97 protein-coding genes, 1 tRNA gene and 2 pseudogenes (1 of these 100 running past the window's edge) are annotated in these 115,343 nt (G+C 68.1%); 45 read left to right on the top strand and 55 right to left on the bottom strand.

Features of this window, described 5'->3' with window-relative positions:
* Positions 1 to 1,923: the 3' portion of a hypothetical protein gene (locus OXG79_13385; protein MCY3784758.1), read on the top strand. The gene continues 303 nt to the left of window position 1, outside the view; 1,923 of the gene's 2,226 nt are visible here — the last part of the coding sequence; its start codon lies beyond the left edge, outside the window; it ends in the stop codon at positions 1,921 to 1,923.
* 75 nt (positions 1,924 to 1,998) lie between these two features.
* On the opposite strand, the gene OXG79_13380 is transcribed toward OXG79_13385, so the two are convergent.
* The gene (locus tag OXG79_13380; protein ID MCY3784757.1) at positions 1,999 to 3,654 is read right to left on the bottom strand and encodes a thiamine pyrophosphate-binding protein; all 1,656 of its coding nucleotides are present in this window, start codon (positions 3,652 to 3,654) and stop codon (positions 1,999 to 2,001) included.
* A gap of 88 nt (positions 3,655 to 3,742) precedes the next feature.
* Between OXG79_13380 and OXG79_13375 the strand changes: the two genes are divergently transcribed.
* The 3 genes from OXG79_13375 to OXG79_13365 all read left to right on the top strand — a co-directional run bounded on the left by OXG79_13375 (position 3,743) and on the right by OXG79_13365 (position 4,841).
* Positions 3,743 to 4,024, top strand: coding sequence for a hypothetical protein (locus OXG79_13375; GenBank protein MCY3784756.1), 282 nt, complete (start codon positions 3,743 to 3,745; stop codon positions 4,022 to 4,024).
* Between the two features lie 143 nt (positions 4,025 to 4,167).
* Positions 4,168 to 4,443, top strand: coding sequence for an antitoxin (locus OXG79_13370; GenBank protein ID MCY3784755.1), 276 nt, complete (start codon positions 4,168 to 4,170; stop codon positions 4,441 to 4,443).
* Positions 4,440 to 4,841 carry a type II toxin-antitoxin system VapC family toxin gene (locus tag OXG79_13365; GenBank protein MCY3784754.1) on the top strand — a complete coding sequence of 134 codons (402 nt, stop codon included), beginning with the start codon at positions 4,440 to 4,442 and terminating at the stop codon, positions 4,839 to 4,841. Before OXG79_13370 ends, OXG79_13365 begins: the two co-directional genes overlap by 4 nt.
* Positions 4,842 to 4,963: 122 nt before the next feature.
* Here the strand turns inward: OXG79_13365 and OXG79_13360 are convergent, their stop codons facing one another.
* Positions 4,964 to 6,577 (bottom strand): MDR family MFS transporter, encoded by a 1,614-nt coding sequence (locus tag OXG79_13360; protein MCY3784753.1) that lies wholly within the window; start codon positions 6,575 to 6,577, stop codon positions 4,964 to 4,966.
* Positions 6,578 to 6,748: 171 nt separating this feature from the next.
* On the opposite strand from OXG79_13360, the gene OXG79_13355 reads away from it, so the two are divergent.
* The 7 genes and pseudogenes from OXG79_13355 (at position 6,749) to OXG79_13325 (ending at position 11,773) form a co-directional block, all read left to right on the top strand.
* Positions 6,749 to 7,036, top strand: a complete 288-nt coding sequence (locus OXG79_13355; GenBank protein ID MCY3784752.1) for a BrnT family toxin — start codon at positions 6,749 to 6,751, stop codon at positions 7,034 to 7,036.
* Positions 7,033 to 7,308, top strand: coding sequence for an antitoxin (locus OXG79_13350; GenBank protein ID MCY3784751.1), 276 nt, complete (start codon positions 7,033 to 7,035; stop codon positions 7,306 to 7,308). Before OXG79_13355 ends, OXG79_13350 begins: the two co-directional genes overlap by 4 nt.
* Positions 7,309 to 8,194: 886 nt before the next feature.
* A pseudogene (locus tag OXG79_13345) lies at positions 8,195 to 8,290 on the top strand (type II toxin-antitoxin system prevent-host-death family antitoxin).
* Positions 8,287 to 8,673, top strand: a complete 387-nt coding sequence (locus OXG79_13340; GenBank protein ID MCY3784750.1) for a type II toxin-antitoxin system VapC family toxin — start codon at positions 8,287 to 8,289, stop codon at positions 8,671 to 8,673. Before OXG79_13345 ends, OXG79_13340 begins: the two are co-directional and overlap by 4 nt.
* 54 nt (positions 8,674 to 8,727) lie before the next feature.
* The gene (locus tag OXG79_13335) at positions 8,728 to 9,879 is read left to right on the top strand and encodes a hypothetical protein (protein MCY3784749.1); all 1,152 of its coding nucleotides are present in this window, start codon (positions 8,728 to 8,730) and stop codon (positions 9,877 to 9,879) included.
* A gap of 1 nt (position 9,880) precedes the next feature.
* Positions 9,881 to 10,633 carry a RibD family protein gene (locus OXG79_13330; protein ID MCY3784748.1) on the top strand — a complete coding sequence of 251 codons (753 nt, stop codon included), beginning with the start codon at positions 9,881 to 9,883 and terminating at the stop codon, positions 10,631 to 10,633.
* A gap of 9 nt (positions 10,634 to 10,642) precedes the next feature.
* Positions 10,643 to 11,773, top strand: coding sequence for a DUF362 domain-containing protein (locus OXG79_13325; GenBank protein ID MCY3784747.1), 1,131 nt, complete (start codon positions 10,643 to 10,645; stop codon positions 11,771 to 11,773).
* 38 nt (positions 11,774 to 11,811) lie between these two features.
* Here OXG79_13325 and OXG79_13320 read toward each other — a convergent pair whose 3' ends face one another.
* Complete coding sequence (locus OXG79_13320; protein MCY3784746.1) at positions 11,812 to 13,491, bottom strand: thiamine pyrophosphate-binding protein; 1,680 nt, start codon at positions 13,489 to 13,491, stop codon at positions 11,812 to 11,814.
* Positions 13,492 to 13,746: 255 nt separating this feature from the next.
* On the opposite strand from OXG79_13320, the gene OXG79_13315 reads away from it, so the two are divergent.
* Positions 13,747 to 14,241: a DUF1801 domain-containing protein gene (locus tag OXG79_13315; protein MCY3784745.1), complete on the top strand. Its 495-nt coding sequence runs from the start codon at positions 13,747 to 13,749 to the stop codon at positions 14,239 to 14,241.
* 272 nt (positions 14,242 to 14,513) lie between these two features.
* On the opposite strand, the gene OXG79_13310 is transcribed toward OXG79_13315, so the two are convergent.
* Positions 14,514 to 15,674 carry a pyridoxal-phosphate dependent enzyme gene (locus tag OXG79_13310; protein ID MCY3784744.1) on the bottom strand — a complete coding sequence of 387 codons (1,161 nt, stop codon included), beginning with the start codon at positions 15,672 to 15,674 and terminating at the stop codon, positions 14,514 to 14,516.
* Complete coding sequence (locus tag OXG79_13305; GenBank protein ID MCY3784743.1) at positions 15,675 to 16,043, bottom strand: metallopeptidase family protein; 369 nt, start codon at positions 16,041 to 16,043, stop codon at positions 15,675 to 15,677.
* Between the two features lie 74 nt (positions 16,044 to 16,117).
* On the opposite strand from OXG79_13305, the gene OXG79_13300 reads away from it, so the two are divergent.
* The 3 genes from OXG79_13300 (at position 16,118) to OXG79_13290 (ending at position 19,076) form a co-directional block, all read left to right on the top strand.
* Positions 16,118 to 17,398, top strand: coding sequence for a pitrilysin family protein (locus OXG79_13300; protein ID MCY3784742.1), 1,281 nt, complete (start codon positions 16,118 to 16,120; stop codon positions 17,396 to 17,398).
* Complete coding sequence (locus OXG79_13295) at positions 17,395 to 18,696, top strand: pitrilysin family protein (protein MCY3784741.1); 1,302 nt, start codon at positions 17,395 to 17,397, stop codon at positions 18,694 to 18,696. Before OXG79_13300 ends, OXG79_13295 begins: the two co-directional genes overlap by 4 nt.
* A 62-nt stretch (positions 18,697 to 18,758) precedes the next feature.
* Positions 18,759 to 19,076: a cupin domain-containing protein gene (locus tag OXG79_13290; protein MCY3784740.1), complete on the top strand. Its 318-nt coding sequence runs from the start codon at positions 18,759 to 18,761 to the stop codon at positions 19,074 to 19,076.
* On the opposite strand, the gene OXG79_13285 is transcribed toward OXG79_13290, so the two are convergent.
* From OXG79_13285 to OXG79_13275, 3 genes are all read right to left on the bottom strand, one after another.
* On the bottom strand, positions 19,077 to 20,522 hold the full coding sequence (locus tag OXG79_13285) for a sulfatase-like hydrolase/transferase (GenBank protein ID MCY3784739.1): 1,446 nt from the start codon (positions 20,520 to 20,522) through the stop codon (positions 19,077 to 19,079).
* 84 nt (positions 20,523 to 20,606) lie between these two features.
* Positions 20,607 to 21,488 (bottom strand): restriction endonuclease, encoded by an 882-nt coding sequence (locus tag OXG79_13280; GenBank protein ID MCY3784738.1) that lies wholly within the window; start codon positions 21,486 to 21,488, stop codon positions 20,607 to 20,609.
* Positions 21,488 to 21,838, bottom strand: coding sequence for a helix-turn-helix transcriptional regulator (locus OXG79_13275; protein ID MCY3784737.1), 351 nt, complete (start codon positions 21,836 to 21,838; stop codon positions 21,488 to 21,490). The genes OXG79_13280 and OXG79_13275 overlap by 1 nt, the downstream gene beginning before the upstream one ends.
* An 81-nt stretch (positions 21,839 to 21,919) precedes the next feature.
* Between OXG79_13275 and OXG79_13270 the strand changes: the two genes are divergently transcribed.
* Positions 21,920 to 22,017 (top strand) — tRNA-Sec (locus OXG79_13270).
* A 142-nt stretch (positions 22,018 to 22,159) separates the two neighbouring features.
* Here the strand turns inward: OXG79_13270 and OXG79_13265 are convergent.
* The gene (locus OXG79_13265; GenBank protein ID MCY3784736.1) at positions 22,160 to 23,251 is read right to left on the bottom strand and encodes an FAD-dependent oxidoreductase; all 1,092 of its coding nucleotides are present in this window, start codon (positions 23,249 to 23,251) and stop codon (positions 22,160 to 22,162) included.
* Positions 23,252 to 23,304: 53 nt separating this feature from the next.
* Here OXG79_13265 and OXG79_13260 point away from each other — a divergent pair, with 53 nt between their 5' ends.
* Positions 23,305 to 23,910 (top strand): DUF4202 domain-containing protein, encoded by a 606-nt coding sequence (locus tag OXG79_13260; GenBank protein ID MCY3784735.1) that lies wholly within the window; start codon positions 23,305 to 23,307, stop codon positions 23,908 to 23,910.
* A 97-nt stretch (positions 23,911 to 24,007) separates the two neighbouring features.
* Here the strand turns inward: OXG79_13260 and OXG79_13255 are convergent, their stop codons facing one another.
* Complete coding sequence (locus OXG79_13255; protein MCY3784734.1) at positions 24,008 to 25,000, bottom strand: Gfo/Idh/MocA family oxidoreductase; 993 nt, start codon at positions 24,998 to 25,000, stop codon at positions 24,008 to 24,010.
* 403 nt (positions 25,001 to 25,403) lie between these two features.
* On the opposite strand from OXG79_13255, the gene OXG79_13250 reads away from it, so the two are divergent.
* Positions 25,404 to 28,211, top strand: a complete 2,808-nt coding sequence (locus tag OXG79_13250) for a transglycosylase domain-containing protein (GenBank protein ID MCY3784733.1) — start codon at positions 25,404 to 25,406, stop codon at positions 28,209 to 28,211.
* Between the two features lie 50 nt (positions 28,212 to 28,261).
* Here the strand turns inward: OXG79_13250 and OXG79_13245 are convergent, their stop codons facing one another.
* On the bottom strand, positions 28,262 to 29,020 hold the full coding sequence (locus OXG79_13245; GenBank protein MCY3784732.1) for a class I SAM-dependent methyltransferase: 759 nt from the start codon (positions 29,018 to 29,020) through the stop codon (positions 28,262 to 28,264).
* A gap of 465 nt (positions 29,021 to 29,485) precedes the next feature.
* Between OXG79_13245 and OXG79_13240 the strand changes: the two genes are divergently transcribed.
* Positions 29,486 to 30,157, top strand: a complete 672-nt coding sequence (locus OXG79_13240) for a 50S ribosomal protein L25 (protein MCY3784731.1) — start codon at positions 29,486 to 29,488, stop codon at positions 30,155 to 30,157.
* A 37-nt stretch (positions 30,158 to 30,194) separates the two neighbouring features.
* On the opposite strand, the gene OXG79_13235 is transcribed toward OXG79_13240, so the two are convergent.
* Both OXG79_13235 and OXG79_13230 read right to left on the bottom strand, forming a co-directional pair.
* Positions 30,195 to 30,866 (bottom strand): NAD-binding protein, encoded by a 672-nt coding sequence (locus OXG79_13235; protein ID MCY3784730.1) that lies wholly within the window; start codon positions 30,864 to 30,866, stop codon positions 30,195 to 30,197.
* A 2-nt stretch (positions 30,867 to 30,868) separates the two neighbouring features.
* A complete protein-coding gene (locus tag OXG79_13230) occupies positions 30,869 to 31,279 on the bottom strand; it encodes an NAD-binding protein (protein MCY3784729.1) in 411 nt (136 codons plus the stop codon).
* 87 nt (positions 31,280 to 31,366) lie between these two features.
* Here OXG79_13230 and OXG79_13225 point away from each other — a divergent pair, with 87 nt between their 5' ends.
* Positions 31,367 to 31,690 (top strand): NIPSNAP family protein, encoded by a 324-nt coding sequence (locus tag OXG79_13225; protein MCY3784728.1) that lies wholly within the window; start codon positions 31,367 to 31,369, stop codon positions 31,688 to 31,690.
* Between the two features lie 116 nt (positions 31,691 to 31,806).
* On the opposite strand, the gene OXG79_13220 is transcribed toward OXG79_13225, so the two are convergent.
* The 3 genes from OXG79_13220 to OXG79_13210 all read right to left on the bottom strand — a co-directional run bounded on the left by OXG79_13220 (position 31,807) and on the right by OXG79_13210 (position 36,478).
* Entirely contained in the window at positions 31,807 to 33,696 is a 1,890-nt protein-coding gene (locus tag OXG79_13220) for a von Willebrand factor type A domain-containing protein (protein MCY3784727.1), read from the bottom strand.
* Positions 33,697 to 33,954: 258 nt separating this feature from the next.
* A complete protein-coding gene (locus OXG79_13215) occupies positions 33,955 to 35,949 on the bottom strand; it encodes a von Willebrand factor type A domain-containing protein (GenBank protein MCY3784726.1) in 1,995 nt (664 codons plus the stop codon).
* On the bottom strand, positions 35,939 to 36,478 hold the full coding sequence (locus OXG79_13210) for a sigma-70 family RNA polymerase sigma factor (protein ID MCY3784725.1): 540 nt from the start codon (positions 36,476 to 36,478) through the stop codon (positions 35,939 to 35,941). Before OXG79_13210 ends, OXG79_13215 begins: the two co-directional genes overlap by 11 nt.
* A 352-nt stretch (positions 36,479 to 36,830) precedes the next feature.
* On the opposite strand from OXG79_13210, the gene OXG79_13205 reads away from it, so the two are divergent.
* The 4 genes from OXG79_13205 (at position 36,831) to OXG79_13190 (ending at position 42,435) form a co-directional block, all read left to right on the top strand.
* On the top strand, positions 36,831 to 37,607 hold the full coding sequence (locus OXG79_13205; GenBank protein ID MCY3784724.1) for a ParA family protein: 777 nt from the start codon (positions 36,831 to 36,833) through the stop codon (positions 37,605 to 37,607).
* Positions 37,597 to 38,772 (top strand): cell division protein FtsZ, encoded by a 1,176-nt coding sequence (gene ftsZ, locus OXG79_13200; protein MCY3784723.1) that lies wholly within the window; start codon positions 37,597 to 37,599, stop codon positions 38,770 to 38,772. The genes OXG79_13205 and ftsZ overlap by 11 nt, the downstream gene beginning before the upstream one ends.
* Positions 38,773 to 38,839: 67 nt before the next feature.
* Complete coding sequence (locus OXG79_13195; GenBank protein ID MCY3784722.1) at positions 38,840 to 40,843, top strand: GAF domain-containing protein; 2,004 nt, start codon at positions 38,840 to 38,842, stop codon at positions 40,841 to 40,843.
* A gap of 173 nt (positions 40,844 to 41,016) precedes the next feature.
* Positions 41,017 to 42,435: a hypothetical protein gene (locus OXG79_13190; protein ID MCY3784721.1), complete on the top strand. Its 1,419-nt coding sequence runs from the start codon at positions 41,017 to 41,019 to the stop codon at positions 42,433 to 42,435.
* Between the two features lie 69 nt (positions 42,436 to 42,504).
* Here OXG79_13190 and OXG79_13185 read toward each other — a convergent pair whose 3' ends face one another.
* The 8 genes from OXG79_13185 to OXG79_13150 are packed head-to-tail and all read right to left on the bottom strand — an operon-like array spanning position 42,505 to position 49,299.
* Positions 42,505 to 43,422 (bottom strand): DMT family transporter, encoded by a 918-nt coding sequence (locus tag OXG79_13185; protein MCY3784720.1) that lies wholly within the window; start codon positions 43,420 to 43,422, stop codon positions 42,505 to 42,507.
* Positions 43,392 to 44,411 (bottom strand): porphobilinogen synthase, encoded by a 1,020-nt coding sequence (gene hemB / locus OXG79_13180; protein ID MCY3784719.1) that lies wholly within the window; start codon positions 44,409 to 44,411, stop codon positions 43,392 to 43,394. Before hemB ends, OXG79_13185 begins: the two co-directional genes overlap by 31 nt.
* Positions 44,411 to 45,184, bottom strand: coding sequence for a uroporphyrinogen-III synthase (locus tag OXG79_13175; GenBank protein ID MCY3784718.1), 774 nt, complete (start codon positions 45,182 to 45,184; stop codon positions 44,411 to 44,413). Before OXG79_13175 ends, hemB begins: the two co-directional genes overlap by 1 nt.
* Entirely contained in the window at positions 45,181 to 45,927 is a 747-nt protein-coding gene (cobA, locus tag OXG79_13170; GenBank protein MCY3784717.1) for a uroporphyrinogen-III C-methyltransferase, read from the bottom strand. Before cobA ends, OXG79_13175 begins: the two co-directional genes overlap by 4 nt.
* Positions 45,924 to 46,832: a hydroxymethylbilane synthase gene (hemC, locus tag OXG79_13165; GenBank protein MCY3784716.1), complete on the bottom strand. Its 909-nt coding sequence runs from the start codon at positions 46,830 to 46,832 to the stop codon at positions 45,924 to 45,926. Before hemC ends, cobA begins: the two co-directional genes overlap by 4 nt.
* Before the next feature lie 9 nt (positions 46,833 to 46,841).
* Positions 46,842 to 47,927: a sulfate adenylyltransferase gene (gene sat / locus OXG79_13160; protein ID MCY3784715.1), complete on the bottom strand. Its 1,086-nt coding sequence runs from the start codon at positions 47,925 to 47,927 to the stop codon at positions 46,842 to 46,844.
* Positions 47,924 to 48,499: an adenylyl-sulfate kinase gene (gene cysC, locus OXG79_13155; protein ID MCY3784714.1), complete on the bottom strand. Its 576-nt coding sequence runs from the start codon at positions 48,497 to 48,499 to the stop codon at positions 47,924 to 47,926. The genes sat and cysC overlap by 4 nt, the downstream gene beginning before the upstream one ends.
* A gap of 44 nt (positions 48,500 to 48,543) precedes the next feature.
* The gene (locus OXG79_13150; GenBank protein MCY3784713.1) at positions 48,544 to 49,299 is read right to left on the bottom strand and encodes a phosphoadenylyl-sulfate reductase; all 756 of its coding nucleotides are present in this window, start codon (positions 49,297 to 49,299) and stop codon (positions 48,544 to 48,546) included.
* Between the two features lie 797 nt (positions 49,300 to 50,096).
* On the opposite strand from OXG79_13150, the gene OXG79_13145 reads away from it, so the two are divergent.
* Complete coding sequence (locus tag OXG79_13145) at positions 50,097 to 51,716, top strand: HNH endonuclease signature motif containing protein (GenBank protein MCY3784712.1); 1,620 nt, start codon at positions 50,097 to 50,099, stop codon at positions 51,714 to 51,716.
* An 856-nt stretch (positions 51,717 to 52,572) separates the two neighbouring features.
* Here the strand turns inward: OXG79_13145 and OXG79_13140 are convergent.
* Positions 52,573 to 53,379: a hypothetical protein gene (locus tag OXG79_13140; GenBank protein ID MCY3784711.1), complete on the bottom strand. Its 807-nt coding sequence runs from the start codon at positions 53,377 to 53,379 to the stop codon at positions 52,573 to 52,575.
* 371 nt (positions 53,380 to 53,750) lie between these two features.
* Positions 53,751 to 55,535 carry a nitrite/sulfite reductase gene (locus OXG79_13135; protein ID MCY3784710.1) on the bottom strand — a complete coding sequence of 595 codons (1,785 nt, stop codon included), beginning with the start codon at positions 55,533 to 55,535 and terminating at the stop codon, positions 53,751 to 53,753.
* A 205-nt stretch (positions 55,536 to 55,740) separates the two neighbouring features.
* On the opposite strand from OXG79_13135, the gene OXG79_13130 reads away from it, so the two are divergent.
* The gene (locus OXG79_13130) at positions 55,741 to 56,037 is read left to right on the top strand and encodes a hypothetical protein (protein MCY3784709.1); all 297 of its coding nucleotides are present in this window, start codon (positions 55,741 to 55,743) and stop codon (positions 56,035 to 56,037) included.
* Between the two features lie 50 nt (positions 56,038 to 56,087).
* Here OXG79_13130 and OXG79_13125 read toward each other — a convergent pair whose 3' ends face one another.
* From OXG79_13125 to OXG79_13105, 5 genes and pseudogenes are all read right to left on the bottom strand, one after another.
* Complete coding sequence (locus tag OXG79_13125; protein ID MCY3784708.1) at positions 56,088 to 57,266, bottom strand: zinc-dependent metalloprotease; 1,179 nt, start codon at positions 57,264 to 57,266, stop codon at positions 56,088 to 56,090.
* Positions 57,267 to 57,360: 94 nt separating this feature from the next.
* Entirely contained in the window at positions 57,361 to 58,656 is a 1,296-nt protein-coding gene (locus tag OXG79_13120; protein MCY3784707.1) for a DNA-processing protein DprA, read from the bottom strand.
* Positions 58,653 to 60,725: a RecQ family ATP-dependent DNA helicase gene (locus OXG79_13115; protein MCY3784706.1), complete on the bottom strand. Its 2,073-nt coding sequence runs from the start codon at positions 60,723 to 60,725 to the stop codon at positions 58,653 to 58,655. Before OXG79_13115 ends, OXG79_13120 begins: the two co-directional genes overlap by 4 nt.
* A 351-nt stretch (positions 60,726 to 61,076) precedes the next feature.
* A pseudogene (locus OXG79_13110) lies at positions 61,077 to 62,273 on the bottom strand (MFS transporter).
* Positions 62,274 to 62,365: 92 nt separating this feature from the next.
* Positions 62,366 to 63,208: an LppX_LprAFG lipoprotein gene (locus OXG79_13105; GenBank protein MCY3784705.1), complete on the bottom strand. Its 843-nt coding sequence runs from the start codon at positions 63,206 to 63,208 to the stop codon at positions 62,366 to 62,368.
* A 319-nt stretch (positions 63,209 to 63,527) separates the two neighbouring features.
* On the opposite strand from OXG79_13105, the gene OXG79_13100 reads away from it, so the two are divergent.
* The gene (locus OXG79_13100) at positions 63,528 to 64,280 is read left to right on the top strand and encodes a 2-phosphosulfolactate phosphatase (GenBank protein ID MCY3784704.1); all 753 of its coding nucleotides are present in this window, start codon (positions 63,528 to 63,530) and stop codon (positions 64,278 to 64,280) included.
* Positions 64,281 to 64,386: 106 nt separating this feature from the next.
* Here OXG79_13100 and OXG79_13095 read toward each other — a convergent pair whose 3' ends face one another.
* From OXG79_13095 to OXG79_13085, 3 genes are read right to left on the bottom strand one after another with little or no spacing between them, the layout of a single operon-like run.
* Positions 64,387 to 65,712: an NAD(P)/FAD-dependent oxidoreductase gene (locus tag OXG79_13095; GenBank protein ID MCY3784703.1), complete on the bottom strand. Its 1,326-nt coding sequence runs from the start codon at positions 65,710 to 65,712 to the stop codon at positions 64,387 to 64,389.
* Positions 65,709 to 67,442, bottom strand: a complete 1,734-nt coding sequence (locus OXG79_13090; protein ID MCY3784702.1) for a TIGR03663 family protein — start codon at positions 67,440 to 67,442, stop codon at positions 65,709 to 65,711. Before OXG79_13090 ends, OXG79_13095 begins: the two co-directional genes overlap by 4 nt.
* Positions 67,439 to 69,676, bottom strand: a complete 2,238-nt coding sequence (locus OXG79_13085; GenBank protein MCY3784701.1) for a DUF2298 domain-containing protein — start codon at positions 69,674 to 69,676, stop codon at positions 67,439 to 67,441. Before OXG79_13085 ends, OXG79_13090 begins: the two co-directional genes overlap by 4 nt.
* A 400-nt stretch (positions 69,677 to 70,076) precedes the next feature.
* On the opposite strand from OXG79_13085, the gene OXG79_13080 reads away from it, so the two are divergent.
* Together OXG79_13080 and OXG79_13075 are read left to right on the top strand one after the other, a co-directional pair.
* Positions 70,077 to 70,454, top strand: a complete 378-nt coding sequence (locus OXG79_13080) for a metal-sensitive transcriptional regulator (GenBank protein ID MCY3784700.1) — start codon at positions 70,077 to 70,079, stop codon at positions 70,452 to 70,454.
* Positions 70,451 to 72,922 carry a heavy metal translocating P-type ATPase gene (locus OXG79_13075; GenBank protein ID MCY3784699.1) on the top strand — a complete coding sequence of 824 codons (2,472 nt, stop codon included), beginning with the start codon at positions 70,451 to 70,453 and terminating at the stop codon, positions 72,920 to 72,922. Before OXG79_13080 ends, OXG79_13075 begins: the two co-directional genes overlap by 4 nt.
* A gap of 5 nt (positions 72,923 to 72,927) precedes the next feature.
* Here OXG79_13075 and OXG79_13070 read toward each other — a convergent pair whose 3' ends face one another.
* Positions 72,928 to 74,937 carry an MFS transporter gene (locus OXG79_13070; GenBank protein ID MCY3784698.1) on the bottom strand — a complete coding sequence of 670 codons (2,010 nt, stop codon included), beginning with the start codon at positions 74,935 to 74,937 and terminating at the stop codon, positions 72,928 to 72,930.
* Positions 74,938 to 75,096: 159 nt separating this feature from the next.
* Complete coding sequence (locus tag OXG79_13065) at positions 75,097 to 76,524, bottom strand: polysaccharide deacetylase family protein (protein MCY3784697.1); 1,428 nt, start codon at positions 76,522 to 76,524, stop codon at positions 75,097 to 75,099.
* Positions 76,525 to 76,748: 224 nt separating this feature from the next.
* Here OXG79_13065 and OXG79_13060 point away from each other — a divergent pair, with 224 nt between their 5' ends.
* Complete coding sequence (locus tag OXG79_13060; protein ID MCY3784696.1) at positions 76,749 to 76,964, top strand: YdeI/OmpD-associated family protein; 216 nt, start codon at positions 76,749 to 76,751, stop codon at positions 76,962 to 76,964.
* 13 nt (positions 76,965 to 76,977) lie between these two features.
* Here the strand turns inward: OXG79_13060 and OXG79_13055 are convergent, their stop codons facing one another.
* Positions 76,978 to 77,676 carry an N-acetyltransferase gene (locus OXG79_13055; GenBank protein ID MCY3784695.1) on the bottom strand — a complete coding sequence of 233 codons (699 nt, stop codon included), beginning with the start codon at positions 77,674 to 77,676 and terminating at the stop codon, positions 76,978 to 76,980.
* Between the two features lie 149 nt (positions 77,677 to 77,825).
* On the opposite strand from OXG79_13055, the gene OXG79_13050 reads away from it, so the two are divergent.
* Together OXG79_13050 and OXG79_13045 are read left to right on the top strand one after the other, a co-directional pair.
* Positions 77,826 to 78,839, top strand: coding sequence for an NADP-dependent oxidoreductase (locus tag OXG79_13050; GenBank protein MCY3784694.1), 1,014 nt, complete (start codon positions 77,826 to 77,828; stop codon positions 78,837 to 78,839).
* A 14-nt stretch (positions 78,840 to 78,853) separates the two neighbouring features.
* Positions 78,854 to 79,324 carry a phage holin family protein gene (locus OXG79_13045; GenBank protein MCY3784693.1) on the top strand — a complete coding sequence of 157 codons (471 nt, stop codon included), beginning with the start codon at positions 78,854 to 78,856 and terminating at the stop codon, positions 79,322 to 79,324.
* A gap of 85 nt (positions 79,325 to 79,409) precedes the next feature.
* On the opposite strand, the gene OXG79_13040 is transcribed toward OXG79_13045, so the two are convergent.
* The 7 genes from OXG79_13040 to hpnC all read right to left on the bottom strand — a co-directional run bounded on the left by OXG79_13040 (position 79,410) and on the right by hpnC (position 86,818).
* Positions 79,410 to 80,051 (bottom strand): hypothetical protein, encoded by a 642-nt coding sequence (locus OXG79_13040; protein ID MCY3784692.1) that lies wholly within the window; start codon positions 80,049 to 80,051, stop codon positions 79,410 to 79,412.
* Positions 80,044 to 80,463, bottom strand: a complete 420-nt coding sequence (locus OXG79_13035) for a PadR family transcriptional regulator (protein MCY3784691.1) — start codon at positions 80,461 to 80,463, stop codon at positions 80,044 to 80,046. The genes OXG79_13040 and OXG79_13035 overlap by 8 nt, the downstream gene beginning before the upstream one ends.
* Before the next feature lie 189 nt (positions 80,464 to 80,652).
* Positions 80,653 to 81,663 carry an adenosyl-hopene transferase HpnH gene (gene hpnH / locus OXG79_13030; GenBank protein MCY3784690.1) on the bottom strand — a complete coding sequence of 337 codons (1,011 nt, stop codon included), beginning with the start codon at positions 81,661 to 81,663 and terminating at the stop codon, positions 80,653 to 80,655.
* A 34-nt stretch (positions 81,664 to 81,697) separates the two neighbouring features.
* Entirely contained in the window at positions 81,698 to 83,620 is a 1,923-nt protein-coding gene (gene shc / locus OXG79_13025) for a squalene--hopene cyclase (protein MCY3784689.1), read from the bottom strand.
* A gap of 133 nt (positions 83,621 to 83,753) precedes the next feature.
* Positions 83,754 to 85,097 (bottom strand): hydroxysqualene dehydroxylase HpnE, encoded by a 1,344-nt coding sequence (hpnE, locus tag OXG79_13020; GenBank protein ID MCY3784688.1) that lies wholly within the window; start codon positions 85,095 to 85,097, stop codon positions 83,754 to 83,756.
* Positions 85,094 to 85,930 (bottom strand): presqualene diphosphate synthase HpnD, encoded by an 837-nt coding sequence (gene hpnD, locus OXG79_13015; protein MCY3784687.1) that lies wholly within the window; start codon positions 85,928 to 85,930, stop codon positions 85,094 to 85,096. Before hpnD ends, hpnE begins: the two co-directional genes overlap by 4 nt.
* Positions 85,931 to 85,933: 3 nt before the next feature.
* Positions 85,934 to 86,818 (bottom strand): squalene synthase HpnC, encoded by an 885-nt coding sequence (hpnC, locus tag OXG79_13010; protein ID MCY3784686.1) that lies wholly within the window; start codon positions 86,816 to 86,818, stop codon positions 85,934 to 85,936.
* A gap of 178 nt (positions 86,819 to 86,996) precedes the next feature.
* On the opposite strand from hpnC, the gene gap reads away from it, so the two are divergent.
* The gene (gene gap, locus OXG79_13005; protein MCY3784685.1) at positions 86,997 to 88,016 is read left to right on the top strand and encodes a type I glyceraldehyde-3-phosphate dehydrogenase; all 1,020 of its coding nucleotides are present in this window, start codon (positions 86,997 to 86,999) and stop codon (positions 88,014 to 88,016) included.
* 42 nt (positions 88,017 to 88,058) lie between these two features.
* Entirely contained in the window at positions 88,059 to 89,234 is a 1,176-nt protein-coding gene (locus tag OXG79_13000; protein MCY3784684.1) for a phosphoglycerate kinase, read from the top strand.
* Between the two features lie 120 nt (positions 89,235 to 89,354).
* On the opposite strand, the gene selB is transcribed toward OXG79_13000, so the two are convergent.
* Complete coding sequence (gene selB, locus OXG79_12995) at positions 89,355 to 91,244, bottom strand: selenocysteine-specific translation elongation factor (GenBank protein MCY3784683.1); 1,890 nt, start codon at positions 91,242 to 91,244, stop codon at positions 89,355 to 89,357.
* Positions 91,241 to 92,152 (bottom strand): pantoate--beta-alanine ligase, encoded by a 912-nt coding sequence (gene panC, locus OXG79_12990; protein MCY3784682.1) that lies wholly within the window; start codon positions 92,150 to 92,152, stop codon positions 91,241 to 91,243. Before panC ends, selB begins: the two co-directional genes overlap by 4 nt.
* A gap of 51 nt (positions 92,153 to 92,203) precedes the next feature.
* Here panC and OXG79_12985 point away from each other — a divergent pair, with 51 nt between their 5' ends.
* Genes OXG79_12985 through OXG79_12975 form a run of 3 tightly spaced genes read left to right on the top strand, consistent with a single transcriptional unit; the run spans position 92,204 to position 96,687 of the window.
* The gene (locus tag OXG79_12985) at positions 92,204 to 93,562 is read left to right on the top strand and encodes an FAD-binding oxidoreductase (protein ID MCY3784681.1); all 1,359 of its coding nucleotides are present in this window, start codon (positions 92,204 to 92,206) and stop codon (positions 93,560 to 93,562) included.
* Positions 93,559 to 94,866 (top strand): heterodisulfide reductase-related iron-sulfur binding cluster, encoded by a 1,308-nt coding sequence (locus OXG79_12980; GenBank protein MCY3784680.1) that lies wholly within the window; start codon positions 93,559 to 93,561, stop codon positions 94,864 to 94,866. The genes OXG79_12985 and OXG79_12980 overlap by 4 nt, the downstream gene beginning before the upstream one ends.
* A 27-nt stretch (positions 94,867 to 94,893) precedes the next feature.
* On the top strand, positions 94,894 to 96,687 hold the full coding sequence (locus tag OXG79_12975) for a DUF2723 domain-containing protein (GenBank protein MCY3784679.1): 1,794 nt from the start codon (positions 94,894 to 94,896) through the stop codon (positions 96,685 to 96,687).
* Between the two features lie 55 nt (positions 96,688 to 96,742).
* Here the strand turns inward: OXG79_12975 and OXG79_12970 are convergent, their stop codons facing one another.
* Positions 96,743 to 96,994: a SelT/SelW/SelH family (seleno)protein gene (locus OXG79_12970; protein ID MCY3784678.1), complete on the bottom strand. Its 252-nt coding sequence runs from the start codon at positions 96,992 to 96,994 to the stop codon at positions 96,743 to 96,745.
* 89 nt (positions 96,995 to 97,083) lie between these two features.
* On the opposite strand from OXG79_12970, the gene ftsY reads away from it, so the two are divergent.
* Genes ftsY through tpiA form a run of 3 tightly spaced genes read left to right on the top strand, consistent with a single transcriptional unit; the run spans position 97,084 to position 99,580 of the window.
* Complete coding sequence (gene ftsY / locus OXG79_12965; protein MCY3784677.1) at positions 97,084 to 98,037, top strand: signal recognition particle-docking protein FtsY; 954 nt, start codon at positions 97,084 to 97,086, stop codon at positions 98,035 to 98,037.
* Positions 98,034 to 98,816 (top strand): sugar phosphate nucleotidyltransferase, encoded by a 783-nt coding sequence (locus tag OXG79_12960; protein MCY3784676.1) that lies wholly within the window; start codon positions 98,034 to 98,036, stop codon positions 98,814 to 98,816. Before ftsY ends, OXG79_12960 begins: the two co-directional genes overlap by 4 nt.
* Positions 98,813 to 99,580, top strand: a complete 768-nt coding sequence (gene tpiA / locus OXG79_12955; protein ID MCY3784675.1) for a triose-phosphate isomerase — start codon at positions 98,813 to 98,815, stop codon at positions 99,578 to 99,580. The genes OXG79_12960 and tpiA overlap by 4 nt, the downstream gene beginning before the upstream one ends.
* 219 nt (positions 99,581 to 99,799) lie before the next feature.
* Here the strand turns inward: tpiA and OXG79_12950 are convergent, their stop codons facing one another.
* The 3 genes from OXG79_12950 to OXG79_12940 form a co-directional block, all read right to left on the bottom strand.
* Positions 99,800 to 100,273 (bottom strand): isoprenylcysteine carboxylmethyltransferase family protein, encoded by a 474-nt coding sequence (locus tag OXG79_12950; GenBank protein MCY3784674.1) that lies wholly within the window; start codon positions 100,271 to 100,273, stop codon positions 99,800 to 99,802.
* Between the two features lie 202 nt (positions 100,274 to 100,475).
* A complete protein-coding gene (locus tag OXG79_12945; GenBank protein ID MCY3784673.1) occupies positions 100,476 to 101,381 on the bottom strand; it encodes a CehA/McbA family metallohydrolase in 906 nt (301 codons plus the stop codon).
* A gap of 149 nt (positions 101,382 to 101,530) precedes the next feature.
* Positions 101,531 to 102,580, bottom strand: a complete 1,050-nt coding sequence (locus OXG79_12940; GenBank protein MCY3784672.1) for a hypothetical protein — start codon at positions 102,578 to 102,580, stop codon at positions 101,531 to 101,533.
* A 243-nt stretch (positions 102,581 to 102,823) separates the two neighbouring features.
* Here OXG79_12940 and OXG79_12935 point away from each other — a divergent pair, with 243 nt between their 5' ends.
* Positions 102,824 to 104,560: an ABC transporter ATP-binding protein gene (locus tag OXG79_12935; protein MCY3784671.1), complete on the top strand. Its 1,737-nt coding sequence runs from the start codon at positions 102,824 to 102,826 to the stop codon at positions 104,558 to 104,560.
* Between the two features lie 18 nt (positions 104,561 to 104,578).
* A complete protein-coding gene (locus tag OXG79_12930; protein ID MCY3784670.1) occupies positions 104,579 to 106,393 on the top strand; it encodes an ABC transporter ATP-binding protein in 1,815 nt (604 codons plus the stop codon).
* A 188-nt stretch (positions 106,394 to 106,581) separates the two neighbouring features.
* Here OXG79_12930 and OXG79_12925 read toward each other — a convergent pair whose 3' ends face one another.
* Complete coding sequence (locus OXG79_12925) at positions 106,582 to 107,217, bottom strand: hypothetical protein (protein ID MCY3784669.1); 636 nt, start codon at positions 107,215 to 107,217, stop codon at positions 106,582 to 106,584.
* Positions 107,218 to 107,563: 346 nt separating this feature from the next.
* Between OXG79_12925 and OXG79_12920 the strand changes: the two genes are divergently transcribed.
* The 3 genes from OXG79_12920 to OXG79_12910 all read left to right on the top strand — a co-directional run bounded on the left by OXG79_12920 (position 107,564) and on the right by OXG79_12910 (position 110,105).
* Positions 107,564 to 109,249: a hypothetical protein gene (locus OXG79_12920; protein MCY3784668.1), complete on the top strand. Its 1,686-nt coding sequence runs from the start codon at positions 107,564 to 107,566 to the stop codon at positions 109,247 to 109,249.
* A 13-nt stretch (positions 109,250 to 109,262) separates the two neighbouring features.
* Positions 109,263 to 109,724, top strand: a complete 462-nt coding sequence (locus OXG79_12915; protein MCY3784667.1) for a VOC family protein — start codon at positions 109,263 to 109,265, stop codon at positions 109,722 to 109,724.
* A 99-nt stretch (positions 109,725 to 109,823) separates the two neighbouring features.
* The gene (locus OXG79_12910) at positions 109,824 to 110,105 is read left to right on the top strand and encodes a hypothetical protein (GenBank protein MCY3784666.1); all 282 of its coding nucleotides are present in this window, start codon (positions 109,824 to 109,826) and stop codon (positions 110,103 to 110,105) included.
* A 54-nt stretch (positions 110,106 to 110,159) separates the two neighbouring features.
* Here the strand turns inward: OXG79_12910 and OXG79_12905 are convergent, their stop codons facing one another.
* The 4 genes from OXG79_12905 to OXG79_12890 form a co-directional block, all read right to left on the bottom strand.
* Positions 110,160 to 110,705, bottom strand: a complete 546-nt coding sequence (locus OXG79_12905; GenBank protein MCY3784665.1) for a GNAT family N-acetyltransferase — start codon at positions 110,703 to 110,705, stop codon at positions 110,160 to 110,162.
* Positions 110,706 to 110,713: 8 nt separating this feature from the next.
* A complete protein-coding gene (locus tag OXG79_12900) occupies positions 110,714 to 112,591 on the bottom strand; it encodes an ABC transporter ATP-binding protein (protein ID MCY3784664.1) in 1,878 nt (625 codons plus the stop codon).
* Positions 112,591 to 114,387, bottom strand: coding sequence for an ABC transporter ATP-binding protein (locus tag OXG79_12895; GenBank protein MCY3784663.1), 1,797 nt, complete (start codon positions 114,385 to 114,387; stop codon positions 112,591 to 112,593). Before OXG79_12895 ends, OXG79_12900 begins: the two co-directional genes overlap by 1 nt.
* Before the next feature lie 266 nt (positions 114,388 to 114,653).
* Positions 114,654 to 115,211 (bottom strand): MarR family winged helix-turn-helix transcriptional regulator, encoded by a 558-nt coding sequence (locus OXG79_12890; GenBank protein MCY3784662.1) that lies wholly within the window; start codon positions 115,209 to 115,211, stop codon positions 114,654 to 114,656.
* Positions 115,212 to 115,343: the final 132 nt, after the last annotated feature.

The raw sequence follows: 115,343 nt of genomic DNA, 5'->3' as shown, positions 1-115,343 counted from the left end.
AAGCAACGCATGAACTACTTCAACACCCTCGACGCGCTGGCGAACCGCTACCCGGAGGTGGAGCTTCCATTCGTGCCGCCACACCAGGTGCTGGAGGCGGACCGCGGCGCCGATTTCGGCACCATCACGCGCAACCATCTCGCCATCCTGGATCAGAATCCGGCAATCAAGCGACGGTTCCTCAGCGAGCCCGATTGGCTGAACCTTTACGGGCTGCCGATCCGCTATGCGGAGTTGGAGGTCTCAGGAAACCCGCAAGGCGTGCAAATGCTCCGGGCCCAGCGGACGGTCTTCGTGGTCTGGAACGTGCCGGCGGCCGGCATCACGGTGGGCCGGGTGAACCTCCAAAACGTGCCGGACAAGCTGAAGCAGCTCAGCAACGTCGTCATTCCGGACGCCGCCAAGATCCCGGCCTATCCCCCAGACCCCGCGCTAGACCCTGCCATCCAGTCCATCTCCTGGATCGCGGACGGCATTGCCGCCGGCGATCGGGAATCCGTTGCGCTGCTTCGCAGGCTCTATGCGACCTCCCCCGAGCTTTTCTCGCGTCTCGTGTTCGAACGGCAGACGGCCTGGGTGCACCAGCCACCCAATCCTCAGACCGAAGCCGCCCTGGGCATTCTCCTCGCCATCGCCGACATCCCCTGGACACGCAAGCACGTCAGCGCAACCGAACCTCTGATCATGCGAGTGTTACTCCATACACCCCAAGCCGATTGGCCACACGCCTTCCAGAAGCTCCTCCAAAAGTCTTGGATGCGGGACGGAGTCACCTGGGATGAGCTGCAGCTGGTCGACCATTTCCTCTATTTCACGCTCAACTATCCGCGCTATCCCGGCACCACCTACTTCGGCGAGACGGAGGAGGTCAACCAGCTCCTCAGCCTCATGCTCGACATGCCATTCCTGGATACCTTCGAGGGCTACGAAACCCATATCATTCAAGATCTGCCCAAAGAAATTGCATTTGCCGCACGTCCCGGCAGACCTGCCGGCACCTACGGAGGACTTTCGCACACGCAGAGGGCCCTCCAAGAGTTTCTCTCGACTGGCGGGATTACCGACGCACAAGCGCTCGCCTACGGATATCTCGGTACCACCCTGCGCGACTTCCGCGCCACCCCCTGGGACGTCCCTCACTTGCTCAACGGCTGGAGGCAGGACTTCGCCGTCAAGAAGCGCACTGTCTATATTCCATCCTCCGGCTTTGTTAAGTTGTTCTTCATCCATCATCTCAGCGAAACCGTAGACCCTAGCGCCATGGACATCCTGGAAAGCGTCTTGCAAGAAGTAGCCGAGTTCGTCGACGTCCCCTTTCCACATGGCTATGTGGTTTTGAAGACTGACGCCGCATCGGGAAGAGGCGATAACCTAGGACATATTATCGAGATTGACTTGCAGTACATTAGGAATTGGAGTATAACAACTGACACACGAAGAATACTGTCCCATATCATCGCGCACTATTACTGGCAGACCGGCGATCGCTTGGTGGATGAAGGAGCGGCCACGGTTGTTGAATTCGGGCTTGGTTATCGCGACTTGTATACACTACCCGAGTCGGGTTCACCACATCTACAGACTGGAGAGATCCCGCCGTGCGCATTCGATAGTATTAGTGACGCCATAGGTGACGTGATTGGGAGCTGCGACTACTATTTCGGTCCGCGTTTATTTGTCGAGTTATATCAGGAGTTAGATTCGGAGTCGTTTCATAAAGGCTTCGCCCAACTGGCCAACATGAGATACGGCAACCTGCACGGCAGCTGTTTTCCGGAACGGGAAACCATCGATGCCCCGTGCCCTCCCGTGCAGCGGACACCGTATCTGGAGGCAATTACGGAGGCGTTCACGACCGGCGCGACGCCAGAATCGGCGGCCACCGCCAAGGCCATCATCGAGCGCTGGCAGCACGGTACCTGAGCACCGCGGCGCCCCCGGCGTCGATCTGACCACGGTCCCCGGGCTTAGTCGGTCCCGGCTTCCAACGCCGGCGCGCTAAGTCGTCTTGCGCTCGGGCGGCGGGATTGAGAGCCGCCGGGTTTCGGCAGTGGATACGTCCACCACCGCGGGCTGGCCCTCCTGCGTGGCGCGGATGGCGCGCTGGAGCGCCGGCCGCAGCTCGGCCACCGTATTCACCTTCTCGCCGTGGCATCCCAGCGCCGTCGCCACGCCCGCGTAGTCGCCGAAGAGCGAGGACACGCCGAACTTCTCGATGGCGGTGGGGATGTTGCGGTCGTAGCCGCTGAATATGGCGTCGTTCTTGATGACGCTGAGGATAGGGATGTTCTCGCGCGAGGCGGTTTCCCAGTCCATGCCGGTCATGCCGGCGCCGCCGTCGCCCATCACGTTCACGACGAGCTTGTCGGGATTGGCCAGCTTGGCGCCCATGGCCAGACCCAGCGAAAAGCCGAGCTGCGAGGATTGCCCCCAGCCGAGATAGCTGCGCGGCACGGTCGACTCGTAGAACACGCATTGGATGTCGCGAGTGGCGCCGGACTCGTGCGTGACCATCGACGCGTCGGGGTCCAGCAAGCTCCATAGCTCGCCGAATAGGCGGTAGCCGTTGACAGGGTCGCTGTCGTCGCCGAACTCGGCGGCGAAGTCCGCCCGCCAGGCGCTGCGTAGCTCGGCGAGATTGGCGGCCGTGCTCCGCCGCAACTCCTGCTGCGGGGCGCCGACGCGGGACCGCAAGGCCTCGGCCAGTTGCGCCAGAAACAGCCTGGCATCGGCACAAACGGCCACGTCCGCCGGGTAGACCTTGTGCAGGTCCGCGGGGTCGTTGGTGGCGTGAATGATCGTCTTGCCCTCGGGAATCTTGGGCGTGAACGGGCTGAGGCTCAGGCTCGTGCCCACGCCCAGCAGGGTGTCGCTGTGCTCCAGGTAGTGGGTGACCATGCCGGTCTCGACGTAGGCGCCCACGCCGGCCGAGAGCTCGTGGCGCTCGTTGAAGGCGCTCTTGCCCTGCAAGGTGGTCATGACCGGTGCCCCGAGGAGTTCGGCGACGGCTTGCAGCTCGGCGGAAGCCTCGGCGTAGAGCACGCCCTGACCGGCCCAGATCAGCGGCGACTCGGATCGCAGCAGGCGCTCCGCGGCCTCGTCGACGGCGCCCGGATCGGCGGCGCTTCGGACCGGTTGCACCGGCGTGTGCGTGATGGGGCCGCTGAATTCCTGCGCGGCGACGTCGGTGGGCATCTCGAACATCACCGGGCCCGGCCGGCCCGAGCGCAACGCCGCGATGGCCATACGGGCGCGCTGCGGGATCTGCTCGGCCGACGTCGGCTGCAGCGCCAGCTTGGTGACCGCGCTGTAATGCGGCAGGCCGTCGAACGCCGGCGGGATGCCGGCCTTTTGCAAGCCCGGATGGCCCGGAATGAACAGCAACGGCGATGCGTCGGTAAACGATTGGGCAATCGGCGCGAAGGCGTTTTCGGAGCCGGCGGATTGCTGCACGGTGAAGACGCCCAGCTGGCGTCCGTTGGTGGAGCGCGCCACGCCGTCGGCCATGTTGCCGGCGACGCGCTCCTGGCGTGCCAGCAGCGTGCGGACGCCTCCGCGGGCCAGCGCTTCGAGAATGGGCGTCGTGGGGTAGCAGAACGCCTGCTGGATACCTTCGGCTTTGAGGATGGCGACGAGCGCGTCAGCTCCGGTCACGGCAGCGTCCCCCGGCAGGTCAACTGGTGGAACGTTGGCACGTACGCGGCCATCCGGCAACCGGCCGGCGGTCGCTTATGCTGCGCCGATGCGGTTCCAAGCGCGCCGGGTGCGCGTTGCGGTGGTCTGCGCGGCGGCATTCGCGGCCGTGGTGGCGGCGGTCTACTTCCTCATCGACAACCAGCGCGCCGCCGGCGCGGCCACGATTGCGGTCGTGGTAGCGCTGGCCGGATACCTGGGGCTGCGCGTCGGGTCGGAGTCTCGCGGCTCGCTGCGGCCCCTCATCGTCGGCACGGCGGCGGCCACGGCGATCGGGCTCGCGGCCTTCGCCCTGGCGATCCTGCTGGTGGCGGTGACAGGGCGGGGCTAGGACTGACCCGGGCCTGCGAGGGCTACGTCGCGTCCGAGCAAGCCCGGGTGTGGGCGCCCGACGAGTTCACGACGGACGTTGACGCCGTTCGCCTCGATGTGTAGGGTCAATACACATGTTGCGCGGAGACAAGGGCTGTCGCCGTGGCGAGGGTTCAGCTCATCATTCCGGACGAGGACCGCGAACGCTTCGTCCGCCAGGCCCGCCGGGAGGGCTTGACCTTCAGCGCGTGGCTCAGGGCCGCCGCGCGTGAGCGGCTCGAGGCGCGGCAACGCACGGACCGGTTCGCGTCGTCGGAGGACCTGCGGCGGTTCTTCGACACCTGCGCGGCGCGTGAAGGGCCCGGCGTGGAACCGGATTGGCACGAGCACCTCCAGACACTCCACGAATCGAAGACCGACGGCTTGCCCAGCGTGTGATCTTCGTCGACACCAGCGTCTTCATATATGCGGTCGGGAAGCCGCATCCGCTGCAATCTCCCGCCCAGCAGTTCTTTGACGAGTCGCTGCGCAACCGCAAGCGGCTATCTACTTCGGCCGAGGTCGTCCAAGAGCTGATGCATGTCTATCTGCGGATGAAACGACCGCACACCTTGGACTCAGCGTTGGAACTCATGGAAAAGGCCGGCATTGAGGTGTGGCCCTTGGAAGAGGCGGACATCATCCTCGCCCGCCAGCTCCATGACCGGCTGCCCGCCCTGAGCGCCAGAGACCTTTGCCATCTTGCGAGCTGCAGGCGGCGTGGCGTGCGAGAGATCATGACCTTCGACCAGGCCCTCGCCGCCGCCGGGGCGAAGCTTGCCGGGAAGACCGTCTGAGCCGGCCGTGGGAATCGCAGCGTTAGTAGAACGGGCGACCACGAGGGTCGCCCCTACAACGGCGGGAGACTCGCGCGAGAGAACCGGCGGTCCGATCTTGGCGGCTATCGGTCGCGAGCCGCTCAAGCGGCGTCGGCGGTGTCCGCGGGGAGATCGGCGTCGCGCGTCGTGCGCAACGGGATCTCCGGCAAGAAGATCGCGATGGCAAAGCCGACGAGCATGAGGCTGGCCGTGACCACGAACAGTCCGCGCAATGCATCGGCCAGACCCAGGCGCAGAGCCTCCATCAGCAGGTCGGTCACGGCGGGCGCCGCCGCTCCGAGCGACTCCCGCAGCGATGCCGTGGCTTCGGGCACGAACAGCGCCTCCGGATTGCTGACCTCGGCCAGGCGCTCCGGGCCCAGCGCCTCGCGCACCTGGTCCGGCAGCCGCTCTCGCAGGTTGGCGGCGAACCACAGGCTCAGCAGCGACCCCATGAGCTGCGCGCCGATCGTGGAACCCATCGACCGGAAAAAGCGCGATCCGGCCGTCACCTCGCCCAGGTTGCGGTCGGGAAAGGCGTTCTGCGCCACCACGACCAGCACGGAGAATGGACCGCCGATGCCCAGACCCATGACCACCATGTTGCGCACGAGCTCGAGCTCGGTGGTGGACGCCTCCATGCGCGCGAGCAGCACCCCGCCCACGATGCCGACGGCGAAGAGCACCAGGATCAGCGCCTTGTAGCGACCCGTGCGAGACACGATCTGCCCCGACGCGATCGCGCTGACGATGAAGCCGAGCAGCATGGGCACCAGCACCGCCCCGGAGCCGGTCGCGCTGGTCCCGATAACGGCCTGGGCGAAGAGCGGGATGTAGAGCACCGCGCCGATCATCCCGGCGCTGCCCAAGAAGGTGGTGAGGATGGCGACCACGTAGACGCGATTGGTCAGAAACCCCAGGTTGATCATGGGGTCGCGGGCCCGGCGCTCCAGGACCACCAGCAGGCCCAGCATGGCGGCGGCGCCCAGCAGCAAGCCGACGATGGGCGTCGACAGCCACGGGTAGCGACCACCGGCCCAGGAAAACGCGAGCAGCAGCGGAACCACGGCCCCGACGAGCGCCAGCGCGCCGGCGACGTCGATCGACCGTCGCCCGCTTCGCCGCACGGACGGCAGCCCGAACCACGCGGCCAGCACCGCGAGGCCGCCGAACGGCAGGTTCACATAGAAGACCCAGCGCCAGGTCAGCGTGTCGGTGATCCAGCCGCCGATCGTGGGTCCGGCGATCACCACCACCCCGAACAGCGCCATCAGGGCGCCCTGCCACTTGGGCCGCTCGGAGGGCGGAAAGAGATCCCCGATCAGCGCCGGACCCAGCGCCATCAGGGCGCCGGCCCCGAGGCCTTGCAGGCCGCGCGAAACGATCAGTTGGATCATTTCCTGGCTCGCGCCGGCGATGGCCGAGCCGGCCATGAACAGCCCCAGGCCAGTCAGCCAGAGCCGCCGCCGACCGTGGGTGTCCGACAGCTTGCCCCACACCGGGAGGCTGACCGTCGAGACCAGGGTGTAGGCCGTGAAGACCCAGGCAAAATCCGCCAGGCCGCCCAGGTCGGCCACCACGCGCGGGATGGCCGTGATGACGATGAGCTGATCGAGCGCGGAGAACATCGTGCCGACCACGACCGCCACCAGCACCAGCACGCGCTGGCGACGTTCCGACGGGGCCTTGGGAGGGGCTGGTTGCGGGTCGCTCACGGGCTATTCAGCATAGGGGAACGGGCAGTATTGAGTAACCTAATATTTTTTCTAATAGAATGAAAATATCCGTCAGCGCGACCTGCGGCGCTCTGGTTTCGCAGCGGGGGAGTCAATGGCTGAGCCAGCCCTGGTGTTGCCAAAGTGCACACATCGTGCAATGATTGGAGCATGAGCGCCGGCTTCGACTGGAGCACGGAGAAGAATCGACAGCTCATTGAGCAGCGGGGAGTCTCATTCGAGAGTGTCGTCGCCGCCATTGAGCAAGGGGACTTGATGGACGTGCTGGAGCACCCGAACCAGGATCGCTACCCGGGGCAGATGATCTACGTCGTGGACATCGACGCCTACGTCTACCTCGTGCCGCATGTGCTGCAGGACGACGGCACTCGCTTTCTGAAGACGATCATTCCCAGCCGAAAGGCTACGCGAGACTATCGGAGGAGGCGGCCATCGTGACCGACGCGCTGAGCCCCGAAGAGCGGGACATCCTCGATCAGTTCGAGCGGGGCGAGTTGCGCTCCGTTCCTCACCTTCAGGACGAAATCCACGCGGCGCGTCAGGCGGCGCGCCAAACGTTCAACAAGACCAAGCGCGTGAACCTGCGAGTCACCGAGCGCGACTTCAACCTCGCGCACGCGCGGGCCAGGGAAGAAGGGATTCCCTACCAGACGCTGCTGTCCAGCGTGATCCACAAGTACCTGTCCGGACGGCTGACCGAGAAGCGGTAGGCCGACGTTCTCGCGGCCGGCGACACCGGCCTTGCCCGATAAACCGCTGGGAGATCGCGTTAAAGGCTAGCTGTCAAGTATAATCCCACGGGATTTCCGCAAACACCTAGGGGTTGTCATGACCAAGAGCCAGCGACTCTGGTTGCGGGCGGCCAGGCTGCTTTCGGACCCAAGGTTCTTCGATTCGGAACGCGAGCGCGTGCTCGACGAGCACCCCTTGCTCAACGCGAACGGCTTGGGACTCTCGAAGTACACCCCCATTGAATTGGACGCCGCGCGGGATGAGTTGCGGACAGGCGGGGATTGCGAGGGGGGAATTCGCCACACGCTCGAGTACTTTGCCGAGGCGCGGGTGTCGCTGAGCTATCGACTGCGGGGGTGCGGCTGGGCGCGTCATTTCGATGGACCGGCCCCGCAGAAACGTTCGAGCTACGGGCTCAAGCACCAAGTCGAGTCGTATTTTCGGGCGCGTGGGAGGCGTCGTGAGGGAGATGAAGGGATGCCGCCGACTAACCGCTATACGTCCAACGGGGCGTTCATTTGCGCGGCCCTCATGGCGGGGCTGCAAATGTGGCCCTACAAGGATTCGATCAATCCCTTCTTCCGCTTGGGCAGGCCGTGGGCGGTTGCGGGCATGCAACCAGAAGACTATCCCCACCCTGCCGATGAGCGCATGGCGAAGTTTTGGCGGTGGGCCGTGCAGCAGGACATCGGCGATCCTCTTGTGGAGGATTTCATTGCCGATACGGTGGACCTCCTCTACGGCGGGGCGGACTTGAAGCAGTTGGAGGAGGCTGTGGCGCGGGGCTGTGCCGAGGCGCAAGAGGTGTATGACCGTCTGCGCCGTGAGTTTGGCCTTGAAGTTCCGAACGAAACAGCGCCAGCCCGGCTGGGTTTCATGGCCGGACAAATCGACGTCCCCGACGACTTCGACAGCATGGGCGGCCCCGAGATCGAGCAGATGTTCGGGACGGTGGCGTGACGTACTTGCTAGATACCCATGTGTTGCTGTGGGCGGCGGGCGATCCGACGCGGTTGACGCCGGAATCTCGGAAGCTCCTCGACGATCCCGCCGCCGAGTTGATGTTCAGCACGGCAAGCATCTGGGAGGTCGTCATCAAGCGCGCGCTCGGTAGGAGCGGCCTTCGTGTGGACCCGCGGCTCTTGCGCGACGGTCTGCGGCGACACGGCTACAGCGAGCTTGCAATTCGCTCGGAACACGCGCTGGCGGTCGGCCTCCTGCCACTCATTCACAACGACCCCTTCGACCGGATCCTCATGGCGCAAGCCCAAGTGGAGAACATCACGCTGCTGACCATGGACAAGAGACTGGGCCAATATCCCATCTCCATCCAAGCTGTGTGATGGAGGGACTCGGTTGAGCGATTGCCTGCTACTCGACCGCGCCGCCTCGTGACCATGCGCATTACGGCTGTCGATAGCGTCATCGTTCCGCAGGCGGGGCGCAGCTATGTGTATGTGCTGGTGCGGACGGATGCGGGGCTGACCGGTCTGGGCGAGGCGACGCTGATGGGGCGTGAGCGGTCGGTGCGCGAGGCGCTGCGGGACTTTGCGGAGCTGGTGGTCGGCGAGGACCCGCTGCGGCGCGAATACCTCTGGCATCGAGTGTTTCTAAGCGACCGACGCCGCAGCGGCGCGGTGCAGATGGGCGCGCTGGCCGGCATCGACGTGGCTCTGTGGGACATTGCCGGGCAGGCGCTGGGGCTGCCGATCCACCGGCTGCTCGGAGGGCCGGTGCGGGATCGCGTGGCGCTCTATACGCACTGCCACGCCAACACGCCCGAGGAGGTCCCCGACGCCTTCGGTCCACTGGTCGACGCGGGATGGACCGCCGCCAAGTTCCTGCCGCTGATGGCTGCCGACGAGCAGGAGCGGGGCATGGACGTACCCGCCGCCCTGCGCCGGGCGGAGCGAATCGTCGAAGCCGCGCGCGAGTTCGTGGGCGAGGCGTTTCACTTACTCATCGAGACGCATGGGCGGCTGCGGCCCGACGAGTTCGTCGACCTGGCGCGGCGGCTCGAGCCGTTCGATCCCTACTTCCTGGAGGAGCCGACCCGGCCCGAAGCCGTGGCGCCGCTGCGACGCATCCGGCGGACGGTGAGGGTCCCGCTGGCCACCGGCGAGCGGCTGCTGCACCGCTGGGACGCCCAGCCCGTGATCGACGAGGAGCTGGTGGACTACCTGCAGCCGGACATCGCTCACGCGGGCGGGCTGACCGAGGTCTGGAAGATGGGCGTGGCCGCCGACGCGCACCTGATCAAGCTGGCGCCGCACAATCCCCAGAGCCCGGTCAACACCATGGCGAGCCTGCACCTGGATTTCGCGCTGCACAACGCGGCGATCCAGGAGGTGATCTGGCCCTTCGCGCCGGAGGTCGAGGCGCTGTTCGAGAGCGACCTGAAAATCAAGGACGGCTACGCCTTGCCGCCCACGTCGCCGGGTCTGGGCATCGCGCTCGACGAGGCCGCGGCCCGGGCGCTGGAGTCCGCGGGTCCGGCCGCGCCGCCCGACCTGTTGCGCTACTCGGACGGCGCGCCGGCCGAAATCTGAGGTGGCGGCGGAGGAATTGGGCGGGATCTACGACGATCTCGACCTGCCCGCCGGCACCCGCCGTCCGTACACGGCGATCCAGATGGTGATGACGCTGGACGGCGCCATCAAGGGCCCAACCGACGCCTACTGGCCGATCGGCGGCGAGGCCGACCAGCGCACGTTTCGCCGGTTTCGAATCCACTTCGACGCCGTGCTGCACGGCGCGCGGACGCTGGGCATGGGGCTGGACCGGTACCTGTGGAGCGATGAGCTCCAGCGCATGCGGCGGCAGCGCGGCCTCAAAGAGCCGCCGCTGTTCGTGATCGTGACCAACTCCGCCCAGATCAATCCCGCGGACCGAGTGTTCCGGCGCCGGCGTTACCCGCTGCGGCCAATCGTGGTGACGCACGAAGCCGCCGTCGTGGACCCGGCGCTCGCCGAAGTTGCGGAGATTGTGTGGCTGGGCGACACGGCGGTCGATCTGCCGGCGCTCGCCGCCTACCTGGCCAGCGAGCGAGGCGTCCGGCGGATGGTGTGCGAGGGCGGCGCGATTCTCAACGCGCACATGCTGCGGGCCGGCCTGGTGGACGACTTTTTCATCACCGTGACGCCGTCGATCATCGGCGAGCCGCGGCCGCGCACGGCAGTCGAAGGCGAGCGCGCGCTGGACCCGGAGGACGTCCTATCGCTCGACCTGGTCAGCGTGACCCAATGCCAGGGCGAGGTTTTCCTGCGCTACCGTGTACCCAACCCCATCCCTTACAGCGAGTAGCAGCCCATCGTGAGCACCGTCGCGCTGGTTCGTACCCAGCCCGAAACCGTCCTCGACGACGTCGCCGACGCGATGCGCCGCGCCGGATACCGCGACCACCTGGACCCCGCGGCCGAAACCGCGCTCAAGATCAACATTTCCTGGCACCACTGGTATCCGGCCTGCTCCACCGCGCCTTGGCAGCTCGACGGCGTGACGCGCACGCTGCTGGCCGACGGTTTCCCCGTGGAGACGCTCTTCGGCGCGCACAACCGCACCGTGGTGGTGAGCGCCCGCGTGGGCGAGCGCGTGAACAAGCACCGCCCGGTGCTGGCGGCGCATGGCGTGCGCAACGTGCACCTTTACGAGGACGAGCGCTGGGTGCGCTATGAGCCGCAGGGCCGGATGCTCACGTTGCACGACGTGTATCCCGAAGGCGTGCGCATTCCCGAGCGACTGATCGGCACGAACATCATCCACCTACCGACCATGAAGACGCACGTGTTCACCACCATCACCGGGGCCATGAAGAATGCGTTTGGCGGCCTGCTCTTCGAAAAGCGCCACTTCTGCCACGCCACGATCCACGAGACGCTGGTGGACCTGCTGACGATTCAGAAGGAGATTCACCACAGCGTCTTCGCCGTGGTGGACGGCACGTTCATCGGCGAAGGCCCCGGGCCGCGCTGCATGGACGTGTACGAGCGCGGCCTGATGCTGGCCGGCGCCGATCAGGTCGCCGTGGACGCCACCATCGCCCGGTTGATGGGCCTGGACCCGTTCGAGATTCCGTTCCTGCGGCTGGCGCACGAAGCCGGGCTGGGCACGGCCGACGCGCGCGAGATCGACGTGGTGGGCGTGGACCCCGATGCCGTGAGCTGGAAGGCCCGCACGGCCCGCGAGACGTTTGCCAGCCGGGGCCAGAAGCTCATCTATTGGGGACCGCTGAAGCCCCTGGAGCGGCTGCTGCTGCGCACGGTCATCGCGCCCTGGTCCTACGCGGCGTCCCGTGCCTATCACGATGTCTACTGGTGGAACGTGCACGGTCGCCGGCGAGTGACCGAAGCGCTGCGCGGGCCGTGGGGCCAACTCTTCCAGCAGTATCCCGAGGAGGACCACCACCCGCTGCCGCTTCCCGAGGCTGCCACCGCTCGGCGCTAGCCCCGGTCCCCGGTTGACGGCAGACCCGCGCCGGTCGCTTAGTCTGAAATCAGGCCTTCCTGGGGGCGATTCCAGGGGAGCGCCACAGCCACGGACATGAACTTGCCACGGGGAAGCGGCATGTTTCCAATGGGGATGTCGATGACCACCGGGGCCTGACATCCGAGGGCGTGCGGGAGCAGGGTTTCCAGCTCCGTGGGATCGCCGGCGCGCAGTCCAACGGCACCGAAGGATTCGGTGAACGCGACGAGGTCGGGATTGTGCAAGTCCGTCTCGTAGGTCCCGCCAAATAGCTCATCGAGATCACGCCCGACGTTGCCATACGCGTCGTCGCGGAAGACGACGGTGATGACGTTGATCCCGTATTGCACGGCGGTGGCGAGCTCTACCGCGTTGAACAGGAATCCGCCGTCGCCGCTGACGCAAAGGACGTGGCGCTCGGGGTGCGCCACCTTGGCCCCCAGGGCGGTGGGGACACCGAATCCGAGGTTAAAGGAGTAGCCACTGTCGATGAACGTCTTGGGGCAATTGACCTGATAGTGGGTGCGGGCGTAGTAGCCGAACTGGGTGACGTCCCAGACGATGTGGGCGTCCTCGGGAATGCTGCGTTGGATGGATTCGAGGATTGGGTACTGCGGCTCCTGGCGCCGGATGTCGGCGTAGGCGATCAGGCGGCGGGCAGCGGCGACGGCCTCGATGGGCGAGGGCCGATCGGCGGCGCCGGCTTTGAGCAGGAGGGGAAGCAGGGATTCGATCGTGGCCTTGGCGTCGCCGTGAAGGGGAAGCGTGTTGGCGTGGACGCTCGCGATTTCGGCGTCATCGATGTTGATGTTGATGAGGGTGGAGTCCTCGCGGGCGGGATTCCCCAGCGAGAAGCGAGCGCCGATGCCGATGACGACGTCGGCGGCCTGCATCACCTCGAAGAGCTCGTTCATCTCGTCGTGCTCGCCCCAAGGGGCGAAGCATGAGCCGTAGGAGAGCGGGTGGCGGTCGGGAATGGCGCCCTTGCCGCCCGCGGAGGTGATGACGGGGATGTTCGTGGACTCGACGAAATCCACGAGGTCGGATTCGGCGTCCGATAGGGCCACGCCGCCGCCGGCGTAGATGAGGGGCAGGCGAGACTCCGCGATGACGCGGGCGGCCTCGCGCAACTGGTCGGAGCTCGGTACGAGGCGCGGAATCGACACCGGATCGCGCAGCACGACATCGTCGCGCTCAACGCCTGCCTCGGGCGGAATCTCAATCAACGTGGGGCGGGGGCGGCCGGTGCGCATCTGGCGGAACGCTTCGGAAACGGCGTCCGGGATTTCCCGCGGCGTGAGCGCCTGCCGCCGCCACTTGGTGACGGGCTCGACGATGGACCCCTGGTCGAGAACTTCGTGATAGCTGCCTGAGCCCCCGCCGATCTGACCGCGCGGGATCTGGCCGGCAATGGCGAGGACGGGCGAGGACCGAGCGTAGGCGGTGGCCAGGCCGCTGGCGGCGTTGTACACCCCAGCGCCCGGCACAACGAGGACGACACCCGGCTTGCCGGAGACGCGGGCATAGCCATCGGCCATGTGGGCGCAGGCCTGCTCGTGTCGAGTGGTGATCAGGCGGATGCGGGGCTCGTCCCGCAGGGCGGCCATGATGCCGGACATGTGAATGCCGGGAATGCCAAAGACGACATCGACGCCTTCGCGGACGAGGGACTCCACCAGCGCCTCGCCGCCGCTCATCAGGGCCACGGCATCCTCGATCCGGGGCGGGGTCTGGGCGGTCCAGGGGGCGGGATCAATCGATACATGGTGCTGCCGCGGATGACAGCGGAACCCAGGTAGTATCGCACTCGGTCCGCCGGACACCGGTGAGACTGGCGCCGGCCAAACCGGGCGATGACGCTGGACCTGGCCCGTGTGTCGAAGCCGCCGGCGCTACGCTATCCAGCCCATATGGTCGTGGCATTGCTCGCCTGACCCGGAGGAAACGAGCCCATGGTCTCAAGCAGTGCGACGACGGTTGAGCAATACCTGGCCGAGCTGCCGGACGATCGGCGGGCGGACGTGGCGCGGGTGCGGGAGACGATCCTGGCCAACCTGCCCGACGGGTTCGAGGAGACCATGCAGTACGGCATGATCGGCTACGCGATCCCGCTGGAGCGCTTTCCCAACACTTACAACGGCCAGGCGCTGGGCTCGGTGGCCCTGGCGTCGCAGAAGCGGCACATCTCGGTCTATCTGCACGGGCTCTACGCCAGCCAGGAGCTGACGGACTGGTTCGTGGCGGCGTACGCGGAAGCGGGCAAGAAGCTGAACATGGGCAAGTCGTGCGTGCGGTTTCGGCGCGCCGACGACGCGGCGCTGGACGTGATCGGCGAGGCCGTGGCGCGGGTGACGCCCGAGGACCTGATCGCGGCCCACGAGGCCGCACACAGCCCGGAGGCCAAGGAGGCGCGGCGCGCGGCGCGGGCGAAGCGCCGGGCCTACTGACTCTTCGGCGCTTCCCGGAACCGGCCCGTTCGTCCCCTCGGTGAACTCAGGGCAGGCGGCGAATCAAGCCGCTCGTGACACGGCCGCCCTTGGTATTCCCGAGCGTCGGCCTTCAGTGGGGATCCGGATCCGGGGCTTTAGTGCTTCATCCCGGAACCCGAGATCGTGAGTCTTAGATTCCTCGCTCCGCTCGGAATGACACACCGGGTTCCGCAAGCAAGACGCCAACAACTGCTAATGCTCGAGACTTGGCCGCACCGGCACACGGCGGCTTAGGCCTGCTGTGGCGGCGGGTCCTTGAGGCCGCTGCCGGTGGCGGCAATGAGCACGGCGTCTTCGGCGGCAATGGCGTCCTTGGCGCGCAGTTGCGCGGCGGCGGCGAACGCGGCGGCTGACGTCGCCTCGACGAACAGGCCCTCGTCGCGAGCCAGGGCGGAACGGGTCGCCGCGATCTCGTCCTCGCCCACCGCCACGGCGCTGCCTCCGGTGTCGCGGGCGGCCTGGAGTACGGCTGCGCCGCGGGCGGGGACGGCCACGTCGATGCCGCCGGCGATGGTCGGCCGGCGTTCGACGGCAACCGGTTCGGCGGCGCCCGTGTTGTACGCCTGCACCAGCGGCTGGCAGGCCGCCGCCTGGGCGATGTGCAGGCGCGGCATCCGAAAATGCAATCCGGCTTGCCGCAGTTCGGTCAGCGCCTTGTGCGCGCCGAGGATCAGCCCGCCGTTGCCCACCGGAACCACGAGGTGTTGCGGCAGGGCGCGCACGCCGTCCTCGAGCAACTCAAGCACAAATGTCTTCGTGCCTTCGAGGAATGCCGGATGGCGGCTGTGCGAGGCGTATGCCGCACCGGGCGCCTGCGCGGCGAGGGCCGCCGCGTCGCCTACGTCCTCGCGCGTGCCTTCCACGGGGTGCACCGTGGCACCGTACTGGGCGATCTGCGCCAGCTTGCCCGCGGGCGCCGCGGCGGGCACGTAGATGTCGGCGGACAGCCCGGCGCGCGCGGCGTAGGCCGCCATGGCGGCGCCCGCGTTGCCCGACGAGTCTTCGACGATCTTGGCGACGCCCTGGGCCTTGAGCGAAGCGATCACCGGCGCCGCGCCGCGGTCCTTGAACGACCCGGTCGGGGCCATGAATTCGAGCTTCGCGCGGCACTGGCTCAACCCGTGACCGCCGCCCCAGGTCGCAAGTTCCACCACCGGCGTGCGTCCCTCGCCCATCGTCAGGAGGGGCGCGTCGCCGGGCAACGCCAGCGCGGGCCGGTAGCGCCAGACGCCCGGCGCGCCCTGGTCGATAAGCGGCTGAATGTCACGGGTCAGCTTCGGCAAGTCTTTGGCCGCGTCAAGCAGCCCGTCGCAGCGCGGGCATGCCAACAGCGCGGCGTCCCACGGAATATCAATTGCGCAGGCCGGACAGCGCAGCGTCACGGCGGCCATTCAGGCAACCCCCCACCGTCGAAGATCGTCATCGCTGAGGCCGAAGTGGTGGGCAAACTCGTGGATCACGGTGGAGCGGATCTCCTCGCGGAGGTCGTCGGGATTCCGGCAGGCCTCTTCGAGCGGGCCTTGAAAGATGGTGATGCGGTCCGGCAGCACCATGTGATAGCCGGAGGTGCGCTCGGTGAGCGGCACGCCACTGTAGAGGCCGAAGAGCGTATAGCCCGGCGGCACCTCCGCGCTCTCCAGCTCCTCCTCCGTGGGCCAGTCGGCGATGAGGACCTCGACGTTTTTCAGGTGATCGCGCAAGCCCTCGGGAATTCCGGCGATGGCCTCGCGCACGTGCTCTTCGAACTGGTCCGGAGTCATGGGCCGGCGCGGACTGGGGCGCCGACCGCTGTGCTAGCATCCCGTCGGCCCGCCGTCGGCGGTAATTGCACCCCATGGACGACGTCGCCGAGCACACCCTCTCCAACGGACTCCAGGTCCTGCTGCGCGAGAGTCACGCCGTTCCCCTGGTCAGTTTCGTCATGTGGTATCGCGTGGGCGCGCGCAACGAGCCGCCGGGCATGAGCGGGGCCTCCCACTGGGTCGAGCACATGCTGTTCAAGCGTACCGAGACGCTCAACCCCGGCGACATCGGCCGTCTGGTCAACGGCGTAGGCGGCACGTGGAACGGGTTCACCACGGAGGATACGACGGCCTATTTCGAGACGGTGCCGTCGCAGCACCTGGACCTGCCGCTGCGGATCGAGTCCGACCGCATGGCCAATGCGGTCTTCGATCCCGACGACGTGGCGAGTGAGCGCACCGTCATCATCTCGGAGCGCGAGGGGCACGAGGCGGAGCCCATGTTCCTGCTCGCCGAGGCGCTGGAGGCCGCCGCCTTCACCACCCATCCCTACGGCCACGGCGTGATCGGCAGCAAGGCCGATCTGAACCGGATGACCCGCGACGAGCTGTACGAGTACTACCAGACCTACTACGCGCCCAACAACGCCCTGGCGGTCATCGCCGGCGACATGGTCGAGGCCGACGTGCTGGAGCGGATGGAAGCGGCGTTTGGGCACATTCCCGCCCGGCCCCTACCGCCGCCGCTCGACGTGCGAGAGCCCGAGCAAACGAGCCCGCGCGAGGTGGACGTGCGTCATCCCGGCCCCTTCCCGGTTCTCACCGTAGGCCACCGGATTCCGGAGTTCGCGCATCCCGACTTTCCAGCGCTGCTGGCGCTTGACGCGCTGCTCTCCGGGCCGAAAAGCGGACCGTTCGGCGGCGGCGGGATCGTGCGCACCTCACGGCTCTATCGGCGCTTCGTGGCCTCGGGCCTGGCGGCCGCGGTCGGCACTGACATCGGCTTCAACATCGACCCGACCCTGCACCGGATCACCGTGGTGCTGAAGCCAAACGGCGACCGCGAGCCGATCGCCGAGGCGGTGGAGGAAGCGATCCAGGATCTGCACGATGCCCCGCCCAAAGAGGCCGAGCTCGCCCGAGCGGTGCGCCAGGCGCGCGCCAAGCAGGCCATTGGCCTGGAGGGCGTGACGGCGCAGGCGATGTGGCTGGGATTCCTGGATATCGCGCACACGTGGCGCGCGGCGCAGACCTTCACCGACCGCCTCACGGAAGTTTCGCCGCAGGACGTTCAGCGGGCGGCGCAGACCTATTTGCGACCGGAGCGGCGGACCACCGGCTGGTTCATTCCCGAGGGTCCGGCGCGGGCGTGACGCGCGGTCCGGCGCTCGGTCCCGAGACGGTGGCGAGGTCCACCCTGGCCAACGGCATGGTGCTGCTGGTTTACCCCAACCCATCGTCGCCGTCGGTGGCGGTGGCCGCCCAGCATGCGGCGGGGGCCATCCTGGAAACCGAGGACGATTGCGGCCTTGCGGGATTGACCGCCGACGGACTCAACCGCGGCACGGCCACGCGGTCCTTCATGGAGTTCAGCGCCGAGCTCGACGACGTGGGCGCCTCGCTCAACTTCGGCGCGGGCATCGAGCACGGCAGCTTCAGCGGCCGCGCCCTGGCCGAGGACCTGGACGTGCTGCTGCGGCTGGCCGCGGACGGCCTGCAAAACTCCACATTTCCGGACGAAGAGGTCGAGCGCCTGCGCGACCAGGCGCTCACCGGAATCGCGCACGTCGAGAACAACCCCGGCGCGCTGGCCGACCGGCGCTTCCGCGAGCTGCTGTTCGGCCGCGACAACCCCTACGGCCGTCCCGACGAGGGCTACGCGGACACCATGCGCGCCCTCACCCCGACCGCGGTTCGAGACTTCCACGCCGAGGCGTTTGATCCGGCCTCGATCGTGCTGGCGGTGGTCGGCGCGGTGACCCCCGACGCCGTGCGCGACCTTACGGCGCGCTATTTCGAGGACTGGCGCGGACCCGGCACGGGCGCCGCCGAGCGCCAGCGCGATGCCATTCGCACCTTCGACACAGCCGCAACCACGGCCGGCGGTGTGCGCGAGGACCTGAGCCTGGCAGGCAAGACGCAAACCGAGTTCACGCTCGGCTGGCCGGGCGTGCGACGGCTCGACTCCGCGTACTTCCCGGTCATGATGGGCAACTACATCCTGGGGCAACTGGGGCTCGGCGGACGCATTGGCGCCAACGTGCGCGATGCGCAGGGGCTGGCCTATCACGCCACCAGCCACGCCGAGGCGGCCCACGCCCGCATGCCGTGGACCATTCGCGCGGGCGTCAACCCGGTGAACGTGCCCAAGGCCGTCTCCAGCGGGCTGGCGGAAGCGCGGTGCCTGATGGACGAGCCGCCGACCGAGGAGGAGCTGCGGCTCACCAAGCAAGCCATGATCGGCTCGCTGCCGCTGCGGCTGGAGCGCAACGGCGGCATTGCGGGCATGCTCCTGACGATCGAAAACTTCGGCCTGGGACTCGACTACCTCATGCGCTATCCGGACATCGTGGAGGCGGTGACGGCGGACGACGTGCAACAGGCGGCGGCGCGGCTGCTCGATCCCGAGGCCTACACGCTGGTGACCGCCGGACCGGAGCTGCCGGCCTAACCGACGGCCAAGCGCCGCCGGCGCTACGCTGCGGCTCGAATCCCCGCCGATCGGGAGACGCCATGCACGTGCACCACGTTGACCGCCACAGCGACTTTGCCGCCGCCAAGATGGCCAAGAACAACCTGTTCGAGTCGGAGCGGATGTTCTGCGACGTCTATTGCCTGGAGCCGGGACAGGACCAGCGGGTCCACGCCCACGCCGCGTCCGACAAGGTCTATTACGTGATCGAGGGCGCGCCGACGTTCGAGGTGGACGGCGAGCGGAAGGCCTTCGGCCCTGGAAACGCCGTGTGGGCGCCGGCAGGATCCGACCACGGGGTGGCGAACGAGACCGGCGATCGGGCGCGGCTGCTGGTCGTGATGGCGCCGCGGCCCTAGCTAGAAGCCCGAGGTCCTTCGCGGGCCCGGATCCAGCGCCATGACGGTGGCGTTGAAGCTGGCCTGCAGCAACTCGTCGCGCACGTTGCGGTGGTCCGCGCTGTCCCACAGGTTGTCGAACTCGTGTGGATCGGCCTGCATGTCGTAGAGCTCGCCCAGCCCGTGGTTGTGGTAGACGTTCAGCTTCCAGCGGCGGTCGCGGTACATGGTGGCGCGGGTGTGGCCGGGAAAGTCCACGGCGTCGAGGTACTCGCAGCGCACGTAGTCCCGATGGTCGTTCGCAGGAGCGTCGCCGCACAGGATCGGCAGCAGCGAGCGACCCTGCGTCTCCTCGGGCACGGGCAGCCCGGCGATCTCCAGCAGGGTGGGCGCGATGTCGGTGAGCTCCACCAGCGCGTCGCTGCGCAGCCCGGCGACGAAGCGCTCCGGCCAGCGCCAGATCAGCGGCACGCGCGTGAGGCCGTCGAAAAAGCGGCAGCCCTTTTGGAGCAGGCCGTGATCGCCCGCCGACTCGCCGTGGTCGCTGGTGAAGACGACGACCGTGCGCTCGGCCTGGCCGGCTGACTCCAGCGCGTCGAGCAGCCGCCCGAACTGCTCATCGACCAGCTCGATCATGGCGTAGTAGGCCGCCTGGACTTCGCGTCCGCGGAAGTCGTCGGGATTCTGCGACTCGCTCTGGAAGCCGACGCCGGCGCGGGTGAGGCGGCCCTGGGTCTCGAGATCGCTCGGGCGGAAATGCGGGCCGGGCAGGGCCGACGGGTCGTAGCGGCGGTAGTACTCCCAGGGCGGGTTGTAGGGCGGGTGCGGGTCGTAGGGATTGACCGAGAGGAACCAGGGCGTATCGCTGGGTCGCTCGCCGGTGATGAAGGCGATGGCGCGCTCCGTGCACCAGGTGGTTTGGTGGAGCTCTGGCGGAACGTTGTCCCGCTCCGGCGTAGGCGCCATGAGCCCGCCGTAGCCGGCCCTGGTGCGCAGCACTTCCGCAGGGTCGTGGCCCTTCTCGTGCAGCCAGCGGGCGTAGTCGTGCTGCGCCAGCGGCCAGTCGTTGCGCGGGGCGTGGCTGTACTCGAACACGCGGTAGCCGTCGTCCACGCGGGGCTCCTGGGCCGAGGCCGCGCCGGCCAGGTGCAGCTTGCCGACCAGACCGCCGTCGTAGCCGGCGTCGGCCAGCGCGCGGGTGACCAGACGCTCGGCAGTCTCCGAGGGCACCACCGCGTTGCCGTTGCGCGCGTTGCGGATTCGGCTGGGATACATGCCGGTGAGGAAGCTGGCGCGGCTGGGCGTGCAGATAGGGCTTTGGCAGTAGGCGTGCGTGAACGCCGCCGACTGCGCCACGAAGCGGTCGAGGTTCGGCGTGCGAACGTGGGGATTGCCCAGCGCGCCGATTGTGTCGAACCGCTGCTGGTCGGTGCAGTACCAGAGGATGTTGGGGCGGTCGGGGGTCATGGGCTGGGTCACGAAAGCGGAATTCGCCAAGCTATGGCACAAGGCGATGCGCCGGTCGTTGCACGAAACCCCTTCGCGAACGCTTTACACCTCGGGTGCGAGGAAGTAGACAGGCTGGAGCGGCAGCAGTCGCCGCGCCTCTTCGTCCAGCCTCGAATAGTGCTCGACCCACAGGCCGGCGAGCCGGTTCAAGTCGATCAGCGTGATTCGCCGGCGTTCTTGTGTCCGAGCTTCCAGTTCAGCGCTCTTTGTGAATCCGCCGGAGGACACGAAAATGCCGATATCGGCATCGCCGAGCACAGCCAGAAACGCGCGCAAACCGTCAACATCGACCGGATTGGCGCGCCGCTTGACCTGAATCTTCAGTCGTGAAGATGCCGCGCCTAACGGATCAGCCGATGCCACGACATCTACACCCCGGTCCGGCCCGGCGGAGGCGATCCATTGCACGTGATACTTCATCGCTTTGAGAAGCCCTGCAACAAGGTCCTGGAAATCGTAAGGGTCCATCACAGCGATGAAGTCCTCGATTTCCTTCCACGCCGTCTCTTCGGCTTCATCAAGGATCGACACCGAACTGGGCTCTGACTCGTCTGGCTGGTCCGGGGTGTCAGGCTGCTCGGCACGCCATTTGCCATATAACCGATTCGCCTCACGAAAAAGGGCCTCCGGATCTGGAAACTGCTCGAGCGCAATAGTCCCTTCCTCGGTTATTGACCAGATTCCCCGCCGCTTGACCATCCATCTGGCCTTTACCGGTCCAATAGTCGTAAACCGCATGATCTTCGGGAAACGACGTACGCCCGGACGGTTGGGGTACTCGCTGTCTTCGAACGGTGTGGGTTCGAGGATTTTCTCCACACGTTCAATGGCCTCCCGCGCCGCCAGGCCGCCAGGCGCCTCTGCCAGGATTCTAAAGAGCGCCTGGGTCATCTCGCCCTGACGGCGGCGCGTAATCTCGGCCACTACAAAGCCTCCCCAATGTCGGTCTTCAACACGTCGATCCTAGTATCCAGTGCGACGGCGATACGGGTCAGCACCGCCGCCGAGCCCGGCTTACGCCCCCGTTCGATTTCGGACAGATAGCTCGCAGCAATCCCCGTCTCTTCGGCAAGCGCCCGTAGTGTGAGGCCACGATGTTTCCGAAACACAGCCACCGGGCGGTCGCCGCGCATGATGGCAAGGGCCACCGCATGGGGAATTCGACTCCCGTCGTCCGCTTCCATCGCGGCCAGCCGATCCTCAAGCTCCTCATTCCGCGCAATCAGGGCGTCGTACGCCGTCTGCGACAGCGTGACGGTTGCGTCACGGACCATAAGCCTCCCTCCGGTGCCGATCTTAGCCGCCAGGGCGCTTTGCGTAAGGGCCGCGGGCGGCAAACCTGCTAGCGTGGCGGTGGAGGTGGAAGGGGCCGGGTGGCTCTCGCGGTCTTCAAAACCGTTGTGGGGCGCTGGTCAGCGTCCTAGGTGGGTTCAACTCCCATGCACCTCCGCCAGCCGAGCGAGTGCGCATGGCATCGAGCCGCTGCGAGCCGGGCGCTCTGAACCTGTCGAAGGCCCGTTCATGGTTCGACAGGCTCACCACGAACGGGATGCGCGCCCGGTGGCCCGCGCTGCGTGCCGCGTGGGAAGGCGTTATCAGGCGAAACGGGCGGGGTCGAAGGGCGTCAGTTCGATGGCGGGCGACTCGCCGGTGATCTGGGCGGCCAGGGCAGCCGCGCTGCCGGGGGCGAGCAGCAGTCCCGCGCGTCCGTGGCCGGTGGCGATGTATCCGCCGGAAAGTCCGGGGACGGCGCCCAGGATCGGCAATCCGTCGGGTGAGAGCGGGCGCAGGCACGCCGTCTGCTTGACGACTTCGGCCCGCGACACCGCGGAGACGAAGCGGCCGGCCTGGCGCAGAATCTGGCGCCGAGCCGTGTCGGTTGGCGTCTCGTCGAATCCGACCGACTCTTCAGTAGTCCCGACGTAGACTAGGCCGTCGGCCTTGCGCGCCATGTAGTTGCCGTCGGTGTCGGAGAACCGGGTTTCAGGCGCGGCGATCGGCAGGCGCAGCCGCAGGATTTGGCCCTTGAGCGGGGTGACGGGCACGGGCAGCCCGAGCCAGGCCCCGGCCTCGCTGGTCCAGGGCCCCATGGCCAGCACAACGGCGTCGGTGCGAATCAGCTCGCCGCTCACCTGCACCCCGGCAACGCGTCGGCCGTTCAAGCTCAGTCCGGTCACGCGTCCATGCCCAACTCCCGCGCCACGGGCTCGAGCGGCGTGGATCAGCGCCTGGGTGAACGCGTCAGGTTCGATCTCAGCGCTCGCTTCGCGCAGCAGGCCGCCCTCGATAGGACCGTCGATCCAGGCGCAGCGGGCACGCACCTCGTCGGGCTCCAGCCACTGGGACGGGGCGGCCTGCCGCAACGTCTCGGCTTCGGCGGCGTTGGCGGTGATGAGCAGCGACGGGCTTTCCTCGAACCCGTAGCCCGGCGCTCCGTGGGACTCCAGCTCGCGGACCAGGGCGTGATGCCGCGCCAAGCTGGCCCGCCAGAGCGGTCCCAGCGGTCCGGCGGCGCGCGCGTCCGACGCCGGCGAGAGCAGCCCGGCGGCCTTGCCGCTGGCGCCCGACGCAACGGCGCGTGATTCGATCAGCAGCGGCCGCGCGCCGCGTCCGGCGAGCTCGTAGGCCAGGGCGGCGCCAAGCACGCCGCCCCCGCAGATCACGACATCCGCCGACCGATCGCTCATCGTGCGGCACGATACCCGAGCCGCGGCGCGACGGCCCGTGCGAGAATTCGCCCGTGGACACCCAGCGCTTTCACGACGCCATCCGGCGCATCGACGCGGCCAACGCCGACGATCCGCACACGCTGATCGTCAACGGCGAGGCCCGGCCCAAGGAGCTCACCCACGCCGCGATGCTCACGGACTGGGTCCGCCGCCTGCGCCCCGACGCCGGCGAGGCGCTGCTGCTGGCGGCGCGCGCGCACCATATCCGCCGCTGGAGCATCCCTCGCGACGACTATCCGAGCGGCCGGCGCGGCTATCTGCGCTGGCGCACGGCGCTGCATGCCATGCACGCGGCCGAGGTCGGCCGCGTCTTGCAGGAAGCCGGCTACGACGCCGACGAGATTGCGCGCGTCCAGCAGCTGGTGCGCAAGCACAACCTCACGCGCGACCCAGAGGCGCAGACGCTGGAGGACGGGCTCTGCCTGGTCTTCCTCGAGACGCAGTTCGCCGACCTGCGGGCGCAGCATCCGGCCGAGAAGATCGCGGACATCGTGCAAAAGACCTGGCGCAAGATGTCACCCGCGGCCCGTGAGCTGGCGTTGGAGCTGGACTTGCCATCCGACGACCGGGCGGCGCTGGAGCAGGCGCTGGTGGGAGATACAGCGCCTTCGGCGTAGGGGCGCCCCTGGTGGGCGCCCGAGGCACCGAGCGGCGGCGTGACCGTGGCCGACCCCTTAGATTCCTCGCTGCGCTCGGAATGATTGAAGGCTGAGGCTAGGCGGGCCGCACGTCTTCCCACCTGCCCGTTTCGCAGGACCGATCGGCGGCCAGGCCGACCTCGTGCTGGCGAATGATTGCGTCGCGCATGCCGGTGTTCGTCGCTCCCTGTTCGACGGCGTCGAGGAAGGCGCGCAGGCACTCGTGGACGCCGGGCCAGCCGGCCGGCGGTTCCAGGGCCGACTGCCGCGACAGGCGCCAGTGGGGGAACTCCCGGGTGCGCAGGCGCCAGGCGCCCGCCAGCGGATCGCAGACGACGTCGCCGTCGGTTCCATTCACTTCCAGGTCGATGCGCAGCGGCCCGACCGCTCCGATGTTGATTTGGAACGTGCCCAGCACGTCGCCGTAGTCCAGATGAGCGACGGCGCGCGTTTGCATCAGCCCCGGCTCGTCGTCGCCGTTGAGCACCAGCACGCGGCGCGCCGTGCGGCCGAGCGCGCGGTCCAGCATGTCCAGATACCAGCCGGCCAGCATGTGCACCACGCTCAACTCGTGCCGCGGTGGATGGCCCCACCCGGCTTGCAGCCGCACGTTCGCGGTTCGCGGCTGACCAATGACGCCGGCGTCCAGCGCCTGGCGCAGGCGCGCGACGACGGGCAGGTAGGAAAGCTCCAGGTCGGGGTGCACGAGTTGGGGCGCGGCGCGGAGCGCGTCCAGCATGCGTTCCACGCCGGGCCGGTCGGAGGCCACGGGCGGTTCGAACAGGAGCGGCAGGCCTGAGGCCAGCGCGTCCGCCAGCACCGGCTCGTGCGCCTGGTCGGGAACGGCGACGGTGACGGCATCCAGGTCGGCGGCGGCGAGAAGTTCAGGCGCCGAGGAAAACACGGCGATTTCCGGCCCGAGCTCCGCAAGGGCGCGGTTACGCGTTGCGGCGCTGGGCGCCGCTACCGCCGCCACCCTGGCGCGACCGTCTAAGCGCAGCGCCGGGAGGTAGGCGCTGCGCGTCCAACCGCCAAATCCGATGAGTCCGACGCTGATGTCGCCCACCATGGCCTCACTTCCCCCGCAGGGCGCGAACGGACGCTAGCGGCACCGTGCGTGACGAGGGTACTCGAGGATGCAACGGTTGCAGGACAGGGTCGACGCGCATCGCAGCACCGCCGCCAGCATTTCCGGCGCGACCGCCCGATCAACGGTCATTCAGGCGGTCCCAATTGACGCTGGTGCTGCCTTCGACTGCCGCCGGCAGCGAGTGCCCGCTTAAGGGCGGCGTAACGGGAATGGGAAGCGCGCACGCTTAGAATGGAGTTCTTCGAGAGTGAGGCTGGTGCGGGTGCGAAGCTCGCGGATGCGGCCCTCCGGCGGCCGCCAGGTCAATCGAGACGCGCGGGCAAGGCTTGCGCGGAGTTCGCTGATTCGGTCCCGGCGCTCGCGCGCCCCGGTCGCGGCTTGGGTGTGGTTGCTGACGGGAGCGGCTGCCGCGGCAATCCTGGCTGGCACGCTGGTGTTCGCGGTGATTGCGGCCAGCGGAGTGGGCGCCGCCGCGGCGGCCGCCAGCACGCTGCTGACGGACGTGCCCGAGGTCGAGGAGATCCTGGACGTCGGCTCCGGCCTGTTTCAAACCACCACGATCGTCGACCGGCGCGGCCGTCAACTGGGCGAGCTGTTGGGCCAGGGCCGGCGCACGCTGGTGCCGCCGGATGCGATCCCCGCCGATGTGAAGGCGGCGGTGATTGCGGCGGAAGACGCCACGTTCTACGAGAACCCGGGGGTCGAGCTGCGCGCCATCGTGCGCGCCTTGTGGCAGAACTTCGCGGGCGGCGAAATCGTCTCCGGGGCCAGCACCATCACGCAGCAACTGGTCAAGAACGTGCTGCTCACGCCCGAGGAAACGGTGGAGCGCAAGGTCAAGGAAGCCGTGCTGGCGTGGCAGCTCAGCGAGCAGTTCTCGAAGGACGAAATCCTGGGGCTCTACCTCAATCAGAACTACTTCGGCAGCTTGAGCTACGGGGTGGCCGCGGCCGCCCGCACCTATTTTGGGAAGCCGCTGCGTGACGTGACGCTGGCGGAGGCCGCACTGCTGGCGGGGCTATTGCGGTCGCCGTCCACGGACAATCCCCACGTGGACCCGGCAGCGGCGCGCCGGGAGCAGCTGCGGGTGCTGGACCGGCTCGAAGAGTCCGGTCTCGCGTCGCCGGCGCGCGTGGAAGCGGCGCGCCGCGAGGTCATCACGATCATGCCGCCGCAGGCAGCCGAGGTGCGCGCGCCCCACTTCTTCCAGTACGTGTTGGACGAAGTGCAGGCGCGCTACGGGCCGGATGTGAGCTGGCAGGGCTGGCGCATCGTCACCACGCTGGACCTGGACCTGCAGCAGCAGGCCGAGGCGGCGGCGCGCGAACACGTCGCCACGCTGGCCGACCAGACGGTGACGAACGCGGCGCTGGTGGCGCTGCGGCCGGGCACGGGCGAGGTTCTGGCCATGGTGGGCAGCCTGGACTTCAACGACGCGACGATCGACGGCCAGGTGAACGTGACGCTGGCGCCGCGCCAGCCGGGATCGGCGTTCAAGCCCGTCATGTACGCCAGCGCCCTGCAGCGGGGATATACCCCGGCGACCATGTTGCTGGACATTCCAACGATCGTGCCGATCGCGGGGCAAGAGCCGTACGCGCCGAGGAACTACAGCGAGCGGTTCAGCGGACCGGTGAGCCTGCGCACGGCGCTGGGAAGCTCGCTCAACATCCCGGCGGTGCGGACGCAGATCGATGCAAACGTCGGTCTCAGTCCCACGGTGGCCATGGCCGAGCGGCTGGGCATCACGACGCTGACGGATCCGTCGCGCATCGGCCCGGCGCTGGCGCTGGGCTCCAACGAGGTGCGGTTGATCGAGCTGACGAGCGCCTACGGCGTCTTCGCCAACGAGGGGCGGTCGGTCGCGCCCACGGGCATCCTCTGCATCCTGGACGCCCAGGGCCGGGTGGTCGAGCAGCTGGGGGACGACGGCTGCAGCGCGCGAGTGCTCGCGGACGTGGCGGAGGCGCCGACCCGCATCGCGGCGACGCAAGTGATCAGTCCCGGGCTGGCGTTCTTGATGACGTCGATTCTCAGCGACGAGAACGCCCGGGTGCTCGGATTCGGCAACACGCGGCGCAATCTCCAACTGCCCGGACGCGCGGCGGCAGCGAAGACCGGCACGACGGAGGACACGCGCGACGCGCTGACGGTTGGCTACACGCCCCAGCTGGTGACGGGGGTGTGGGTGGGCAATGCCGACGGGACGCCGATGGACGAGGTGACAGGCGTGCGCGGGGCCGCGCCGATTTGGCAGCGGTTCATGACGGCGGCGCTTCAGGGCCAGCCGGCGCTGGCATGGCCGCAGCCGGCGACGGTGGTGGTGCAGGAGATCGACGCGCTGTCCGGCCTGTTGCCATCGCCGTTCACACCCGAGACCCGCGAGGAGTTTTTCCTCACCGGCACGGTGCCGGCACAGCGGGACATGGTGCATCAGGCGTTTGAGATTCACGTGCCGACGGGGCTGCTCGCCACGCCGGATACGCCACGGGACGACGTGGAGGAGCAGGTGTTCGTGGTGCTGCCCACCGAAGCCGAGGAGTGGCAGCGAACGCTGTCGGAGGAATCGCCGCTGCGACTGCCGCCCGAAGCCTTCGTGGAAGCGGCGGCGCCGTCCTCCGGCGCGTCAGGGCAGGCGGCCATCATCAGTCCCGCGCCTTCCGAGCGTGTGCGCAGCGTGCTGGATGTCCAGGGGACGGCGGCCGGACCCCTATTCAGGGACTTCGAGCTGCGCTATGGCGCGGGACCGGCCCCGGGGAGCTGGATTCGCATTGGCACGGTTGGCGGGAGCCCCGTGACGGAAGGGCCGCTGCGGGCGATCGACACCAGTCAACTCCCCGACGGTCCCTACACGCTGCGACTGGCGGTGCGCGCGTCGAATGGACGCGAGGACCTGGTGTTCCGGCGGTTCGTGGTGGACAACTCTCCACCGGCAGTGGCGGTGGCGGGCCTGGCCAACGGCGACGAGCGTCCGGCCGGCGTGCTCGAGCTGCGGGCGGTGTGGCAGGACGCGGGTGGATTGGCGGCGGTGGCCTACGAGATGAACGGCGAGACCATAGACGAGGTGCAGCGCGCCCCATATCGCCTCCGCTGGACGGCGGAGCCGGGCACGTACACGCTGCGGGCGATCGCGACGGATCGGGCCGGCAACCAGACGGCGTCGGACCCGGTGACGTTTACGGTGCGCTAGCCAACGGATGCATGCTGGCGCCGCGAAACGGCGTCACCGCGGACCTTGGCTCAGCCAGCTGGCCGGCGACACTTGAAGCACAGGCGCGATCCCAGCCAACGTGGCGCCGGTTCGTATTCGCGGGTGGTAAGCGCGCGCAACCAGGCCGGTCGGTGGAGCCGGCGTCGAAAAATGTGCTTGGCGACATAGAAGGCGATGACTTCCAGGCAGTGCCACACGCCGCCGTTGATGCGCATGTCCTCAATGTCCAGGCCCGCGCGCTGGAACACCGGCACGAGGTCGCCGGGCGAATAGTGACGGTGTCCGAACGGCCACGCCGGATCAAGCGGGTTGAGGATGCTGTTGAGCTCGGTGATCACAAACAGCCACCCGCCGGGCTTCAAGACATCGGCCACCGCACGGATCAACGCAGGCTCGGTCAAGCGAGGCAGATGCTCGTAGGTCAGGATCAGTGCCACGCCGTCAAACGTCGCCGAGGGGAACGGCAGAATGGGATTCGCCAAGTCCGCCCGAAGCACCTGCAGGCTTGGGTCGATCCCGCGGGCGTAGCCAAGCGCCGGCTGGCTCAGATCGACTCCCACATATCGAACATCGGCCCCGCGGGCCCGCAGATACACGCCGAAGGACGCATTCCAGCATCCAGCATCTAGAAGCCACGCCTCGTCCAAGTCTTCGTTGAGCCAATCAGCGATCCAGCCATAGAGGAGATGGCTGGCGGGATCATAGGTTTGATCGATGACGCCGGGCGTTACGAGCCCCGGGCGCCTGAGCAGCCGATGGGTTAGAGAAGTCCGGTTCTCGTTGCTCACAAATCTCCTGGTGAGGCCGGGCAACGCGTCGCCATTGACTCGGCGTCGAAGGGTGGCGACCGGCGGCGATGGTATGGAGAAACATGTGAACCTGCAATGCTGAGAACGCAGCGTTTGTCACACGAGTTGCCGCATCAGGGACCTCGGGTGCAACCTGGTGCGCGCTTAGCCTCATCCAGCAGATGCCCTTTGCGGCGTTTGGACGCCGCCCGGTCGCGCGTGGCCACCGCCACCAGATACTCCTTGGCCGCCGCTGCAGTCATACCCTCGCAATCCGATTTCGATACCCGGTCTTCCGAGGCGCCACGCTCTCACTTGGTAACACTCCTTGCGAGGCTGATCCCGGCGTTGACGCGAGGGGTCGACGTTTCTAGACTCGTGGTGCGCGCGGCTCGTGCGTGAGGCACCGGCGCCGCGTCTCCCAATTGCGGCGTCGTCGCCGAACCCACCCCAGAGGAACTCCGAGTGCCCGAACGTCCACGCCTCCAGGCGTCCTCCCGCACCGTGCGGGGCCGGGCCGTCAAGCGCCTCCGGCGCTCGGGCGTGATTCCGGCAAATCTCGTTACGCCGAACCAGCCGTCGACCGCCGTCCAAGTGGATGAGCGCGAGCTGGCCACCCTGGTGCGGCATGGGGCCGACGGCCGGCTGCTCGACCTCGAATGCGACGGCTCCACCGAGGCGGTGCTGTTCGACGACTACGAGTTGGACATCATCACCGACCGCCTGCTGCACGCGACGTTCCGCCGCGTCGACCTCACCAGGCCGGTGACGGTGGAGGTGGGAATCGAGCTGCAAGGGACGGCGCCGGCCGCCGCGGTCATGGGCGTGACGGTGATTCAATCGCTAACCACGCTGGAGGTCGAAGCGCTGCCCACCGAGATCCCATCGACGCTGGTGGCCGATGTCTCCGGCTTGGAAGCTCCGGGAGACGAGGTGGTGGTGGCCGACCTACGGGCGCCGGACGGCGCGTACGCGCCGGTGGGCGATGCCGCCGAAACGGTGATTTCGGTGCACGTGCTGCGGGCGCAGGCCGAAGATCTCGAGGAAGAAGAGGTCGACCTCGACGAGGTGGAGATCGAGCCCGGCGAGGAAGGCGAGGCCGCGGAAGCGCCGCCGGAGGAAGAAGCTCCGGCGTAGTCGGCTGTTACGCCCTGGAGGTTGGGGGCGGGACGGTCTAGAAGTGGGCGGCGTCGAAGCGGGAGCGTACGGCGCTCTCGTTCGCGATATCCACAACCGCCACCACCGTATCGCCGGACCTGAGCACGAGGTCGGTGAACGTGAACAGCGCGTCGTCGCCGCGCAGCACGACGGCCACGCGGGCGCCCAATTGCTCGAGCTGCAGGTCGGTGACCGACGCCCCGGCCGCGGCTGATTCACTGGCCACGGTCAGCTCGACGAGCTCGAGGCCGGCGGAGCGCAGGCGCATGAGGTGCACCACGGACGCCGCGCCCAGGTCGCGCTCGATCATGCTCATGACCAGGTCGGTGGCGTTGACGATGGCCTCGATCTCCAGAAGGCGAAAAGCGTCCTGATTCTTGGGGTTGTTGAGACGCGCGATGGTGCGCGCCCGACCCTTGGAGAGCGCGCGAGCGAGCTGACAAATGACAAGGTTGTCCTCGTCGTCGCCAGTGACGGCAATCACGAGGTCGGCCCGCGCCACGCCCGCCGTCGAGAGCCACCGGCCCTCCGAGGCGTCCTGGGGAACGACCGAGGCGCCAAGGTCGTCTTCCAGATCCTGCGCCTTGCGGCGGTCTTTCTCGAGGAGCACGATCTCGTGCCCGCCGGGCGGCAGGTCGTGCGCCAGCGCGGCGCCCACCTTGCCGCCGCCGGCGATGATGATGAACACGCCTAAACCGCCGGGGAGCCGGCCAGCCGGTCCATGATCGCGCTGGCAATGATGTCCGTGGAGCAGATGGTCTCGATGCCGCGGTCGGCGAAGACGCGGGCGCGCACGGGGTCCTTGACGCGGGCGATGACGCGCGGCACGTCGTATTTGAGGCGCGCCAGTTGCACCGCGGTGAGATTGGAATTGTCGCCGTAGGTGGCCGCCACCAGCACGTCGGCGCGGGCCACGCCGGCGGCCTCCAGGACGTCGAGATCGATGGCGGTTCCCACCAGCGTCGTGCCGGCAAAGTCGTCGGGCAGCCGCTGGAACGCGTGGCTGTCGCGGTCGATGACGACGACCGAGTCACCGGCGGCCGCCATGCGCGCGGCAATCTCGGCGCCGGCGCGTCCGCAGCCGATCACGATGGCGTACATGTCCCCGCGCCTCTCCGACGAAACCGCCCGCTCCCCGCGGCCCCCATGCTACGCTCCCGCGCGCTCGCCGTCCGAGGTCAATCCACCATGCTGTATGAATTGCGCATCTACGAGATTCTTCCCGGCAAGATGCCGGTCATCGAGGCGCGGTTTCGCGAACACACGCTGGGCTTCTTCGAGCGGCACGGCGTGGAGGTGGTGGGGTTCTGGCACGAGGTCGTGGGCCGCAGCGACCGGCTGGTGTATCTGACGCGCTTTGCCGACATGGCCGACCGCGAGCGGAAATGGGGCGCCTTCATCAGCGACCCCGAGTGGCTGCAACTCCGGGCCGACACGGAAGCCGATGGGCAGATTGTGGCCCGGATCCACAACCGGTTCCTCGAGCCGACGGACTATTCGCCGCTGCCGTAGGTTTCCCAGCCGGATTCAAACCGTAGGGGCGCCCCTTGTGGGCGCCCGTCCGAGTCCCGCGTGACCCCGCCAGCCCCGGCGCCTGCCGGTCGGGGTGACCGGCAGGCGCCGATAGGTCAGCGGCTGTAGCCAGAGCGGGCCGGGGCCGGAGCCTGGGCGTAGGCCTGCTCCGCCATCCGCTCCAGCAGGAAGCTGAAGTCCTGGTAGGCGCCCAGGTCGCCGAGCGTGCGTTGCAGCGCGCGCAGCTGTCCCTGGAGAATGTCCAGCTCATCCGCCACATCCGCGGCGCCGTAGTCCGTGCCGGGCGGCAGGCTGCTGTAGCGGTCCGCCGCCAACGCCACGATGCCACCGAACCGCAGCAGCGGATCGACCCGGCTGCCGTCGAAGCTGAGGTCGTTCCGACCCGTGACCTCGACCTGCTGGCTGCGCGATTGACCCGTGTCCGGGACGATCCAGCGCAGCTCCACCCGGCCCAGCTTCAGGTCTTCAGCCACGCGCCCGCGATAGCGGTCGTGCAGCTCCAGCTCGTAGAAGACCGTGGTGGCCGCGCCCGACGGCAACTCCGCGAATTCCTTGCGGTCCTCCGCGAAGCTCGCGTCGGACGTGACCCGGTTCTCGTAGCCCACGATCCGCCACGACCGGACTACGTCCGGATCCCAGGTCACCTGGGCCCGCGTCTGGTCGGCGAAGGGCGTCGACAGCGCCAGCCAGTTCGCCCGGCTGAAGGTCCTGCGCGCCTGATCGGGGTCGTCCAAGTAGCGGTACCAGCCATTGCCATGCTGGGCCAGCAACTCCAGCAACTCGTCGTTGTAGTTGGTGATTCCCACGCCGATGGTGATCAGCCGCAGCGGGTTGCCGGCGTTGCGGTCGTAGGCGGACTCCAGGATCGCGAACGGGTTGGTGGCATCCACATTGGCCACGCCGTCCGACATCAGGATGACGTAGTTGTAGGCCTCCGGCCGTTCCCGCCGCGCCGCGTCGGCCAGCTGAACCCCGAGGTTGAGTCCCGCCTGCACGTTGGTGCCGCCAGTCGGTGCCAGCCGCGAAATCGACCACTCCACCGAGGAGTTGTCCGGCCCGCTGTGCTCCACGGTGAACTGGCGAATCACGTCCGTGGTGAAGTGCACGACGGCCACGCGGTCCTGCGGGCGCAGGCTCCGGCGAATGGCCTCCGCGGCCGCGCGGGCGATGTCAATGCGATTCCCGCTCGCCATCGAGGCCGAGGCGTCGAGCACCAGCGTGACGTTGAGCGGGCGATCATCCGGCACTTCCGCCGCCTGGAAGGCAATTCGGGCCAGGTGCTTGCGCCCGTCCAGCGGGTGCGTGACGAGATCGCTCGTGATGGCGAAGCCCCAGTCGTCCGACGGCAGGGCGTATTGATAGTTGAAGGCGTTGATCCACTCCTCGGCCCGCACCGAGTCCGGATCGATTTCGTAGCCCTGGTGCGCCCAGGCGAGCGCCAGCTGGTACGACGTGCGGTCGGTGTCCAGGCTGAACGTGGAGACCGCATCTTCGGCCGTGGCGACTTCCGGCTGCCGCCGAGCGTCCCGGACGATTGTGGCCGCCGGCCGGGCCGTGGGCGCACGAACGGCCGCGGGCGTGGCGCGCGACGCCGTTGACGGCCGGGTCATGCTTCGCTCGACCGGTGCCTCCCGCACCACCTCCTTCGTTACCACCTTCTCGACCGCAACCTCCCTGTGCACGGCTTTGGTGACGACAGTCTCGACCGGAACCTCCTTGATTACTTCCTGAGTCACGGTCTTTTCGACAACTTCCGCTTCGCCGCAGGCCGTTGCGGCGAGGACCGCCACCGCGACGGCCGCGCCGGTGACCGCCGCGGCAATCCGGCAGCGGGAAGTCGCGGCCAGGATCTTGCGCCGTAGCCGCGTGACGGGCCGGGATCCTTCCACCGGGCCGGCGCCCGCGTCGTGGCTCTGGCCTACTTGGTGGTTGATCTCGTCACGATCGCCGTCCCGATCGTGCAGAACAGGCGTTGCATCCGTCATGATCCGCCCTCCAATCCCGCGCTCCGCGGGGCGTTGCATAGAGAAATACGCCACTTTGGGCGAAATCGTTCCATCACCGTGACCAAATTCCCGGGCGGGCGCCCGCCGCCCGCACGCCGCCCGGCCAGGAAACTCACAGCGGATAGCCGGTGAAAGAAACCTCACAAAGGACGGCTGGCGAAAGAAGCAGTGCCCGCTCCGAATTGAGCGCTTGTCCCGGCGCCTGCCGGTCGGGATGACCGGCAGGCGCCGAGAGGACTAGCGGCTGTAGCCGGAGGGGGATCTCGGCGGAGCCTGGGTGTAGGCCCGCTCCGCCATGCGCTCCAGCAGGAAGCCGAAGTCACGGTAGGCATCCAAGCCGCCCAGCTGCCCGGCCAGCGCCCTCAGCTCCTCTTGCAGGATGGCGAGGTCGGTAGACACGCCCGCGGCGCCGTAATCCGCGCCCCGCGGCAGGCTGCTGTAGCGGTCCGCCGCCAGCGCCACGATGCCGCCCAACCGCAACAGCGGGTCGGCCTCATGGCTGCCGAAGCCCAGGTTGCTCCGACCCGTCACCTCGACCTGCTGGCTGCGCGATTGGCCCGTCTCCGGCACCACCCAGCGCAACTCCACCCGGCCAAGCTTCAGGTCCTCGCCGCGGCGCACGCCGTCGTGCAGCTCCACCTCGTAGAACACCGTGGTGGCCGCGCCCGATGGCAGTTCCGCAAACTCCTTGCGGTCCTCCGCGAAGCTCGCGTCCGACGTCACCCGGTTCTCATAGCCGACGATGCGCCAGGATTTGACCACGTCGGGATCCCAGGTGACCTGCGCCCGCGTCTGGTCGGCGAAGGGCGTGGACAGCGCCAGCCAGTTCGCCCGGCTGAAGGTGGCCTGCGCCTGGCCGGTGTCGTCCAAGTAGCGGTACCACCCGTTGCCGTGCTGCGCCAGTTGCTCCAACAACACGTCGTTGTAATTGTTGATGCCCACGCCGACCGTGATGAGCCGCAACGGATTGCCCGCGTTCCGGTCATAGGCCGACTCCAGGATCGCGAAGGGGTTGGTGGCGTCCACGTTGGCCACGCCGTCCGACATCAGGATGACGTAGTTGTAGGCGCTGGGCCGTTCCCGCCGCGCCCGGTCGGCCAGTTGGACCCCGAGATTGAGCCCCGCCTGCACATTGGTGCTGCCACGCGGCGAGAGAGACCGAATGGAGTTCCAAACCGCCGAGTGATCCGGGGCTTGATGCTCCACAGTGAGGTCGTGAATCACATCGCTGGTGAAGTGCACCACCGCCACGCGATCCTGCGGGCGCAGGCTTTGGCGGATGGTCTCCGCCGCCGCCCGGGCAATGTCCACCCGGTTGCCGTCGCGCATCGAGCCCGAGGCGTCGAGCACCAACGTCACGTTGAGCGGGCGGTCGTCCGGGACCTCCGCCGCCTGGAACCCGAGGCGCACCAGATGCTTGCGCTCGTCCAGCGGGTGGGCCACGACGTCGCTCGTGATGGCGAAGCCCCACGCATCAGCAGGTTGGGCGTATTGGTAGTTGAAGGCGTTGATCCACTCCTCGGCCCGCACGGAGTCCGGCTCGATGTCGTAGCCCTGCCGCGCCCAGTTGAGCGCCAGCTGGTATGACGTGCGATCGGTGTCCAGGCTGAAAGTCGACACCGCGTCATCAACGGTGGCGACGACGGGCTGCCGCCGGTTGTCCTGGAAGGTCGTGGCCGGCGGTCGGGTCGTCGCCGGGGCCGGTGGGGCCGCGGTGGGGGCGCGTGAGTACGCCGCCGACGATTCTCGGACGACGCTTTTCTCGACCGCGACTTCCTTGATGACTTCCTTGGTTACGACCTTCTCGACCTCGACCATCCTCACGGCCTCAACCGGGACCTCTTTCACGACTACTTTGGTCACCACGGTCTCGACCGGAACCTGCTTGATCACTTCTCTGGTAACGATGGTCTCGACTGGGACCTCCTTGATGACTTCTTGCGTCACGAACTTCTCGACGACCTGGGGTTCTCCCAGGTTTGCCGATGTGGCCCAGACCGCCAGCACGGCGCCCGCCGCGACCGCTCCGCCGGTGGCCAACGTGGGGAACCAATAGCGCGAGGCGGCGGCTAGAACTTTGCGTCGAAGGCGCGGCATGCGCCGGGGCTCTTCGAGACGACCCTCCAAGGAGTCCCAAAGGTTCAAGGGCGCACGGAGCGAGGGGGCTTCCGCCGCGAAATACTCCCGCAGCGCGTCGCCCAGGGATTCGTCGGTGGAGTAGTTAGGAGCCATCGTTGGCGACCTCCTGGGCACCTTGCGCCTCGAGCCGCTCGCGCAGGTGACCGAGCGCGCGGCTGAGGCGGGTGTTGATGGAGTCCTCGCCAGCGTCGAGGGCTTTCGCCAGCTGGGGGACGGTGAGATCGGCGAAGTAGTGCAGCACCAGGATGTGCCGCTGGTCCGCATCCAGGCCGGCCAAGGCCTGGCGCATGTCCTGGCGCTCGTGCTGCGCCTCGTCCGAGTCGTCCGGCTGCCCGGGGCTGGACGGGACGACGCCGGCCGATGGCCGACGGCGGCGCTGCGACACGCCCTCACGGGCGAGATAGCGCATCAGCCAGGGTTTGACCGGGCATCCATGCTGGAAGCCGTGGATGCCCCGCCATGCCGAGCGCAAGGCCCCTTGGACCAACTCCTCGGCCAGTGCCCGGCTTCCGGTCATCAGCATGGCCGTGCGATAGAGCAGGTCTTGGTAGCGTTCCACGAGGTGGTGAAACGCCTCACGATCGCCGTCCTGACAGCGCAGGACAGCCTGTTCATCGGTCATAAGCCGCCCTCATGACCCGCACTCTGCGGGGTATTGCATAGACAAGTACGCCGTTTGGGGGGCAATCGTTCCCTGCGGCGACGGTGAATGACCGGGTTTGTTTGCCGATCCCCGCCTACGGAGACCGTCCGAGAGTCCGGCAGGGGCGGGTCTCCGACCCGCCCGACGCCAAGCATTCGGCGCGCCTTCAAATTCGACCGGCCTGGATTCCCGCCTTCGCGGGAATGACGGACTTACCGTGAGCCGATTCCCCGTTGACAATTATGTTGACTCAATTGCGGGCGACGCCTACCATCGCTGCGGGCGTTTGCCTGCCGTGGGGGCCCGTGGGCGGCAGCGCTCGGAGACGCCTATGGCTGTCACCATCGCCGTTGCCAATCAGAAGGGCGGCGTCGGCAAGACCACGACCACCGCCAACCTTGCCGTCACGTTGGCCCGCCACGGCTTGCGCGTATTGGTCATCGACACGGACCCGCAGAGCAACCTCACGTCCTCGTTCGGCCTCGACAAGGCGGTGTCGCCCTCGCTGGCGGATTCCCTGCTGCATCGCGACGCCGAGCTGCCGCGCTACCGCGTGCAGGACTCCACGGACGTCGCCATCGACCTGGTGCCGGGCACGCCGGAACTGGCGGCGGTGGAGAGCGAGCTTCAGACCAAGCTGGGCCGCGAAATGCGCCTGCGCGAGCACGTGATGCGCATCGACAACGACTACGACTACGTGCTCGTGGACACGCCGCCGTCGCTGGGCGTGCTGACGCTCAACGCGCTGGTCGCCGCGCAGTGGGTCATCATTCCCACGGAGGCGCGCTTCTTCTCCCTGCGCGGCCTGCAGATGCTCACGGAGAGCATCGAAGAGGTGACCATCGTCAATCCGAACCTGCGCGTGCTGGGGATCGTGCTCAACAAGTTCGACCGACGCCTGCGCGAGGAAAAGCACGTGGCCGGATACTTGCAGGAGCAGTGGGAGGCGGAGATGTTCGCCGCGAGAATCCCCACCAACAGCAAGATTCTGGAAGCGTCGAGCTCCGGGCTGTCGATCTTTGCGCCCGGCGCGCGCGGCCGCGGCGTGCGGCGGGCGGTTGACGCCTACGAGGCCCTGGCCGAGGAAGTGCTCACCCGTGCCGCCTAGCGATCACGGCGGATTCGATCCCGCGCGCATGGAGGCCAACAACCGGCCGCCGGGGCTGGTGCCGCGCATCCTGGCGCGCGACGCCCCGCTGCCGGGGCGGGCGACCGGATTCACTCAAATTCGCGTGATTGGCGTTGGCGGCGCCGGGGTGAACGCCGTGGACCGCATGGTCGACGCCGGGCTCAACGGCGTGGAGTTTGTGGCGGTGAATACCGACGCCCAGGCGCTGCGCGGCTCGCGCGCCTCGGAGGTCGTGCAGATCGGGACGCACACCACCGGGCAACTCGGCGCGGGCGGCGACCCGCGGCGCGGCGAGAAGGCGGCCAGCGAGAGCGCCGGCGCCCTGGCCGAAGCCACCGAAGGCGCCGACATGGTGTTCATTGCAGCGGGCATGGGCGGCGGCACGGGCACCGGCGCCGCGCCGGCCATCGCCGAAATCGCCTCCGAGCAGGGCGCGCTGACGGTGGGCGTGGTGACGAGCCCGTTCACCTTCGAGGGCACGCGGCGGAACCAGATCGCCGCGGGCGGGATTCAAGCCCTGGGCGAGCAGGTGGACGCGTTGATCGTGGTCCACAACGACCGGCTGCTGAAGATGTCCGATCCGCGCATGGGCATTGGCGACGCGTTCGTGATGGCCGACGAGATGCTGCAACGCGGCGTACAGGGCATCACCGACCTGATCCTCACGACCGGAATCGTCAACGTGGACTTCGCGGACGTGCGCGCGGTGATGTCCAACGCCGGCCCGGCGCTGATGGGGGTGGGCGAAGCCTCCGGCGAGGACCGGGCGGTCACGGCCGTCAACGAGGCCATGCACAGCCCGCTGCTCGAAACCAGCATCGAGGACGCGCGGGGCGTGCTGCTCAACGTGACCGCGTCGGAGGATGTCACGCTGGTGGAGTTGAATACGGCCGCGCAGGCGGTGGCCGACGTGGTGGCCGACGACGCCAACATCATCTTCGGCTCGGTGATCGACCCGCGCCTGTCCCAGGGCGTGCGCATCACGCTGATCGCCACGGGATGCCGGCCGGCGTCGGCCGCGCAATCGTCGATGCCGCGTCGCCGCGCCCGACGTCGGACGGGGCGAGGCGCGACGGCCAAGTCCCCCTTCACGATGGTTCCCACGCCAGACCAGCGCGACGAGGCCGGCGCCGCCGGCAACTGACGAGCCGAGCGCCCGCGGCCCCAACCGACCGGACATGAGGCCGCTGCCCGTCGATAATGGCGCCGACATGGTTGACGCCAAGAGCTTGGCCCTGTGGCTTGCCGACCGCGAAGGCGGACGCGTCACCGCGCCGCCCCACGAGCTGGCGCGCCTGGCGCTGCACCTGGGCGTCTCCCTGGAGTTCCGCCAGCACCTGAACGCCGCAGGGGCGGAAGCCGCGAGTCACGAAGGCTCGGCGGCGGTGCTGGCCGCGACCGCGATTCGACGGCTGGGGCACGCCGCGACCGACTACCTGGCCCGTCTGGACGCCTCGCAGCGGCTGCACGCCGCCGAGCGCCTGGAGGAGCTGCAGGCGCTGGTCGTCGAAGCCCTCCTGCAGGGCCACAGCTCCGTGGTGGCCCTCAGCTCGAGTCCCACCAAGCGCGAGCGGCAACTCACCGAGACCATCGAGGGCCTGGACCGCATCAATGCGGCCATCAATTCGTCACTCGAGCTGGAAGAGGTGCTGCGACTGACCGTCGAGTCGGTGGGCGAAGTGCTGGACGCGCCAGAGGTCACGATCTATCTCTACGACCCGGCCATCGATCGCTTGATCCTGCGGGGCACGCGCTCGTTCAACCCCGAGGCGGTGGGTCAGCTCACGCTGAGCATCGGCGAGGGCATCGTGGGCGAGGCCGCCAAGATCGGCCGTCCGGTGCCGGTGCGCGACGTGTGGTCGGACCCGCGTTTCAAATACGTGCCCGGCTTGGGCGAAGAGCGGCTGCGCAGCTTTCTGGCCGTGCCCATCGTGTTGTTCACCGTCAACCGGCTGATCGGCGTGCTCAACGTCACATCCACGGAGTTTCGCGATTTCGCCCGGGAGGAGATTCGCTTCGCCGAGATCACCGCGGGCCATATCGCCATCGCGGTGGAGAACGCGCGCCTGCACGGCGAAACCGACGACGCGCTGCATGGCAAGGTCGAGCAGCTCACGTCGGTGCAAAACCTGGCGCGCACGCTGGCGTCCAACCTGGAGCTCCAGTCGGTGCTGGCCCAGATCGCCCGCCAGGCCGCCGAGCTGACGGGGATGGAGAAGGCGGCCATCTGGCGCGTGACGGACGACGAGCTCCGCATCATCACCTCGTTCAATCTGGGGCGGGAGTACGCGCAGCACCGGCTGGCGCTGGGCGAGGGCGCGGTGGGCCGGGCGGTGCAGACGCGCGCGCCGGTGGTGGTGCCCGACTCGATGAACAGCGACCTGCTGCAAGCGCCGCCCGACCTCGTGCGCCGGGAGGGCTACCGCGCCATGTTCTCGGTGCCTCTCATCACCGGCGACGACGTGCTGGGGGCGGTGAGTCTCTACAGCCTGCAGCCCGGCGAGATCAGCCAGGAGCAGGTGGACCTGGCGTTCACCTTCGGCAATCACGCGGCGATCGCCATGGAAAACGCGCGCCTGTTCGAGGAGGCCCGCAGCAGCCTGGAGAGCCAATCGCTGCTGCTGCAAGAGCTCCACCATCGCGTGAAGAACAACATGCAGACCATCAAGTCGCTGCTGGAAATGCAGGCGCGGCGCGCGCAAACGGACGAGGCGGCGGAGCTGTTGAAGCTCAGCGCCGGCCGCATCGCGGGCATGGCGCAGGTGCACGACCTGCTGTCCCGCCAGAACATCGGGCTGGCGTCGGTGGGCGAGATCGTCGAGGCCATGGTGACGCTGATGCGCGCCGACCTTGCGGTGAGCGGTCGCTCGGTGGAAATCCAGGTCGAGGCCGAACCGGCGCAGATCACCTCGGACAAGGCGTCGGTCTTCGCCCTGGTCGTCAACGAGTTGCTGTGGAACGCCCTTCAGCATGGATTGGAAGGGCGCTCGTCCGGGCAGATTCAGGTGACGGCGGAGGTCGACGGCCCGACGCTGATCGTGACGGTGGCCGATAACGGCCGCGGATTGCCGTCGGGCTTCGATCTCGAATCCGATCTCGGGCTGGGCCTGTCCATCGTGCGCAATCTGTCGGAGCGCAACCTGGAGGGCTCGGTGGCCATCGCGGCGCGCGACGACGGACCCGGGGCGGTGGCGACGCTGAGGTTCGCGCCCTAGGTGCGTCGCCCGTGGGCCGGCTTGGCAGGCCGGCGCCTCCATCGTGAGTCCCAGGCGCTGTCCCCGCTCCGCCGCGCGATGGATCGATTGCTCTGCTAGCCGTGGGCAAGGCGGCTCTGCGCGCCGTTGCATCGGCGACACGGTCCCGGCAGATCCGCGCGCGACTACTCGCGGTGTTCTTGGCCCTGAACGTGATTCTCGCCGTGGTGTCGGCTCTGGCCGAGTGGGGCGACTCGCCGGCGAGCCAAGAGGTGATCCTCAATAGGGAGCAAACGGCCGCGAATCTATATGCGGCGATCATTTGGGGCGCTGTTGCCGTCCTGGCCGGGGCGCAACTGTTCCGTTCGGCGACTCCCGTCAGGGGTCCAAAGTGGCTGGGAGCGCTTGGCTGGCTTAGCGTCGCGCTGCTGGCGGCGCTGGTCGCCGCCGAGGAACTGACTCAGCTCAAAGACAGGCTCGGATACCACCAGGCGCTCCAGGCGTCGATGAACCTCTCCGACGTGCCGCCAAGGGACCGCTGGCTGCCCATGGTCGCACCGCTCGTTGCCCTCCTGGCGGCGACAGCGAGTTGGGGCGCATACCCGACGCTGCGCCGTCACCCGGCGCTGGCGCTGCTCACCGGAGTCGCGGTAACGGTTGGGCTGGGCGCAGTTCTCCGCGATGTCTTTGCAGGAACCCAGTACATGAGCCCTGTCGGGAAGCACTTCCTCGAGGAGGGTTCGGAACTCATGGCAGGCGCCACCTTGGTCGTGGTCCTTGTCGAACTGTTGGCAGCGAGGGCGGAGCCGGCTCGCCGTTCCCGTGAGATGTCAATGGGAGGTCGCGGCGGCCGCTGGGCCACGCTGGTGGCGACGGCGGCGCTGCTGGCGGCCGGCGCATTCGTACTGCTGGCGGAATTCAACCGTGAGGACTCGCGTCGGCCCCCCGATGTCCCGTGGACCTATGCGGGTCCCATCTCGCTGGTCGAGCAGCGGATCCGCGCAACCCATGACCGTTGGCACCGCATCACCGTATGGGCCTATGTGGACGGCAGCGGGGACCCGGAAACCGCGTCCGCAGACATCTTCGCCCGCTTGACCCCCGCCGACGGGTCGTCGCCAGGTCCGGTGCGAGAGAGCCGCGCGGAAGTGCGCGGGGCGCGCTTCAGCAACGCGACCGTGGATTTCGATTTCGCGCCGATACCCGATAGCGGCGGCAAGCTCTACACCCTGGCCGTCGGGGTGTTGAGCGGGCCGGAGCCCTATGTATTCCTGGGAATTACCCACGACGATGCGATCCCCGAGGGGGAGATCGTGATCGCCGGGGTGGCGACGGGCTATGGGAATGACCTGGCGCTGCGCACCTACTGGACGGCGCGGGGACGCGATCTCGCTGGCGAGGTGCTCGCCCAGTGGCTGCCGCTAGTCGACGGAGCGGCGACGAGCTTCTTGTGGCTCTTCCCAATTGCAGCCGCGTGGAGCGGGTTGTCGCTCGGTCGGTCGCGGTTCTGGCGCGACTATGCGTGGCCCGCGGCTTGGTGCAGTGTCCTGATCTTGGCGAGTCTCGTCGCGGTCATCCTCGCCGTGCTCCCGGTGCTCGCGGCGGGTGGCTGAAGAACGCCTCGTTCCATCCACCGGCGCTCTGGGGCCGGAGATGGCCTCACTCCGACGCGGGCGCGGGGATCACTCGCGCGTCGACGAGGCCGAGCGGCTCCGGGCGGCGGGCGTGCCCGAGATAACCGCGATCACGCCGGCAAGCGCGATGAGGCCGCCGATGAGCGTCGTCGGCCCGGGCACTTCCTGCACGAGCCAGACGCCGATGAGGACCCCCGCGGGTACTTCCTGCGCCGCGATGACATTGGGCACGGTGGCGGGCAGCCGGCGCAAGGCGGCGTTGATGAGCGTGTGGCCAATCGCCAGCGGCCCGATGCCGAGCAGCACGATCCACAGCCACGCATCCCCGAGGGCGGCGACGTTCAGGGTGACCGCGGCGCCGGGAAGCGCCGCGAGGGCCGCCCAGCCGTAGACGCCGGAAACGTAGGTTTCCAACGGATTCGCACGGCGCAGCCAGCGTCCCGCCAGGACGTAGGCCGCCAACGTAACGGCCGACCCCAGCGCCGCCAGGTCGCCGAGCAGCGAGACGCCGGCCTCGCCCGGGTCGAAGCCGGCGAGGATTCCGATGCCCACCACGGCGGCGACGACGCCGGCCAGCTGAGTGCGCGAGGGCGGCTCGCGCAGCAGCAGCGCCGAGCCGGCCGCGACGAATATCGGGGCTGTATAGGTGATGGAGAGCGCGTGGGCGACGGTCGAGGTCTGCGCGGCCACGGTAAACAAGTAGAAGTGCAGATAGAGCGTCACCCCCAGCACGGCGTGGCGCAGGCTGAGGGCCGGCCGCAGCGGGCGGCGCAGCGCCATGGTGATGAGGAGCACCACCGCCACCGCCACGGCTAAGCGCCCGAAGGTCACCACGGCCGGCGACGCGGGGACGGTGAGCCGGGTGACGGCGCCGCTCCACATGAAGAGAAAGGCCGCGGTCACCGACATGGCGATGCCCCGCCAGGCGCTTGCGCTCAGTCGCGCATCTCCTCGTCGCGGAGCCATTGGGCCGCGTCCGGCGCGAAGTAAGTCACGACGATCTGGGCGCCAGCCCGGACGATGGCGGTGAGGGCTTCGAGCGCCGCGGCGCGCTCGTCGAGCCAGCCCTGAGCAGCGGCGGCCTTGATGGCGGCGTATTCACCGCTCACGAAGTACGCGGCGATCGGCACCGTGACCCGGTCGCGCACGCGCGCCACGATGTCCAGGTTTACCAGTGCCGGCTTCACCATGACGATGTCGGCGCCTTCGGCCACATCCAGATCGACCTCGCGCAGGGCCTCGCGCGCGTTGGCGGGGTCCAGCTGATAGCTGCGGCGGTCGCCAAACGCCGGCGCGGAGTCGGCGGCCTCGCGAAACGGGCCGTAGAAGGCGCTGGCGGCCTTGGCCGCGTAGGCCAAAATGCCGACGTTGGCGTGGCCGGCGGCGTCGAGAGCGGCGCGAATGGCTCCAACGCGGCCGTCCATCATGTCGGAAGGCGCCACCAGGTCCGCGCCCGCCTCCGCGTGCGACAACGCCGTGTCCACGAGGCGCGCCACGGACCGATCGTTGTCGATCTGCTCCTTGACGACAATGCCGCAATGCCCGTGGTCGGTGTACGCGCAGAGGCATACGTCGGTGATCACCGTCAGCTCCGGCGCCGCCGCCTTGATGGCGGCCACGGCGCGCTGGACGGCACCGTCCGACGACGAGGCCTCACTGCCCTGCGCGTCCTTGGTGGACGCGCGGCCGAATAGCAGGACGGCCGGAATTCCCAGGTCCCCGACGCGGCGCGCCTCGTCCACGACACGATCGACCGAGCGGATGAACTGTCCCGGCATGGCGTCGATGGGTTCGACGACGCCGCTGCCAGGAGCCACGAACAACGGATAGACGAACTGATCGGCGGAGAGCCGCGTCTCGCGCAGCATCCGTCGCAGGGAGGCGGTGGCGCGCAGCCGACGTGGGCGCACGACCGGCGGAACCCAGTCTTCGGTTCGAGACTCATTAGCAGCCATCAGGCGGCTCCCGCCGTTTGCACGACATCCGCCACTGCATCCGCCAGGGCCGTCGCGGAGGACTCCCGCGCCACCGCGTCGGGCGCCCGTCCGGCGCGCCGGCAGGCGTCCGCCGTGGTCTCCCCGATGACCGCGATCCGCACCGTCGCCGGCGCCTTGCCAAGGCCGCCGAGCGCGATGGCGAAACTCACCACGCTCGATGGGCTGGCGAAGGCCAGCGCGTCGACCGCGCCGTCCTTGATGGCCTGCGCGACCGACGGCGGCACCCTGGCATTGCGGGTGCGGTAGGCCGCCACCGACCGCGCCTGGTACCCCGCCAGCGCCAGCAGCTCGGTCGCGTCGGGCCGCCCGTCCTCCGCTTGCACGACCACGACGGCGGCGCCGGGCGCCGCGCGCGACATGACCTCCTGGGCCAGATCGTGGCCGGTGCGTCCCTTGGATTTCAGGTCCACGTCGATACCGGCCCGATCGCACGCGGCCTGCGTCGCCGGGCCTACGACCGCGACGTTCACGCCGTCCGGCACGGCCCGGGGCCGCCGCAGCCGCCGGCTGCGCTGGACGAAATAGCGCACGGCGTTGCGGCTGGTGAAGAGCAGCCAAGCGGCCTGCGTGGGATCGGCAACCAGTCGATCGAGCGCCTGGTAGCTGCGCGGCGGACCGATTTCGATCGCCGGGACATGCACGACTTCGAATCCCAACTCCTCGAGCCGGTCGATCAATTCGTCGGAGGCGTCTTGCGGACGTGTCACCACGACGCGTGGCTGCCGGCTCATGTCGATCCGCCCCGCAATGCCCGAACCACCGAGCCCACGACGACAACCGCCGGGTTGCGCACGGCGCGCTGCTCGGCAGTTTCGGCGATATCGGCCAACGTGCCGAGGGTGATTCGCTCCTCGGGCCAGGTGGCCCGCTCGATGACGGCCACCGGCTCCGACGAGGGGCGCCCGGCGGCGATGAGCTGCTCGCACGTCGTTGGCAACGTGGCGACGCCCATGAGGATGACGATGGTGCCACCGGCGGCGGCGACCGCGGTCCAGTCGACCGGTGCGCCGTCCTTGGATTCGCCCTCGTGACCCGTGACCAGCGTTGCAGTGGAGGCCCAGTCGCGATGGGTCAACGGAATGCCGGCCGCGGCGGGCGCGGCGACGGCCGAGGTCACGCCCGGCACGACGTCCCAGGGGATCCCGGCAGCCGCCACTTCCGCAATCTCCTCCGCGCCGCGGCCGAACACAAACGGATCGCCGCCCTTGAGCCGGCAGACGGACCGCCCGGCTCGCGCATGCTCGATGATCTGCGCATTGATCCGGGCCTGTGACGGCCCACGGCCTCCGGGAGACTTGCCGGCGGAAACGCGCTTAGCGTCGGGCCTGGCGGATTCCAGCAGTTCCGGGGCGACGAGTCGGTCGTACACCACCACGTCGGCGCTCTGCAAAATCTGCCGGCCGCGCACGGTGATGAGCCCGGGATCGCCGGGGCCGGCGCCCACCAGGTGCACGGTGCCGGGTTGCGCGGTCACGTGACACCTCGCGCCACGGTCTCGGCCGCCGCCTCGCGGCCCAGCGCCGCCGCCTCGGCGGCGGGACCTCGCCGGTGGGTGCGCACCATGCCGCCGTCCTCGACGTAGACGGCGGTATCGAGTACCAGTTCGTCACCATTCACGGCGGCAAGAGCCGCCGCCGGCAACGAGCAGCCGCCCTGAAGATCGTGCAGGAACGTGCGCTCAGCGGTGGTGGCGGCGCGTGTCGCAGCGTCTTCGATCTGGGCAACGAGCGCGAGGACTTCGGGGCGGTCGGCCGGCGCCTCCACGGCCAAGGCGGCCTGGGCAGGCGCCGGCAGAAAGTCCGGCGGTTCGAGCACGGCGGAGATCGCCGCATCCAGACCGGCGCGCCGCAACCCGGCCACGGCCATGATCGTGGCGTGAATGCGTCCCTCCCGCTGAGCGGCCACGCGCGTTCCCACGCTGCCGCGCAGCGGCACGATGTTCAAGTCGGGGCGCCGGCGCAGCGCCTGGGCGCCGCGCCGGGGGCTGCCGGTGCCGAGGGTCGCGCCGGGCGCAAGGTCGGTCAGCGAGCGCACGGGGCCAGCCACGAGCGCCTCGCGCGGGTCCCCACGCGTCGGCACGGCGGCGATTGCGAGTCCGGGCGCGGGCTCGGTGGGCAGGTCCTTGTAGCTGTGCACGGCGAGATCCGCGCGGCCCTCGAGCAGGGCGTCCTGCAACGCCTTGGTAAACACGCCGCGCTCGCCAAGGGCGGTGATCGGCCGCGCGGTGTCGGCGTCGCCCGCGGTGCGCACAACGACTGGCTCGCACTGGACCTGCGGATGAACGCGCCGCAGCGCGTCGATCACCAGGCCGGTTTGGGCGCGCGCCAGGGGCGTCCCGCGCGTGGCCACGCGCAGCACCGAGGGCGCCGCGCGACTCATGGCGCTTCGCTAGTCGCGGCGGTAGGCCGCCACCAGCTCATGCGCCACCTCGGGGCGGGTGAATTCGACCGGCAGCGCCTGATTCGCCCGCAGCATGTCCCGCACGGCGGTGCCGCTGAGGAACGTGCGCGTGGACGGCTCGTGCGGACACGTCTTCGTGGTGGCCATGCCGTTGCACGCGCGGCACCAGAACGCGTGCTCGAAGAACAGCGGCGTGATGCCAAGCTCGTTGGGGTCGAACTCCGCGAAGATGTGCTGTGCATCGTAGCTGCCGTAGTAGTTGCCGACGCCGGCGTGGTCGCGCCCCACGATGAAGTGGGTGCAGCCGTAGTTGCGGCGCATGAGCGCGTGAAATATCGCCTCGCGCGGGCCGGCATAGCGCATGGCCGCCGGCAACACGGCCAGAATGGTGCGATCGCGAGGGTAGTACTTCTCCAGCAGCACGTGATAGCAGCGCATGCGCACGTCCGCGGGCACGTCGTCGCCTTTGGTCTCGCCGACCAGCGGGTGGAGCAGCAGCCCGTCCACGGTTTCAAGGGCCGCCTTCTGGATGTATTCGTGCGCGCGGTGGACCGGATTGCGCGTCTGGAACCCGACGACGGTGCGCCAGCCGCGCGCCGTGAACTCGGCCTTTAGCTCGGCGGGCGTGAGCCGGTAGTCGGGGAACGGACCCGTGGGCCCCTCGGCGGCATGGCGCACCGGACCGCCCAGCAGGGTGTCGCCTTGGGCGTACAGCGCCGCGACGCCGGGGTGAGCCTCGTCGGTGGTGCGGTAGACCTCTTGGGCCTCACGCCGCTTGTCGTAGCCGAATTTTTCTCGCACTTCGAGATGCCCAACGACGCGGTCGGAGTGGTCGAGCAGCGCCACGGCGTCGCCTTCGGCAACGGCCGCTGCCGTCTCGTCGTCGACCGCCAACGTGATCGGCATGGACCACGGCGCGCCGTCGGCGAGGCGCATCTCATCGACCACGCGCGTGTAGTCGGCGCGCGTCATGAAGCCGGTCAGCGGGGCATAGCCACCGACGCGCAGCATCTCGACGTCGCCGAGGTGGCGCTCGCCCAGGCGCAGGGCCGGGGGCGCGGCGACGGCGCTCATCGGACTGCTCCCGCGACCGCGGGCGCCAGCGGCTCCAGGCTGTCGGCGAGGTGCCCATGGCGTTCCAGCGCAGTCAGAATCTTTTCCAGCGACGCGTGCGGCGTTTCGCCGGCGGTGTTCACCACCACTTCCGGGTGCTCCGGCTGCTCGTAGGGATCCGAAACGCCGGTGAAGTTGTCGATCTCGCCGGCCAGCGCCTTCTTGTAGAGGCCCTTGGGATCGCGCCGCACCAGCTCATCGAGCGGGCACTGGACGTAGACCTCGAAGAACGCGGGGGTCATGGCGCGGACTTCGCGGCGGACGTCGCGATAGGGCGAGATGGCCGAGACGATCATCGTGCCGCCCAGGCGGGTGCCCATGGCCGACACCCAGCCGATGCGCCGGATGTTGGTGTCGCGATCCTCCTTGGAGAATCCCAGGCCCTTGCTCAGGTGCGTGCGGATCACGTCGCCGTCGAGCTTCTCGACGCGATGGCCGCGCGCTTCCAGCTCAGGCGCCAATAGGTCGGCAAGGGTGGTCTTACCGGCGCCGGAGAGGCCGGTGAACCAAATGGTCACGCCGTCAGGATTCATGCGGTGGTAGGTCCTTTCGAGCTGGTGAGTGGTAGCGAAGTGCGTCAGATTTGCCAGTGCAGCCCGCACTCGGTCTTGTCGGAGCCGCGCCAGCGTCCGGCCCGGAGGTCTTCGCCATCGCGGGCCGGGGTGGTGCAAGGGGTGCAGCCGAGGCTGGGGTAGCCCTGGGCGTGGAGGGCGTTGACGGGTATGTCGTAGCGGCGGACGTAGTTCCAGACCATGGCTTCGGTCCAGTTCGCCAGCGGCGCGACCTTGACGAGGTCGTGACGGTCGTTCCAGGCCACCACCGGCGTGTTCGCGCGGGTGGGCGACTGGTCGCGGCGGAGCCCGGCGATCCAGGCGCCCCGCCGGCTGAGCGCCTCTCGATTGGGCGCCACGCGGCGCATGGCGCAGCAGGCGTTCGGGTCGCGCGTCCACAGGGCGTCGCCGTGGGCCGCGGCTTGCTCCTCCAGGTTCAGGGCCGGCGCGAAGACCGTGGCCGTGAAGCCATAGCGGCGCTCGACCTCGGCGCGCAGCGCGTGGGTTTCTTGGAACAGCAGCCCTGTATCGACGACGTACACGTCGACCTGGTCGAGCAGCGCCAGCCGAGCCAGCATGTCCACCAACACGATGCCGCTGGGGCCGCCGAAGGAGCAGGAGACCGCCACGTCGGAACCGAACCGTTCGACCGTCCAACGGAGGACGTCCTCGGGCGCCGCCGTCTCGAGGCGTCGCGCGGCGGCCTCGATCTCAGCCGAATCGGCGGTCGGCTGGGAATCTGGCAGCTCGACGTCTGCCACGGCCTGGGCGGACAGCGCCATCAGTCACCATGCGGAACCTACAGGGAGGGTAAGTATATAAAGTTGATCGGGTTTATCAAGAATGGAGGGCAATCGCTGCGCGCCAAGAGCCCCAAAGTAGCCTTGCGGGACATCGAGATCGCCGCCAGCCTCACCCGGTGCGGCTCTCCTACCGTACCTTGATCGCTTCTGCTATTCCTTCGAGCGCACTGGCTATGCGCGTGAGCGCACCAGCGAGGTATGCCTCGCGATAGCTAGTCCTCTCTTGATCCCTTGACGGCTGGAAGGGAGCACCGCACTTGCCCTGCTCGAACGGCGTCGCAGGATTGGGCTCGGGTTCTGTCCGCCGGAATACGACCCGCTCCCTATCAACTTCTACGCGGTGCTTTCGCCAGCCCGCCGCCAGCCAGGCTTCCGCCTGCACGTGACCGTTTGAGTTCGACCACCAAACTGCGCTGTTCGCATTTCGAGCCGACGGCGGGAGCCTTGCGCCGATAATGCGCTCGACATCGGCGAACGTGCCTTGCCATTCAGGACCGGCGATTTCGGCCAGGTGGGCGCGAAGCGGCTCGTACTTGAGGCGGCGGGGCTTGGGGGGGCTGCATTGGGCGCGCACCGTAGCACGGCCGCGACACGGGCTGCCTCTGGAAGTTGCGAGCCGCAGCGCGGGCGGCACGGGGGAGGACACTGAAGGGCTCAATCCTTAGCCGGCAACGCTCTAGACCATTGCAGTGCCACACCCCTCGGCGATAGAATCCCCGCCCCTCAATCCTGACGCCTGCGCGACGACACAGCCGGGCGACGAGAGCAGTTACTCCGTGGCACTCTTCCTGGGCCGCCTATCCAGCGACGAACAAAACGATCTACGCAAGAAGCTTCACGAGTCCCAGGGCGGAAACTGTTTCATTTGCGGCAAGCCCATTGACTTAGTGCTTCACGCCGCCGCGATTGACGTCGACCACATCGAACCGACCAGTGCCGGCGGGAAAGACTCTCCGGAGAACTTCGCCCTCACCCACGACCGCTGCAACCGATCAAAGCAGGCCAGCGATCTCCGAGTGGCCCGAGTTCTTGCCAGATTCAGCAGCCTTGCGGACCAATCGGCTCAAGATGACCGCTCATTCAACCTTGGGGATCTCCTGGCGCACTATGGAGGCGGTAAACACGATCTGGCAGTGACGTTGAGCGGCGAGTCACTTAAGACCTCCTACCCGCTCGTAGGATCCCATGAAATCGAATGCTTCCCGATCTATACGGACAAGATTTCCGGCTTTCGTTCATCATTCATCAACCTCCCAATAGAATACTTGCATCATGACGACCACATAAACCCACGTGCAATTGGCGTCAATTTGCGAAAACTCGTCGTGGAGTTCTACAAGGGACTGCCGCAACTCCATATATCACTCGGCTGGATCGACACAACTCAAGGCGACCACGTCAAGGTCAAGCTCTTCGACGGCCAGCACAAGGCTGCCGCCCAGATTCTCCTAGGTGCCCGCACCCTACCAGTCAGGGTCTTCGTCGACCCCGACACTGACGTCCTTCTGACAGCCAACACCAATGCCGGAACCACCCTGCGGCAGGTCGCTTTCGACAAATCCGTACAGCGAAGTTTGGGAAGCTCCATACTGAGCAATCGGATCGACCGATATCGTGAAGAACGCCGCCTCAACCCCGATGACGAGAGTTTCTCGGAACAAGACCTCGTAAACCACTTCAAGGGCGAGCGACGCCAGATGCAGAGATACGTCCTCGACCGAGTGCGTGACAGCATCACCATGGACCCAAAGAATAAGCTGCGAGACTACATAGAGTACGGAGGCCGTAGTACCGGCAGGCCGCTAAGTTACAGTGCTATCGAGAGAACATTTTACCAATTCTTCATCTATCCGCGAATGCTGCCAACACCATTCAACTATAAGTTTGAGGATGGAGCAAACCCGCGCCAATTGGAGATTGATCAGATTGTCAGGCTGATGAATATGGTCGCTGATGAAATATATCTAGGTCAATTTGACCCTAACCGCGGAACACGGCGAATAGAGATTGATGTTCAGAAGGGGAGTGACATTGCGGAGGATCACCTTCGCGCATTCCGGATGTCAAAGGAAGAGATTCTTCACAATTGGGTGAGGTTATCGCGTTCTGTTGTGCTGCAATACTTCTTGAATACAGGGCGGCCAGTGACCGACGACAACAGAGTATTTCAACGGGAAGTGCCTGAGGTCTGTTGGGGCAATATCAGAAACTTCATCGGTGCCCTCAAGCGTCTTCCGCTTTGGGTAAACAAAGACTTGTCGCTTTCGCTGTTTGGCACCAAACGAAACAATGACTACTGGGCCGAAATCTTCGATTCCGGCGACACGCCAGAGGGTGCCCGCGTGATGCCGTCGGGGGGCCTTGACCTGCTTGAGATGATTCGGGGCGACGAGTAGGTTGTCGAGCACGACTCGATACAGCGAGCCCAATGGCTGACGCTAGCCCCGACCACCTGCCCGCGCCCAGAGCTCCCATGCGAATGGTAACGAGGGAACCAAGCACTGCCGAGATTGAGGGCCTCTATGCGTGTGCCCCTTTTGCGTGTAAGTGTTCCTGCCATGCCCCAGACGGATGGAAAAGTTGTGCCGGCTGCTATGGTTGGAAATACTTTCAGACGTATTGGAGCTTGCCGACAGTTCAATTCCGTACTGAAGAATCCGGCCGCCTCGACCGATATCTGCAGAGATATCCAGCAGAGCTCCGAATCACACGGCGATCTTACTTCGTAGCCGCGAAACATCTCCTAGCTGATGCCGTGAGGCCTGGCATTGGGCCGCTGCTTCGAGACTTCGAACGATACGCGCCGCGCGTCTTTCCTGCCAATCAGCGCGGTATCAATGTCGCACGCCTAGCGCTGTCGGTCGCCTCGCGTCTCATTCGTTGGGATGACCACGGCACCCCACGCTATCACCGCTTAGACGAAGCCCCCAGGCTAGGACAGTCCTTGATCCACGCCGATATAAGTGACTACCGATCGCAGTGGCAAGCGCGCCGATTTACCAACGCTCTGTGGTGGGCTGTGGGCCTGTCTGCCGCGGGCTACGTGCTGGCCGGCTGCCCGCCATTTCATCCATTCGCCGCGTGACGGGCACCGCACGGTTGCACGATCGCCCACTCCGAACCACCACACGTATGGAAGCCGCCTGGGCTCAATTTCTTCCGAGACCGACCTAGCCCGCACACACCAGCAACACCACCGCAACCGAACCCATGCCTCTCACGATATTCTGCTCCGTCATCCTACAGCCACACCTACGGCCAAAACATACAAACCATCGCCAGCACAAGCGAAGCAACACCTACGATCCCCAGGGCTACGGTGAGTAGCGGGTGCTCTCCAAGCCAAGTGAGACTAGCCACTATTCGTCCACCGCGCATATCCCACCATGTCGCATCTGTCTTCAAGTTCCGGTCGTGAGCTCGCACGGCAATTTTAGCGATGACTTCCACCTTCCTTAGGGTGGACATATGTAAGGCGGCGAAGTCTTTTTCTTCGAAAGCGCTAGCCTCTTGTGCTCCGGGCAGGAAGTCAAGCGGCATGATATCATTCTTATGCGACAATACCGCTAGTCTTGGGTGGGCGATATAATCTGCACCATAAATATCGTACAATAGCCGGGACAAGTCTACCTTCGACTTGTCGTCGACTACGTGTGGCTCGCATCCGTGCTCATGCAAGACCCGGAATCGATGCTCAATAGCCTGAAACCCATAGTTGGAATCTCTCATGTTCCAATGCAAATAGGTCATCTCCATAGACCTATCAAAGTAGGCAGACAGGCGTCCTAGCATCTCCTTTTCCAGATCGTCATAATGGTCTGTGATTCTGTCGAACGGAATTCTCCGAATCTCAGCCGTTTGGTGAATCGAGAATGAAGCCGTATGACCATAGTCAAGGCGGCGCACAGCGACTGATGTGATTCTAGGTGAGCTACCGTCTTGGCGGTTGTAGAAGCTCTCACAGGAGTAGTGGATTACTGATACCTTGTCGGGCCGATCGAACAGTTCATCAAGTACTCTTCGGGCTTCTTTCTGTCGCTTCGGGTTTGGAGGAGCCATTTGAGTCTTCAATCGCGGCGCTGAAGGCAGCAAAGCCCCGCCAGTTCACCACCGGAAGGCAGTGGACGGCGGGGAGTATTAGCCCGAACTATCGGTGTCACCGGCTGGCAAGTCAACTCGGGCACGAAAAGGCTCGGCCAGCTGAGCAGTCAAACTGCGGCCGAGGTTGCAGCTCCCAGGCTGCCCGCAGCCTGGGCCACCGGGCAATCCCTTCCCAGGTTCAATCAAGGGTGGATTCCCGCCTTCGCGGGAATGACGGAGGAGGGTCGCAAGGGTTTGCGGAATCAGAAACGCGGAGTCCACCCGTGCGGGCCGCGATCGAACGTCTGAGATTCCTCGCGTGCGCTCGGAATGACCGCGGGCGGACCGTCCTAGACGGCGCACTCGCCTTCGCCGCGCTCCAGGACGTAGAGGCGGTCGCGGTCCCAGTCCACGAAGTGTTCCCGGTTCTCGTCGGTGAACTCGGGCGGCAGCGCGAGGTCCTTGAGCAACTCGTTGAAATAGACCTTGCCGAGGCGGTCGACGTAGTCGTTGAACGGCTCGTCGTCTTCCTCGCGGTTGTCTTCGTAGTCGAGGATCAGGCGCTCGACGGCCAGCGGGACGCGCTTGGCCGGGAGCCGCGTGCGCAGCAGCGTGCCGAGCTTCATGGGCTCGCCGGCGCGCCGGTTGCCGCCGACGAAGACGTGATAGGCCGGCACCTGCCGGTCGCCGCTCTTGATGGCCGCGCCGTGGAAGCCGATGTTTCCCACGTGGTGCATGCCGCAGGAGTTGGGGCAGCCGCTCATGTTGACCAGGATCTGGCGCGTGAGCGGGTCCTGGATGTTCATCTCCTCGATCTTGCCCTGCACGGCGCGATTGAGGCCCATGGATGAGGTGATGCCGAGCTTGCAGCTGTCGGTGCCGGGGCAGGCCACGACGTCGGTGATCTCCAGCGCGCCGGGGTTCCCCAGGTCCATCGCGTAGAGCTCGCGCCAGACGTCGTAGACGCGGTTTTGCGGAATCCAGCGCAGCACGATGTTCTGCCAGGGGGTGGTGCGAGCGCGCCCGGATCCGTAGGTGCGCAGGATGGTGGCCAGGCCGCGGAACTGCTCGGGCGAGAGGTCGCCGCGGTTGACCTTGACCTCGATGGCGGCGAAGCCCTCTTGAATCTGCGCCTGCACGTTGGAGCGCATGAACCGCTCAAACATGTCGCGGTCGGCCTCGGCAACGTTCGGCACGTGGCCATTCAGCGCGGGCGCGTCGGCGGCTTCGTCGTCCAGGTACACCAGGTCGTCGAGCGGGTAGTCGCGCTTGGCCCAGTCGCCCTTCAGTTCTTCCTCGACCATCTCGCGGAAGGCGTCGATGCCCACGCGATGGACCAGGAACTTGATGCGGGCCTTGGCGCGGTTGCGGCGCAGGTCGTCGGAGCGCTCGAAGATGCGCAGCACGGCCTCGGAGACGCGCAGGTACTCCGTCAGCGGCACGAAGTCGTAGAGCACGAACGCGCGCTTGGCCATGATGGAGAGTCCGCCGCCGGTGACCATTCGGAAACCGCGGACTTCTTTTCCGTCTTCATGTCGGACCTGCGAGATGAAGCCCAGGTCGTGGATGTCGGTGACGACGCGGTCGGTCTCGGAGCCGGTGAAGGCGACCTTGAATTTACGCGGAAGGAGTTGCGTCAGCGGGTGGCGCACGAAGTAGCGCACGAAAGCGCCGGCGTAGGGCGTGGCGTCGTAGACCTCGTCGTTGCAGATGCCGCCCCAGGGGTCGCCGGTGACGTTGCGCACGGTGTTGCCGCAGGCCTCGCGGCTCGACAGCCCGGCGTCGCCCAGCACGCGGATCGCCATGGCCGCCAACGGCAGGGGCACGTGGTGATATTGCACGTTCTCGCGCGTGGTGATGTGGCCCTTCTTGAGCGGGGCGAACCGCTCGGCCACTTCGGCGAAGGCGTCGAGCTGATCGGCGGACACGCCGCCGAACGGCAGCTTGACCCGGATCATGTGGACGTCGGCCTGGCGCTGCCCGTAGACCCCCTGCTTCAGCCGAAAGCCGGTGTAGAGGTCCGAATCGCGCTGACCGCGCAGGAACGCCGTGGCCTCGGTGTCGAAGTCCTCGAACTCTTCGTCACTGATGGGAATGACGTGCCCAGGCGTGTCGGTCGAATGCGTGACTGCCATTGCACAAGCCTCCAGGCGCGCCTCGGCCCCTGCTGTGTGACTGATTCTGCCAGATGGACCGACCCGGGGTGGTTGATTGACCGGGTGCGGGAAGTCTACAGGCCGGAACGCCGTGCGCCAAAGGTAGCCGGCAGCAGGTAGTGGGTTACTTTGATATGGCTCCCAGAGTTTCTCGATATTCCCGGGGTGGCCCGGGAGGCGATTCATGACCCATCCGCCGCCTGCCGACCCTGATCGCCCATCGTTGCGGTACTGGATCAAGGCCGGCTTCGGCATAGGGATCGGCCTCTGCCTTTGTTGGCTGGTGTTGAGTTTGCTCGCAATGGTGGTGGTTGCCGTCCTGAGTGGTGTCTGGCAGCAACAGTTCATCGGCGCGTTGGGGCCGTTCAACAGCGGCCCATTGATGCCGTTCAACGTCGGGGCCGTTCAGGTCGTGCTTTGGGTCACGGTGACCGCTTTCGCGGCATGGCTCTTTGTTCGGTGGATCGTGCGGAAGCAGTAACACAGGCCCGCAACTCACATTGCCCCCTACCCAGCAGCGCTGCCTGCCGGTTACAGGCTCGCGTCCGCCGGGCTCGCCGCCTCTACGCGGGCCATCCAGGCGGCGGGGTCCTGCGTCTCGGCTAGCGTCGGCAGGTGCTCCGGGCCTTCCCAGAGCCGGTTGGCGAAGGCTATGCCGCGCTGTGTCACCACCTCGTCCACGAACGCCTCGCCGATGCGGTATTGCTCGAGCTTCATGTCGAGCCCAAGCGCCCGCGTGAGCAGCCGCACCCAGGTGGCCTGCGAGCGCTCGCGGGCCTTCATGCGCCGGGCCAGGTGGGCGTAGCCCGGAATCAGGCGGGCGCCGGTGGCGTGCATCACGTGATTGCCGTAGCCCTCGACGACGGTCATCAGGGCCTGGATCTGCTCGATGGTGCGCACCTGCCGCGGTGACAACGCCAGGCGCAGCCAGCCGGACTGACGCAGCCCACCGCGCTGGAATTCCTGAACCGCTGCGCTCAGCCGCGCGCGCAGCTCGCCGTGCTCTCCCAGCGTCACCACGGCTTCTTCCAGGTAGTCCTGGAGCAGGCCGGACATGTAGCCGTGCAGCCAGGGCGGGTTCCCCGCGTTGAACTGAAAGGCGTGCGTGACCTCGTGCAGCGTCACCCACAGCCGCAGGTCCTCGACCGGAACGCCCGCGCGGGCCGCCACGGCTTGCAAGTTGGCGTCCACGAAGTAGATCGCGGCGGGGCGGGGCTCGGGATCGAGGAGGGGAATGTCGTATTGGCCCAAGACTCGCCGGCCCAAGAACCCCAGGAGCACTCCCAGTTGCGCGGAGACGCCGGCCTGCGTGGTGACGCCCAGCACCCGGGAGCCCACGCCGCCGCCGACCTGGGCGTGGTCGTAGGCCTCGATGACCGGTCGCAGGATGCGCCGGAAGTTGGCCAGGTTGGCGCCGATCCAGTCCCCGCGCCGCAGCACCTGCACGGAATCCATCGTTGGCGGCATCGGCGCCTGGGTGTAGTCGCTGACCGCGGCATAGCTGCGGGCGACGAGGTCCGTGTAGGCGGCGGTGAGCTCGGGCGCTGGCGCCGGCTCGCCCGGTGCGTCCGCGAGCCGCAGCGCCAAGCGCCGCGTGAGCGACCAGTTGACCAGCGTGGTCCGCTGCCCGCGCCCCGCCAACGCCACGCCGCCCACGGCCGCGGCCAGCACCGCCACCGCCAGCAACCCCAACCGCCGTCCAGCCGCCATGGCCGTCGCTTACTCCGACTGTTCGCCTGGCCCGCCAGCGTACGGCACGGGCCAGCGCGGCAGCCCCCCGAGCTGTCGATCTAGGCCGGAATCCTCAGGAGTCCTCGGGCTGATCGAGCAGCAGAGTCGCCTGCGTCACCGGCTGGTAGCGGGCAGGGCGCAATTGTTTTTCCAGCTTGCCCTCGCCGACCAGCCGCTTCAGCCAGGCCGTGGCCTGGGGCCTGGAGACTCCAAGGGCGGTCGTGATCTCGTCCAACGACTTGGGGGTAGGCGTGGTCATTTCGATCACTAACTCGGCAACCTTGGCAAAGAGCATCTCGTCCGGCGCACCGCGTGCGACCGCCAAATCCGCTGGCTCATCGTGCGCCTCCGATTCTGGGCGCACGGCGTCGTGTTCCATGCGCTCGTCGCTCGTCTCAATGGGGAGCTCGGGCTGCCCGGACGCAGGCACCGACGAATCGAGCTTGTCCCAAAACTCTTCCGGCGTTTGAGGATCCGGCCACGGATAGGCGCCCTTGTCGATGAGCGCCTGAAGCGCCTTGTCCGAGCCTGACCGCACATAGACCGGCACGAGCTTCAACTCATCGAGTTGCTCAACCGCGCCGGCCCAGGTCCCGCCCTTCTTGTGATCCGAGCTCGCAACGAGCCCCGCATCGGCAAGGGCGTAGACCAGTTTGTTGCGCCGCATCGCATTGCCGACGTTGAAGCCCGCCGAGGGGTCGTAGGGCGAAATCAGCGCTAGCCGTCCGTCCATCAGCACCTCACGGTGCTCGCGACGCAGCGCCGCCCGCTGCAGGTCGTTGCTCAGCACGCCCACGACCCGCCCCCCGGCTTCGAGCGCGCCCCGCATGGACGCCTGATCGATTCCCCGCGCGCCGCCGGATACAAGCGTCCACTCGGCGTTGGCGACGAGTTCACCGACCCCCGCCGCGTAGGCTCGAAGTTTGTCGTCCACGTGTCGCGAGCCGACGACGGCCAAGCCGCCGGAGTCCAGGATGTCTCGGTCGCCACAGCCATAGAGGATGGCGGGCGCTTTGCTTCCCAAACGCACCTTCAACCGTTGGGGGTATTGGTCGTCGGCGCGGCTCAACACCCAGATCGCCCGTTGCTGCCACTGCTCGACCGCCTGGCTAAGCAGGAAACCCCTGGCGAGTAGCTGGCCGACCCTGTCCGAGTCAATTTGGGCGCGTAGCCAATCATCGTTCAGTAACCGGGATGCCTCGGGACTCAGCAGATCGGCTGGCTCCCGGCTGTATTCGTGGAGGAGTTGGGCGAGCTTGTTGTACTCGCGCGGCTGCAACACTTCGGCTGCGGGGGTGCGCCGACCGACGATCAGCGGCGCCGTCAGCAAGAGAATGGCCTGAGTGTTGGCCGAAAGCTCGCTGATCACGCGACACCGCCCGCCAGAGTAAGCGCCATGGGAAAGACTTCGTCACTTCCTTCGGATCGAAGCTTGTACGCCGCCACGGTCATCGTCCAGCGGGAGTCCACGATGTCGTCCACGAGAAGCACGGGGCCAGGCGGGGGCGCATTGCTCACGACCAACGACTCCCAGACATTGCGAGCTTGATAGGCGCTGTTTTCCATCTCCTTCTGTTCCTGATGATCGCGCATACGCCCAAGCACGACATGAAATGGAAGACCCAATTCCTTGGCCAAGCGCTCGGCGAAGTCCGGCACAAGCGTAGGACGCCGCCGCGAAGGAATGGCAGTGACCCACATAGGCGCGGGTACCGGCCTCCACTCGCGTACCAGCGTCGCGCAGGCATCCACCAGCTCATCCTGGAAGCGCTGGTCTTGGTACTTCCCATGTCGAACCAGCTCTCCCCAGCCAGCATCCCCCCACAGGCACAGCGCTCGCCCGGATTCAGCTTGAAGGTCCTGGGGGATTACCAGACGTTGCTGCACGTCACGCCGTCCGCCAGTTGGCCAGCGCTTGCGCGGCTCAATCTGGAAGTCGGTGCGGCGGAGGAAGGCCACCGCTTCTCGTACCAGTCTGGGGTCGACTGTGCTTGACAGCGGCTCGATCCGCGGCGGCGTGAAAGCGCTGGACTCCCCATCAAGCGCATCGATCAGAAACTCCATGTGACCCGCAGGCAGATCCACATACTCCTGCATCTGCGCCTGTTCCCGATAGCGCAGGGCCGTCAAGCGTTCCACTCGCTCCCAAAACGCGTCCGTCAATTCGGTCGCCACGAGTTGCCACCGCCTGCCATCGAGGGCAATTGGAGCGGGCGACTCAAGCGACAGCAGTTTGAGCGTGCTCCTGATTCGACCTGGGCTGATGTTCGCGCGGTGCGTGAGTTCCTGAACCGAGAGGCCGTCGGGCTCATCCTTTAGAGCCCCCAGCACCTCCGCTACCTCGTGTCGCGTCGGAAACGCGGAGCGAATGAAGTAGCTGGTGATGTCCGTGTCTTCATCACCGCTAAGCAGCACGCCGTAGGCCGCATCCAGCGCCCGGCCAGCACGGCCCACCTGCTGGTAGTAGTGAATCACCGACCCCGGCGCCTGGTAGTGGAAGACGAAAGCCAAATCAGGCTTGTCGAATCCCATACCCAGCGCCGTGGTCGCCGCCAGTGCCTTGACCCGGTTGTCCAGCAGCGCCTGCTCAAACTCCGGCCGGCGATCTCCCGTCTGTCCCGTATACGCCGCCGCAGCGAATCCGCGTGATTGCAGCCAAGCGGCCACCCGCTCCGCGTCCCGGACGGTCAGGGTGTAGATGATGCCGCTGCCACGCACCTCGCGCAGCCGCTCAGCCAGCCAAGCGAGGCGCTGGGCCTGATTGGGCAAACGTATCGTCTGGAGCAGCAGCGACGGTCGGGCCAACCCGCCCCGCTGCACAATGACACGCGGGCCAAGCATGCCCCTCAGGTCCTCCAGCACACGGTCGTTGGCGGTGGCCGTCGTTCCCAGCAGTCGCAGGTTTGGCGGCAGCGTTCCGATGATCCGTTCAATGCGCCGGTAGTCCGGTCGAAAGTCGTGGCCCCAGTCCGAGATGCAATGCGCCTCGTCGATCACCAGCAGGGCGATCCGGTCGGACATGGGAGCCAGCACATCCTGGACGAAGCGCTCGTTGGCCAGCCGCTCAGGCGAGATGAGCAGCACGTCGATAGCGTCACGGCGAATCTGCGCCTCGACAACTTCCCACTCGTCTCTGTTGTCGGAGTTGATCGTGGCCGCACGGACGCTCATGCGCTTGGCCGCCTCGATTTGATTCCGCATCAGCGCCAGCAGCGGCGAAATGAGGAGCGCCGGCCCTTGCCCCGCCTCGCGCAGAAGTTTCGCCGCGATGAAGTAGACGTTGCTCTTGCCCCAGCCGGTCTTCTGCACCAGCAGAAGCGGTCCGCAGCCCTCAACGACATGGCGGATGGACTCCTCTTGGCCCTCGCGAAAAATCGCGTGCGGCTGCTGCGTGCCCAGCCGGAGCAGTTCAAGTGCGCGCCGCGGGTCGTAGGTCACTGTCCAGCCTTCCCCAACGGGTCGCACGCTATCCGCAGCAGCTCGACAGAGTGCCTCGCATCGTCGCTCACGCGGTCTGGGGGTGTTGCGGGGCCTCCGGCTGCGGGTGCGGTTCCAGGTCATGAGGAAGGCGGGGAGGATGCCCAGGGCGGCGACTACGGCCGCGACGGCAAAGAACGTGACGAACACGTCCATGCCGATGTTGGTGAGGGTTTCTTGGAACTCGGCGACCCGTTGGCGCGAGACTTCAATCGCCTCGCCTTCCTGGGGAACGGGCATGGGGATGCCGGCCACGAGCAGTGAGAAGCGCTGGGATCCCCAGGCCGTGATCGCCGCGAGGCCGAGCGTCATGCCCACCAATCGCATCGACGTGACCGCGGCGGCGGCGGAGCCGCGGTCGCCGTGGCCGACGGGCTCGGTGGCGCCCAGGGCTATGGGAGCAATGAGGAAGCCGAACCCCAGTCCGGCAAGCGCGAGGTGGATCGTGAGCTGGGGGTCGGCGACGCTCAGGTCCCAGGTGGTCATGAAGGCGTAGCCGATGGCCACGAGGATCAGGCCGATCACGCTCGGGATCCGGTAGTCGATGCGCTGGCAGGCGAGCCCGCCGAGCACCGCCCCGAACGGCATCGCCACCGTCATGCGCATGAGCCGGAGTCCGCCTTCGAGCGGCGAGTGGCCGATCAGATAGGTGGTCATGATGGGGATGGTGACCATGCCGATGATCAGTGACACGCCGACCATCAAATGGGCCACGTTGGCCATCACAACGGTGCGGCTGCGGAACATGGAGTTGGGGAGCAGGGTGACCGCCGCCGTCCGCTGGCGGTAGATGAACGCGATCAGGGCCACGGCCGTGAGCGCGAGGAGCCCGAGCATCCCCAGGTCCAGCCGATCAATGCGGGAGAGCGCGAGCGTCAGGGACGCCAGGGCCACGGCGATGAAGAACCCGCCCACGTAGTCCAGCGAGGACTTGAACCGCGGACTCGGGCCGAGGAGCAGGAAGAGAGCGATCAGGACGAGCGCGCCGAGCGGCACGTTCATCCAGAACACCCAGGGCCAGTCGAGAAAGCGCGCGACTAGGCCGCCCCAGAGGGGACCGATGACGCCCCCCGCCTCCGCCGAGCCACCCACGATGCCGAGCGCGATGCCGCGGCTCCCCCGGGGGAACAGGTCGCCGACGACCGCAATCGCGATCGGCAGCATCGCACCGGCGCCCACGGCCTGGAAGACCCTGATGCCAATGAGAAACGGCAGGCTGGGCGAAAGGGCGGCCACCACCGAGCAGATCATAAAAAACACCGTGGCGATGGCGAACATGCGGCGGTGGCCGAAGGCGTCGGACATGCTGCCGATCAGCGGCATCGCGGCCACATAGCCCAGGAGGTAGGCGGTGATGGTCCACGAGGCGTAGTCAAGCTCGATGGGCGGAATGCGGAAGTCGAACATGATGTCCGGCAGCACGGTGACCATCACCGTCTGGTCGTCGGCGGCGACAAATACGCCTAGACAGACGGGGATGAGCGCGATGTAGGGGGAGACGCGGAACACGCTACGACCTCGCCGGCTGCCAACGGCGAATGCGGGGCAGGCACGCGCTCATGGCCTTCCCTCGGGGCCGTGCTCCGTGGACCACGGGCTCCTTAGGAACCGGTGTCGGGGGCCTCGATGGAAACGGACTCGCCGAACCGCGACAACTCGACAATCCGCACGACGCTTGGGTCGTCCAGGGGGCTGACCTGTCCGGCGAACCGGATCTTGGTCAGATGGAAGCTGTCCGCGTCAATCTCGATGCTCACGTCAACGACGGAGTCCACCAGGGTGTCCCCGATCAGCGCCGCGAAGGCGCTGGCGGGCAGGGTCCCCGAGAGACTGTAGACATCGCCCTCCGGGCCGTCGAAGGTGGCCGCGATCGACGACATCACCGCGGCGATCCCCTCCTCGGGCCTGAAGAAGCCGACTGGCGAGTTCGCCGCCGGGACCTCTTCCCACACGCCGGTGAGCGGGTTGGTGATGTAGTGCAAGTCACCGATCTTGATGAGCTCGACCTGGATGGGGATGTCGCCGAACAGGCCGGAGAACTCGACCCTCAGCTTGTCGGGAATCTCCAGCTGGCCCTTCACCTCCTCGACCGCCAGCCCGGGCAGGAACTCACTGGTGCCCACCTCATGGGTCAGCGAGAAATCGAACGTCTTGGCGGCACTCATCACGGCGCCCGCGCGCTGGAGGACGTCGGCCTCGGTCAATGGCGTCGGCGTGGGCGTCGGCGTAGGGGCGGGAGTTGGCGTTGGGGTGGGCGTGGGAGCAGGAGTCGGGGTGGGCGCTGCGGTTGGCTCAGGGGCGGCGGTGGCTGCGGCCGCTTGGGCGGGTGCGGCCTCCTGGGCGGGCGCAGCCTCCGATTCGGATTCGCCGCAGGCGAATGCGGCAACGGCCAAACAGCCGATGACCAGCAGCGACAGCCCGCCTTGGGCGATGCGACGGGGCATCCGGGGCCGCCAACCGGAGGGAACACGGATTCGGGCAGCGGTAGTCAACATTGGCGCTTGCCTCCAGGTTTGGCTGTGATGTCGGCGGCGGCGGCCGCGAAGCGGCATGCCAGCCCCCGGCCATGCCGGGGGCGCGTGCCATTTCGTAGCGAATACTACATAAGCCACCACGGCGGCGCTATCAGTGTCGAAATCCGCCGCCGGCGACCACTGGGGAGCGTCAACCGGCGCACCGTGCACCTCACTCGCGCCATGGTTGCCATCGGCTACTTTCGGGGGACATGCCTCAATCCACACCGCGCACTGGTGACATTGGTCGATGAATAGCCCCGCCTCCACCGCGGCGCGGCTGCGCGTGGCGTTGCTGCCGGAAGTCATCGAGCCCGATCCGGTCGGCGTGTGCGCGGTGGTCGACGTGATTCGCGCTTCCACCACGCTCGTCGAGCTGGCCGGGGCCGGCGATCCCGAGGTTTGGCTGGCAGCCGATCATGCGGCGGCCCGAGCGGCGGCGGTGCGGCTGGGAACCGGGGTGCTGCTGGGCGGCGAGGAGGGCGGACTTCGGCCCCAGGGCTACGACTTCGGCAACTCGCCGCGGGAGGTGGCCGCCGGCGCCTATGCGGGCCGGCGGGCGATCTTCGTCACCACCAACGGCACCAATGCCTTGCGCCGCTGGTCGACGGCCCGAAAGACATTCGTGGGCGCGCTGCGCAATTGCAGCGCCGTCGCCCGATGCCTCGTGGAAGAGGCGGGAGCGGCCGGATCAATGACGGTGGTGTGCGCGGGCAAGGAGGGGACGCTTGCCCTCGACGACGTCTATACGGCGGGGGTCATCGTGGCGCGCATCCTGGAGCTTCGGCCAGAAGTGGAGCTGGACGAGACAGCGATCGTGGCGCTGCGGGTGGCGCGGTCTCAGCCGGACGCGGAAGCGGCGCTGGCGGAGTCGCAGAGCGCGCAGGCGTTGGTCGAGGTGGGGCTGTGGGACGACGTCCCCTACAGCGCGGTGCTTGACGCTTCGTCGGCGGTGCCGGAGTTAGGTGGCGAGGGTCAGCTGCGGCTGCTGGAGGATGGCTGACTGGAGGCATCTGGCGGACGGGCGGGTTTGAAACCCGCCCCTACCTCTGCAGAGCGGCCCGGTGGGTCGGACGGGCGCCACCAGGGGCGCCCCTACATTCCGACTCCTACGCTTGGCGGCTCGTCAACTCGGGCGCGTCGCCGTCGAGCACCTCCAGGCATTCGCGGGCGATGCGCACGTTGTAGTTGGTGCCCCGGTCCTCCGGATAGATCTGCGACGTGTTGCAGATGTAGAAGCCGGGAATGGGCGAGCGATAGGCGGGTTTGCGGCGCTGGTATCCGGCCGCGATCACCGGCTGCGCCACCGGATCGCGCGAAACCCAGGAGCGCCCGATCTGCTCGCGGGCGAAGCGCGGGAAGACCCGTTGAATCGGCTCGACGAAGCGGCCAATCAGGGCGTCGTCGTCGATGTGGAAGAACTCATGCTCGGGCGGCAGGTAGTTGCTGACGTAGAGCAACCGCTGTCCGCCGTAGCGCTCGCGCTCGACCATGTTGGTGTGCTCGATCAGCCCGGCGAAGGGGAGGCTGCGGTCGCCGATGTTGGTCCAGTAGTACTCCGAAAGCTGGCGCTCGATCTCCATCAGCACCACGCACGCGCCGACGTAGTTCGTGGCCGCCAGGGAGTTGGTGAAATCGCGTCGCTCCTCGGGCAGGATGCGCCGGATGATCGGCAGGCCCACGGTCGCCACCACGGCGTCGGCGTCCACGGCCTGGCCGCCGACCCGTAGCGCCGGCGCTCCGGGCGATCCGATGGTGACCTCCTGGACCGGCGAGCGCAGATGCAGCGCCGCCCCGCGTTCAGTGATCGTGCGCGCCAGCGCGTCCACCACGACGCGGAACCCGCCGCGGAAGTAGCCCAGGCGTTCGCGGCGCTTGTCGGGCGTGCGGGTGCGGGCGCGCGACATGAGCCGCGCCCACATCCAGGCCATGGACACGCCTTCCCAATGGCGGTCGAACTTGGCCTCGAGGAGCGGTCGGAAGATCTTCTCGAAGGCTTCGCGCCCGGTGTAGCGGGGCATCACCTCGGCGGCCGTCCGGTCCTCGAACGCGGCGTAGCTGCGGCGGCGCTGCAGGAGGACGGTTCCAAGACCGAGCCGCACGCGCGCCGGCAGCGACAGGTGCCCAAAGCGCAGCAGATCGAGCGGCGAGGTGAATGGATGCACCCGCCCGCCGGCGTAGAAGCCCATCAGCGGCTCGTGCCAGTCCAGCCGATCCGCGATGCCGAGCTCCTCGCACAGCCCGATCATGAAGCGGTCGTGGGTGAACAGGTGGTGATAGAAGCGCTCGATGGGCTCGCCGCCGACCTCGACCGTCGCCAACTCCCCGCCGGGCGCGCCGCCGGCTTCGAACACCTCGACCGCATGCCCGCGTTTTCGGAGCAGGTAGGCCAAGGTGAGCCCGGTGATCCCGGCGCCGACGATGGCGATCTTCACTTGAGCGCCTCGCCGACGGGCTGGACGGACTGCATGTCCATGCCGTCGCGGATGTGCAACACGTAGTCAAAGCTGCCGATGGGCACCGGCGTTCGCTCGCGCAGGACGAGCCACTCCCAAAAGGTCTGGCGGGCCGTGGGATCGTTGAGGAACTTGCCCAGAAACCCAATGGTCCAGCCGCGGTAGGCGAACTCGGGGAACCAGCGCCGCAGCGGCAGGACTTCCGAGGAATAGCCGTGGGTATCCAGGCGCAGGTGCGCCGACGTTTCTTTCTTCAGCAGCACAACTTGCGAGCTGAGCGCCTGCTCCAAGGTCACTTCCTTCTCATAGGCGATGTTGGGGTAGTTTCGCAGGTACCACGCCAGCGGCCAGGCGAATTCGTTTTCGACCACCGCCCGCACGTAGTTCGCGTCCCCGGTGGCCTGGCCGGAGGCCTCGATGGCGGCGACGCCCTTGAGCGCGTCCGGCGACGTTTGCACATACATGACGAAGTCGATGGGCACGTCTCCCCGCTCGTAGGTGGTCGGCACGCCGAAGCGCACGGTCCAGGCGAATAGACCGACGACCATGACGGCCATGGCGGCGCGCAGGATGGCCGGCTGGCCCGATTCCAGCCGCCGTCCGGCGTACCAGCTTGCCAGCACCAGGAAGGGCCACATGACGTGCAGCACCAGCCAGGGGGCCTTCTCGCCGAGCGTCGAGTAGATGCCCATGCCGACGACGCCCCACAGGGCCAGGATCCAGGGCAGCGGCGTGCGCGCCGTGGTCAGGCGGGTGAGTGCGAACGCGCCCACCAGCAACGCGAACGGCTCGTAGACCAGGAGAAACATCGGGTAGTAGAACCACGGCTGGTTGACGCGCTCGGACTCGTGCACGCCCGCCCAATAGTTCACCGAGTCGACGAAGGCGTCGCGAAATCCGGTGAGGTTTGTCAGAAAGGAGGTGTAGAAGAGGAACGCGATGAGCACGAAGATGAGGAAGCCGTAGACGAGGTGCTCCGCGTCGCGGCGCAGGTGGGTCATGGCCGAGTGAATCGCGCCCACCACCGGCAAGGCCTGCCGCGACGGGCGGCGCGCCGCGGCCCACGCCACGAGCCCGAACGCGGCCAGCAGCCCGACCAGTAGGACGCCGTGGATGTAGGTGTTTTCCTTGGTGACGAATGAGAGCCCCAGCGCGACCCAGGCGATATAGATCCAGCGGCGGCGCGGCTGGGCCATGTAGCGCACCAGCGCCCCGACGAGCACGAGCGTGAACAGCGCGACGTAGATGTCGTTGCGAACGAACCGCGAGTAGTAGAGGAACGCCGTCGAGAGCGTCATGGCGGTCATCGCCAGCGGCGTACCGACGCGTCCCAGCTCGGGACGCAGCAAAATCAGCGCCGCCACCGTCGCCACGCCGACCAGGGCCGGGATCACGCGCGCCGTGACGTCGTCGTGGCCCACCGCCATGAAGAACAGCGTGTTGGTGAAATACAGCAGCGGCCCGTGATAGGCGGGGTCGTAGCGGTATTGCTTGCCGCGGATCATCTCCACGGATTCTTTGGCGTGAATGGCCTCGTCGTGGTGAAAGGTCCGCTCGCCGAGGTCGTAGAACCGCAGTCCGGCCGCCAGCGCCAGAATCGCGAGGTACAGCAGCACCTCGCCGCGGCTCAGCCCGAAGCCCGCGGGACCCGCCAGCCAAGCGCGGATTTCGTCCGATCGCCCGACTTCCAGGGTTTGCTCGCCGGTCACGGAGCCGCCGGACCCGCGAAGATCATGGTGCCGCCAAACTGCGCCACTGGCTCGAGGTAGGCGCGGAGGCGAGACGCCGCCTCGGCGTCGTAGCGCGCCCGCTCGATGCGACCGAACACCACGTGCGTCACGCCGTAGCGGCGCATGAGTTGCACGGCTTCCGCGGCATCCGACGTGGCATAGATTCGATCGACGTCCTCGGCGCGCTCGCCGATGTCGGGAATGCTTCCGCGCCAGAGCTGTTCATGCTGCGTCCAGCCGATCACGGTCGGCACGCCCGACCACGTTGCGATGCGTGACATCTCACTGTACGGAGTACCCGGCGCTTCCAGAACGACGGCCGCGTCCCCCGCGTTTCGCGCCAGCCAGCGCGCCGCCGCCAGATCGTCGGCGTGCAGATGCTCGGCCAGCGCCAGACCGTCAATCGTGCCGCTGACCTCACTGTCGGCCGCCTTGTCACGCAGGGCGACCGCGGAGTAGCTCAGCGCCAGCACCAGCAGCACCGCGACCACGCTGGCATAGCCGGCGCGGACCACCGACCACCCCGCGCCGCCGGCGTCGGAGAGTTTGCGCCAGGTGACCAGCAGCGCCGGACCCGCGGCAATCGCCAGCAACGCCCAGGCTTGGTAGTGCACCTTGAATACGGTATTCATGCGGACATAGGGCGGTCCGAAAAAGTCGTCCACATGCACCAGCTCGACCACCAGCATCAGGCCGACCGCAGCCGCAATCAGAAGGCCCATGGCAAACGGTCCCAGCGCGGTTTGCCGCCGCCCCATCACCGCCGCCGCAAGGGCCAGCACGACTAAGAGGACTCCCACGATTTCCCCGCCCGTGACCAGCACGGCCAGCGCCGCGACGACCAAGCTCGCGCCGAGCCAGGCCCGCGTCGACCGCGAGCCATCCGCCAGCAGCGCGACCAGCCCGCCCACGGCGAGCAGTCCCAGCAGACCAAAGACCTGCAGGAAGTGCAGCGCCAGCGTGCGCGTGGGCACCACTCCCAGTCCCTCGCTGAGCAGGGTGACGTTGAGGCTGTACGGAAGCCAGGCGACGGCCGCAGCCACGACCATCAGTGCCGCGTGGGCGAGCAGCCGGCCCCAGGCGCGAGCCCCCGGCCCGGCCAGGTGCGCCAGAAGCGCCGCGCCGATGACGAGGACGAGGTAGGTCGGCAGATCCCACGCGTTGAGCCCGTAGAGGCCGCCGACCACAAGTCCCGCCAACAACGTGCCGGCCCACGGCGTCCAGCCCCTGACAGCGCCGGGCCTCCACCAGGCCGCGACGCCCTGCAGGGCCAGGCCGGCGGCCACGACGGTGAAGGGCAGTGCCATGACGTGGGGGTGGAGATCGCCGAGGATGAAGGAAAAGGCCGGGAACTCGTTGATCGTCTTGTCGGCCACACCGTCGACCGGCTGCCGCTCGATGACCCGCGAGGCGTTCCACCCAATGCCGGGCCAGAAGCCCGTCTGGCCGCGAAACTCCTCGGTCACCACGGCGCGCGTGATCGCCAGGTTTCCGGCGACGACCCCGACGAGCACCGACCCGATCGCCGCCCGCAGCGCGCGCCGCGGCCCGGCGCCGAGCATGGCGGCCAGGTCGTAGGCCGCCGAGCCGACGCCCACCACCAGCAGGGCCAGCAGCGTGGCGAGGTACAAGTTGTAGGCCACGGCGGGCGTGGCGCCGGCCAGGTGCGCCAGCGCGCCGCCCATCGAGTAGCCCAGGTAGTAGTAGTTGATCGTCCCGCCCGCGAACCACGGGTCGAGCGGTGGGAAGGCCGTGCTCCGCATGGTGGCGCTGAGCAGCGCGAGGTCCATGGGCTTTTCGGTGCCGGCGATTTCGGGGTTGAGCCAGCGCATCCCTACCCCGACGCCGTAGGTGACGAGGAGCGCCGCCACGCCCCACACCCAAACCCGTCGCCGGGGCCAGAGCTCGCGCAGGTCCGCCTCCATGAGCCAGGCCAGCACCACCGTGACGGCCGCGAAGACGGCGAGCGCGGCCCAGGCGTAGAGCTGGCCGTTGCGGAACCAGCCGGTGAACAGCCCGAGCCAGGCGACGTAGTGAAACAGGAAGAACCCGACGGGGGCGGCGAGGGCGAGTCCGCGGGTAGTCAGCCGTCCGAAGGCCAAGCGCGCCCAGGGCACCCCCAGCACGGCGAACGCGACCAGTGCAAGCAGCCAGAGCGCCTGATCGATCGGTCCGGCCCTCCGTGCCCCGGCGCACGCCTCGCGCCGCGTCAAGGATAGCCACGCGCTTAGCGACGGTCAGACGTCGGGCGCACGGGCCGCCGTGGAGTCCATCCGTCATTCCGGCGGAGCCTGTCCCCGCGACGGGAGACCTCTGCAGAATCCGGTCGGACGAAGGACGGTCGGAGGAATACCACCAGCCCCCAGATTCAGTCAATGGTGGATTCCCGCCTTCGCGGGAATGACGGAGGGTTACGCGAAGGTCTCCGACGGCAGGGAGCCGGGGTCGGGTCGCATTAGTCCCGTGCCACCCACCTTGACTGCGACTGGACCCCGGCCTTCGCCGGGGTGACGGCGGAGGGCCTCCGCAAACAAGCGTCCATTGCCTTGGACGCTTCAACTGTCGTAAGTTTGTGATGCACCCCAGGTGGGGTGGGGTAGAAAGTGTGAATCCATGGACGAAGCGACCCGGCGACTTGTCAATCGCTGGCGGTCAATCGAGGGGCACGCGCGCGGCGTCGAGCGCATGATTGCGGACGAGGCCTACTGCACGGACATCCTCAAGCAGACGCTGGCGATTCAGGGCGCCATCGAGAGGGTCAACGCCGCCATTCTCGAGCGCCACCTCCAAACCTGCGTCGCCGCCGCCATCCGCAGCGACGATCCCGCAGAGCGCGAGCGCGTCATCCGCGAGCTGCTTGACGTTATGAAGGGAACGGGACACCTGCGTCGTGTCGCGTCGACCGGCGAAGTCCTCGAGAGCGTGGCCGAGGCCCTTGCCGGCGACGGACCGGTCCCGCAGCCCGCGCCGAGAGAGGCGGCCCCGGCGTGACCACCGCCGCGCCGGCGCGCGAAACGACCGAGGTGACGCTCCGGATTGATGGGATGTCCTGCGCCTCGTGCGTGGGACGCGTCGAGGAGGCGTTGTCCGACATCGAGGGGGTGGTGGCGGCGACGGTGAACCTCGCCACCGAAACGGCTGCGGCGGAGTTCGATCCGGCCCGCACGGGCGCCGCGGCGCTCGTGGCGGCGGTTGAGGCGGCGGGCTACGACGTGCCGACCACTGAGATGCACCCGAGGATCGACGGTATGAGCTGCGCCTCGTGCGTCTCGCGCGTGGAAGACGCGCTGCGTGAGGCGCCGGGCGTGCTCGAGGCGGCGGTCAACCTGGCCACGGAGCGGGCGCAGGTGCGCGCGATTCGGGGCACGGCGACACTCGCCGACCTGGCCGCTGCGGTGGAGGCGGCGGGGTATGCGCTTGTGGCATCGCCGGCGGAGGGCGCCGCCAAGCGCGAGGTCGGCGCATGGGACGCCGCCCGGCGACGCGAGCAGCGGGTGCTGGGCTGGCAGGCCGCCGCGGCCGTGAGCCTGGGTCTGCTGGTGCTTTGGGCGGGCGCGACCTATATCCCCGGTCTCTGGCGGCCCGAGGTATTTGCGAATTCGTTCGTGCAGTTGGCGCTGGCGACGCCGGTGCAGTTCGTGCTCGGCTGGCGCTTCTATCGGGGGACATGGACGGCGTTGCGCCGCGGCGGCGCCGACATGAACACCTTGATCGCCGTGGGCACCAGCGCGGCCTATGGGTCCAGCCTGGTGCTCACGATTTGGCCCTCGCTGCTGGCGAACGGCGCCGCCATGCATCACTTCGACACGGCCATGATCATCATCGGCCTGGTGCTGCTCGGACGTTGGATCGAGGCGCGGGCCAAGGGTCAGGCGTCGAGCGCGATCAAGCGCCTCATGAACTTGCGGCCGGCAACAGCGCTGGTCGAGCGCGACGGTGAGCGGGTCGAGACTTCGCTGGACCGCGTGCAGGTCGGAGACATCGTCCACGTGTCGCCGGGCGCCAAGATCCCGGTCGACGGCGAGGTCGTGGACGGCGCATCGGCGGTCGACGAATCGATGATCACGGGCGAGAGCGTGCCGGTGGAGAAGGGCGCCGGCGACCAGGTGGTCGGGGCGACGGTCAACACCACGGGACGCCTGCGCATCCGCACCACGGCGGTGGACCGCGAGTCCGTGTTGGCGCAGATCGTTCGCCTGGTGGAGCAAGCCCAGACCACCAAGGCGCCGCTGCAGCGGCTGGCGGATCGCGTGGCCGGGCGGTTCGTGCCCGCCGTGATTGTGATTGCGCTGGCTGCATTGGCCGTCTGGGCGGCGGTTGGGCCCGACCCCAGGGCGGCTCACGCGCTGGTGAGCTTCGTGGCCGTGCTGGTGGTCGCCTGTCCCTGCGCGCTCGGCCTGGCCACGCCCCTGGCCATCATGGTGGGGACCGGCCGAGGCGCCGAGCACGGGGTGCTGATCCGCAGCGGCGAGGCGCTCGAAGCGGCCGGCAAGATCGACACGGTGCTGCTGGACAAGACCGGCACGCTGACCCACGGCGAGCCCGAGCTGGTGGAAGTGCTCCCGCACGACGGCGTCGCGCCGGCCGAGCTGCTCCGGCTGGCGGCGGGCGCCGAGGCCGACTCGGAGCATCCCCTCGGTCGCGCCATCGTGCGCGGCGCCAGGGCTCGGGGCGTCGAGATTCCGCGAGCGGACGCCTTTCACACGGTCACCGGCAGCGGCGTGCAGGCCATCGTGGAGGAACGTCCGGTGATCGTCGGCACGTCGGAGTTGCTGGCGCAGGCCGGCGTGCGGCTTGGCTCCGACGAATCCGAAGCCACGGCGCTGGCGGCGCAGGGTCACACGCCGCTCTACGCCGCGATCGATGGCCGGTTTGCCGGGATGCTGGCGGTGGCCGACACGGTGCGGCCCGAGGCGGCCGAGACGGTGGCCGCGCTGCGGCGCATGGATCTGCGCGTGGTGATGCTCACCGGGGACCGACCGGAGACGGCGGAGGCGGTGGCGCGCGCGGTTGGGATCGACGAGGTCCGCGCGCGCGTGCGGCCCGACGAAAAGGCGGCCGTCGTGCGCGAGCTGCAAGCTCAGGGCGCGCGCGTGGTGATGGCGGGCGACGGCATCAACGACGCCCCGGCGCTGGCCCAGGCCGATCTGGGCATCGCCATGGGCGCCGGCGCCGACATCGCCATGGCGGCGGGCGAGGTCACCCTGGTGCGCAGCGACCTGCGGGGCGTGCTCGCGGCCGTTCGGCTGAGCCGTCGCACGGTGCGCACCATCAAGGAGAACCTGGCGCTGGCGTTTGGCTACAACATCCTGGTCATTCCGCTAGCCGCCGGCGCGTTCTTCCCCGTGTTGGGCGTGCAGCTCGATCCGATGCTGGCCGCGTTGGCGATGGCGCTGGAGTCGCTGTCGGTGGTGGGGAACTCGCTGCGCCTGCGGCGGTTCAGCGCCGCTACCGGCTGACGGCGCTACGAGGGCGGACGCGGCGGCTCGCGCTCCTCGCGCATCATGGCGCTGAGGGCAGCCTGGTTGACCTGCGCCCGCGCCTCGCTGGTCAAGCCGCCGGCGGCATCCATGGCGGCGCGAGCCGCGGTCGTGACGGCCTGCTCGTCGGACAGGCCCAGGTCGGGCGCGGCGTCACGCGCCGCACGGATGGCCTCGGTTGCCGCGTCGGTCAGCGACGCGCCCGCCTCGCTGGCGCCCTGGATCGCGCCGTAGATCGACCCGCGCAGCGCCTCCACGGGATCGGTTGCCGCCTCGCCCACCGCGCGCAGCACGCCGGTCATCGAGTCGTGAATCAGCTGTCCGGCGCCCTCCCCGGCTCCGCGCGCCGCCTCGACGGCGCCCCGTGCGCCGCCGAAGGCCAAGGCCGTGGTGAGCCGAGTGGCGCCTTCGGTTTCTTGAAGCGCGCGGGTCACCAGTTGATCCACGCTGGCCTGGACCTGGCGCGCGGCCGAGCCGCCCTTCGTGGCCGCGGTCACGGCTGCCCCAACCGAGGACGAAAACTGATAGGCCGTGACGCCGGCGGCGACGTCCAGGCCTGGAATCGGCGGCAGGAACCGCTGGCCCCCCACGGGGAATTTGGCCACGAGGCCCATGCCCGGCACCGCGTTGAGGACACGGAGGTTCTCCCGGGTCTGGGCGGCCAATTCGCCCATGACCTGCCGCCGATCGACCTCGCCTTCCTCCTGGACTCTGCCAAGCAGCCCGAGCGTGAACAGGCCGAGCAGGAACGCCACGGCGAACAGGAAGTCGTATCCGGTCAGGAAAACGGCCGGAAAGGTGACGGTCCGAGCCGGATCCACCCATTCGATGCCGATTTCGAAGTGCCGCGAGCTGAAGAACTCGACGAACGCGCCTCCGAGCAGCGGGCCGATGCCGGCGCCCAAGTTTGCCGCGAGGGAGGCGCCCGTGAGAAACGACGTGGCCTGCGCCTGGGGCGCCATTTTCATGCGGATAGTGGTGGAGGAGATGCTGATTCCAGCTCCGGCGATGCCAAGCAGCGCATGGAGCAGAACCAGCAGCGGCAGGGTCAGCGCATGCTGATCCGGCATTGTTGTGAAGGTCCATCCCAAGATGACGAGCAGGTAGAGGGACGAGCAGATCGAGAGGATGACCTTGCCGCCATACCGATCGTCGAAGACGCCCCACACGCGAATGAACAACACATTGGTGAGCTGACTGAGCACGGCAAGGCCGACGACCAGCGACAGTGACAGCTCGAGGACCGTGAGCATGTACACGGCGAAGAACGGCACCGCGAGTTGGGTCACGAAGCTCCAGGCGAAGAGAAAGTTGATAAGGCGCCTGAAGTTCCCGTCCCGCAGCGGCGCCGCCAGCGTCTGAACCATCGGGGGTCGGCCGCCCTCCGGCAGCAGCATGCGCGGTTCGGGCATGCGCGCCATGAATCCGACGGCGCCCATGCCGAGGGCGATGCTGCCGAGCAAGATGGCGTAGGAATAGCCGCGAATCACCTCGGATTCGGGCACGGCGCCCTTCCACCAGTCGATGTAGAAGGCCGCTGCGAGTCCGGTGACCGCCGCGGCGACCGTGGCCGCACGCAGACGGGTCGCAAAGAAGCTCCCCATGGCGCCCTCGGGGACGAGATCGCGAATCCATCCGCTCCAACTCGTGGTGACGAACGCGTTGGCCAGGCCGCGAACGGCGATGAAGAGCAAGAGCAGCGTCACCGCGCCCGGGTTTGGCGTCTCGATGGCGAAGGGAATCAAGGCGATGGGTACCCAGGTGGCGTAGGCGGCGAAATAGGCGCCAACCGCGATTGGCTTGCGCACGCGCATGCGCTCGACGGCGATGACCGCCAATAGTTGGACCGGCTGCACGATGAAGGGGATTGCCGTCATGATTCCGATGTGGACGGTGGAGGCGCCGAGGATGAGGGCAAAGGCGGTCAGGAAACCGCCGGAGGCCAAACCATCGGCCCCGGAGGCGGCGACCGCCTGCAACGTCATATCGCGCATGCTCGACCGCCGCTCATCGTCGGTGAGCGATTCCCGCGGCTGGAACAGGCGGCGAATCGCCGACCGGGGGCTCAGTCGAGACTCCGCGTCAGCGAGCGGTCAACTCCACGAGACCTCAAGGCACGATCGCCACGGCCACTCCGAAGGGAGCCGGATCGTTCAGCACCACTCCGCGGCATCGGGGAGAGTCTCCGGGCACGTCGACAACGGATCGCCGTTTCCGATCTCTTGGCCGGGGAGATGCAACTGATCGCGCAGATTCACGCTCTGGAGGCCGGCGCCGTGGATTTCGCGCGCGAGACGGGGCAGCGCGGCAATGTCGCTGGCGAGGGCGTGGAGAAGGAGAACTGCCCCAGGTTGGAGTTTCTCGGTCAGGTTGCCCAACACAAAGTCTTGCGCGCGGACACCGCCGTCCCGGGGGTAGTGCCAGCCCTTGGAATCTACCGTCCACATGGCGATGTGGAGCCCCGCGGCCTGCGAGATCCGCACCAGGCGGTTCCGCGCGTCGGGGATGCCCGCACCCAGCGGCGGCCGCATGAACAGTTGAGGGTACGCGTAGCCCAATGCGGAATTGACCTGGCGTCCGGCCTCGTCCAACTCCCAGCGAATGCGGCCATCGCTCAGGTCAGGCAACGGCAGATGCGAGTACGTGTGGTTCTCGATTGAGTGTCCTTCAACGATTGCCCGGCGCCAGAGGTCCGGGTTCTGCCGGAGCACCGTACCGACGGGAAAGAAGGTGATCTTGATCCGCTCGTCGCGGGCAATGTCGAGCGCGCGGCTGGTCATTTCCGGGTCCCAGCAGTCGTCGACCGTGACGAAGAGATACGGTTGCGTGGCGTCGCCGCGGCGGATCACCGGTGGCGCCTCCATCGGATACACCGGCAGCGCGCGGGGCAGGAAGGGCATCTCGGGAAAGTACCCGGCCGCCCGCAGATAGAGCGGGACGGGCGCCAACTCGGCGTCCTCGGGCCCACCTCCGTCAGGAAGCGTGATCACGGCGTTGTCGAATCGCTGCATCGTCACGCCCTGCACGCGCACGGGTGGCGTCGCCGGCGCGCCAAAAACAGGCCAGTTGCCGAAGGCGTGGTAGGCGTCCGCGAGGTCGCCGCTAATCCCGAGACTCGAAGCCGCACGACCGGTCCACGCCGGAGGAATGCCATGCTCGGCCTCGAGGAAATCGTCGAACCCGCCCTCGCTCGCCATCCTGAGCAGCGGCACCGGCCGAACGGTGCGCGAGACCGGCGACACATGCAGCACGAGACGCTCGAACGCCTGGCAGAGCGGATCGCCAGACCCGTCGCGAAATCTCGCGCTGATGCCTGCACCCGCCACGGCACTGCCGCCGAGCGACGTGTAGGTCGAGGCGAAATCGCCCTGCTGAATATCTTCCACGACATACCCGAGGTCGGCGCGGTGCTCCGACACGAAGACCCACCACGGGGCGCGGTCCTGGGCGACCAGCCGTGCCGGCCCCACGTGCAGCGCGCCGCCGAGCGCGGCCCCCGCGCCAAGCTGTAGAAGCTGGCGCCGCGGGAGCTGGAGCGGGCGGCGAGACTCCCCGGCGCCGGGGAGTCGAGCGATCCTCATTTGGGTCACCGTCGAAAGAGGGACGGCCATATTACCGGACGCAGTGGATGCGCGGAACCGTGGTGAGAACGCCATCGGCCGGCGCGTCGAGCGACGCGCGAGGAGTTCGGTCGACGGGAGATCGAGCGGCGGTCCGACCGGCGCGGTTCGTATCCTTGGCGTCGCCAGCCCGCCGGCGTGAGGCGCGTGTGCCGCCGTCAACCCTGAAGCGACCCCTGAACCCAATGCCGGAGTTCGTGGAGCACGCGCTGCTGGAACGCGGGCTGATGGACGCGTACCGCCGCCGGCCGCCGTATCAGCGCAATGACTACCTCGGCTGGATCAACCGGGCGAAGCGGGAGCCGACCAAGCGGCGGCGGCTGGCGCAAATGCTGGACGAGCTCGAGCAGGGCGACCGCTACATGAAGATGTCCTGGCGCCCCTCAGCGCGCGGGCGCTAGTTACGCGTCGGCGCTAGGCGGGTTTGCCGGCGTCGAGCGTCCGCTCGAATCGGACCCGTCCACGCACGCCGGCGAGGCGCTGGAGCAACTCCGAGTCCGCGCCCTCTCGCTCCACGTAGCCGGCACGGTCGTAGAACTCGCGCGCGGTCGCATTGCTGGTCGGCACGTAGAGGCTGCACGCCGGGGCGTGCGCCTCGGCCTGGCGGTACACCGTCTGCAACAGGGCGTGCGCGACGCCATTGCCGCGGTGCTCGGGCGCCACGGCCAGGCAGGGAATGAACCAATGGTCGGGCGGCACGGCCGGGCTGGCGCGCATGAGGGCGCGGATGCGAGGAATCAGCTTCAGCAGCCCGCGAAGCCCGTAGGCGCGCCAATAGCCCCGCAGGGTCGACCGGCGCCGCTGGGCAAGCACCGCCCACGGCGCGTGCGACACCAAGCCCACGACCTCCCCGTCGAGCTCGGCCAACGTGGTGATGTCGTAGCTCCACAAGGTGCCCGGATGCTGAAAGAGCCGCTCGAAGTACCGCGAGGCGCCGGTGGCGCCCAAGCCAAAGACCGAATCGGCAAGCTGCGGGGTCAGCGCCTCGCGCAGCAGGGCGCCCGCGGGGAGCCGGTCGGTCGGGCGAGCATCCCGCAGCAGCAGGCGACCGTGGGTCGCCTTGCCCTGAAGATGTGCGGGGCTCGCGTGCGCGACGCCCGGCGATCCGCTCACAATGGTCCTCCCTGGGTGCGGCAATCGCACCAGCCCATTGGATGCTATTTGGAGCCGATTGAGCGCCGGTGCAGCGCTCATGCAGATTCTATGCAATTCGCCGAAGCACCGCGGGTACCATGGCACCCCCGCGCCGCGTGCAGACGTCCATGACTGAATCGACAAATCGGCGCTACGTCCTCGCCAGCCGCCCCCAGGGCGTGCCCGCAGCCGAGAACTTTCGCCTTGAAGAGACGTCCATTCCCGAGCCCGGCGACGGCGAGGCGTTGGTGCGCACGCTGTGGCTCTCGGTGGACCCCTACATGCGCTGGGCCATTCGCGGGGACCGCACCAACGTCGGCGAGGTCGTGACCGCTGAGGTGGTGGGGGAGGTGACGGCGACGGCGTCTCCCGCCGTGGCCGTGGGGCAGATTGTGGTGGGACGCATCGGGTGGCAGGCCTACGGCGCCGTCGCGGCCGACGAACTGCGCGTGATCGATCCGGCGATCGCCCCGATCCAGACCGGCGTCGGCATCCTGGGCATGCCCGGTCTCACGGCCTATTTCGGCCTGCTCGAGGTCGGCCGGCCGCGCCCAGGCGAGACGGTGCTGGTGTCGGGCGCCGCCGGAGCCGTCGGCTCCGCCGTGGGCCAGATTGCCGCCATCAAGGGCTGCCGCGCAGTGGGCATTGCCGGCACGGAGGCCAAGTGCCGGCACCTCACGCAGGACCTCGGCTTCGACGCGGCGATCAACTACCGCGCCGACGATTTGGCGACCGCGCTCAAGCGCGCCTGCCCCGACGGCGTGGACGTGTACTTCGACAACGTCGGCGGCCGCATCCTGGACATGGTGTTGCAGCACCTGCGCATGTACGCCCGCGTGGTGCTGTGCGGCTTCATTTCGCAATACAACCTCGAGGAGCCGGAGGTGGCGCCGCGGCATTCGGTGCCGCTGGCCCTGGCGTGCGCCCGCATGGAGGGCTTCTTCGCCAACAACTATTTCGACCGCACGGATGAGGCTCTCCGGGAGCTGGCGGGCTGGATCGACGCGGGACGTCTCGACTACCGCGAGGACATCGTCGAGGGACTGGAAAACGCCCCGGCGGCCTTTCTGCGCCTGTTCACGGGCGCGAATGTCGGCAAGGTGCTAGTCAAGGTGGCCGAGCCGTCGGTGGCGGCGTCGTAAACGGCCAACCGCCCGTGCGGGTGCGCTGGAACTTCGAGCGCACGGTGCATCAATTCGCGGTGCACTGGGCCGGGGCGTTTCTGGGCGTGCTGCTGACGGCGCTGCTGCTGGATCCGTACGTGCGGCTGCCGGAGACCGGCTCGCTCATGTATTGGGCGACCGCGGCGGCGTTTTCCGCGGTGCTGGCGGCGCTGAACGTCTATGTGCGTCCGCTGATGTACCTGGCCACGCTGCCGCTCACCTGCTGCTTCATGGTCGTGACGCTGGGGTTCGGGCACTTCGTGGTGGGCGCGTTCATGTTTTGGCTGGCGGGACAGATCATTCCGCCGATCTACGTGGAGAGCTTCGGCTGGGCGCTGCTGGGCGCGCTGATCACGGCGGCGATCTCGACGAGCGTGTCATGGCTGGTGTTTCGGCGCGGGCAGGGGCAGGGGGGTGGAGCGGGGCCGCGACAGGGCGGGGCCGGGGACGGCCCCGCCGCGTAGCAGCCCATAGACTCCGGGTGGTGACCAAACCTGCAGGTCCGTTCGGCCCCGCCCCGCAGAAAGACTTCGATTGAACAGCCCCGCGCTATTCGGGAGCGATCTGATTCGCCTTCTCCCACGACAGCGAGATCTTCGGTTCGCCGTCCGCAACCGCGTCTGTCTGCTGCCACGAGAGAGAGACTCGCGGCGCGCCGTCCGACCCGGCCCAGGGAGCACTTACCGCCGGGCCGCCAGCCAGCAGCCGCGATTCAGAGACCCTTGGCTTGCCATCCGCAAACGCGCCCGCCTCGTGCCACGACACGGATGCACGCGGTTCGCTGGCCGTGATCGCACCCGCGTCGCTCCACGTCCACGACAGCGCGACGCCGGGTTCGCCATCCGCAGACGTGTCCGCCTGCTGCCACGACAGCGCAACGCTCGGCGCGCCGTCCGAACGGGCGAAGAGGACTCCCGCGCCTATGCCGCCGGCGACAACCACGCTGGCCAACGCGATCCCAAATCTTGTTCGACTCTTCATGTCAACTCCTTCGGTGTGTTCTCTCACAGCAGATCCACACAGGTCCACGATCAGGTGAATCCAGACGGTCAGTCCGGCGAATCCCTTGCCATCGCCACGCATCCGGTCCCGAAACAGCTGGACCATCAACTCCCCGTATTCCCGCTGGTGTTCCCTTGGATACAGAGCGAGCAACCAGCGGTAGACGCGCTCGTAGAACGAGTCAGGCACTGGGCCTTCGCATGGCGGTGGTCTGTATCAACCTGGCGGCATGCGCCAGTTGCTCCATTCGGTTGATCTCAGCGTCGAGCACACGCTTGCCAAAAGCGGTGATTCGGTAGTAGCGGCGACGCTGATCGTCCAGTTCGGGGTCTGGCCGTTCGTCGCTCTCCTCGACAAGCTCCGACTTCAGCATCTTCTTCACAGCCCCGTACAGCGTGCCGGGGCCCATCGTGACCGCCCCATCGGTCAATGCCTCGACCTCTCGCATGATCGCGTAGCCGTGCTTGTCGCCAGTCACCAAGGCCAACAGGATGTGCAGCTGGGCGACGGGGAGAGGAAGCGGATCCAGGGGGCTTCGATTCGGCAATGGCCAGCTACCTTCTTTCGAAAGGATGGCCCGAATCAGATGCTGACGGGCCACGTGCTATATCGCATATCAATATATCGTATGGCGATATAGATGGGCAACTCCGACATTCGGCGGGGAGGGGGTGATGGGATTTGACCGGCCGTGACTTGGCCCTGCGCTAGAGGACGAGTGCCCTAGATTCCTCGCTGCGCTCGGAATGACAGGAGGGGGCGCTCGGACTGACGAGGTGGGTGTTGCGGGCTAGTTCAGCGCGGAGGCGAAGGCTCGCAGGGACTCGCGCAGCGAGCTGCCCGTGGCGGCCACGGCGGTGGGCTCGTAGCCGCAGTGCGCCATGCAGTTGTCGCAGCGCTCGTCGCGGCCGCGACCGTAGCTGTCCCAGTCCGTGGTCTCGATCAGTTCCTTGTAGGTCGAGACGTAGCCGTCCGACATGAGGTAGCAGGGCCGCTGCCAGCCGAAGATCGAGTAGCTGGGAATGCCCCAGGCGGTGCAGTCGTAGTCGACCTTGCCTTCGAGGAAGTCGAGGAAGAGCGGGCTGTGATTGAGCCGCCAGCGCTTGCGCCCGCCGCCGCGAAAGGCTTCGCGGAAGAGCCGTCGCGTCTGCTCCACCGGCAAGAAGTGCTCCTGGTCGGGAGCCTTCTCGTAGGCGTAGCCGGGGGAGATCATCATGTGGTCCACTTCCAGCTCGTCGTTGAGGAAGTCCAGCACCGCACGCACGTTGTCCGGGGTGTCGTGGGTGAAGAAGGTGGTGTTGGTGGTGACGCGGAATCCGGCGTGCTTGGCCGCCTTGATGGCTTCCACGGCCTTGTCGAACACGCCTTCCTGGCAGACGGACTCGTCGTGTCGCTCGCGCAATCCGTCGATGTGAATGGCGAAGGCGAAGTAGGGCGACGGGGTGAAGAGCGAGAGCTTGCGCTCGAGCAGCAGGGCGTTGGTGCACAGATAGACGAACTTGCGCCGCCGCACGAGCTCGTCGGCGATCTTGTGAATCTCGGGGTGCACCAGCGGCTCGCCGCCGGCGATGGACACCATGGGCGCCCCGCACTCTTCCACGGCGGCCACGGCCTGCTCGACGGGCATGCGCTTGCGCAGCGTCGCGACCGGATGCTGGATCTTGCCGCAGCCGGCGCAGGCGAGGTTGCAGGCATAGAGCGGCTCGAGCTCGACGATGAGCGGGAACTTTTCGCGCCCGCGCAGCCGCTGTGTCATGAGATAGCGGGCAACGGTCACCGTTTGCCGCAGAGGAACGCCCATGAGCGCCTAGAGTCCGGGAGCCAGCACGAGAAAGCTACGACGTTCCATGGGCTCCGTCCAGTGCGAACCGCGTGAGCCGCCCGGCGTGCCAGCCGTTCACGTAGCGGCCGAGCGCCATGACGGGAAAGATCAAGCGGTAGAGGTGATAGTTGATGTAGAAGGCGCCGGGGAAGCCGGTGCCGGTGTATAGCGGTTCGTCCCACGAGCCGTCCTCGCGCTGGGTGTCGACGAGGTATTCGACGCCGCGGCGCGTCACGGACCCGTCGTCGCCGGCGGCCACGAGTGCGAGCAGCGCCCAGGCCGTCTGCGAGGCGGTGCTGGCGCCGCGACCCGACCAGCCCGCGGGGTCGTCGTAGGACCTGAGATCTTCGCCCCAGCCGCCGTCGGGGTTTTGGCGCGCGGCCAGCCAGTGCACGGCGCGCCGGATGGACGGGTCGTCGGGTGAGACGCCGGCCGCCACGAGGGCGGGAACCGCCGCCCCGGTGCCGTAGATGTAGTTGGCGCCCCACCGCCCAAACCACGAGCCGTCGGGCTCCTGCGCGGACCGGAGCCAGGCGATGCCCCGTTGGACGCGGGCGTTGTAGGTCTTGCCTTCGAGGGCCAGCATTTCGATCGCGTGCGCGGTCACGTCGGCGCTGGGCGGGTCGATGACCTCGCCGAAGTCGCAGAACGCCGGCGCGCGGCACAGCGTGCGGGTGTTGTCGGCGTCGAACGCCGCCCAGCCGCCGTCCACGCATTGCATGCCGAGCGTCCAGGCGACGCCGCGGTCGATGGCCCCCTTGGCGTTGGGCACGTCGACGCGGCGCAGGGCCAGGATGACCTCGGCGGTGTCGTCAACGTCCGGGTAGTTGCGATTCTCATACTCGAAGGCCCAGCCGCCGGGATGGAGATAGGGGCGGCGCACGGCCCAATCGCCTTGCTGGGACACCTCTTCGCCGACCAGCCACTCGCCGGCGCGGCGCAACGCCGGGGCGTCGGGCGGTACGCCGGCGTCGGCCAGCGCCACCAGCGCCAACGCCGTGTCCCAGACGGGTGACTGACAAGCCTCGAGGCGACGCACGCCGCCGTCCCAAATCGTGAACCGTTCAATGCCCTCCAGGGCGTGCTTGATGACGGGCTGGGTCATGCCGTAGCCGCGCAGGCGCAGCGCAATGATGGAGTAGACCCACGGGGGCTGAATGCCGCCCCAGGAGCCGTCGGCTTCTTGTCGCCGCATGACCCAGGACTCGGCACGGTGCAGGGCGGCGGCGCGGAGCCAGCCCAGCGGCCGCCGCTCATAGCGCCGCAGCGCGCGGTCGATCCAGGTGAACCACCCCTTCCACGTGCGCAGCGAGGCACTCACCCGCGGAGCCGTGCCGCTACGCAACTCGTCGATGGTGAAATCGGCGGGTCGGACCGGGCGATAGGCGCGCACGATGCTGAGCGCCACGATGGTCTGCCGGGCCCAACAGCCGAAGTCGTAGATATTGAGCGGCACCCAGGTGGGCAGGAAGATCATTTCGGGCGGAATGACCGGCAACTCATCCCAGTCCCACCAGCCGTGCAGCGCCATCCACATGCGGGTGAAAACGCGGGTGGCCTCCAGCCCGCCCTGATCCACGATCCATGCGGCGGCGCGCTGCATGTGGTCGGCTTCGGCCGCGTCGCCCGCCAGGCGCAGGGCGACATAGGCCTCGACCGTAGTGGAGAGTTCGCCGGGGCCCTCATGGAAGTTGGCCCAAGTGCCGTCGTCCCGCTGGCGCTGCCGGATCCAGGCCGCCGTCGCCCGCAAAACGTCAGCGTCAAGGATGCCCAGGAACTCGCGCAGAAACAGGTCCTCGGCTTCGATGGTGACGTTGGTGCCCAACTCGCCACGCCAGACGCCCTGGGCGTCTTGCTGTTCGAGCAACTGCGTGGAGGCACGCTCAAGCGCGACACGCGCGCCTTCGCGGACGTCGCGGGACGTCGCAGTGCCCACGGGGCCGGGGTGGGATCCGGGCGCGGGGTCCGGCACACGCCGAATCACGAGACGACGCCGCTCCTTGTCGTCGAGGGGTCCGCCGCTTGGCGAATATAGCAACGCGCGGCGCCGCGCCGCCGGAGCGTGCGGGTCACGCCGCGACCGGCGTCGCCAGGCCCAGCGCCTTCAGCGCGTGATCCGCCGCGCGGTTGCCGCTGCGCACGGCGCCCTCCATGGTCGCGGGCCATCCGGTGTCGGTCCATGCGCCGGCCAAGAGCACGTTCGGCAGGGCGGTGCGGGGCCCTGGACGCCGCGCCAGGCTGCCGGGGGCCTGGCGAAACGTGGCCTGGTGCTCTCGGGTGACGTAGAACCCCCGGACCTGCGCCTCACGGGCCCGCGGGAAGACGCGCGCCAGCTCGGCGACGAACTGCTCGCGCAAAACGTCGGTGGGAACCTGGGCGTATGCGACGGCGCCCGAGAGCGAGACGGCCAGTGCCTGGCCATCGGATAGCCCGGCGGCTTCGGTGCGGTCGAACACCCACTGCACGGGCGTGCCGACGCCGGCCGCAAATGGATGGGGCATCACCGGCCGGTCGTAGATCACGTGCAGGTTCACGATGGGCACGGCCCCCAATTCGGCAAAGCGCGCCGCCTCGGGATCGGCGGCCGCCGGCACGAGCCGCGCCGCCTGCGCATGGGGCACCGCCAGCACGATGGCGTCGGCCGCCAGGTCCTCGCCTTGCCGCCGCACGCGCACCTCGCCATCCGGCTCGGCTTCGATCTGGGAGACGGCCGCCCCGAGTTGCACGTCCACGCCTGCCGCTCGCAGAGCGCGCAATCCCTGGTCGCTATGCGCGCGGCCCAGGGTGGTCGTCGTGTAGCCCATGTCCGCCGCCGACCGGTCGCTCAACAGCCCGACTTTGAAGACCATGGCCGCGAGGCTCAACGAAGCCTCCGCCGACGGCAGATTCACCGTGGGCAGCACGATCAGGTCCCACAGCGCCTCGAGCGAGCCCTCCGACTGGCCGCGGGCGCGCAACCAGCGCCCGAAGGTGTGGGCGTCCAGCGACGCGTCGCGCAGATCGAGGCGCATCAGCCCAATCAACGCGCGCCCCAGCTGCAGGCGTTCGCCGAGCGACAAGTGCCGGTAGGCTCCCAGGCTGCGGGCGAGGTGCAGCGGGGCCGGCAGATTGGCCCGCTTGATCCAGGCCACGCCGTGCCCGGGCCGGATGACCGGAATTTCGAGCCGGCGCTGCATGGTGACCATGTCGGAGGCGCCGATGCGGTCGATGAAGGCGCGGTAGGCCGTGCAGCAGCGCAGGTGCACGTGCTGGCCGTTGTCGAACCACAGCCCGTCACGCTGGAACGAGTAGGTGGCCCCACCGAGACGCCGCCGCGCCTCGAGCAGCGTCACGCGCGCCCCGGCGTCGGCGCAGGTGAGCGCCGCCGCGCATCCCGCCAGTCCGCCGCCAACCACGACGACGTGGCGGCTCATCCGCGGAGCAGGCTCCACAGCGCGACGCGCACCTTGGCGCCCGTTGACAGTGACACCCGTCCGCGGGTGACGGCGGACGGATCTTGCTCGATGCGTTTCAGCACCTGCCGGTAGATGCCGGCCATGGCGGCGGCGCAGGCCGTGCTGCGCCAGTCCAGCAATGGCAGCAACTGCAACCCCAGGTCGAATTGCCGCCGGGCGCGCTGGGCCTGGAAACGAATGAGCGCGTCGAACGCCGGCGTCGGCGTGAGCGGCGGGCGCAGCTCACAGGCGAATGCCGCCAGGTCCTCGCGCGGCAGATAGACGCGGCCCTGCGCGAGGTCTTCCCGCACGTCACGGAGGATGTTGGTGAGCTGCAGCGCCACGCCCAGCTCGTCGGCCAGCGGCTCGGCCCGGGCCATGTCACGCGATTCGAACACGCCCAGGGAGAGCCGCCCGATGCTGCCCGCGACGCGGCGGCAATAGACCACCAACTCATCGAAGGTCTCGTAGGTGACGCCGCGAACGTCCATCTCCACGCCGTCGATCAGATCGCCAAACGCGTCAAGCGGCACGGGGAGACGATCGGCCGCGTGGCGCAACGCCGTCATGACCGGGTCCGCGGCGCCGTTGCCGGCCGATTCAAGCCGCTGCCGCGCCTCCGCCAGGGCGGCGGCCTTGGCAGGCGGCGGCAGGCCACCGTCGCCGATGTCGTCGATCTGCCGCGCGAAAGCGTAGACGGCGCTGAGCGCGCGTCGCTTGGGCGGCGGGAGCAGGCGAATGCCCCAGTAGAAGTTCGCGGCGCGCGAGCGGGTGATCTGCTCGCAGACGTCGTAGGCGGCGGCGACTTCCACGGGCTACCAGCTCATCCAGAGGCGCGCCAAGGAACGAACCGCGCGCGCCTTGTGCCGCAGCGTCGGTCGCGGGGCGCGCCCCAGCACGTCGTAGTCGGCGTCGCGAATCGCGTGCAGCGCGGCCCGCCCGCCCTCAGTGAACGCTGCGATCGCCATCCCGTACGTGCCGGGGAGCAGCCGGCTCAACGGGGCGCCGCGGTCGAGAAGTGCCTCGGCGCGGTCGACCTCGAAGGCCATCAGCTTGCGAAACTCGGGCGTGGTCACGCGCAGCCCGAAGTCCTCGGGCCGGCAATCAAAGCGCTCCAGGTCCTCGCGCGGCACGTAGACACGTCCGCTGTCGTAGTCCTCGGCGATGTCCTGCCAATGCTCGACCAGCTGCAGGCCGGTGCAGATCTGGTCCGACAGCCACACGCGCTCGGGAGTGAACGCGCCGAACACGTGCAGCACCATGCGTCCCACCGGATTGGCCGACAGCTCGCAGTAGCCCACGAGATCCTCGAACGTCTCGTAGGCGTGGACCGTCTGATCCTGGCGGTTGGCCTGGATGAGGCGGCGGAACGGCTCGTCGGGAATGTCCGCCGCGCGGACGGTCGCGACCAGCCGGCGCATGATCGGATGCGCCGGCGCCCGCCCGGCGTAGATGGCCGACACCTCGTCGTCGAGCCAGTCGAGCAAGGCCAGGCGATCGCCATCGGCGGCATCGCCGAGTTCATCCACCAGCCGGGCGAATCCATAGACGGCGAGCAGGTGGCGACGCACGTCCGGCCGCAGCAGCCGCATGGCGACGGGGAAGTTCTCGCCCGAGGCGCGCGCCATCACGGCGTCGCGCCGCGGCACACCCTCAGGTATCGGGGGCGCGGGCTGGGGCGCGGCATTGACACTTGACATGGCGGCTCCGCCCGCCGCGCCCGGCACATGCGGCGCGGCCTGGATGCTGAAGGGTGCCTGGGGCGCAATTCTACGCGGGGCCAACGCGGGGCCGTGGAACGTGCGTCGGCCCGAGCGCCTGCCGCACCGCCGGGCCTATACTCGACACGCGATCGGGCGCTGCGCGGGAGGGCACGACGTGCGCATTGCCATCAACGGGTTCGGGCGGATCGGCCGGCAAGCATTTCGCGCGCTGCTGGAGCGTCAGCCGCAGGCCGAGGTCGTGGGCATCAACGAGCTGGTGGACCTGGAGACGCTGGCCCATCTGCTGCGCTACGACAGCAACTATGGGCGCTTTCCAGGCGAGGTGGCCGTGGACGGCACGGACCTGGTGGTCAACGGATGTCGCGTACCGACCACCTCGCAGCGGGAGTGGGACCGGCTGCCGTGGGGCGAGCTGGGAGCGCAACTCGTAATCGAGGCCACGGGCGTCGGCACCGAGCGGGCACGCGCCGCGCTGCACCTGGACGCCGGAGCCGACCGCGTGCTGATCACGGCGCCCGCCACGGGGGCCGACCTGACCCTCGTCATGGGGGTGAACCACGACCGCTACGATCCCGCCGCGCATCACGTCGTGAGCAACGCCTCGTGCACGACGAACGGTCTGGCGCCGCCGCTGGACACGTTGCACCGCGCCTTTGGCGTACGGAAGGGCCTGATGTCCACGGTGCACGCCTACACCGCGTCCCAGGCGCTGGTCGACGGCCCGGCGGGCGACATCCGCGAAGCCCGTTCCGCGGCGCTGAGCATCGTCCCGACCTCAACCGGCGCCGCCAAGGCCATCGGGCTGGTGATTCCCGAGCTCGAGGGCCGCATGCACGGCGCGGCCTATCGCGTGCCCGTGCCCACGGTGTCGATCGTGGAGTTCGTGGCGCACCTGGAGCGCGCGGCGAGCGAGGCGGAGGTCAACGACGCGCTGCGCGAGGCGGCCGCGGGGCGGCTGCAGGGCATCATGGCCATCAACGACGAGCCGCTGGTGTCGGTGGACCTGCGGGGCGATCCGCACTCGTCGATCGTCGAGGCCGAGAGCACCATGGCCATCGGCGACGACCTGGTGAAAGTCGCCGCGTGGTACGACAACGAGTGGGGCTATGCCTGCCGCGTGGCCGATGCGGCGGCGCTGGTCGCCGCCGGGACGCCCGCGGCGGCCGCCGTCTAGCCGCCTCCGCCTGGTGGCGTCCGTCGCCGATCGGTCCGCCGCATGAAGCGCGGACTGGCGGACCTTGACGTCAACGGCCGGCGAGTCTTCGTCCGCGCCGACCTCAACGTGCCACTCGACGGAAGCGCGATCCGCGACGACTCCCGCATCAAAGCCTCTCTGCCGACCATTCGCGATCTGCGCGACCGCGGCGCGCGCGTGGTGCTGGCCTCACATCTCGGCCGGCCGCGGGGCGCCGTACGTCCCGAGCTGTCGCTGGCGCCGGTCGCGGAGCGCCTGGGAGAGTTCCTCGGCGCTTCGGTTCCCGTAGCCCCCGACAGCATGGGCCCCGAGGTCGAGCGGCTGACGCGCGAGCTCGTGGATGGAGACGTCCTGCTGCTCGAAAACGTGCGCTTCCATCCCGGCGAGGAGGCCAACGAGCCGGACCACGTGCGCGCGCTGGCGGGGCTGGCCGATTGCTACGTGAACGACGCCTTCGGCACGGCGCACCGGGCGCATGCCAGCACGACGGGGCTGGCCCACGCGCTGCCCGCCGCCGCCGGACACCTGATGCTGGCCGAGTTGCACGCGTTGGACCCAATCGTGCAGGGGCCGCCGCGTCCGTTCGCGGCCATCGTGGGCGGCGCCAAGATCAGCGACAAGATCACGCTGCTCGAGCGGCTGGCGGCCACGGCGGACCTGCTGATCCTGGGCGGGGCGATGGCCAACACGTTTCTGGCGGCGGACGGCGTCGGCATCGGTCGGTCGCGGGCGGAAAGCGCCGCCGAAGCCGTCGCTCGCATTCGGTCGGCAGCCGACGCGGTGGGCTGCCGGCTGGTGCTTCCGGTTGACGCGGTGGTGGCCGACGCGGCCGCCGACGACGCGGCCCCCGCCACGGTGGGGCTGGACGCGGTGCCGACTGACGCCATGATTCTGGACATTGGCCCCGCGTCGCTGGCGGCCTATGCCGAAGCGCTTGCCCGCGCGCGAACGGTGCTGTGGAACGGTCCGGTCGGCGTGTATGAGCTGGCGCCGTTCGCTACCGGCACGCTGGGGCTGGCGCGGCTCTTGGCCCACTTGCCCGCCGAGGTGGTGGTGGCGGGCGGCGACGCCGTGGCGGCGGCTCAGGCGTCAGGTCGCGCGGAGGACTTCGCCCACCTGAGCACGGGCGGCGGCGCGACGCTCGAGCTCATCGAAGGCCGCGAGCTTCCGGGCGTGGCCGCGCTTCCGGAGGCCTGAGCCGGGGGCGACGGACCTGGTAGCGCGCCGGATGCTTGGCCTCGGGCGGGTCTGAGACCCGCCCCTACGGGACTGTGCAAGCGTCGTCGTCGCGGAATGACGGGGGCGAGTACGAATGTCCTAGTCCGGCAGCCAGCTGCGGTCGAGAAGGATGCGGGCTTCGCCGACGCGGCGGGTGACGGCCCGGGCGTCGAGGTGCTCCAAGAACGCCAGGACGTACTTGCGGCTAGTGCCCAACTGGTCGCGGAGCTGCTTCACCGTGACCTGGTCGCTTGCGGCAAAGGCCTCGCCAACGGCCTGCCGCCAGCGCGAATAGCCCGCCGGGGTGAGACCGAACGTCGGCGTGATGCGGACGAGTTCACCCGCCACCGCCAGGGCGTCGAGGAGCGCGCTCGAGGCGCCGTGGGAGCGCGCCAGCGCGAGCAGGTCCGGCGGCGCGAAGCCGCCCTCATCCAGCGCGGCCAGCAGGCGGTCGGCCTGGGGGCCGCGCGGCGCGGGCGCTTGTCCTGGCGGCAAGACTCGTCCCTCCTTGAGGACGAGCCGGCCCTCGTCGGACATGCCTTCGAGCAGCGCCGCGACGAGGGGCGCCGGGGCTCCCAGCTGCCGGGGAAACGCGGCCTGCGGCAGGCCGCCGGTGGCGCTTGGCGATAGCAGGGCAGAAATGCGCCGGCGCAGCGCGTCGACGGCGGCGGTCGGCGCCGCGTAGCCGCCGACGACGCTCAACCCGCCGGCGCGCTCAATTTCGTCCACCAGTGCCGTCACCTGGTCGAGGCTCAACTCGGTGCGGCGCGCGATCTCGGCCGGCGTGAGCGGGCCGCCGGCCTCGACCGCCGCGGCCACAAGCTCGGCGGGCGGGGCGCGGCGAGCGCGTTCGAGGGCTTCCAGCGCGGCAGGGTCGCCGCGCGGCACGTGGCGGGCCGCCGCGCGCACGGTCTCGCCGCCACCAATGGTCATCGGCGGCGAGAGTCGTCGGATCACATAGGGGTCGCCCTTGCGGATGGCGACCGCCTCGCCAAGCCGCCACTGGACCCAGCCGGCGCCACCCGGCTGGACGGGGTCGGCCTCCAGATAGCGCACCGCCGCCACGACCTCGGCAGTGCCCGAGTGCCACGACACGCGCTCCCCCGGCTTCAACGCGCGCGGCGCCGACGGCAGCAGGCGCAGCGTGGCGTCCAGGCGTCGCGTCTCGGTGACGGCGCCCGGCGCGGCGACCACGGTGCCGCGCGGGACGTCGGCGGGCGTGACGCCGCCGAGGTTCACCGCCACGCGCCGCCCCGGCCAGGCGCGGTCCTCGGCCGCGCGATGGGTCTGCAAGCCGCGTACGCGCGTCCGCGCGCCGCCCGGATACAGGTGGACCGTGTCGCCCACGTCCAGCGGCCCGCCGTTCAGCGTGCCGGTCACCACGGTGCCGAAGCCCCGCTGGGTGAAGGCCCGGTCCACCGGCAGTCGCGGTCCACCGACCTGCGGTCGGGACAGCGGCTGCGCCAGAAGCGCATCCAGTGCATCCAGGAGCGCGTCCAGTCCGCGGCCGTCGCGCGCGGAGACAGGGACGACGGGCGCTTGGGACAGCGAGCTGGCCGCCAGGGTTTCGCGCACCTCCTGTTCGACAAGCTCGAGCCACTCCTCGTCGACCAAATCCGTTTTCGCCAGCGCGACCACTCCGCGCTCAATGCCCAGCAGCGTCACGATGTCGAGGTGCTCGCGCGTCTGCGGCATTACGCCTTCGTCGGCGGCGACCACGAACAGACAGGCGTCGATCCCACCCACGCCGGCCAGCATGTTGTGAATGAATCGCTCGTGACCCGGAACGTCCACCAGGCTCACCGAACGCCCGCTGGGCAGGGTGAGCCAGGCGAAGCCCAGGTCGATGGTCATGCCGCGGGCCTTCTCTTCGGCGAGACGGTCCGGATCGATGCCGGTCAGCGCGTGTACCAGGGTCGACTTGCCATGATCGACGTGACCCGCGGTGCCAACCGTGGCCGCGGACGGGGCGTCGCTACCGGCCGTCACGGCGGGGGCGGACCGCCGCCGGTCGCAGCCGCGGCGTCGGCCAGCAGCGGCGCGGGGTCGATATCCACGAGGCCGTCGCCGAGGACGAGGTTGTCGATCAGACGCACCCCTTCCACCCAGGCGGCCACGAGCAGCGCGACGGATGAGGCGTTGGGATGGAGGGCGTTGAGCGTATGGGGATCGCGCGCCACCGCGTAATCGACGCTGGCGCCCGGTTCGGTATCGAGCTCCCGCCGCATCGTGCGCTCAACGCGGTCCGCCGCCCGCTCGCCGCCGCGCCAAGCCCGGGCGCCGGCCGTTAACGCACGGTGGAGCACCAGGGCCGCGCGCCGCCCCTCGACCGACAGCCGCCCGTTGCGCGTGCCCAATGCCAGGCCCTCGTCGTCACGCACGGTGCCGACCACGCGCAGCTCAACGTCCAGCGCAAGACCATCCACGACCTGCCGAATTACGCACGTTTGCTGCCAATCCTTCTGTCCAAAATAGGAGCGTGCGGGGCGCGTGAGATCGAGCAGCAGGGCGACCACGGTGGCGACGCCGTTGAAGTGGCCGGGCCGGCTGGCGCCTTCGAGCACGGTGCCGAGGCGCCCCGCACCGACCTGGGTGGCGGACCCCGGCGCGTAGATCTCGTGGACCGGCGGGACAAACGCCACGTCCACGGCCTCGGCGGCGAACCGGCGCAAGTCGGCGGCCTCGTCTCTCGGATAGGCGGCGGCGTCGTGCTCGCTCTCGAACTGGCTGGGATTTACGAACAGCGTGGCCACGACGGAGGCGCATTCCCGGCGCGCCGCCCGCAGCAGCGCGCTGTGGCCGTCGTGCAGGCCGCCCATGGTCAGCACGGCGCCGACGCGATCCGGGAGCCCGACGCGCGCCGCCGCCAACTCGGCCCGCGTGCGCGCCACGATCATGCCGTGTCTCGGCGGTTGTTCCGGTCCTGACCGCACTCCATACTGCCAATCATGGCACTTGAAGCTGAAGCTCCGACTGCCGTTACGGCCAAGGAGATAGCGGCCGCGTTGGCGCGCGATGTGCCGGCCAGCCGCATCCGCACCGGCGACCTCGTGGCGTTGGCCGTCGACGGGGTTGAGCCGTCCGTGGTCGTCCAGCCCGCGCATCCGGACGAAGCGGCGGCCGTGCTGGCGCGGTGCGACGAGGTGGGCGCCGCGGTCGTCCCGCGCGGGGCCGGCGCCCAGATGGGGCTAGGGAATGTGCCCGAACGCGTCGACGTGGTGCTCGACACGACCGGGCTCAATGATCTCGTGAACTACACGCCGGCGGACCTGACCCTTGGCGTCCAGGCCGGCGTCACGCTGGCCGCGCTGCAGGCTCGGCTGCGCGAGGAGGGCCAGCACTTGCCGCTGGACCCGCCATTCGCGGCATCCGCCACATTGGGCGGCCTGATGGCCACCAACATGTCGGGCCCGCGCCGGGTGGCCTCGGGCTCGCTGCGCGACCTGGTGATCGGCGCGGAGACGGCGGGGCCGGACGGCGCCATCACCAAATCCGGCGGCATGGTGGTCAAAAACGTGACCGGCTATGACCTGCACAAGGGTCACATTGGTGCGCTGGGCACGCTGGGGCTGATTACTCGCGTAAACCTGAAGGTGGCGCCGCTGCCGGCCAACGAGCGCACGGCGGTCTATGGTTACGCATCGGCGCTCGACGCGGGGGGCGCGGTTGGGTCGATCGTGGCCCTGCCGGTCGCGCCCACCGGGGTCGATCTCATCGACCGGCGACTGGTCGCGTCAGCCGACGTGCCGGACGGCCCCTGGCTGCTGGCGGTGCGGTTCGGCGGCGCGGAGGCCGGGGTGGCCGCGCAACTCGCGATGGTGCACGAGACGCTCGCCTCCAACGGCGCCGCCCCACACGTGCTTGAGGGCGACGCGCAGCGCGACCTCTGGCGCGACGCGGTGCGTGTGGCGGAACCGCCACCAACCGGCGAGCCGTATACGGTATCCCGCATGAGCGCCCTCTCGTCGCAGATTCCATCGCTTCTCGGGACGGCGGCCGAGATTGCCGCCGAGCACGGCCTGGAGTGGCGCGCGGAGGCGCACGCCGTGAGCGGCGTCGGGCGGGTGCGCTGGACGGGCGGCGACACCGACGCGGTTTGCCGCGCCGTCTCCGATCTACGCGGCGCCGCGCGGATGTTCGACGCTCCCGTCGTGGTTGAGGCGGCGCCACCCGGCGTCAAGCGCCGCCTGGATGTTTGGGGCGTGGATCCGTCCAACGCCGCGCATGCGCTCGCCGGCGAGTTGCGGCGCGCGTTCGATCCCAACCGCACGCTCAACCCTGGGCGCTTCCTGGCGGATGCCGCATGAGCGTCGCCGCGCCGCAGGTGGGCTTCAGCACCCACGACGCGCCAGACCCCGCCACCATCGCCACCTGCGTGCACTGCGGTCTGTGCCTCAACGAGTGCCCCACCTACCGCGTGCTGCGGCTGGAAATGGACTCGCCGCGCGGGCGGATTCAGCTCACCAAAGCGGTGTCGGACGGGCACATGTCCCTCACCAGCCCGACCTTTCTGAAGCACACCTTCCGCTGCCTGGATTGCCGCGCCTGTGAGACGGCTTGTCCCTCGGGCGTCAAGTACGGCGAGATCATCGAGGACGTGCGCGCACAGACGGTGCAGGCCGGGCTGTTGCCGCGGGCGCGGCGCGTCGCCGACCTGGTGCTGCGCCACGTCTTCACCCGACCGCGCGCGCTGCGGCTGATGGGGCAAGGCTTGCGGCTGTATCAGCGCAGCGGCCTGCAGTGGCTGGTGCGCCGCAGCCGGGTGTTGCAGGCCCTGGCGCCGCCGCTGGCGCGGCTCGACGCGATGTCGCCGCCGATGTCCGCTGAGTTCCTCCAGGCCGCCGACCTGCGCTTCGTGCCGGCGGAGGGCGAGCGCCGCCATCGGGTGGCCTTCCTGACCGGCTGCATCATGTCGCTGTCGCTCGCCGAGGCCCACCGCGCCTCGCTGCGGGTGCTGGCGCGCGCCGGCTGCGACGTCCACATTCCCGAGCACCAGCAGTGCTGCGGCGCGCTCCACGTGCACGGCGGCGCGCGCGAAACCGCCCGCGATCTGGCCCGGCGCAACATCGACGCCTTCGAGGCGGAGGCCTTCGACGCCATCGTCGTCAATTCCGCCGGCTGCGGCTCGACCCTGAAGGAGTACGGCCACCTGCTGGCCGGGGATCCCGCTTACGGCGAGCGGGCGCGCGCGTTTGTCGCCAAGGTGCGCGACTTCTCGGAGTTCCTAGCGGAAATCGAGGCACCTGCAGGCTCGGCCGCGGTCGAGCGCGAGGTGATCTACCAGGACGCCTGCCACCTGGTGCACGCCCAGGGCATATCGCAGCAGCCCCGCGACCTGATCGGCGCGGTCCCCGGCGTGACGCTGGTGGAGACGGCCAACCCCACGATCTGCTGCGGCGCCGCGGGCCTCTACAGCGCCACCGACACGGAGGTGTCGCTGCAGATCCTGGATGAAAAGCTCGACGCGATCGAGGCGACGGGGGCGCGCACCATCGTGTCGGGCAATCCGGGCTGCATCCTGCACCTGCGCACCGGCGCGCGGCGGCGAGGCCTCGATCTCGAAGTCCTGCACCTCGCCGAGTTTCTGGATACGGCCTACGCCACGGAGTGACCGCACGCGGAGGTGGCGATGGCTGCAATGAGCGCTGCGCACCGGATTAGGGCGGCCTCTGCGGCCGTCGCCGCCCGGCCGCACATTCAGTTTTGGCTGCCGATCGTGGTGCTGGCCGGGCTGGCGTTGCCGTTTTACTGGCTGAGCGCGGTGCCGTATGTGAACGGCGGCGACGAAGGCGAGTTTCAGACGCTGGGGTATCTGGGCGGCATCGCCCACCCGCCATCGTATCCGCTGCTCACAGCCGCGGTATTCCTCGGGTCCCACGCCTTGAGCTTCCTGGAACCAGCCCACGCGGCCAACGTCGTGAATGGGACGTTCGCCGCGCTGGCCACGGTCTTGCTGTTCGTCGTGGCCCGGGACGTCACCGGCTCGTGGGTGGCCGCGCTCGGAGCGGCGATCGTCTTCGGCACCGGGTTCCGCGTCTGGACACTCGGGGTTCAAGCGGAGAGCTTCAGCTTGCAGATGGTGCTCATGCTGGCGGTGGCCGCTTCGCTGCGCGCCTTCCAGCGGCGCCCATCGCCGGTGCGGTTGGCGGCGGTGGCCCTGGCCACCGGCCTGTCGTTCACCAATCACGCGCTCAGCTTGTTCATGCTGCCCTTTACGCTTGCGTACGTCCTGGCGCGGCGGCCGTGGCGCCGGCCGCGGCCACGCGAAGCGGCGCTGGCGGCCGGCGCGTTCCTGATCGGCCTGACTCCCTGGATCTATCTGCTGCGCGCCCGCTGGACCCCAGTGGCGTTCAGAGAGCCCGAGACGGAGCGGCTGCTCGGGTTTCGCGATATCTGGGACCACGCGTTCTCCTCTACGGCCGCGCCGGGCGGCACCAGCATTGCGCGCAGCCTCTTCGTCACACCCGGCGAGCACCTGGGGCCCCGCTGGCAAGAGTTCACCGCCGACGTGCTGCGCGAGTTTGGGTGGGTCTGGGTCGTGGCGATCATTGCGGGCTTCTTCGTCGTTGCCGCGCGAGATTGGCGATTCGCGGGATGGACCCTGGGCACCGCCGCTTTAACCGGGCTGTTCACGTTCATTTACACGATTCCGGACTATGACCACTACTTCGCCGTGGTCTACGTCATTCTTGGGATCTGGCTGGCGGGGGGCTTGGCACTCCTCCTCGCGGCGGCGCCAGCAGCGCTCCGTCGACTGCGGCTCGCTCGATTTGTACGACCGGCGGTGTGGGTGGTGTCGTTGGCGCTGCTGGCCGGGGTTGCGGCGCGCGCCGGTGTGCAGATGACCGGGGATGCGTGGCGCAACATCAGCGGCATTACGGGGCACGCCAAGGTCCTGACCGAGCACGCGCGGGCGCAGATCCGACACATGGTGCCGAACAGCGTGTACATGAGCACCTGGCCGTCCTCGTGGCATCACCGGTATGCGCTGTTTGTCGACGATTTCGGTGCGGACAAGAACATTCAGGTTCAGGTGTCAGGGCTGAAAACGATGGGAATCGACCGAGCGGAAGAGATCCTGCTGAGCGGTCGCAGCCTGTATCTCCAGGCAAGCACGCCGGACTACGAGCGGGAGTTCGCCGTCGTGAAGGAGGGGGCCTTCTTTCAGGTCTTCATCGCCGCTCACGTGAGCGACGGCGACTTGATCAAGGACAGTGACGACCGCATATACCTGGTCTCAGACGGCGAACGTCGGTGGATTCCCAACCTGGATATCTTCACCGCGCACGGGTTTGCCTGGAACCGGGTGCGCAAGCTCGACGCCCGGGACATCGAGCGGTTGCCCGAAGGATTGCCCCTGGCGATGCCCGAGCCGCGCGCCCCACCGACGCCCCAGGCCCAGTGCCCGCCAACGTGCGTGATGCAGAACTGATCAGGGTCACGGGCGACCCTTCGGTCGTGTCCGGCCCGGCGCGTTCCCCGGCGAGCTACCCCGCCAGCGCCTCGGCGACCAGCGGATAGATCTCGCCGGGCTTGGCGTGCCGCTTTAACTCGCGCTTGGAAAAGACGAGCTGATCGTTAACCATCACCTCAAACACGCCGCCGCCGGAAGGAATCAGCGTCCACTCGGCCACGTCGCTCGCGAACTCGGTCAGAATCTCCTCCGTCGCACGGACGGCTCTGGGGAGATAGTTTCATTGACTGCAGTATTCGATGGAGACTCGGGCGCCATGCGACATGTTGCACTCCCGCCGATGTGGGTCATGATTCCTGCGTGCGACTCCATCCTCGCACGACGCGCGGCTCGCGCGCACGCCGGTAGCTAGGGATGCGGCTGGGACGGCTGCGGCGAGCCAAGAGCGCGTCGGTTGACGCCGGCGCGGCGCCCACGCGCCGGCGCTTTGGCGGCGGGCTGCGGCGCTGGTTCGACCGGGGCGGCCTGGACGACGCCGACTGGGAGGAGCTCGAAGAGCTGCTGATCCAAGCCGACCTCGGTCCCGAGCTGTCGCTGGAGCTCGTCGAAGGGCTGCAGGAGGCCGTGCAGGACGCGGGCATCAAGGACCCCGAAGCCGCCCGGGCACTGCTGCGCGAACGCCTGACCTCGGAGTTGGGCAGCGGCGAGCGAGCGTTCGCCGCCGGCGAACCGCCGCAGGTGGTGCTGGTGGTGGGCGTCAACGGCGCGGGCAAGACGACATCCATCGCCAAGCTGGCGACGCTGCTCAAAAGCCACGGCTATTCGGTGCTCCTGGCCGCGGCCGACACCTACCGCGCAGGGGCCATCGACCAACTCCGAATCTGGGGCGAGCGCATCGAGGCGCCGGTCGTCGCGCATCAGCCGGGCAGCGATCCCGGGGCGGTGGTCTACGACGCCCTGGATGCAGCCAAGGCGCGCGGTGTCGACTACGTCATCGCCGACACCGCGGGCCGCCAGCACACAAATCTCAACCTGATGAACGAGCTGGCCAAGGTGCGCCGCGTGGCCGAGCGGCAGGTGCCCGGCGCGCCGCACGAGGTGCTGCTGGTGCTGGACGCCTTGACCGGGCAAAACGGCCTGCGCCAAGCTCAGGCGTTTCGCGACGCGGTGGACGTGACCGGCGTGATCGTCTCCAAGCTCGACAGCTCGGCCAAGGGCGGCGTGGCATTCGCCGTCACGCGCGCGCTCGGCGTGCCGATCAAGTTCATCGGTACGGGTGAGCGGACAGAGGATTTCGCGGTGTTCGAGCCCGAGGAGTTCGCCGCCGCGGTGCTCGCCGGCGACGACGACACGGAGCGCAGTGCATGAAGGGCGTGATTCTGGCCGGCGGCACGGGATCGCGTCTGGACCCCCTGACGCGCGTGACGAACAAGCAACTGCTACCCGTCTTCGACAAGCCGATGATCTACTACCCCATTGAGACGCTGGTGAACGCCGGAGTGACCGAGATCCTGATCGTGACCAGCGGCTCGAGCGCCGGGGACTTTCTGCAACTCTTGGGCAACGGCCGCGAGTTCGGCATCGACCACCTCGGCTACACCTACCAGGATGGCGCGGGGGGCATCGCGGAAGCCATTGGCCTGGCCGAGCCGTTCGTGGGCCGCGACCGCATGCTGGTGATCCTGGGCGACAACATCATCGGCGGGAACATCGTGCAGGCCGCGCGCCGGTTCGAGGCCCAGCCGTCGGGGGCCAAGGTGCTGCTCACCGAGGTGGAGAATCCCCAGGCCTACGGCGTGGCGGAGCTGGACGGCGACCGCATCGTGCAGTTCATCGAAAAGCCCGAGCGCCCGCCCTCGAACCTGGCGGTGACGGGCATCTACTTCTACGACGAGAACGCCTTCGACCTGGTGCGGCAACTCGACCGGTCGGCACGCGGCGAGCTGGAGGTCACGGACCTCAACAATGCCTACCTGGCGCGCGGCGAGATGACCCACGACCTGCTGGAGGGCTACTGGGCCGACTGCGGCGAGTCTATCGAGCACTACCTGCAGGCGTGCAACCTTGTGGCCGAACAAGGCGCCAACCGGACCGACCTCAGCGCGTCGAATCCGGTCCCCTCTCCCTCTGGGAGAGGGGTAGGGTGAGGGTTCCGCCCGCCCGCCGCCCCCTCGTGGCCGGGAATTGGAAGATGCACACGACGCCGCGATCGGGCGTTGAGCTGGCCCGCGCCATTGTCCGGGCCGGACCGCCCGATGGGGTCGACCTGGTGCTCTGCCCGCCCGCGATCGCCGTGACCGACGTGGCGCGCGCGGTGGTGGGCACGTCAGTGCGGGTGGGCGCGCAGAACATGCATTGGCTCGATAGCGGGGCGTTTACCGGCGAAATCTCGGCCCCGATGCTGGCCGGCGTGGCGGACGTGGTGATCGTGGGCCACTCGGAGCGGCGCGCCGATTTCGGCGAGACCGACGAGATGGTGAATCGCAAGCTGCGGGCGGCCCTGGCCGCCGGCCTCACGCCGATCGTCTGCGTGGGCGAGACCGAGTTCGTCCGAGATGCCGGCGGGGCGCGGGCGCTGATCACCGCGCAAGTTCAGGCGGCCCTCGACGGGATCGATTCCCGAGCCGCCGAGCCGCTGGTGCTGGCCTACGAGCCGGTGTGGGCCATCGGCACGGGGCGCACGGCGACTCCCGCGCAGGCCGCGGAGGCCATCGGCTGGGCGCGCGAGGCGCTGAGCCAGGCGCTGGACGCCGCGGCGGCCCAGCGCACGCGCATTCTGTACGGCGGCAGCGTGTCCCCGGGCAATGCGCGCGAGCTGCTGGCGCAGGATGGCGTGGACGGGGCGCTGGTCGGCGGGGCCAGCCTGAAGGCGGACGACTTCATCGCCATCGCGCGGAGCGCGGTTTCGTAAGAAGTCCCTGGCCTGAGCGGGCGGGTTTGAAACCCGCCCCTACCCCAAATGTTCGGCGCGCCCCCAGATTCAATGACGGGTGGATTCCCGCCTTCGCGGGAATGACGGAATCGTTAGGCGAGGGTCTCCTGGAAGGGAGAAGGGCGAGTTGGGGGTCGACATCGGATCTTTCAGGCCAGGGCGTTAGGCCACCCCTCGAAAGTGGCTGCGGGCGCGGACCTACCGACGCCGCAGGCGAGGGAGCCAACGGCCGACCTGCTGCGTGTAGGCCGTGTACTCATCGCCGAATTCGCGGGCGAGGTGGGGCTCCTCGTGGAAGCGAACGACTAGGGAGTGCAGGATGAAGAGGCCTGCGGCATAAGCCAGCGGTACGGCCGTTGCGAAGAGCGCGGCCCACCCGGCAACGATGATTAGCATGGCGACGTACAAGGGGTTGCGCGAGTAGCGGTAGATGCCGCGGACGACGAGCCGTTTCGGCGCATCTATTGGCGCGGGGGTTCCTTTTCCAATCATGGCGAAGTCCCACACGGCGCGCAGGTAGATCGAGATGCCGATCGTGAAGAGGCATACGGCCAGCCCAAGCCACGCCCCGCCGGCGACGGTTCGGTCACCGCCGAGAAGGAACGGGACGAGCACCGCAACCGATCCCGGCACCACCACCGTGAACAGCGCGACCTTGAGGAAGAGCTTCATGCGGTCTCAGGAATCCTCTGTTTGAGTCCATTCTCCTTTGGAGGAGACCGTTGCGAAACCTTCCGTCATTCCGGCGGAGAGCCTGCCCCGTACTCGATACGGGGCCGGAATCCAGGCGGGGACTCGGGCGTGTCGGGCGAACCTGGACCCCGGCTTTCGCCGGGGTGACGGGGACGGCCGGAAGTGAAACGCTCGCCGCGCCTCAGGCCGGGCGCGGGTTCGACCAGGCGATGCGGCCCTCGGCGTCCTCGACCTCGACGCGGAGGTAGCGCTCGGGATACGCCGGCGACTCGCGCCGCTCGAGGTTGACGTCGGTGAGCAGTTCGCCGCCGTCGACGTGACGGCTGTCTCCGCCCGCCCGGGCGGTGATAAGGGACACGCGCCGCGCCGGCGAGCAGCGAACCGTCACATGGGTGGCGCTGATCTGCACGTCGTGGAGCTCCGGGCCCATCGACGCGTAGAAGTGCCCCGCGCGCATGGCTTCCAGCAGGCCGCGCTGGCTGAAGTCAGTGGTGCGCACCATCACCCAGCCGCGGCCCTCCTCATTGAGCATCCAGTGCGTGTCGTCGGTGGCGAAGCCCCAGGTGATGCCCAGCGTGTCGCCGTAGTCGTCCCAATGGACCGACGAAAAACCCTTGGCCCGGTTGCGGTCGCAGATGGAGTTGAAGACCTCCATGCCCGCGAAGCCCTCCAACTCGCTCATGTCGGCGGCGGTCTGGCCGAGCCAGTAGGGATGCCCCAGGATCGCCAGGCCCCCGTCGGCGTTGACGCGGTCGATAGCCTCCTGCGGGCCCAAGGTTTCGTCGCCGCGGTCGAAGCTGTGCATGCCGAGGCCGACGATGTGATACCGCGTCCCGAGCCACGGGTCGGGGCCGTGCATCTCCATGCCGGGAATGGTGATGAAGTCGTCGGTGCACAGCGCCGAGGTGTCGCTGAGCACGTTGTGGTCGGTGAGGGCCATGAAGTCGTAGCCGTTGTCGCGGTACCAGTTCACCGCGTCTTCGGGAGACTTCCGCCCGTCGGAGTTGGTGGAGTGCGTGTGCAAGTTGCCGCGATACCAGCGGCCCTCGACCGCGAAGGGGTCGCCCGCGTGCTCGTCAGATGTCATGACTTAGCCGTTTCCCTTCCGTGATCCGGGCCTCGACCCAGAATCCGAGCGGAGCCACGGCGCGCCGCCGCTTGACCCGCGCCAACTCTCACATCTCATCCGTGTAGGGGCGTCCCTTGTGGGCGCCCGGATCCAGGCAGGGGCCGCCCCTACACCACCGCCGCGGCGGCGTGTCGCTTGGCGATTTCGTCGTCCAGGTGCTCGCAGCCGTCGATGAAGTAGTTGCGGAACCGCACCAGCGCCGGGTACTCGGTGAACTCCGCCGTGGTCAGGCCGTCATCGTCGTAGGCCGTGGCGAAGCGCGGAATCTTCGCCCGCAGCTCGGCGATATCGGCGGGGTCGTCGGCGAAGTGGATGCGGTCGACGACCGGCCCGTCCTCCTGGATCAGCTCGTCGAACGTCGACCAGTTCATCGTGATGTGCGCGTCGCCGCCCACGAACTCGGTGTAGTGGTGCGTCCCGCGCACGCCGCCGCCGAGGAATATCGTGCGGTAGCCCCGCTCCTTGATCACCTTGTACTGCTTGCGCGCCACGATCGAGCCGGCCATCCGCACCAGCTCCGGCGTGAGGTCGATCTCGTTTTCCGCGACCCACTCGCTCAGGTCGTCGTCGAGGACGCCGGTGATGTGCGTGATGAAGAAGGGCGGCGTGTTGCCGGTGGCGTCCGCGGCCTTCTCGTAGACCTCGCACATGGCCACGGCCTGCGAGACGGCGAAGCACTCCGTGGCGCACATGGGAATGTTGAGGCCCACCAGCCGCCGCATGGCCTCCATGCCCGACTCGATGACCGGGATCTTGGCGAGGTAGTTCGGCGCGACCTCGCGGTGCCGCAGGGCGGCGTCCACGATCAGGTCGGGGTCTTCGTCGAGGCGGGGATCGTCCTGCATGGTCACGAAGCCCCACTGTCCGCCGCTGGACTCCCACTGCGGCAGGAAGCCCTCCATGAACCGGCGCGTGATGCGCTGGTAGACCTCGTCGGCGGCCTTGTACGGGTTGGACTCGACGGCCGCCACCTCGTCGATGATCGGCTCGACGTACTCGGGCTCGCGCCTGAGCAGCACGGAGCCGTAGGTCGGATTAGTGGTGCCCGAGACGGCGCCGGCGTCGACCGACGCGCTCAAATCGAACTCGGTGGGATTGTTGACCCACACCCGCGTCGCCGTCTCTCGCTGGACGCGGTGGAAGTAGTCCTCTCGCATCGTCGCCTCCGGCCATTCGATCCCGCTCGGCGCACGGGAAGGTTCCGGGCGCGCCCCTCCGCGAGCCACGCCTCCCGCCTGGATGCCAGGATATCCGATGGCGTCGCCAGCGGTTGACGCCGCGGCTACGACCGCGCAACGTTGAGGCACGGCGTCCTGTGGCTCGCGTGGTCTCGCGAAGTTCCGATCGGCCAGAGATTCCTCGCAGGCCACCAAGAGTTCCAAACCTACATGCCGACCCTCATGCGTCTCGTCAAGTACGCCCTGACGCAGCGGGCGCTCGTCATCGTGACAGCCGTCGTCATGGTTGCCTCGATCGTGCCGCGGGTGGTGCTTCCGCTCCTTGCCGGCGACGCCGTCGACGCTCTTCTGACGCAGGGTCGTGATGCGCTGGCGCTGATCGCGGTCCTCATGATCGCGGCTGGCCTGGTCCGGGCGATGCTGGGGTACCTGGGCCTCTACCTGGCCGAGCGCGTCGGCCGGGTGACCGAGTACCGGCTCCGGAACGACTTCGTCGCCAAGCTGCAATGGCTCAACTTCGGGTTCTTTGACCGCCAGAAGACCGGCGACTTGATGTCACGAGCCACCGTCGACGCCGACGCCTGCGCCAATTTCATATCGACCGGCGTGATGCACGGCATCGCATTCCTCACGCTGTTCTTCCTCCCCATCATCGTCATGCTCAGCATGAACTGGCAGCTGGGTCTCATAGTCCTCGTCGGCTCCCTGATGATCTCGGGGTATGGGGTCTCGTTGGCCCTTCGACTGTTTCGGATCTATACCCAGGTCTTCCAGGAAACCGGTCGCATGAACACCGCGCTGCAAGAGAGCCTGACGGGGATTCGAACGGTGAAGGCTCTGGGCGCCCAAGACTACGAGAAGCGGCGGTATCGGCAGCGGGCCAGCGCGGTCGCCAGCAGTTTCATTCTCGCCGACCGTCTCGCCGTGACCAGGGACGCCGTCCTCACCTTCCTCTACGCCGCATTGATAGCGGCGATATTGCTCGTTGGCGGATGGCAGGTGCAGCAAGGGGTCATCACCGCCGGAACGCTGGCGGCATTTGTGCTGTTCCTGGTGATGCTGGGCGGATCCATCGCGGGCCTGGAGTGGCGGGTACGACTCTTTTCCACCGCCATGGCCGCGGGCACGCGCATATTCGAGGTTCTCGACACCAGGAATCCGCTTGTCGTTGCCGAGGATGCCCGAGAGTTGTCCGCCAGCGGGCACGTCGTGTTCGACTCGGTGTCGTTTGCCTACACCGACGACGTGCCCGCGTTACACGACGTCTCATTTGAGCTGCGTCCCGGTCAGACGGCGGCGATCGTCGGCGGCTCGGGCTCAGGCAAGAGCACCATCGCGCACCTGCTGCCACGGTTCTACGATGCGTCGGCGGGCCGAATCACCATCGACGGCGTGGACGTCCGGGACGTGACCCTCGAGTCGCTGCGCCGCAGCGTTGGCATCGTCATGCAGGACGTATTCGTCTTTTCGGCCACCATTCGGGACAACATCGCCTACGGCGTCGACGATGCGTCAATGGAGGATGTGGTTCGAGCCGCCCGGGCCGCCCAGCTGCATGGCTTCATTGAGAGCCTGCCGGATGGCTATGACACCTGGGTGGGCGAGCGCGGCACAACCCTGTCCGGCGGCCAGCGCCAGCGGCTCGCCATTGCCCGCACGCTCCTGCTGGCGCCTCCAATTCTCATTCTTGACGACTCCACGTCCAGCGTCGACGTCGCGACCGAGGCGCTGATCCAACGGGCAATGGTGCAGGTGCTCCGAGACCGAACCGCACTTGTCATCGCCCACCGGCTCTCCACGGTGCGGCGCGCGGACCTCATTCTGGTGCTCGACCAGGGCCGGATCGTCGAGCAAGGCACCCACAACGATCTGCTGCAACGGGATGGCCCCTATCGCCGGATTCACGACCTCCAGCTACGTCCGGCTGATGACATGCGCGGGTTCGGCTCCTATGCGTGACCATCGAGGTTGGGGCTGATGGCGACACCAGTGGCCCAGGCGGCCGGCGGCCGGGCGCAATTGGATCTGGACCCCAACCGCCAGACGCGCTATTGGCGGATGCTGCTCTGGCTGCTCCGGAACTTTCGCCCATACCGCGGGCGGCTGGCGGTGGCGGTCGTCGCCATGCTGGCGTACAGCGGCACAGTCGTCGCGTTGCCGTGGACGGTCAAGCTGGCCATCGACCAACTGCTGGCGACGCCTGGAAACGACCTGCTTGGATTTGCCGCCAGCGTGGGGCTCTTCGGCCTCATCGCCGCGGCCCGCCTGGCCACGGGCCTGATCCATAGCCGGACCATGGTGACGCTCAGCGAGTGGGTGGTGCTCGATATCCGCACCAAGCTCGTGGCGCATCTGCAGCGCCTGTCAATGTCGTTCTATGACCGTAATCAGGTGGGGCAGATCATGTCCCGCGTCCAGAACGACATGGAGCAACTGGCGGATTCGCTTTGGATCCTCACGTCGTCGACGGCGAGTTTCGTGAGCGTGATCGGCATCGCGGCCGCGATGCTGGCGATGGACGCGCGGCTTGCGGCGATCACGCTGGCGTTCGTCGCCTTGCTGATTCCCAGTCTGGCGTTTTGGCGTCGGATTGCGCACCGGCCCCTTCGCCGAGCCCGCGAGACCATCGCCGACGTCACCTCGAGCGTCCAAGAGAACGTGGCGGGCATTCGCGTCGTGCAAAGTCTCAACCGCCAGCAGCAGAACACCCGCGGCTTCCGCAGCGTGAACCGGGACAACCTGGACGCCACGCTGCGGTCCGCGCGCTACCGCTACGGACTGTGGCCGTCGGTTGAGCTCCTCGCGGCACTTGCTCTGGCGTTCGTCATCCTCGTCATGGGCCAGGGGATCGGCACGTCCGTCTCCGTCGGCCTGCTCGTCGCCTTCGCGCTGTACATCGAGCGGCTCTTCGAGCCCATTCGCGACCTGACCGGTGAGTTCGGCCAGCTCACCCGGTCGTTAGTGGCGGCTGATCGGGCCGTCGAGCTCCTGGAGATCGAGCCCGCCGTGCGCCCGGCGCCGGATGCGATCGTCCTGCCGCCCGTGACCGGCAGGATCGAGTATGAGCACGTCCACTTTGAGTACGAACCCGGGCAACCTGTCCTGCATGACATCAGCGTGTCGGTGGAGCCGGGCGAGACGGTGGCGGTCGTGGGCCCCACCGGCTCCGGCAAGACGACGCTCGTTTCGCTGCTGCTACGGCTCTACGACGTCACCAGTGGGCGCGTAACCGTGGACGGGCATGACCTGCGGGACGTCACCCGCGACTCCCTTTCGCGGCAGATCGGCATCGTCCCGCAGGAAGCCTTTCTCTTTTCAGCCACGGTCTGGGAGAACATCCGGCACGACCGGACCGATTTGAGCGACGCCGACATCGTCAACGCCGCGCGGGCCGCCGGGGCGCACGAGTTCATTACGCGCCTGCCCGACGGCTATGACACCGCCCTCTACGAGCGCGGCGGCAACCTGAGCGTCGGCCAGCGCCAGCTGATCAGCTTTGCCCGGGCCATGGCGCGAGATCCGCGAATCCTGATCCTTGACGAAGCGACGGCCAACGTGGACACGGAGACGGAACTGCACATCCAGCAGGCCCTCCACCGCCTACTACGCGGACGCACCTCGGTCGTCATCGCCCACCGACTCTCGACGGTGCGGAATGCCGACCGCATTTTGGTCTTGGATGAAGGCCGCCTCGTCGAGCAGGGGGCGCACGAGGAACTGCTGGCGCGGCGCGGTCTCTACCACTCGCTCTATGCGCGCTCGGTGCTAAGTCCGGAAGCCGAAAGACCTTGAGTCAGCGCCCGACGCCACGGGACTGCGTTCACCCGGACGGTCATTCCGCGCACAAGTCGAACGCGGTTGGATTGTTCACGCACACCCGCGTTACCGTCTCCCACTAGACGCGGTGGAAGCAGCTCTCTCGCATCGTCGCCTCTGGCCGTTGGATCCCTCTCGGTGCACGGCCATGCTCCGGGCGCGCACTAGGATTCCTCTTCCTCGTCGTCCTCGTCCGACTCCTCGTCTTCTCCCGGCAAGGTGATCACGCGTTCGTCCATAGCATGCACCTCGATCTCGGTGATGGTGACGCTCTCTTCGACGTCAAATGCGGCAATGCACTCGACCATGCCACCAGGGTTTACCTCGTCGCAACCTAGCAGCTTAGCCATCTCAAAGCGACGCCCAAGGTCGTCGATACCGAACACTTTCTCATTGTCGAATATGTCACTGAATTCCTGTGCGGAATCGCTTAGGTTTGTAAGATTAAACGACACGCCTACGAGTTTGTTGTCGTCGCTGCTCGGCTCCACGGACGAGTAGCCAACTTCGATTTCCTCCGTGGTTTCCTCGACGGCTGTTACCTCAATGGCGTAGACGCCCACGCGCGCAGCGGCGCTAGTTGCACTCACGCTATCGGCAATCGGAATGGTCTCATCAATGGCGATATCCACGGGCACACTCATTATGTAGTCCTGGCCGTCGTGGGTAAAAGTGACTCGAGCGGTGCTCTGGATGTTTTCGGTGATCGATACCTCGGAATCATCTTCAGAGAAGATAAGCTCGACCAAGCGATCAGCAGCGTCGCTTTGCGCAAACGCCGCAGCCGGGATGAGCAGCATTAGGATTGCAAGCGGAATGAGGAGCCGTCGTCGGGCTAACGTGCGCATAGTATTCCCTTCCGCTGCAAAGGAACGAAGATTCGTGCCACAGGAGCTTCCGTCAAGGAACTAGAAGAGAAATCGAAAACCTCGGCCATTTCAGATGGTTCGCTGTCACAGGCTCCCGTTGCAACGCGCCGAAACGTACCATTCGGCAACCTGCGGGTCAAGAATTATCGTTCGCCAGTTTCGGTCAGGCCGTGGGTGAGGAGTCGGGCGATGTCCAGAGCGCGTGCGACGGCCTGGAGCCTGGCGGACAATCATCCGATCACGACCACGGTTGACGCCGGGCCGCTAGGGGCGCACCGTGAAGGGGCTTCGCTCCGTGCCGGAGGGCCGCATGGCTGAGCCGTTCACTTCGCCGGGCGATGCGCGGGTCGATCTCTCCGCCGACCACCTGGCCGCCATCGAGCGCCGGCGGCGAATCGTGGTCCATTTCGACGTGATCATGGGCGACGGCGCCAACTTTCCGATCAAGGACATCGACGACCTGCTGGCCTTCAAGTTCGAGTGGGCCGACGATCCCGCCGTGCGCCTGGACAGCATGTGGTGGGACTGGAACGAGGGGCACCAGGCGCCCTTTCCCAGCCGCACCCAGGTCCTGATCGACGCGCCCGGGTACCGCCAGTGGGCGGACGACGGCGTCAATATCTTGCAGATCTTCCTGGAGGCGTCGCAGCGGCGCGGCCTGGAGAACTTCCACCTCTACCGCATCAACGGCTCGGACAACGATCTCGGCCCGGTGAGCCCGATTCCCATGAAGGAGCAGCACCCGGAGCTGCTCATGACGGCCTGGAACGCCAACGGCTATTGGAACTTCGCCCTGGACGAGGTCCACGACTACAAGCTCGGCATCCTGCGCGAGATTGCCGAGGACTACGACTACGACGGCATCACGCTCGACTTCGCCCGCATTCCGCTGGTGCTGCCGTGGGGGCGGCAGTGGGAGCTGCGGGACCGGCTGACGACGTTCATGCGCAAGGTGCGCCGCATGACCCTGGACGTCGCCGAGGCCCGCGGCCGACCCCTGCTGCTGGCCGTGCGGGTGCCCGAGAACCTGATGGGCTGCCACTTCGACGGCATCGACATCGAAGCCTGGGCCCGCGAGCTGCTCGTGGACCTGATGGTCATCGGTTGCCGCTCGTTCGACGTGGATATCGCCGCGTTCCGCCGCATCACGGCGGGGACGCCGATCAAGCTCTATCCGGCCATCGACGACCATCACTCCTCCGACGGCTACATGTGGCCGCCGATCGAGGTGTTCCGCGGCGTGTTCGCCAACTGGTTCCACCAGGGCGCGGACGGCGTGCAGACGTTCAACTGGGAGCACAGCTCGCTGGAGTCGGCCGAGCGCATCGGCCTGAAGGCGCTGAACTGGCCGGCGGCGGAGGCCCAACACCGGGCCTACGTCGAGCTGGCCGAGCCGGACGGCTTTCACCGCAAGGCCAAGACCTTCGTCGTCCAGCGGCGCGGCGGCGGCCACGGCCCCATCGTCATCCCCAACCCGGAAGGCTGGTACACGCCGCGCAACATGTATTTCAACTCCAACATGTTCGCGCCGCTGCCCGCCCCGCTGGCCTGGGACGGCGCCGCCGACACCCTGCTGACGCTGTACGTGGCCGATGACGTGGCGGGCGAGGCCGAACACGTGGCGAGCGTGGACGTGCGCGTGCTGCTTTCGGACCCGGCCGCCAACGCGCTCCCTGACGACGAACGGCTGGACCCCGTGGAGATTGCCCAGATCGGGCACCCCGACCGCAGCCTGATGAACGAGCCTCCGGCCCGCGCCATCGCCGACCGCGTGGAGGTGCGGCTCAACAACCTCCGGCTCGGGCCTCCGACCGTCGAGGATGGCTGGTTGGTCTATCCGGCCCAGCCGAATCAGTTCGCGGTGGGGGAGAACCTCGTCGGCGTGCGGCTGGCCCGCGGCACGCCGAGTCCCCAGCCCGTCCAGATCGAGAAGCTCGAAGCGCACGTGCGCTACCGAAGCTAAGGAGGCCGTTCGCATGGGTGTGACCAAGGTCGTTCACGTGGGATTCACCGTGGCGGACCTGGACCGATCCGTCGCGTTCTATAGCGCCCTGCTCGGCGAGGGCCCCCATTTCCGCCGCCGCTACGACGAGCCCTACATCAGCGACATCATCGGCTACCCCGACTGCAGCCTGGAGATCGCGCTGTTCCGGTTGCCGGGCACCGAGGTCGAGCTGGAGTTGCTGCGCTACTACGAGCCGCCGCCGGGACGCGTCGACCTCGAGACCTACAACGCCGGCAACGCGCACCTGTGCCTGTCCGTGGACGACTGGGACGCGGCCGTCGAGCGGCTGAAGGCGCTCGGTGCGACATTCCACCGCGAGGCGCCCGTCTGGCAGACGGCCGGCGAGTTCGAAGGCACCGGGACGCTCTATCTGCGCGATCCCGACGGCATCACGGTCGAGCTCGACCTCCGCGCGCCGGTGACGGCGGTGTAGCGAGGGTGCGTCGCCGGAACGGAATCGAGTGCGCCCAGCCGGTGGCGCTATAGTTGTTCGCCACAGGCCGCCGTCAGCGGCCTGCCGAAAGGCCCACGCATGACCCCAGAGTTGATCGGAATTCTGAGCGTGGGCGCGGCGCTATTCGTCGGGCTTGGCGGCCTCATTCTGACCGTTACGGCGCGTTTCAATGCTCGCATCGACCGGCTCGAAGATCGTTTTGTGGCCCTCGAAGCCCGGATGGATGCCCGATTCGAGTCGCTCGAAACTCGGATCGACACGCTGAGCGAGCGCGTGGCGCGGGTCGAAGGCGTCATCGAAGGGCTGTTCGCGGGCATGAACGGCCGACGCGCCGCAGGGGACAAAGAGGCGGCAGCTTAGCGCGCAGCGGCTTGGCGGCACCCGTCCCGCGCCGAGCATCGTGATCGGCGGCCGCTATGGGCCTGGGTCTGACTCCGGCTCACTGGTCGGCAAGATTCTGCGATAGCGCACGAGCTCCAGGCCGTCCCGTTCCTCCCACACGGACTCCGCGCCGTCTGTCCGCCACCCCACCGATTCGTAAAACGCCCGCGTTGGCTCGCAGGCCGCCAGCGTCCAGAGCGTCGCGGTTTCGAAGCCGTCGGCGGCCAAGGCGTCGACGGCGGCGCGCAGCAGTCGCCGACCCGCTCCTCGCCGCCAGTGCGCGGGGTGCACGTAGAGCCCGTGCACTTCGGCCACGCGGGCGGGGTCCACGTCCTCGTCGCCCGTGGTCCCAAAGCCCACGAATCCGAGCGCCGTGTCACCGGACACCGCGAGGATGAAGCGTTGGTTGGCGGACTCCGCCGGCGCCAGACGCTGCCGAAAGCGGTCAACACGCTCTTCGACTCGCATCGCGTCCAGCCGTTCGTCCGGAACGATTCCGCGAAACGCGGTCTGCCACGCGCGCACGTTAATTTCGGCGATGGCCGCGGCGTCCGCCAGCGTGGCCGCGCGCAGACGCACCGAGCCGGCTACATCCACATCCGGCGGTTGAGGACCATGGTCTCGGTGGCCGTGGTTTGCTCCGGCGTCTCGTCGCCGGGGAAGCCGGTGGTGTAGAGCTGGTAGTAGAGCCCGCCGGCTTCCAGCAGCTCGTCGTGCCCGCCGCGCTCCACGATCTGGCCGTCCTGGAACACCAGGATCAGGTCGGCGCCCCGCACGGTGGCCAGCCGGTGCGCGATGACGAACGACGTGCGCCCCGCCATCAGCCGGTCGAGGCCGCGCTGGATGATCTGCTCGGTGTGGGCGTCCACGCTCGAGGTGGCCTCGTCCAGGATCAGCAGGCGTGGGTCCGCCAGCAGCGCGCGAGCGAAGCAGATGAGCTGTCGCTGGCCCACCGACAGCCGCGCGCCGCGCTCGCGCACATCGGTGTCGTAGCCTTCCGGCAGCCGCTGGATGAAGTCGTGCGCTCCCACGGCCTCCGCCGCCTCCACGACCTGCTCGTCGGTGGCGTAGGGCCGCGCGAAGGCGATGTTCTCGCGGATCGTGCCCGAGAACAGATAGCTGTCCTGCGGCACGATGCCCATCTGGCCGCGCAGGGAGTCCTGCGTCACCGAGTCCAACGGCACGCCGTCGATGCGGATCTCGCCACGGCCCGCCTCGTAGAAGCGGGCCAGCAGGTTCACCGTGGTCGTCTTGCCGGCGCCGGTCGGCCCCACCAGGGCCACGCGCTGCCCGGGCTCGACATCGAACGAGATGTCGTGCAGCACGTCCGTCCCGTTGTAGCCGAAGGTCACGTGGTCGAACTCGACCCGTCCCTGGATCTGCGGCAGCGCCCGCGCGTCCGACTGGTCCTCGACGTCCAGCGGCTCGTCGATCAGCTCGAAGATCTTCTCGCCCGCCGCCATGGTGGACTGGAGCTGGTTGTAGAAGCGCGTGAGCTGCTGAATGGGCGTGAAGAAGCGGGCGATCAGCGCGATGAAGGCCACCAGCGTGCCGACGCCCATCTCGCCGTTGATCACGAACATGCCACCGACGACGATCACCAGTGCCGTCGCCAGCGCCGAGATTGTGTCCACTACGGGAATGAACGCCGACACGATGGCGCCCGCGCGCACGCTGGCGTCCACGTTCTGCCGGTTGGTCTGCTCGAAGGCGGCGGCGTTGCGGTCCTCGCGCACGAACGACTGCGCCGTGCGCACGCCGTCGATGCTCTCCTGCAAGTTGCCGTAGACGTCGCCCACGGTGGAGCGTACCTGCCGGAACGCGTTCCGCGCCCATTTGCTGAATACGCGGCTCGCCAGCCACATCAGCGGCATCACCGCCAGGGATACCAGCGCCAGCCGCCAATCCAGCCCGAACATCATTCCGACGATGATCACCAGCATCACCACGTCGCCGACCAGCGACGTCACGCCAAGCGTCACGAACTCGCTGATGACGTCCACGTCGTTGGTGATGCGCGACATCACCGCGCCCAGCGGATGCCGGCTGAAATAGGAGAGCGACAGCCGCTGCAGCTTGGCGAACATGTCGTTGCGCAACTGCCGCAGGCTCGCCTGGCCGATGGCCGCCGTGAGCAGCACCTGGAAGTAGTTGAGCGCCCACATCAGGCCCAGCGATCCGATGTAGACCATCCCGACGATCGCCAGCAGGCCGCCGTTGCCCTGGACCTGGGTCAGGTCGCTGCAGTCAAGCGCGCCGCCGCAAATGCCGTCGTCAATGCCGATCTTCAGCAGCAGCGGACCCACGTTCGCCGCTGCCGCCGCCAGCACCACCAGCACAAACACCACCGCCAGCCGTCGCCGGTGCGGCAGCAGGTAGGCCAGCAGCCGCCGCGCGATCCGGTGATCGTAGGCCTTGGTGTCGTCGCCCATGCCCCCCAGCATCATGCGTCCCGCCATGCCCATTAGCCCGCCCCTCCCTGACTCGGGGCGGCGGGCGCCGCCTGGGCGTCGCGCAGCTCCTCGGCCTCGGCCTCTTGGGTGAGCCACATGTCGCGGTAGAGGCCTTCCTGCTCGATCAATTCCTCATGTCGCCCGCGCTGCACGATGCGTCCCTGCTCCAGCACGATGATTTCGGCGGCGTCACGCACGCTGCGAATCCGTTGGCTGATGATGAGCGTGGTGCGGCCCCGCTGCGCATCCGCCAGGGCTTCCTGAATGGCCCGCTCCGTCCAGGTGTCGACGCTCGAGGTCGACTCGTCGAGCACCAGGATGCGCGGGTCGAGCAGCAGCGCCCGGGCAATGGCGATCCGTTGCTTCTGGCCGCCCGAGAGCGTGACGCCGCGCTCGCCCACGGACGTCGCGTAGCCCTGGGGCAGGCCCGCGACGAAGTCGTGGATCTGCGCCGCGCGGGCCGCGGCCTCGACCTGCTGGTCGGTCGCGCCGGGGCGTCCGTAGGCAATGTTTTCTCGCAGGCTGGTCGCGAAGACGAAGGGCTCTTGATGCACGATGCCGATCTGCCCCCGCAGCGACGCCAGGCGCGCCTGCCGCACGTCCACGTCGTCCACCAGCACGCGGCCGGACGACGGGTCGTAGAACCGCGGCAAGAGATTGATGATGGTGCTCTTGCCCGAGCCGGTGCCGCCGACGATGCCCAGCGCCTCGCCGGGCCGCACCCGGAACGACAGGTCGTCCAGCACCTGCTGACCCTCGTATTCAAAGGACACGCCGTCGAAGCGCAGCTCGCCGCGCACCTCGTCAAGCGCCACGGCGTCCGCGGCCTCCTGCACCTCGGAGTGCTCGTCCAGGACCTCGAAGATGCGATTGCCCGAGGCCACCGCCCGCGCAAAGCTGTTGATGGTCATGCCCAGCATGCGCACGGGCATCATCAGCAGGAGCAGATAGCCGTTGAACGCCAACAGGGCGCCGATGGTCGCCTCGCCCTCGATCACCTTCCATCCGCCGTACCACAGCACCGCCACCTGGCCCAGGCCGAGCACGGCTGTGAAGAGCGGCATGCGCATCGCGAACAGCCGCATCACCTCCACGTTGCGGTCGGTGACCTCCTTGTTGACCGGCTCGAACCGCGCCCGCTGCATTTCTTCCTGGGCGAAGGCCCGCACCACGCGCGCGCCCGCCAGGTTTTCCTGCACCGTGGCGTTCAGGTCCGCCCACGCCTCCTGCACTGCCTGAAACAGCGGGCGGATGCGGTGCGCGAATGTCACCGCCAGCACCGCCATCACCGGCACGGTGAGCAGCGACAGCAGGGCCAGTTGCCAATCGGTGACCAGCAGCATCACGGCGGCGCCCACGAGCAGCAGCGCGATTTGCACGAGCTGGAACGCGCCCATTGACACGAAGCGGCGCACTCGCTCGACGTCACTCGTCGTCCGGGACATCAACTCGCCGGTGCGCGCGCGGTCGTGATAGCCAAACGACAGGCTCTGGACATGTCGATAAAGCTGGTTGCGCATCGTGAACACGACCCGCTGGCCCAGCCACTCGGAGGCGAACTGGCGCCCGAACTGCGCCGTGCCCTTCACGGCCGTCAGCGCCACCACGATCGCCGCCAGCACGATCAAGACGGCGATCAAGCCCTCCTTCAGTCCGTTGTCCACCACTTGTTCCAGCACCTTTGGAATCGCCAATTCGGCCGCCGTGGCCAGCAGGGTGACCACAAGCGTCCCCGCCGCGAGCCGCCAATGCGGCAGCGCATAGGCCGCCAGACGACGCAAGACCTGCTGGCTCGACCCCAGCGCCATGCGCGGCTCCGAGCGCATTCCACCCGGTTCGCCCATGGGCGGCTGCCCGCCGCCGTGTTGGCCTCCGCGTCCGCGACCGTCGCCAGGCGAGAATCCCGGCGGGCCGTCTCCGTCGCCGCGTCCGCGTCGTCCCCTGCCGCGAGGCCCTCGCCGGCGCCCGTCCCTTCCGCCCTCAGCGGGTTCCGTTTGGGATGCGGGGCGTCGCGAGCCGCGCCTGCCGCCTCTCCCCTCAGCGGGAGCAGGCTGCGGCGAGCGGGATTCATCGGTCATGTCTTGTCTCCGGATTCACGCTTGCCCGCTTCTCGCAGCGAGCGGAAATAGCCTTGGTCGCGGCGCCGGGCCATGTGCGCATTCAGCTCAGTCAACGCCTCATCGAGGCGTTCGAGCGCCTCGGCGGGCATCCCGTCCAGCGCACCCGCCAGGAACGTGGCGAGGGCCTGCTCGTGTGTCTCGAGTGCCTCGAGACCCTCCGGCGTGGCGCTTACCACCGCGTGGCGGCGGTCGTCCGGGTCCTCCGCCCGCGTCGCCAGGCCCGCGCGAACCAACGAGTCGACGCTCTGCGAGGCCCATTGCTTGCTCACCATCAGCCGACCGCCGAGATCGCTCATGCGGCAACTGCGGTGGCGCAAGGCGCGCAGCGTCTGAAACTGCGGCATGGTGAGGTCAAGCTCATCCGCATGGGCGGTGGCAAACCGCATCGCAATCCGCCCCGTGCGCCGTCCGAGCACCAAGAGCTGCCGCGCGGACTGGACGAGCGCATCAGCGGTCGCGTCGTCGCTTCCAGACGTTGCCACGGCTCGGTCGTCTATTTCACGGACCGTCATGATGGTGGATCGTATGGTGACCGGACGGTTGTGTCAAGGGCGATTCGCCTTTCTTTCCTCAACAGGTGTAGGGGCGCCCCTAATGGGACTCGACCAGTAGCTCCGGTGTCATCCGGGACACTGGTCCCGCCT

The sequence above is a fragment of the Chloroflexota bacterium genome, from assembly GCA_026706485.1.
In the GTDB taxonomy this organism is placed as follows: domain Bacteria; phylum Chloroflexota; class UBA11872; order UBA11872; family UBA11872; genus JAJECS01.
This window is presented reverse-complemented; position numbering and strand designations above follow the sequence as displayed.

Coding starts and splice junctions, on each gene's coding strand:
- OXG79_13135 (MCY3784710.1), bottom strand. CDS start 55,535: ATGGCAGTCACGCATTCGACCGACACGCCTGGGCACGTCATTCCCATC.
- OXG79_12950 (MCY3784674.1), bottom strand. CDS start 100,273: ATGAAGCTCTTCCTCAAGGTCGCGCTGTTCACGGTGGTGGTGCCGGGA.
- OXG79_13210 (MCY3784725.1), bottom strand. CDS start 36,478: ATGACCGATGAACAGGCTGTCCTGCGCTGTCAGGACGGCGATCGTGAG.
- OXG79_12960 (MCY3784676.1), top strand. CDS start 98,034: ATGAAGGGCGTGATTCTGGCCGGCGGCACGGGATCGCGTCTGGACCCC.
- OXG79_13065 (MCY3784697.1), bottom strand. CDS start 76,524: ATGAGGATCGCTCGACTCCCCGGCGCCGGGGAGTCTCGCCGCCCGCTC.
- OXG79_13215 (MCY3784726.1), bottom strand. CDS start 35,949: ATGGCTCCTAACTACTCCACCGACGAATCCCTGGGCGACGCGCTGCGG.
- OXG79_12980 (MCY3784680.1), top strand. CDS start 93,559: ATGAGCGTCGCCGCGCCGCAGGTGGGCTTCAGCACCCACGACGCGCCA.
- OXG79_13060 (MCY3784696.1), top strand. CDS start 76,749: ATGCCGGAGTTCGTGGAGCACGCGCTGCTGGAACGCGGGCTGATGGAC.
- OXG79_13125 (MCY3784708.1), bottom strand. CDS start 57,266: ATGGCGGCTGGACGGCGGTTGGGGTTGCTGGCGGTGGCGGTGCTGGCC.
- OXG79_12945 (MCY3784673.1), bottom strand. CDS start 101,381: ATGACATCTGACGAGCACGCGGGCGACCCCTTCGCGGTCGAGGGCCGC.
- panC (MCY3784682.1), bottom strand. CDS start 92,152: ATGATCGTGGCGCGCACGCGGGCCGAGTTGGCGGCGGCGCGCGTCGGG.
- OXG79_13000 (MCY3784684.1), top strand. CDS start 88,059: ATGAAGCGCGGACTGGCGGACCTTGACGTCAACGGCCGGCGAGTCTTC.
- OXG79_13300 (MCY3784742.1), top strand. CDS start 16,118: ATGGACGACGTCGCCGAGCACACCCTCTCCAACGGACTCCAGGTCCTG.
- OXG79_13150 (MCY3784713.1), bottom strand. CDS start 49,299: ATGGCGCTGTCCGCCCAGGCCGTGGCAGACGTCGAGCTGCCAGATTCC.
- OXG79_13205 (MCY3784724.1), top strand. CDS start 36,831: ATGGCTGTCACCATCGCCGTTGCCAATCAGAAGGGCGGCGTCGGCAAG.
- hpnC (MCY3784686.1), bottom strand. CDS start 86,818: ATGTCAAGTGTCAATGCCGCGCCCCAGCCCGCGCCCCCGATACCTGAG.
- OXG79_12895 (MCY3784663.1), bottom strand. CDS start 114,387: ATGGCGCTGGGGTCGAGCCAGCAGGTCTTGCGTCGTCTGGCGGCCTAT.
- OXG79_13195 (MCY3784722.1), top strand. CDS start 38,840: ATGGTTGACGCCAAGAGCTTGGCCCTGTGGCTTGCCGACCGCGAAGGC.
- OXG79_13335 (MCY3784749.1), top strand. CDS start 8,728: ATGCGCATTACGGCTGTCGATAGCGTCATCGTTCCGCAGGCGGGGCGC.
- OXG79_13225 (MCY3784728.1), top strand. CDS start 31,367: ATGCTGTATGAATTGCGCATCTACGAGATTCTTCCCGGCAAGATGCCG.
- OXG79_13100 (MCY3784704.1), top strand. CDS start 63,528: ATGAATAGCCCCGCCTCCACCGCGGCGCGGCTGCGCGTGGCGTTGCTG.
- OXG79_13175 (MCY3784718.1), bottom strand. CDS start 45,184: ATGAGCCGGCAGCCACGCGTCGTGGTGACACGTCCGCAAGACGCCTCC.
- OXG79_13265 (MCY3784736.1), bottom strand. CDS start 23,251: ATGAGCGATCGGTCGGCGGATGTCGTGATCTGCGGGGGCGGCGTGCTT.
- OXG79_12900 (MCY3784664.1), bottom strand. CDS start 112,591: ATGGGCATGGCGGGACGCATGATGCTGGGGGGCATGGGCGACGACACC.
- OXG79_13315 (MCY3784745.1), top strand. CDS start 13,747: ATGGTCTCAAGCAGTGCGACGACGGTTGAGCAATACCTGGCCGAGCTG.
- sat (MCY3784715.1), bottom strand. CDS start 47,927: ATGAGCGCCGTCGCCGCGCCCCCGGCCCTGCGCCTGGGCGAGCGCCAC.
- OXG79_12930 (MCY3784670.1), top strand. CDS start 104,579: ATGGCGACACCAGTGGCCCAGGCGGCCGGCGGCCGGGCGCAATTGGAT.
- OXG79_13140 (MCY3784711.1), bottom strand. CDS start 53,379: ATGGCTCCTCCAAACCCGAAGCGACAGAAAGAAGCCCGAAGAGTACTT.
- hpnH (MCY3784690.1), bottom strand. CDS start 81,663: ATGGGCGTTCCTCTGCGGCAAACGGTGACCGTTGCCCGCTATCTCATG.
- OXG79_12910 (MCY3784666.1), top strand. CDS start 109,824: ATGACCCCAGAGTTGATCGGAATTCTGAGCGTGGGCGCGGCGCTATTC.
- OXG79_12890 (MCY3784662.1), bottom strand. CDS start 115,211: ATGACGGTCCGTGAAATAGACGACCGAGCCGTGGCAACGTCTGGAAGC.
- OXG79_13275 (MCY3784737.1), bottom strand. CDS start 21,838: ATGGTCCGTGACGCAACCGTCACGCTGTCGCAGACGGCGTACGACGCC.
- OXG79_13285 (MCY3784739.1), bottom strand. CDS start 20,522: ATGACCCCCGACCGCCCCAACATCCTCTGGTACTGCACCGACCAGCAG.
- OXG79_13290 (MCY3784740.1), top strand. CDS start 18,759: ATGCACGTGCACCACGTTGACCGCCACAGCGACTTTGCCGCCGCCAAG.
- OXG79_13080 (MCY3784700.1), top strand. CDS start 70,077: ATGGACGAAGCGACCCGGCGACTTGTCAATCGCTGGCGGTCAATCGAG.
- OXG79_13355 (MCY3784752.1), top strand. CDS start 6,749: ATGAGCGCCGGCTTCGACTGGAGCACGGAGAAGAATCGACAGCTCATT.
- OXG79_12915 (MCY3784667.1), top strand. CDS start 109,263: ATGGGTGTGACCAAGGTCGTTCACGTGGGATTCACCGTGGCGGACCTG.
- cysC (MCY3784714.1), bottom strand. CDS start 48,499: ATGAATCCTGACGGCGTGACCATTTGGTTCACCGGCCTCTCCGGCGCC.
- OXG79_12925 (MCY3784669.1), bottom strand. CDS start 107,217: ATGCTGCTCATCCCGGCTGCGGCGTTTGCGCAAAGCGACGCTGCTGAT.
- hemC (MCY3784716.1), bottom strand. CDS start 46,832: ATGAGTCGCGCGGCGCCCTCGGTGCTGCGCGTGGCCACGCGCGGGACG.
- OXG79_13185 (MCY3784720.1), bottom strand. CDS start 43,422: ATGGCTCCGCGACGAGGAGATGCGCGACTGAGCGCAAGCGCCTGGCGG.
- OXG79_13320 (MCY3784746.1), bottom strand. CDS start 13,491: ATGAGCGGCGGCGAGGCGCTGGTGGAGTCCCTCGTCCGCGAAGGCGTC.
- OXG79_13230 (MCY3784729.1), bottom strand. CDS start 31,279: ATGTACGCCATCGTGATCGGCTGCGGACGCGCCGGCGCCGAGATTGCC.
- OXG79_13305 (MCY3784743.1), bottom strand. CDS start 16,043: ATGACTCCGGACCAGTTCGAAGAGCACGTGCGCGAGGCCATCGCCGGA.
- OXG79_13220 (MCY3784727.1), bottom strand. CDS start 33,696: ATGACGGATGCAACGCCTGTTCTGCACGATCGGGACGGCGATCGTGAC.
- OXG79_13130 (MCY3784709.1), top strand. CDS start 55,741: ATGACCCATCCGCCGCCTGCCGACCCTGATCGCCCATCGTTGCGGTAC.
- hpnE (MCY3784688.1), bottom strand. CDS start 85,097: ATGAGCCGCCACGTCGTCGTGGTTGGCGGCGGACTGGCGGGATGCGCG.
- hemB (MCY3784719.1), bottom strand. CDS start 44,411: ATGGCTGCTAATGAGTCTCGAACCGAAGACTGGGTTCCGCCGGTCGTG.
- OXG79_12975 (MCY3784679.1), top strand. CDS start 94,894: ATGAGCGCTGCGCACCGGATTAGGGCGGCCTCTGCGGCCGTCGCCGCC.
- OXG79_13105 (MCY3784705.1), bottom strand. CDS start 63,208: ATGCCCCGTCGCATCGCCCAAGGCGGGCTGTCGCTGCTGGTCATCGGC.
- OXG79_13255 (MCY3784734.1), bottom strand. CDS start 25,000: ATGGTGGGCGACATCAGCGTCGGACTCATCGGATTTGGCGGTTGGACG.
- OXG79_13050 (MCY3784694.1), top strand. CDS start 77,826: ATGACTGAATCGACAAATCGGCGCTACGTCCTCGCCAGCCGCCCCCAG.
- OXG79_12940 (MCY3784672.1), bottom strand. CDS start 102,580: ATGCGAGAGGACTACTTCCACCGCGTCCAGCGAGAGACGGCGACGCGG.
- OXG79_13375 (MCY3784756.1), top strand. CDS start 3,743: ATGCGGTTCCAAGCGCGCCGGGTGCGCGTTGCGGTGGTCTGCGCGGCG.
- OXG79_13070 (MCY3784698.1), bottom strand. CDS start 74,937: ATGCGCGATATGACGTTGCAGGCGGTCGCCGCCTCCGGGGCCGATGGT.
- OXG79_12935 (MCY3784671.1), top strand. CDS start 102,824: ATGCGTCTCGTCAAGTACGCCCTGACGCAGCGGGCGCTCGTCATCGTG.
- OXG79_12985 (MCY3784681.1), top strand. CDS start 92,204: ATGGCACTTGAAGCTGAAGCTCCGACTGCCGTTACGGCCAAGGAGATA.
- ftsY (MCY3784677.1), top strand. CDS start 97,084: ATGCGGCTGGGACGGCTGCGGCGAGCCAAGAGCGCGTCGGTTGACGCC.
- OXG79_13310 (MCY3784744.1), bottom strand. CDS start 15,674: ATGGCCGCCGTGACGCTGCGCTGTCCGGCCTGCGCAATTGATATTCCG.